Genomic DNA, 111839 nt, shown 5'->3' with positions numbered 1-111839 from the left:
TGGTACATCATGTCAGTCGAGCCGGTGATCGGTCGGCTGCCGGCGAAGCTGAACAGGTGCGGGCGTTGCTGCCAGGAGGTGAACGCCAGGTTGTGCAAGGCGAACACCCCGTCGATCTTCTTCTGTACCCACAGCCGCGGCAACTCTGGAAACAACTCGAACAGCGACCGCCCTCTGACCTCGACGCAATCCTTGCCGCTGTGGATCGCCATGAAATCGTTCCAGAACATCACCCGATACTGGCTATCGAGCAACAATACGCCGAGGTTGATACTCTGCAGAACCGTCACCAACTCCGCGGGCAATACTTCTCCTGGTACAGACGTCATCTCGCATCCTTAGTCCGATGATGTGAGCTAGATATCACTCAGCAACTGATCAATCACTTCAATGACAGTGGCCACCGTGTCTTCGGTGATGCACACCAGCAAATCACAATAGAAGCTGTGGGTCGCCACTTCGAAATGGATCTCCAACACCAGCGCCTGATGGCCACGCAACTCCTCGGCGCCGAGCGCCTCCTGCAGCGAACGCCCACGCGATAGCAGCGAGGGCGAACCGTAATTCACCTTGATATCGACCTGCTGCGCCAAACCATTGATACAGGCCCCGGCAAGAATATTGGTGACATCCAGCATCAGCTCATCCTGAATGCTGTGTTTCTCCACGCCTTCATAGCCCATCAAGTCGGCCAATTGATCGGCGCCATTCTCGCCAAAGCAGACCATCACCTCGCCGCGCAGGCGACCGAGAAAGGACTGACGGGTGATGATCGCCGGCTGACTGGCAATCATCAGCTGACTCAGCAGGCTGGTATTGGTCACGTCGACGGCATGGATGCGGGGGACTGACAGGGTGACGAAGGTTTCGGTCAAACGAGCCAGGCGGTCAGCACCCTGGCCCATGGCCACGTTCATCAGTTCCTGCAGGGCATCGCGCTGTTCTTCATTCAAGTTCGCCAGTTGGCTTTGGCTGCTCATCTAGATAAGCCCTACTTCATACAACGCTGCCTGCATGGCCTCTGGAGTAATAGGTTTCTTGACGAAGGCCGCCGCGCCCAGATCGCGCACGCGCTGCTGGGCTTGAGGCTGGATATCGGCGCTGATGACGATGACCACTGCATTGGCATCCTCGCGCTTGAGTTGCTCCAGGGTACGAAACCCGTCCATCACCGGCATGGTCAGATCGAGAAAGATCACCTCGGCATGACCGGCATGGTAAGCCGCCAACGCTTCCTCACCGTTAGTAGCCTGGGTCACGACCGCCTGCAAATCCGCCGGCAGGGCTTTGAGCACCAGTTTTCGTGACATCGCCGAATCATCGACTATCAGTATTTTCAAGCGAGCGCTCCTCTGCTTCTTTTTATGATTCTTATGGATTCGCGTGTGACGCGTGACAGCCGACAGCATACAGCCCGACGACAAGGTCATGTTGCTCCTTTCAACCTTAGCCGAGCCCCTGCCTTTTACCATGCTGCACGCTCAAGCGTGCCAACTGGTCCACGGCCTACGCCGGATAGCCGGTGATCGCGCGAATCCGCAGATACAGCGGTTTGAGCTGCCGGTACATGTGCAGGTAGACCTGGCGATACAGCTGCTCATAGATACGCTGCGCCGCCGGATTGGGCACGAACACCTGGCCGACCCGGGTCATGGCGGCGATGGCACTGGGGAAATCCGGGTGCAGGCCGAGCCCCACCGCACAATCGATGGCCGCCCCCAGGCCGGAGGTCTCGTAGACATGCGGGCGCTCGGCCGGCAGGCCGAAGATATCGGCGGTCAGCTGCATCGCCGCATCGCTCTGCGAACCGCCACCGGAGACGCGCAGCCGGGTAATTTTCGTCCCCGAGCGTTGCTCGATCCGCTCCTTGCCCTGGCGCAGGGCGTAGGCCAGGCCTTCGAGAATGGCGCGGTAGATATGCGCGCGGGTGTGCACATCGCCAAAGCCGATGATCGAGCCCTTGGCTTCCAGGCCCGGCTCACGAACCCCCGGCGACCAGTAGGGTTGCAGCATCAGGCCCATAGAGCCGGCCGGCACGGCATTGACCAACTCGTCGAACAGCGCTTCGGGCTCGACGCCCAGCTCCCTGGCCCGCTGCATTTCGCGCTGGCCGAACTGCTGCTTGAACCAGCTGACCATCCAGAAACCGCGGTAGATCATCACCTCGGTGTTGAAATGATCGGGCAGCGCCGCCGGGTATGGCGGGATCAACCGGATGGTTTCCAGGTAGCTGCGCCGCGTGGTGTTGATGGTCGCGGTAGTGCCGTAGGACAGGCAGGCGATATGCGGCTCCAGCACACCCGCGCCGAGCACTTCGCAGGCCTTGTCGGCACCGGCGGCGATCAACGGCAAACCCTCCGGAATACCGGTGTGGCGGCTGGCCGCGGCGCTGATACTGCCGAGCTGCTCGCCCGGCTTGTAAAGATCCGGCAACTGCTCGCGGCGCACCGCTATGGCCTGCCACTTCCAGTCGCGCGGCGCGGCCCACTTTAGGCGCTTGTAGTCGAACGGCAGGTAGCCGACGCAGCAGGCCAGCGAATCGACGAAGCGCCCGCACAGCCGATGGCTGAGAAACCCGGAGAGCAGCAGGACTTTATCGGTTTTCGCGCAGATCTCCGGCTGGTTCTGTGCAACCCAGTTGACCTCGGCCTGGGTGCGAAAATGATCGACCGCCGGTTGCGCGCCGATCAGCTTGAACAACCAGCCCCAGGGTCCCTTGATCCTGTCGCGCACCTCGGCACGGCGCTGATCGAGCCAGAGCATCGCCGGACGCAGCGGTTGGCCCAGCGCATCGACATGGATCAGCGTGCCGCGCTGGGTGGTCAACGCCACGCCCTTGATCAGGCGCCGGTCGATATCCACCGCCGCCCACAGCCGCGTGCAGGCCTCGCCCAGGCTGGCCCAGTAGTACTCCGGGTCCTGCTCGGCCCAGCCGGGCTGAGTGGAGTAATAGGCCTCAAGCTCCACCTTGCCCTTGCCGAGCAGATTGCCCTGCAGGTCGAACAACAGCGCACGCACGCTCTGGGTGCCGTTATCGATGGCCAGCAGGTAGCTTTTTTCGCTCAAGGCACAGTCCTTACAGTTGGTCGAACTCGCGTAGGGTGCGCCGTGCGCACCGACAGTCAGATGGTGCGCACGCGCACCCTACTTGGCCGGCAGGCTGTAACAGCATCGCCAGAGTTCAAGGTAATCACGCTCTTCGCTGTTCCAGCGCTGATCGTCCCAACCCAGCCGCACCTGACACAGCGCACGAATCTGCGGCAGCTCGGCCTTTGCGCCTTCAGCCAGCAACAGTCCAAGGCGGGTGCGGCGCAGCAGCAGGTCGTCCAGGTGCAGCACCAGCTCGTTCTGCGCCGCCCAGGCCAACTCCACCCAGAGCGTGTCGCTGCCGGCCACCCGTTCGCTGCCCACCTCATCGAGCAACGCCAACAATCCCGACAGTTCACGCCCATGCCGGCCGACCAGACGCCTTTGCTGGGCAGGACTCAGGCTCGGCATGGGCGCTGGCGTACAAGGCCGGAAGGTCGCCGCGCCCTGGTCGTCCAGCGTCCGGCCGAGCATCTCGGCGCAGGCCCGCAGCACCTCCAGGGCCAGCAGGCGGAAGGTGGTCAACTTGCCACCGGCCAGGGTCACGCAACCGGGTTCGAGCCACAGCGCGTGCTCGCGCGTCTCGTCCGAGGGTTTACGCCCGACGGCGCCGTCGCTGACCACCGGCCGTACCCCGGCCCAGGTCGACAGCACGTCGCTGGCCGTGATTGCCGCACCAGGAAACTGCTGGGCGCAGGCCGCCAGCAGGTAATCCGCCTCATCGCTGCTGATCCGCGCCTCCTGATCCAGCGGCTCGGAATGATCGAGATCGGTGGTGCCGACCACAGTCGCGCCTTCCCAGGGGAAGACGAACACCGGACGCCGGTCCGCACCGTGCATAAAGCTGAAGGCATGGGCCACCGGCAGACGCCAGGCCGGCAGCAGCAGATGGCTGCCGCGCAGCGGCCGCACACGCTCGCTGGATGTCGCACGCAGCTGATCCGCCCAGGCGCCAGTGGCCTGGGCCACGACGCGGCTGCGAAAACTGAAGCGCCGGCCGCTTTCACGATCCTCACCGAGCAGGCCAACCACCCGACCGTTGTCGCGCAGCAACTCGACAACCTTGACCCCGTTGAGCGCCTCGCCACCGTCGCCACGGGCCTCGCCCAGCACGCGCATGACCAGGCGGGCGTCATCGGTTACCGCATCGAAGAAACGCGTGCCGCCGAGCAGACCGTCTTGTTTGAGGCCCGGCGCCAGATAGCGCAGCGCCTGCAGCGGGTAGTACAGATGGTTGCGCTTGCCCGCCAGGGCGTCGTACAGGGCCAACAACCCGCCCAACACGTTCGGTCCGGGAAATTGCCCCTGGTAGTGCGCCATCACGAAGCTCAGCGGATCGATCAGCCCCGGGGCTTCCTGCAGCAGGCGCTGGCGTTCGCGCACCGAGTCGCGGGTCAGCTTGAGCTGGCCTTTGGCGATATAGCGCAGGCCGCCATGGACCATCTTCGACGAGCGGCTGGAGGTGCCCCAGGCGAAATCACGCTGCTCCAGCAGCAGGCACGTCCAGCCACGCCGCGCCGCCTCGCGCAGGATACCGGCACCACTGATGCCGCCACCGATGACGATCAAGTCCCAGTCGCGCGCAGCCAGTTCGGCCAGCGCACCCTCGCGCCAGGCAGCGTTCCAGGCCGGCATGCTCATTGTTCGAGCAACACGCCGGGAGCCAGGCGCTGCTCCGGGTCGAAGTGCACGGACAAGGCCTTCAGCGCCGCCATTCCCAGCTCGCCCTTTTCCACGGCCAGATAAGGTGCGTGGTCGCGGCCGACGCCATGCTGGTGACTGATGGTGCCGCCGTTGTCGACGATGGTCTGGCTGGCGGCGTGCTTGAGTTTTTGCCAGCGCGCCATGGCCTGCTCGTAGCTGTTGCCGGGGCGGAACACGTAGGTGGTGTAGATGCTCGACCCTTCGCCATAAACGTGGGACAGATGAGTGAACACATGCACCCGCTCGCCCTCCTCACGCAGGCCATCGCGCAGGCTGGCCTCGACCTTGTTCAGCAGGCTGTCGACGTTGCTCCAGTCGGTGGCGGTTTCCAGGGTGTCCACCGCGTAGCCGGCGCTCCACAGGCCATGACGCAGGTAGGGGAAGCGAAAACGGTTTTCCGCCCACTTCTTGCCCAGCAGGGTGCCGCTGAAGACCCCGCCAAAGCCTTTCAGCAGAGGCTTGGCCTGCTTCAGCGAAGCGGCGTTTTGCGTGCGACTGCCGGTGACGCCGAAGGTCAGCATGCACTTGCCGTCGCGGGCGCCGCGCAGGGCCAGGTATTTCTCCAGCCAGGCGATTTGTTGCGGATGACCGGCCAGGGCCAGTTGAGTACGGGTTTCGATCGCATTGGACAGGCGCAGCATCGACAGTGGCACGCGCGCCTGAGCCAGGCTGCGGATAGCCGCCAATGCCTGCTGCCAGTCAGGCATGAACACCGCGTAGAAGTTTTCCTGCTCGGCCAGGCGGGTGATGCGCACCTTGACCTCGGAGATGATGCCGAAGCGCCCTTCCGAGCCCATCAGCAGCTCACGCAAGTCGGGACCGGCAGCGGAGGCCGGAAAGCTCGGAATCTCCAGGGTGCCGGCAAAGGTCTCGACCTTGCCGCCGGCAAACAACTGCTCGATGCGCCCGTAACGCAGCGACTGCTGGCCACTGGAACGGCTGGCGACCCAGCCGCCGAGGGTCGACAGCTCCCAGGACTGCGGAAAATGACCGAGGGTGTAACCACGGGCGCGCAACTGGCTTTCCACCTGCGGCCCATTGGCGCCGGGACCGAAGGTCGCGATCAGGCTGTCGTCGTCGACCTCGATCAGCTTGCCCATGCGCTCCAGCGACAGGGTCAGCACCGGCTTGTCACTGGCTTGCGGGTTGATATGCCCGGCCACCGAGGTGCCGCCGCCATAAGGAATCACAATCAGATCGTGCTGACTGGCCCAGGCCAGCAACTGGCGAACCTGCGCGGCGCTCTCCGGAAAGGCGACGCCGTCGGGAAACACGCCGAACTCGCCGGAACGCATCGCCAGCCAGTCCGCCAGGCTCTGGCCGCGGGCATGCCGCAGCCGCGCCTCGGCGTCCAGGCTGATCAGCGGGTGGGGCGGCAGACGCGAAGCCGGCACCCTGGCCAGCACCTGCTCCAGGCTGGCATCGGCCAGCACCTGACCGGGGCCGATCAACTCGGCAAGAAAGGCCTCGCCATGACTCGGCAATTCCACCACTGTTGCCTCATCACCCCAGCCGTTCCAACGTCGCATCAGCCTCTCCCCTGGATATTTCGGTCACCATCATTGACTGCCTATACTAGCCAGCCACCGCCCGGCGTCACTGTCGCATCGGGCCAGGCGCTGTTGCCAATCGAGCCATTGCGAATAAGAAGTCTATGCACAATCTCGGCTACTCCTCGGTTCCCGCCCTGCTCAAATACCTGCGCCACGCCGAACAGCTGGGCCTGGATATCCCCCAGGCGCTGGCGGCGGCTGGCGTGCAGGCCGACGATCTGGCGGACAACGGCAAGCGCATTGCCGGTGCGACCCACCAACGCCTGCTCCAGCACCTGATCGAAGTCTCCGGCGACCTGCTGTTCGGCCTGCATTGCGCGAGCTTCGTGCAACCCGGCTCCTGGAGCGTGCTCGGCTATATCGCCATGAATTGCGCCACCCTGGGCGAGGCCATGAGTCGCATCGTGCCCTATGAAAAACTGGTGGGCGATATGGGCGTCAGCCGGATCGAGGCGACCGCCGATCAGGTCAAGCTGATTTGGGTCTGCCGCCATGAGACCGCGCTGGTTCGCCGGCATATGGTCGAGGAGGTACTGACGTCCTGGCTGCTCTACGCCCGCTGGATCGCCGACATGCAGCGCTCGCCGCAGGAAGTCTGGTTCGAGCACGCCCTGCCTGAGGGCGTGGACAGCGCCGAGTACAGCGCCGTGTTTGGCTGCCCGGTTCGCTTCGGGCAAACCTGCAACGCCCTGATCATGCCGCTGGCATACCTCGACATGCCACTACGCCAGGCCGACGCCAACCTGCTGCGCACCCTGGAAGAACACGCCCTGACCCTGATGGCCGGTCTGGACGAGGACGAAGCGCTGCCGCAGCGGGTCAAGAACGCCCTGCGCCTGCTGCTCAAGGACGGTCTGCCGCGCAAGGAACGCGTGGCGGAACAATTCAACATGACCTTGCGCACCCTGCAGCGTCACCTGCAGCAGGCCGGCACCAGCTACCAGCAGATCCTCGACCAACTGCGCCAGGAGTTGGCCGAACACTACCTGCTGCGCAGCGACCTGGCGATTCAGGACATCGCCAGCTACCTGGGCTTTACCGAACCGCGCTCCTTCCACCGCAGCTTCAAGGGCTGGACCGGGCAGACCCCGGGGCAATTTCGCGACAACCAGCGCCAGGCGCAGAACCCGTAGGGCGGGTGCAACCCGCCGAATCGGATACAAGTGACCGCGCAGCGGGTTGTCCCCCTACCCGAGAATCTCGCTAAGCGGAATAAACCGCAGGCTGTCGCCCTCGGCCAGGGTCGTGCCTTCCAGCACCTCGGCCAGCCCCTCGGCCCAGGCGGCGCTGCGCAATACGCCGGAACTCTGGTTGGGATGCAGTACCACGCGACCACTTTCCAGGCGCGCGCGCAAGTACTCGCGGCGCTTGCCCGGCTTGCTCCAGGTGAAACCGGCCGGCATGGTAAAGCCCAGCGGCTCGACCCGCTGCACACCCATGCGCCGTAGCAGATAGGGCCGCGCCAGCAGCCCGAAGGTCACCAGGGTCGAGGCCGGATTGCCCGGCAGACCGATCACCGGCACCCCCCGAAACTGCCCGCAGGTCAGCGGCTTGCCCGGTTTTATCGCCAGTTTCCACAGGGCCAGCTCGCCCTCTTCGCGCAGCGCCACCCCAAGAAAATCCGCCTCGCCCACCGACACCCCGCCAGTGGACAGGATCAGGTCGACATCGCTCAACGCCGCCAAGGCAGCGCGGGTCAGCTGCAGATCATCGGCGAGGATGCCGCCATCCACCACCGCGCAGCCGAGGCGCTGCAGCCAGGCCATCAGCAGACGGCGGTTGCTGTTGTAGATCTGCCCTGGCCCCAGCGGCAATCCCGGCTCGACCAATTCGTCGCCGGTGGACAGCACCGCGACCCGCAGACGCCGGCGCACGCTCAGCTCGGCGATCCCCAGCGAGGCCGCCAGGCCCAGTTCGATCGGGCCAAGGCGCGTCCCTGCCGGCAACAGATGGTCACCGACACGGGTTTCCTGGCCCTGGGCCCGGACATTCTGGCCGAGCCGCAACGGCTCGCTGAAACGTACCCGGCCATCGGCCTCGACCAGCACGTTTTCCTGCATTTCCACGGTATCGGCGCCGGCCGGCAGCGGCGCGCCGGTGAAGATCCGCGCACAACTGCCGGGCTGCAGCGGCGGCGGCGCATTGCCGGCCTGGATACGCTGGCTGACTGCCAGCGGCTCGCCCGTCCAGTCGGCCAGGCGCAAGGCATAACCATCCATCGCGCTGTTGGCCCAGGGCGGCAAGTCCAGCCCGGCAATCAGCGGCTCGGCCAGCACCCGGCCGTCGGCGTCGGCCAAAGCGACCTGCTCGTCGTCACTGATCGGCATCGTCTCGGCCAGCGCCAGCAACCGCTGCAGCGCAACCTCGACCGGCAACAGGCCGGGCTGCTCGCAGCCGCTCATCCGCGGCTCTCGCAGGCAGCCGCCTGCTTCAGGTGCGGCACGAAATTGCACGGGCGGTGACGGGCATCCAGCTGCTCGGCGAGAATGCCATCCCAGGCGGTGCGGCAGGCATTGGTCGACCCCGGCAGGCAGCACACCAGGGTACCGTTGGCCATGCCGGCCAGCGCGCGGGACTGAACGGTCGAGGTGCCGATATCGGCCACGGAAATCTGCCGGAACAGCTCGCCGAAACCGTCCACCTGCTTGTCCAGCAGACAGGCTACGGCTTCCGGGGTGCTATCGCGGCCAGTGAAGCCGGTGCCGCCAGTGATCAGCACCACCTGCACGCTGTCATCGGCGATCCAGGTCGCGACCTGGGCGCGGATCCTGTACAAATCGTCCTTGAGCAACACCCGCGCCGCCAGGGCATGCCCGGCCGCCTGCAGACGGTCGACGAACATCTGACCGGAGGTATCGGTCTCCTGGGTACGGGTATCGCTGACGGTCAGTACGGCAATATTCAACGGCACGAATTGCGCCTCGGCCTTATGGTTCATGGCAGGCTTCCAGTTGTCTGAGAGAGTGCGCGATGTTATATCACAGGCCCACCTTTGGAGGCTCTGCCATGCCCGCTACGCCTGTTCTGCCGAGTTGTTCCGTGCTGCTGCTGTGCGGTGGACGCGGACAACGCATGGGCGGCCGTGACAAGGGCCTGATCGAGTGGCAGGGCCGACAGTTGATCGCCTGGCTGCATGACTTGGTGCGGCCGCTCAGCGACGACCTGATCATCTCCTGCAACCGCAACAGCGAACGTTACAGAGCCTTTGCCGACCGCCTGATCAGTGACGACAACGAAAACTTCCCTGGCCCGCTGGCCGGTATCCGCGCCGGCTTGCAAGCGGCCCGCCACGACTATTTGCTGGTATTGCCGTGCGATACGCCCCGACTCGACCGCGCATTGCTCGAGGCGTTACTGGGCAAGGCCGGCAGCCAACCGGTCATGGTGCGCCAAGGCGACTTCTGGGAGCCCTTGTTCAGCCTGATCCCCAAATCCCTGGGCAGCACACTCGAAGAGGCATGGCTGGCCGGGGAACGCAGCCCGCAACGCTGGCTATGCCGGCATGATCCCATTGCCGTCGTTTGCCCGCCCAACGACCCACGCCTGGCCAACCTCAATACCCCTGAACTGCTCGCACAGAACAGCGAATGATTGCCAGCCACTGAACTTGGCCGCCCATTATCCGTCAGAGGCTGAGTACATAGCCCTTCCAACAACAAGGAAACACGTCATGATTCAGCGGATCTTTCCCGCATTCCTGCTCGCCCTGGGCCTGGCCGCACTGGCAGGCTGCGCATCGCCATCGGTCATCACCCTCAACGATGGCCGTGAAATCCAGACCATCGACACGCCCGCGTTCGATGATGACTCCGGTTTCTACGAATTCCAGCAACTCGACGGGAACCGCGCCAAGGTCAACAAGGATCAAGTGCGCACCATCCAGGAGCTGTAAGCACAGCCTGCGCTCAGGTGACCACTTCAGCCCTGTTGCGCCCCTGAGTACAGGCCAAGAACCAAAAGCACTCATCAAGGGGTCCCGCTGCTGGAAAAAATATCAGCCTAACCCCTTGTGCAACAAAACTATTTCAGTACAATTCGGCTTATTCGGAGTGTAGCGCAGCTCGGTAGCGCGTCTCGTTCGGGACGAGAAGGTCGCAGGTTCGAATCCTGTCTCTCCGACCAAATCCCGGTTTCAACCTGCCTCGTGCACGGACTGAAACAGCCAAAACAAAGCCCGCCTTGTGCGGGCTTTGTTTTGGCTGGCTCCCCTCACCCAAAGCCGCCAATGTCGACACGTTGCTCAGCCCTGCGACCCACTTCGCCACCGTTTATTCAAGAACAGTGAGCGTCGTTTTGTGTCACGCGGATAAAATCCGGCTCGCCAGCCTTCAACGCCTGCTTGATCGCTCTGCGCTGCGCCAACCGGCGTCTGCTTCAGTGCCTGCAACATAACCCCGACAAATGGCGTGGCTTCGGCAGGCCAACTGATCGACTTCGTCTTGTAACCGGTTCTTGCACATCGGCTCATGGCTTCGATTCGCGCGTCCTCCCGCACGCGGCCAACCTCATGCAGTTGCGCTTCACTTCGTTCGCCGTGGTGATCTACAGCGGGGGCTGTCACCCGCAAGATTGCGCCCATGCTCGGCGCACAAAAAAAAACGGGAGCCCTGTCGGGCTCCCGCACTCATTCTCAGAGAAAAGCCGAAACCGGCTTACACCGGTTTCAACAACAACCTCACCTGCGCTCCCGAAGCAACGCAGCCGCAGTCTGGCAAAAATTCACACGCCTATTCGTTTAGCTTTGTTGTCGCTGTGCAAAGAAATGTAACCACGCCTGCTGCTGGCAGGCCGCCACGGCAACCGGCAGAATGCCGGCATGAGCGACCTCTACCTGCCTTCTTGCTGTACCGCCCTGAGCGATCACTGGCCGCTGCCCCTGGCACTGCCTGGCGTGCAGCTGATCAGCACGCGTTTCGACCCCTCGCAACTCGCCGCCAGGGACTTCGACCGCTGCGGCATCGCCGCCGTCAAGGGTGTGGCCAAGCGCCAGACCGAATACCTCGCCGGCCGCCTGTGCGCACGCGAAGCCCTGCGCCGGGTGACCGGCATGGCCGCGGTGCCTGCGGTCGGTGCCGACCGCGCCCCGCAGTGGCCGGCCGAGGTCAGCGGTTCGATCACCCACGGCAGCGGCTGGGCCGCCGCCATGGTGGCGCACGCCAGCGCCTGGCGCGGCCTCGGCCTGGATGTGGAGCTCAGGCTGGCGCCGGAGCGCGCCGAACGCCTGGCCGGAGAAATCCTCACCCCCGGCGAATTGCAGCAACTGCAGGGCCTGACAGCCGAGCAACGGGCCTGGCGCATCAGTCTGAGCTTCTCGTTCAAGGAAAGCCTGTTCAAGGCGCTCTATCCTCAGGTATTGCAGCGCTTCTACTTCCAGGACGCCGAGCTGCTGAGCTGCTTTGAGGACGGCAGCGCACGCCTGCGCCTGCTGATCGACCTGAGCGGCGACTGGTCGGCGGGCAGCGAACTGGATGGCCAGTTCGTCGAGTTCGACGGTCATCTGCTCAGCCTGGTCGCCATCCCGGCCTGACCGCTTGAAGAGCGCGGCCCAATGCGCCGGCCAATTCCGATAAACTCCGGGCATTGCCGCCAGGAGCGCCCCATGCGCGAAGAACTCAACCAAGGCCTGATCGACTTTCTCAAGGCCTCGCCAACCCCCTTTCATGCCACCACCAGCTTGGCCAAGCGCCTCGAAGCCGCGGGCTTTCAACAGCTCGACGAGCGCGCACCCTGGCATACCGATGCTGGCGGTCGTTATTACGTGACCCGCAACGACTCGTCGCTGATCGCCTTCAAGCTGGGCCAGCGTTCGCCGCTGGAAGGTGGCCTGCGCCTGGTCGGCGCCCATACCGACAGCCCCTGCCTGCGGGTCAAGCCGCAGCCGGAGCTGCAGCGCCAGGGCTTCTTCCAGCTCGGCGTGGAAGTCTACGGCGGCGCCCTGTTCACCCCCTGGTTCGACCGCGACCTGTCGCTGGCCGGACGGGTGACCTACCGCCGTGACGCCAAGGTGGAAAGCCAGCTGATCGATTTCCAGCTGCCGATCGCGGTGATCCCCAACCTGGCCATCCACCTCAACCGCGAGGCCAATCAGGGCTGGCCGATCAATGCGCAGAACGAACTGCCGCCGATCCTGGCCCAGCTTGCCGGCACCGAGGCCGCGGATTTCCGCGCGCTGCTGGCCGAGCAACTGGCCCGCGAACACGACTTCAACGCCGACGCGGTGCTCGACTTCGAGCTGAGCTTCTACGACACCCAGGCCGCCGCGGTGATCGGCCTGAATGGCGACTTCATCGCCGGCGCGCGCCTGGACAACCTGCTGTCCTGCTACGCCGGCCTGCAGGCACTACTGGCCGCGCCGGACGCGGAAAGCTGCGTACTGGTCTGCACCGACCACGAGGAGGTCGGCTCCAGCTCGGCCTGTGGCGCCGATGGACCGATGCTCGAACAGGTGCTGCACCGCGTACTGCCGGAAGGCGACGGTTTCGTGCGCAGCATCCAGCGCTCGCTGCTGGTCTCCGCCGACAACGCCCACGCGGTGCACCCCAACTACCCGGACAAGCACGACGACAACCACGGCCCCAAGCTCAACGCCGGCCCGGTGATCAAGATCAACAGCAACCAGCGCTACGCCACCAGCAGCGAAACCGCCGGCTTCTTCCGCCACCTGTGCCTGGAAAACGAGGTGCCGGTGCAGAGCTTCGTCACCCGCAGCGACATGGGCTGCGGCTCGACCATCGGCCCGATCACCGCCAGCCAGCTCGGCGTGCGCACCGTCGACATCGGCCTGCCGACCTTTGCCATGCACTCGATCCGCGAACTGGCCGGCAGCCACGACCTGGCGCACCTGGTCAAGGTGCTGACTGCGTTCTATGCGAGCGCCGAGCTGCCCTGATGGGCTACCAGCATCCGGGAACCGGGAACCGGGAACCGGGCGAGGGATCGTAGACCAAGCGCGGTCTCGTAGCCCGAACAAGCCTATGGCGCAACCCGGGATCGCGGGTGCATGCGCAGGTCTTCCCCGGATTGCATCGGGACTCTACAGGATCCTCACTCCGGCACCTCGACACTGACGTGCAGGGCGTCATGGCGCCAGAATTCCAGATCGCAATCGATGATGCGGCCGTGCTGGTCGCGGTTGACCCGGACGATGCGCAGCGCCGGGCTGCCGACCGCAACCTTCAGGGCCGCCGCCGCTTCGTTGTGCAGCGCGGTGGGCACCATATCGAAACGCACCCGCCCGTAATGAATGGCGTACTCACTGGCATATAGCTCAGTCAGCGACAGGGTCAGGTCGAAATCGAGGATGCCGGGGAAGTAAGCCGGATTCAGATAGTGCTCGACGTACAACACCAGGCGCCCGTCGATGCGCCGCGCGCGGCGGATCTGATAGACGCTGGACAGCGCCGGCAGCGCCAGTATCTGGCAGATTTCCGCGCTGGCCGGCATCAGCCGCGCGCTCAACACCTCGGTCGCCGGCACCCGTCCCTGCTCACCGACCATGGCATGGAAGTGCGAGCGGACCAGCGGGTTGTAGGTGATTCGCGCCGGCGAGACGAACCAGCCGCGGCGCTCTTCACGGTAGATCAGCCCCTGGGCCTCCAACTGCCCGAGGGCCTCGCGCAACGTGATGCGGGTGGTGTCGAAGACTTCGCTGAGCTTGCGCTCGGCGGGCAACTGACTGCCCGATGGCAATAAACCGTGTTCGATCTGCTCTTGCAAAGCCCGGCAAATGGCGGTTACCGCCCGAGGCGCTATGTCGCCCATTGGTTACCCTCTACTGGACTAGTCCACGTTGATCAATATGCTCAACCTAGGCCGCTAGAACGCGGTTTGTGGCGATCCTAAGCAACTTGGATGACCGACAGATGACAGCTTCCGACAGAAAACACGCGGGCTTCATGGCATTTCCAGCGTTGCTTGGCGCTAACGGTAGTCTACGCTGGGTATGTTTAGTCTGCCCGGGCGCAAGAGCGAGGCGCAAGGCGCGAGACGACATAAAAGTGTCATGCCGATGGCTTAGATTGGCTGGGTTCTTGCTGATCTAGACCAACACTCACCGCAACGGAGTTTTCGATGAAAAAACGACTGCTGGCTTCATTGATAGGTTCGACCATCGCCCTGGCGGCATCGGCCATGGCGAGCGAAATGGATTTAACCGCACTGGAAAAAGCCGCACGGGCCGAAGGCGCGGTGAATAGCGTGGGCATGCCGGACAGCTGGGCCAACTGGAAAGACACCTGGGTCGACCTGGAGAAACTCTACGGCCTCAAGCATATGGACACCGACATGAGTTCGGCCCAGGAAATCGCCAAATTCGCCGCCGAAAAGGACAACGCCAGCGCCGATATCGGTGACGTCGGTGCGGCTTTCGGCCCCATCGCGGTGCAGCAGGGTGTGACCCAGGCCTACAAACCGAGCACCTGGGAACAGATCCCGAGCTGGGCCAAGGACGCTGACGGCCACTGGATGCTCGCCTACACCGGCTCCATCGCCTTTATCGTCAACAAGCAGCTGGTCAAGGATGTGCCGAAGAGCTGGGCCGACCTGAAGACCGGCAAATACCGCGTCGCCATCGGCGATGTCAGCGCCGCGGCGCAGGCAGTCAACGGCGTACTGGCCGCGGCCATCGCTAACGGCGGCGACGAGACGAATATCCAGCCGGGCCTGGATTACTTCGCCGCGATCGCCGAACAAGGCCGCCTGTCGCTGGCCAACCCGACTATCCAGACCCTGGAAAAAGGTGAAGTGGAAGTTGGCGTGGTCTGGGACTTCAACGGTCTGTCCTACCGCGACCAGATCGACCCGAGCCGCTTCGAAGTGCTGATCCCGTCCGACGGTTCGGTGATCTCCGGCTACAGCACCATCATCAACAAGTACGCGAAGAACCCCAACGCCGCCAAGCTGGCGCGCGAGTACATCTTCAGCGACGCCGGCCAGATCAACCTGGCCAAGGGTAACGCCCGGCCGATCCGCGCCGAGCACCTAACCCTGCCGGCCGAGGTGCAGGCCAAGCTGCTGCCTAACGAGCAATACGCCAAGGTGCAGCCGATCAAGGACGCCGCCGCCTGGGAAGCCACCTCCAAGGCCCTGCCGCAGCAATGGCAGGAAAACGTCATCATCAATATGGAGTAATAGCTCGTAGCCCGGGTCGAGCGTAGCGACACCCGGGAACCTGCCCTGGGTATCGCTGCGCTCAACCCAGGCTACGAATCCATGACGCATCTTTCACACAGGACAACCCATGGCGTCCAAGGTCATCCTCGTCATTCTCGACGGCCTGAACTACGAGGTCGCCCGGCATGCGCTAGGGCATCTGCAGGCCTACTGTGGCGCCGAGCGCGCGGCGCTGTACAAGCTCGAATGCGAGCTGCCGTCGCTGTCCCGTCCGCTGTACGAATGCATCCTCACCGGCGTTACGCCGATCGACAGCGGCGTGGTGCATAACCAGGTGGTGCGCCTGTCCAACCAGCGCAGCATCTTTCACTACGCACGCAGCGCCGGCCTCTGCACCGCCGCCGCGGCCTATCACTGGGTCAGCGAGCTGTATAACCGCGCGCCTTTCGAGGCCGCCCGCGACCGTCATACCGATGACCTCGAACTGCCGATCCAGCATGGGCATTTCTACTATGCCGATCACTACCCCGATTCCCACCTGTTCGCCGACGCGGAAAGCCTGCGCCTGCGCCACAGCCCGAATTTCCTTCTGGTACACCCGATGAACATCGACGACGCCGGCCACAAGCACGGCCTCGACAGCGCGCAATACCGCAACAGCGCGCGCGGTGCCGACGTGCTGCTCGCCGACTACCTGCAAGGCTGGCTGGATGCCGGTTACCAGGTGCTGGTCACTGCCGACCACGGCATGAACAACGACCGCTCGCACAACGGCCTGCTGCGTGAGGAGCGCGAAGTGCCGCTGTTCGTACTGGGTTCGGCGTTCAGCCTGAACCGCGATGCCCAGCCCAGGCAGACCGAGCTGTGCGGCACCGTCTGCGAGCTGCTCGGCGTGGCCCACGACAAACCCGTTTGCAGGGAATTACTGAAATGAGCGCGCCTCTCGAACAAAGCGCCAAGCTACCTGGCGACGCGCAACCTATCGCAACCCCACGGGCAAGGCTGTCGCCGCAGCTCAGGGGCAAATGGCTGGCGGCGCTGTGCCTGCTGCCCTTCGCCCTGTTCTTCGTGGTGTTCCAGATCGCCCCGCTGGTGTGGGTGGCGATCAACAGCCTGAACAGCGCCGAGGGCTGGGGCCTGGCCAATTTTGCCAAGGTATTCGGCTCCAAGTTCTACCTGCAGGCGATCAAGCACAGCCTGCAGATTGCCTTCTGGTCGAGCCTGTTCGGCATGGCCATCGCGATTCTCGGCAGCTATTCGCTGCATCAGGTCGATTCCAAGCTGCGCGACTTCGTCATGGCCTTCTCCAACATGACCAGCAACTTCGCCGGGGTGCCGCTGGCCTTCGCCTTTATCATCCTGCTCGGTTTCAACGGCGCGCTGACCCTGCTGCTGATCAAGATCGGCCTGATCGAGAGCTTCAACCTCTACTCGAAAAACGGCCTGATCGTGCTCTACACCTACTTCCAGATCCCCCTCGGCGTGCTGCTGCTCTATCCAGCCTTCGACGCCCTGCGTGAGGACTGGCGCGAGTCCGCCGCTCTGCTCGGCGCCAATACCTGGGACTTCTGGCGGCATATCGGCCTGCCGGTACTGACCCCGGCGCTGCTCGGCACCTTCGTCATCCTCCTGGCCAACGCCCTGGGCGCCTATGCCACCGTCTACTACCTGACCACCGGCAACTTCAACGTGATGCCGATCCGCATCGCCGGTCTGGTCTCGGGCGATATTTCCCTCGACCCGAACCTGGCCAGCGCCCTGGCGATGATCCTGGTCGGCCTGATGGCGGTGATCACCGTGGCCCATCAACTGCTGCTGAAAAGGAGCCAGCATGTCTCTCGCTGACCGCGCACCCGCCGCGCTCTACCACCGCGTCGTGGTCTGGCTGCTGTTTCTGATATTGCTGACGCCGCTGGCCGGCACCCTGCTCTATTCGCTGTCCACCAGTTGGTCGGCGAGCATCCTGCCGGACGGCCTGACCCTCAAGTGGTACCTGGCGCTGTGGGGCGATCAGCGTTTTCTCAATGCCTTCGGCCAGTCGCTGCTGGTGTGCTTCGGCGCCCTGGCGCTGTCGGTAGTGTTGATTCTGCCGCTGCTGTTCGTGGTGCATTACCACTTCCCCAAGCTCGACGGCCTGATGAACATCCTGATTCTGCTGCCATTCGCCGTGCCGCCGGTGGTGTCCTCGGTAGGCCTGTTGCAGCTGTATGGCTCGGGGCCGCTGGCGATGACCGGCACGCCGTGGATTCTGATCGGCTGCTACTTCACTATCGCCCTGCCCTTTATGTACCGCGCCATCACCAACAACCTGCAGGCGATCAATCTGCCGGACCTGATGGACGCCGCCCACCTGCTCGGCGCCAGCACCTGGAAGGCGGCGTTTCTGGTGGTGCTGCCGAACCTGCGCAAGGGCCTGATGGTCTCGCTGTTCCTCTCCTTCAGCTTCCTGTTCGGCGAGTTCGTGTTCGCCAACATGCTGGTCGGCACCCGTTACGAGACGCTGCAGGTCTACCTCAACAACATGAAAAACAGCAGCGGCCACTTCAACAGCGCCCTGGTGATTTCCTACTTCTTCTTCGTGCTGGTCTTCACCTGGGCCGCCAACCGCCTGAACAAGGACAAGTCATGAGTTATCTGAGCATCCGCGGCCTGCACAAGAGCTACGGCGCCACGTCGATCTTCAGCGATATCAACTGCGAGATCGACAAAGGCGAATTCGTCACCCTGCTCGGCCCTTCGGGCTGCGGCAAATCCACCCTGCTGCGCTGCATCGCCGGCCTCACCGAAGTGGGCGGCGGGCAGATTGTTCTGGATGGTGAAGATCTGGTGCCGCAAGCGCCGCAGAAACGCGGCATCGGCATGGTGTTCCAGAGCTACGCACTGTTCCCCAATATGACCGTGCAACAGAACGTCGCCTTCGGCCTGCGCATGCAGAAGGTCGCCAAGGAAGAAAGCACCGAGCGCGTGCGCGAAGCCCTGGCGATGGTCGAGCTCGGCGATTTCGCCACGCGCTACCCACACCAGCTCTCCGGCGGCCAATGCCAGCGCGTGGCCCTGGCCCGCTCGCTGGTCACCCGCCCGCGCCTGCTGCTGCTCGATGAGCCGCTGTCGGCGCTGGATGCACGGATTCGCAAGCACCTGCGCGAACAGATCCGCTCGATTCAGCAAGACCTCGGCCTGACCACCATCTTCGTCACCCACGACCAGGAAGAAGCCCTGGTGATGTCCGACCGGATCTTCCTGATGAACGCCGGCAAGATCGTCCAGAGCGGCGATGCCGAGACCCTCTACACCGCGCCTGTCGACGCCTTCGCCGCTGGCTTTATCGGCAACTACAACCTGCTCGACGCCGACGCCGCCAGCCGCCTGCTCGGCCGACCGATCGGCAGCCGCGTGGCCATTCGCCCGGAGGCCATCCAGATCGGCAGCCGGGGCAATATCGAGGCGCGGATTCGCAGCCACAGCCTGCTCGGCAACGTTATCCGTTACCGTGTCGAGGCCCGCGGCGTCGAGCTGATGGTCGATGTGCTGAATCGCTCGGTCGCCGACATGCACGGCCGCGACCAAACCATCAACCTGAGTATCGAAGCCACTGCAATCTGTGAGGTAGCCTGATGGCCCTGGCGATTTTCGACCTGGACGAAACCCTGATCGGCGGTGATTGCGCCAGCCTGTGGGCCCGGGAAATGGTCAAGCTCGGCTGGGCCGATGGCGACAGTTTTATCGCCCGCGAGCAGGAACTGATGCGCCGGTACAGCTCCGGCGAGCTGGCCATGGAAGACTATATGGTCTTTACCCTGTCGCCTCTGGTGGGGCGCACGGCCGAGGAAGTCGCCCATGTGGTCGAGCCCTTCGTCGAGGACGTGATCGAACCGATCTTCTACAGCGACGCAACCCGCTGCCTGGCCAAGCACCGCGCCGCCGGTGACCGCATCCTGGTGATCTCCGCTTCGGCACATTTTCTGGTCAGCGCCATCGCCAGCCGCCTCAAGGTCGAAGAAGTGCTGGCCATCGATCTGGAGGAGCAGCACGGCCACTACAGCGGCTGTACACGGGGCGTGCTGACCTACCGCGAAGGCAAGGTCAGCCGCCTGCGCGATTGGCTGCATGAGCACGACGAAACCCTCGACGGTGCCTACTTCTACTCCGACTCGCGCAACGACCTGCCGCTATTGCAAGTGATCGACAAGCCCCATGTGGTCAACCCCGACCCGACCCTGCGCCAGCATGCCCAACAGGCCGGCTGGCCGATCCTGAGCTGGCGCTAGACCTGTTCGCCATCCAGACCACTAGCGGGGGACAAGGCGTTGTCATGTTCACCCCACGCACCTCGTAGCCCGGATGCAATCCAGGGAAATCTGCCGCCGGAAAATCCGCGCCCGGATTTCCCCCGGGCTACAAGACCGAGCCCGCCTTTGCCATAAGTACACGGCATGGCCACTTTACCGGCTCCCCTATGGATTTTTGCCGCAAAAGCCCCTAGCGTGCGGGCACTGGTTCTCGATAAAAACTCCCAATGGTGCCCCCATGGATTTCCACCTGCGCCCCTCTGCCACTGCGGTAAAGGCATTGCTCGCGGCCGCCGCCCTGCCGACTGAAGACCTGCGCGCCGAACACTTCGAACACTTTATCGCCTGCGGGCCAGAGGATTCGCCCGATGCAGTGGTCGGTCTGGAGCTGTATGGCGATGTGGCGCTGCTCAGGTCCCTGGTGGTGGCCGCAGCCGCCCGCGACAAGGGTTATGGCACCAGCCTGGTGGCGCAAGCCGAGGCCTATGCCGGCCAGCTGGGCGTGCAGGAAATCTACCTGCTGACCACCACGGCCGAAGCCTTCTTCCGCCAGCTGGGCTATGCCAGTTGCACCAGAGCCGACGCGCCGGCAGCGATTCGGCAGACTGCGGAATTTTCCAGCCTGTGCCCGGCCAACTCGGCCTTTATGCGCAAGCGGATCGAGGCACGCTGATGGACTGCAGCTCGCCCCTGACCGCCTACCAGCAAGCCATCGAGCGCGACGGTTTCAAATCCGACCCCGCGCAGTGGCAGGCCGCCCAGGCCTTGCACGACTGCCATCAGGCCTTGCATCAGGCCGCACCCGCGCATCCCATCAACGGGGTGTACTTGTGGGGGCCGGTGGGGCGCGGCAAGACCTGGCTGATGGACAGTTTCTACAAAGGGTTGAAGGTTCCGGCGCGGCGTCAGCACTTTCACCATTTTATGCGCTGGGTACATATCCGCCTGTTTCAGCTCACCGGCACCGCCGATCCGCTACAGGCCCTGGCCGTGGAGTTGAGCCACGAGGTGCGCGTGTTGTGCTTCGACGAGCTGTTTGTCAGCGATATCGGCGATGCGATCATTCTCGGCCGCCTGTTCCAGGTGATGTTCGAACAGGGCGTGGTGCTGGTCGCCACCTCCAACCAACCACCCGAACAACTGTATGCCGAAGGCTTCAACCGCGAACGCTTTCTGCCTGCGGTGGCCGCCCTGCAACGGCATATGCAGGTGGTGAGCATCAATGGCGAGGAAGACCATCGCCTGCACCCCGGCACCGCCCATACCCGCTACTGGGTCGCCACGCCGGGACTACCCGGCGTGCTAAACCGCCACTTTAGCCAGTTGGCTGCAGGCCGGCCTAGCAGTGATCAACCCCTTACCATAGGCAACCGTAGCGTGCAGACCCTGCGCCACTGCGACGGCGTGCTCTGGTGCCGCTTTGCCGATCTCTGCGAACAACCCCTTGCCGCCCCCGACTTTATCGCCCTGTGCGACCGTTTCCAGGCCATTCTGCTCAGCGAAGTGCCAAACCTGAGCAGCCCGCAACGCGCGGCGAAGATCGCCCGCGGCACCGAAGATGGTGTCGAACGGGTACAGGCCGGTGATCGCCAGTTGCCGGCGCTTTCGGTCAAGGATGACAGCGTACGGCGCTTTATCGCCCTGGTAGATGAGTGCTACGACCGCAAGGTGCCGCTGTATATCGAAGCCCAGGTGCCCCTGGCCGAACTCTATACCGAGGGCTACCTGAGCTTTGCCTTTCGCCGCACCCTGAGCCGGCTGCAGGAGATGCAGTTGCAGCGTTTTGGGGCTTGAGCCTGCACAAAAAAGCGGACACTCGGTAAAGGTTGTCCGCCCTTTGGCAACGCGCGCTTCTAGCTTATTAGCTGCGGATCAGGTGATCGAAGGCGCTCAGGGAAGCCTTGGCCCCCTCGCCCACGGCGATCACGATCTGCTTGTAGGGTACGGTTGTGACATCGCCGGCAGCGAATATGCCCGGCACATTGGTGCCGCCCCTGGCATCGACGATGATCTCGCCGCGTGGTGACAACTCGATCACGCCTTTGAGCCAGTCGCTATTGGGCAGCAGACCGATCTGCACGAAGATGCCTTCCAGCTCGACGCGGTGCAGTTCGTCAGTGTGGCGATCCTTGTAGACCAGCGCATTGACCTTCTGCCCATCACCCAGCACTTCGCTGGTCAGCGCGCTCTTGATGATGGTCACGTTGGCCAGACTGTTGAGCTTGTTCTGCAGCACCGCATCGGCACGCAACTGGCTGTCGAACTCGATCAAGGTGACATGGGCGACGATGCCGGCCAAGTCGATGGCTGCTTCCACACCGGAGTTGCCGCCACCAATCACCGCCACCCGCTTGCCCTTGAACAACGGGCCATCGCAATGGGGGCAGTAGGCCACGCCCTTGCCACGGTACTCCTGCTCGCCGGGTACGTTCATCTCCCTCCAGCGCGCGCCGGTAGCGAGAATCAGGGTCTTGGCGTGCAGCGATGCACCGCTATCGAACTTCACCTCATGCAGGCCACCGGCGTGCTGAGCCGGGATGATGGCGCTGGCACGCTGCAGGTTCATGATGTCCACGTCGTACTGCTTGACGTGCTCTTCCAGGGCGCGGGCCAGCTTCGGCCCTTCGGTTTCCTGCACCGAGATAAAGTTCTCGATGGCCATGGTATCGAGCACCTGGCCACCGAAACGCTCGGCCGCCACCCCGGTGCGGATGCCTTTGCGCGCGGCATAGATAGCCGCCGCGGCGCCAGCCGGGCCACCGCCGACCACCAGCACGTCGAAGGCCTCCTTGGCGTTGAGCTTGTCGGCATCACGGGCACCGGCGTTGGTGTCGATCTTGGCGATAATTTCTTCCACACCCATGCGTCCCTGGCCAAACAGCTCGCCGTTCAGATAGAGGCTCGGTACCGACATGATCTGCCGCGCTTCGACCTCCGCCTGGAACAGTGCACCGTCGATGGCGACGTGACGGATATTGGGATTGAGTACGGCCATGAGGTTCAGCGCCTGGACCACGTCCGGGCAGTTCTGGCAGGACAGCGAATAGTAGGTTTCGAAATTGAATTCGCCTTCGATGCCCTTGATCTGTTCGATCACGTCCGCCGCGGTCTTGGACGGATGACCACCGACCTGCAGCAACGCCAGCACCAGCGAGGTGAATTCGTGGCCCATGGGAATACCGGCAAAACGCAGGCTGATATTCGCCGCGGGGCGATTGAGCGAGAACGACGGTGTGCGACTGTCGCGACCATCGGTCTTGAGGGTGATCTTGTCGGTCAGGCCGACGATGTCTTGCAGCAGACCGAGCAGTTCGCGGGATTTGTCGCTGTCATCGAGGGACGCGACTATCTCGAACGGCTGGGTGACCTTCTCGAGGTAGGTCTTCAACTGGGCTTTCAGATTGGCGTCCAACATGACGGGAAGTCCTCAATGACAAAAATTCGGGGCAATAAAATGCCCGGACGGATCACGCCCGGGCATCGGGGACCGTTAAGAATCGGTTAAGGCTCTTAAGGGCTGGCTTAGGGTGGATGACGCTTCACCCATCCACCATTGACAATCAGCAGTGGTGGATGAAAACAGCGTCATCCACCCTACGGATCGGCACTGTTAGATCTTACCGACCAGGTCCAGGGAAGGAGCCAGAGTCTTCTCGCCTTCTTTCCACTTGGCTGGGCAGACTTCGCCCGGGTGAGCAGCGGTGTACTGGGCAGCTTTCAGCTTGCGCAGGGTTTCGGAGACATCACGAGCGATTTCGTTGGAGTGGATTTCAACGGTCTTGATCACGCCTTCCGGGTTGATCAGGAAGGTGCCGCGCAGGGCCAGGCCTTCTTCTTCGATGTGCACACCGAAAGCACGGGTCAGCGCGTGAGTCGGATCACCAACCAGCGGAAACTGAGCCTTGCCTACAGCAGGCGAAGTCTCGTGCCAGACCTTGTGCGAGAAATGAGTGTCGGTAGTGACGATGTAAACCTCGGTACCGGCATCACGGAACGCGGCGTAGTTGTTGGCAGCGTCTTCGATCTCGGTCGGGCAGTTGAAGGTGAAGGCAGCCGGCATGAAGATCAGTACCGACCACTGGCCCTTCAGGGATTGCTCGGTCACTTCGATGAACTTGCCGTTGTGGAAAGCGTTGGCCTTGAACGGTTGAACTTGAGTATTGACGAGAGACATCTCTGATTCCTTTTGAGGGTTAAGATGAGGATTAGGAATTTACAGGGCGCATTTTAGCCCCTTATTCGAAAAAAGCTTATTGATTGCCGCCATGATATCGATTGACTAAGTCAATCAACACCTACCTTCATACCAGGGTCGGGTCTATTACCAACACCAGTTTGCCGTTAACCCGGTTGCTCGCCAGTTCGGTAAAGGCCGCTTGCGCGTCCCCGATCGGGAAACTGCATGCCAGTTGCGGCTTGAGCCGGCCTTCGGCAAACAGCGGCCACACCTGCTGCTGCAGATCGCGCAACAGATCGGCCTTGAACTGATCATCGCGGCTGCGCAGGGTCGAACCAATCAATTGAATGCGCTTACCCAACAGCAACCCCAGATCCAGCTCGGCCTTGCGCCCGCCCATCAGACCGATATTCACCCAGCGACCATCGAGCGCCAGCAGCTCCAGGTTAAGCGCGGCGTAGTTGCCGCCAACCGGATCGAGGATCACATCGAAAGGGGCGAAATCGCGCAAGGCCTGCAGGTTGTCTTCGCCGCGCAACACGCCGCCCTGGGCACCCAGGGCTTCGCAATAGGCCAGTCGCTCGGCAGAGCCGACGCTGACCCAGCACGGGCTGCCAAATGCCTTGCACAACTGGATCGCCGCCGACCCCACACCACTGGCCCCCGCATGCAGCAGGACCTTTTCGCCGGGCTTCAGGCCGGCCAACTGGAACAGGTTGAGCCAGGCCGTGGCATACACCTCGGGCAAGGCGGCGGCCTCATGCAGCGAGATGCCTTCGGGCACCGGCAAGGCGTGCCGTGCATCGATCACCACCTCCTCGGCCATGCCGCCGCCGCTCAGCAACGTGCACACCCGATCGCCCACCTTGCAGTCGCTGCCAGCACCGACCTCGCTGACCACGCCGGCGCATTCCAGGCCCAATATATCGCTGGCCCCCGGCGGCGGCGGATACAGACCGGCGCACTGCAACAGGTCGGCCCGGTTCAGTCCGGCGGCCGCCACGCGAATACGAATCTGCCCTACATCACAGGCCGGGGCGGGCTGCTCCGCCCACTCCACACGCCCTTCAACGCCTTGCAATGCCTTCACGCTGCCTCCATAGTGCAATTGAACCGAGTCCGACATTCAACGTCGGCTTTTGCATTGCGCCGATGGAACCTGGCGCCCAGATAGATGGCCTAATATGCGTTATCAATTGTCACTACGTCGAGTCAGCATGAAGCGATCACTGCTTATTAGCACCTTCCTCGCCCTTAGCCTCGGCTTAAGTGCTTTGCCGCTGTCTGCGAAAACCACCAGTGCCGATCCATGGGAATACTTGCAGCCGAATCGCGAGCAAGTCATCGCCAGCCTCAACGTCGTAGAGTTGCTCAATCGGCATCACTACAACAAGCCGCCGCTCAACGACGAGCGTTCGGCGAAGATCTATCAGGGTTACCTGAAGATGCTCGACCCCTCGCGCAGTTACTTCACCGCAGGTGACATCGCCGAATTCGACCAATGGCGCAACCAGTTCGACGACCTGCTGAAAAGCGGCAATCTGGAACCGGGCTTCCTAATCTACAAGCGCCAACTGGAGCGTCTGCAAAGCCGCCTGCAGTTTGCCCTGAACATGCTCGAACAAGGCGTCGACAAGATTGACTTCAGTGTCGACGAGAGCCTGCTGATCGACCGTGAGGAGGCCCCCTGGGCCAAGGATCTGGCCGAGCTGGACGACCTGTGGCGCAAACGCGTCAAAGACGAAGTGTTGCGTCTGAAAATCGCTGGCAAGGAACCCAAGGCGATTCAGGAACTGCTGGTCAAACGCTACAAGAATCAACAGGCGCGCCTGCGCCAGACCCGCGGTGAGGATATATTCCAGGCCTACGTCAATGCCTTTGCCATGTCCTACGACCCGCACACCACCTACCTCTCCCCCGACAGCGCGGAGAATTTCGACATTAATATGAGCCTGTCCCTGGAAGGCATTGGTGCGGTGCTGCAAAGCGACAACGAGCACGTCAAAGTCGTGCGCCTGGTGCCCGCAGGCCCGGCCGACAAGAGCAAGCAGATAGCACCGGCAGACAAGATCATCGGTGTTGCCCAGGGCAAGGACGAAATGGTCGACGTGATCGGCTGGCGCCTGGACGAAGTGGTCAAATTGATCCGCGGCCCGAAAGGCTCGCTGGTGCGCCTGCAAGTGATTCCGGCAAGCAATGCGCCGAATGACGAGACCAGCAAGGTGGTCAACATCACCCGTGAAGCGGTCAAGCTGGAAGAGCAGGCCGCGAAAAAATCCGTGCTGCAGCTCACTCACGAAGGGCGCGACTACAAACTGGGCATCATCGAAATCCCCGCGTTCTATCTGGATTTCAAGGCTTTTCGTGCCGGTGATCCGGATTACAAAAGCACAACCCGCGACGTCAAACGCCTGATTGCCGAACTGGAACAGGAAAAAGTCGACGGCGTGGTCATCGACCTGCGCAACAACGGCGGCGGCTCACTGCAGGAAGCGACCGAACTGACCGGGCTGTTTATCGACCAGGGCCCAACCGTGCTGGTACGCAACAGTGACGGCCGGGTCGATGTGCTGGCCGATGAAAATGCCGGCATCTACTACAAAGGCCCCCTGGCCGTACTGGTCAATCGCCTGTCCGCCTCGGCTTCGGAGATTTTCGCCGGCGCCATGCAGGACTATCACCGCGCCTTGATCCTCGGCGGACAGACCTTCGGCAAAGGCACGGTACAGACCATTCAACCGCTCAATCACGGTGAGCTCAAGCTGACCTTGGCCAAGTTTTACCGCGTTTCCGGGCAAAGCACCCAGCACCAGGGGGTGATACCGGATATCCAGTACCCCGACGTGATGGACACCAAGGACATCGGCGAAAGCGCCCTGCCCGAGGCCTTGCCGTGGGACAGCATCAAGGCGGCGATCACTCCCGAGCTGAATCCGATCGCGCCATTTCTGGAAGAGCTGCAGACTCGCTACGATAGCCGCACGGCGAAGAATCCGGACTTCACCTTCACCCGCGAGCGCCTAGCTCTGGCGCAAAGGCTTATGGACGAAACCAGCGTCAGCCTCAACGAAAGCAAACGCCGCGCGCAACAGACCGATATAGAAGCGCAGCAGTTGGTGATCGAGAACAGTCGCCGCAAAGCCAAGGGTGAGGACCTGCTCAGCGAGCTGAAAAAGGAAGACGAAGATGCCGCTCCGGTCGAACCTGAAAAAACCAAACCGGAAGATGACGCCTTCCTCGCCGAAAGCGGACATATCCTGCTGGACTTCCTGGGCTTGAGTTCGAGGTTAGCCAAACAGTAAGGGTTAGCCGCTTACGGCTGTCATCAAAGGGTCATCAATCTGTCGTGAAATGCAGGGGCTGATAGCGATATCAGCCCCTGCATTTTTTCTGGATATCGAGACCCCAAATGACTGTCACCGAGCAACTGAGCGCGCTGGACCATATTCTCGCTCACGGCGACCTGCATAGCCTGTTCCAACCGATCATCAGCCTTTCCGAACGACGCATTCTCGGCTATGAAGCCCTGACCCGTGGCCCGTCCAACAGCCCACTGCACTCACCAATCAATCTGTTCGCCGTGGCACGCAATGCCGAGCGGCTGGGCGAGCTGGAAGTGGCTTGTCGCAAGAATGCCTGCCGACGCTTCAGCGAGCTGCAACTGCCAGGCAAGCTGTTTCTCAATGTATCCCCGGACTCACTGCTGGAGCCCGGCCATCAGCCCGGCCGCACCCTGCAACTGCTGCAAGCCTATGGCATCCCTCCCAGTCAGGTGGTGATCGAGCTGACCGAGCAGTCACCCACCGACGACTTCGCGCTCCTCGACACAGCTCTGCACCATTACCGCGCCATGGGCTTCTCGATTGCCCTGGACGACCTGGGCGCTGGCTATTCAAGCCTGCGCCTATGGTCAGAACTGCGCCCCGACTACGTGAAAATAGACCGTCACTTCATCGATGGCATTCATCAGGATGCGGTCAAGCGCGAGTTCGTCGGCTCGATCCTGAAGATGGCCAAGGCATCACGCGCCCAGGTGATTGCCGAAGGCATCGAACTGGAAGAAGAACTCGCCGTACTGGCGGAGATGGGCATTGACCTGCTGCAAGGCTACTTGCTCTGTCGCCCGCAGGAACAACCGCCACAGGACGCACACCAGCTCCTGCCGACGCTCAACGGCAATGCGCTGGTCTTGAGCGAGGAAGGCAGCAACCTCAGCGCCCTGCTCAACGAACAGTCGGCCGTAGCCCAGCACACGCCGATCGCCGAGGTGTTGGAAGCCTTCCGTGCCCAGGCCAATCTCAACTCCCTGGCCGTCATCGATGAGCATGGGCAACCGGTCGGCATCGTCAACCGCCATGCGCTGTCCGAAGCGCTGCTCAAGCCCTTCGCCACCGACCTGTTCGCCCGCAAACCGATCAGCCGCCTGATGAGCCATGACTTCCTCGCCGTCGAACTGACGCAGTCGCTACAGAAGGTCAGTCGCCTGCTCACCAGTCGTGCCCGTCAGCGCATCGAGGAAGACTTCATCATCACCCAGGACGGCAGCTACCTGGGGCTGGGCCGGGTGATCGATGTGCTCAAGCTGATCACCGAACTGAAGATCCAGCAGGCACGCTATGCCAACCCGTTGACCCTGCTGCCGGGTAATGTACCTATCCAGCAATGTCTGACGCGCCTGCTGCAACAAGCGCGCGAAGCGGTGATCTGCTATGTGGATATCGACAACTTCAAGCCGTTCAATGACCTCTATGGCTATGCCAAAGGCGATGAAGTGTTGCTGAGTCTGGCGCAATGCCTGAGCGAGCGGGTCGACCCTGCCCGCGATTTTGTCGGCCATATTGGCGGCGACGATTTCCTGCTGGTACTCGGCTCGCACGATTGGCGAGCCCGCCTCAATCGCCTGCAGGAAGACTTCCAAAGTCAATGCCGACGTTTCTACAGCGACGAGCATCTGCAAGCTGGTTGCCTGATCGCTCACAGCCGGCAGGGCCAGCGCCAGGAGTTCGCCCTGCTCTCCCTGTCACTGGGCGTGGTGCACTTGCGCCCGGAGCAGTGCGCACAACTGGACGCCAGCCAGCTCGCCGCCCTGGCTTCGGAGGCCAAGCGTCACGCCAAGGCGGTGCCCGGCTACAGCCTGCATATCATTGATACGCACAGGCTGTCGGCGTAAGCCAATCACCTCACCCGTAGGCTTGGAATTCTTATCAGGAAATAACAAGAGCTGTAGCTACCTACTTGCTGTGGTCCGGCATTCCGGCGATCCTGCGGCGCCCCCTGATCGCCGATCACCGCCACCGGATAGCCAAGCGGGTAGCATTGCGCCCCCGCCGGATCCACCCCCTACCCCGCTACAACCCCAGTTCCCGGGCCCTCTGGACAAAGCGCGCCGCCCGCTCGGCATCGGCCGGCAAGCCGGGACCGCCCTCGCGATACAGGTCGGTCAAGCGCTGGGCGGCCAGGGGATGGCCAGCCGTGGCCGCCAGCGTCCACCAGCGCGCCGCCTCAAGGCCATCGGGGGCTTGCCGGGTATCGCCCGCCAGGCTGAGTACGCCGAGCTGATAGGCGGCCTTGGCATCACCACCTGTAGCGGCCAGGCGCAGCAGACGCACGCCTTCTTCACGGGCACCAACACCCTGGCCACGAAACAGCAGGATATGCCCGTAGAAACTCTGCGCAGCAACATCGCCCAGGTTGGCCATACGCGCGAACTGTCCTTCAAGCCAGCGCCAGCCGCGTGGCTGTTTGACCAACCACGACCAGTGAAACAGTCGCCGGGCCACGCCATAGCCAATCCGCGCACGCAGTCGCCAAAGCACCTAGAGCCCCTCGGAGTAATCGAACTCGAACACCCGCACCACTTCGGCCGCATGCCAGGACGCAGCAGCGACACCGTCCGAAGCACCGTTAAAGCGGCCAAGACGAGTCACGCAGTCGAAGAACCCGGTTCGCGGCAGCCGGCTCGCTCCCTGACTGATCACCAAGGCGCTACGCAGTGGCCGTTCGGCACGGGCATCCAGGACCGCCAGGTGCTCCAGCGCAGCCGTGAGCGTTTGCATCGCCGGAGTCGGCAGAGCCAAGCGCTCGACTAACGCTCGATAGGTCAACAGATGACGCTGGCGTCGGGCGTCCTCCAACTCATCGAGCAAGGCTTGCCAATGCTGACGACTGATACTTACGCTCAAAGCGTCTCCTCCCAGCCAGCGACACCGAGCGCCCAGGCCAAGGCCCGTTTGATGGCGGCATCCGGCTGGCGCTCGGCGCTTTCGATCATGCCCAGATAATGCGGACTGATTCCCACCGAGCGCGCCAGCTCTTGCAGCGACAAACCCTTTTCTTCACGCAAACGCGTCAACTCGCTCAGCGCCGGTTTGACTGCATCCGCAGCCGCCGGAACTTGCGCAGCGTTACCCGAGGCCTGCAACAAGGCCAGGTAATCTGCCCAGGGCAGTACCGCATATTCGGGCTCGCCATCACGTTTGATTACTTGCACTTTCATTCTCGACTCTCCGTAGAAAGCAGTGCCGACAGCCTCGGCACCTTCCTTGCAGAGGGCTATGTTAACAGCCCAACCCTGCAAAGGGCGTGGCCTATACTGCCTTGAAACTATACGGACAATATTCTGGGGGTATTTTTGCGGACACTGGCGATCTTGCTGCTGGGCTGCTGGAGTGCCATAAGCGGCGCAGAGGCATTACGCTGGGGCTTCTCCCCGGCCGATGGCATGCCTTATGTCGAGGTCCGTAATCATCAATTACTTGGTGGTTTCACCCACCAACTCGGCAACATGGTTGGCCAGCGCCTGGGTCTCGAATTACGCTTCGTCGAGACCCCGAACAAGCGCATTGAAGAGTTCATCCAGCGCGGGCGCATTCATCTGATCTGCAACGCCAATCCGGAGTGGGTGGCCGAACCCCAGCGCTATCGCTGGTCACCCAAGCTTTACCAGGAGGAGGACGTGCTCCTTCTGCATGACCGGCAAGCGCCCGTGACAGGGTTGCAAGATCTGCACGGTAAAGTCCTCGGCACTCAACTCGGCTATATCTACAGCCTGCCATTGATGGAAGCCTTCGCCCGCCAGCTGGTGACTCGCCAGAATGTCCGCGACCTCGATAGCGGACTGAACCTGTTGAGCAGGCAGCGCCTGGATGCGCTGATCGACATGCGTCGTCCCATGGCCTACAAGCTGGCTCAACGCCCGGAGCTGCCCCTGCACTTCAGTGGCTGGGTGGTACAGCGCTACGACCTGCATTGCGCCTATGGCCAGCACCTGCCGATCAGTGCAGAGCGGCTGGATGAAGTGCTGCTGGAGCTGCGCGACTCAGGGACAATCGCCCGGATGCTCGATGATCTCCCTAGGCAGCCTTCCCAATAGCCCATCAGGGCTTCAGCTTATCCAGCGCCACACTTTGTCCATCCGGCAGGCGCTCGATAACCTCGAGCACCTCAGGCGCCTGGGCATCTCGCCAGGCACGAAATGCCGCCAGCTCATCACTCCAGGTGCGCAGCACCCAAGCCAGCACGGCCAAGTCATCGACAAAGCCCACCACCGGCAACCAGTCTGGCAGCCCATCCAGTGGCGTGACGAAATACAGCAGCGCCGCCACTACCGCCAGTAACGCCTGCGAGCTGATCGCTCGATACTCACCGCGCCACCAGGCCATGCAGAGGCCTTGCAGGAGCCGCAAATCTTCTTTCAAAACGCTGAAGCGCCCGCCCTGCCTTGCACTCTTGCGTGCCACCGCCAGCAGCAGGGCAGGTAACCGACCACGCCGCAAAAAAACCTGTGCAGTACGTAGATAACTGGAAAAGTTCCACGGTTGTTTCATGGGTCTTCCTCGGCAACCCGCATGCCTGCTGGGCTGGATTGGGTTATCCACTAAAGCTGTGGATAACCTTGTGAACAGTTTTCAGATGAGCCTATCAAACGCCCAGCCCATGCGGCCTCGCTACAGATCGGACATTTTTTATCCAGCCATTAAAGTTGTTTTAAATCAATAACTTGAATTTTGCAAAGAGTTTTCCAAGAAGCACATGGCAAGGCCGAGTCAGGTGCCGGGCAAAATGTGCATAACCGTGACGCCAGAATTCCATTCGGGTCTTTTTTCCGACCCGCCAGTCAGCCTCAGGTTCATTTTGTAATCGGCAGAAACGACAACGCCCCGTCGAAACGGGGCGTTGCCTGCAACCTTGGCGGCCTGTCGAACCCAGGACTACTCCTGGCCCGTCAAACGCCTAGCGCTTACTGCTCGGCACTGGCAGCAGCGGCGGCCTTGATTTCCAGCAGTTCCAACTCGAACACCAGCACCGAGTTGGCCGGAATTGCCGGGGTCGGGCTTTGCTCGCCGTATGCCAGCTCGCTCGGAATATAGAGCTTGTACTTCTCGCCGACATGCATCAGCTGCAGGCCTTCGACCCACCCAGGAATCACACCGCTGACAGGCAGCTCGATCGGGCTACCGCGCTCGATAGAACTGTCGAACACGCTGCCATCGGTCAATTTGCCTTCATAGTGCACGCTCACCACATCGGTGGCCTTCGGCTGATCGCCTTCGGCTTTTTTCAGCACTTCGTACTGCAAACCGGATTCGGTGGTGACTACCCCTTCACGCTTGCCATTCTCTTCGAGGAATTTCTTGCCGGCCTTGACCGACTCCTCGCTCATGGCAGCCATGCGCTCTTCGGCACGCTTCTGCAGGAACGCGAAAGCCTCGACCAGTTCGTCGTCTTTCAGGCGCTGTTCTTTCTTGCCGATGGCATCTTCGATGCCTTGCGCCACGGCTTTCGAATCGAGGTCATCCATACCTTCCTGCGCCAGGCTCTTGCCCATGTTCAGGCCGATACCGTAGGAAGCTTTCTGCGCCGGGGTTTCCAGACTGATTTCCTTGGTTTGCGAATCACAACCCGCGAGAACCAGGCCTACCAAGGCGACCGCCGCCGCTAAACGATGCTGTTTCATGCTTATTCCTTGTTCGGTGCGCCCTAGGGCAATCGAGTGAAGGCGCGAGCTTAGCAGGCTGCCGCAATCACTGGCTACCAGGATACGAACCAGGAAATGCGTATAAGTTCAGGTATTTAAGCAGATTTTCGAAGGAATACAGCGAGTATTGCGGAAGGGGCATAGCGGAGATGGAGCGAGGTAAAAAATGGCGCAGCGGACGGGACTCGAACCCGCGACCCCCGGCGTGACAGGCCGGTATTCTAACCGACTGAACTACCGCTGCGCGTAACTTCAAAAACGAGTTGGTGGGTGATGACGGGATCGAACCGCCGACCCTCTGCTTGTAAGGCAGATGCTCTCCCAGCTGAGCTAATCACCCTTCACTCTCGAAGTGGGGCGCATTCTAGACAGCCGACCTCACCTTGGCAAGCACTGATTTAAAAATTTTTTATCGACGTGCCAAAGGCTTAGCGCAGGGTTGGCCTGAGGCGCCAAGGGGAGAATAATGCGCGCTTTGCGTTAACGGGTGTGCCGCGAGAGGCGCCCCGAAGCATAAGAGCCTCTCGCGACATACCCGCTTCCCTCATCCGTCGCTGCGCGCCACCTTCTCTCAGGGGAGAAGGACATAAGGATGGCGTCGTTTCGCGACTTTCACGTTATACGGAGAGTCACCCCCCATGTGGTTTCGCAACCTGCTGGTTTATCGCCTTACCCAAGATATTCCCTTCGATGCCGAGGCACTCGAAACCGCACTGGCCGCCAAACCGGCACGCCCCTGTGCCAGCCAGGAGTTGACCACCTATGGTTTCGTCGCCCCCTTCGGCAAAGGCGGCGATGCGCCACTGGTGCATGCCAGCGGCGACTTCCTGCTGATCGCGGCGCGCAAGGAGGAACGCATCCTGCCGGGCAGCGTAGTGCGTGATGCCTTGAAGGAGAAAGTCGACGAGATCGAGGCCGAGCAGATGCGCAAGGTCTACAAGAAGGAACGCGACCAGCTCAAGGATGACATCGTGCAGACTTTCCTGCCGCGCGCCTTCATCCGCAAGTCGGCAACCTTCGCCGCCATCGCCCCGAAGCAAGGCCTGATTCTGGTCGATGCCTCCAGCCCTAAGCGCGCGGAAGACCTGCTCTCCACCCTGCGTGAAGCCATCGGCTCGCTGCCGGTACGCCCACTGACCGTGAAGATTGCCCCCAGCGCCACCATGACCGAGTGGGTCAAGACGCAGAAGGCCGCCGACGACTTCCATGTGCTCGACGAATGCGAGCTGCGCGACACCCACGAAGATGGCGGCGTGGTGCGCTGCAAGCGCCAGGACCTGACCGGCGACGAAATCCAGCTGCATATGACCTCGGGCAAACAGGTCACCCAACTGTCGCTGGCCTGGCAGGACAAGCTGTCGTTCATGCTCGACGACAAACTGGTGGTCAAGCGCCTGCGCTTTGAGGATCTGCTGCAGGATCAGGCTGAACAGGATGGCGGCGACGACGCTCTCGGCCAACAGGACGCCAGCTTCACCCTGATGATGCTGACCTTCGTCGAATTCCTCCCCGCGCTGTTCGAAGCCCTGGGTGGCGAAGAGACGCCCCAGGGCATCTAAGCCTCAAGCAAGGCTGCTCGCGCTGGCCTGAATGGCGCGCGTGCGGCCTCTCCATACTCATGACAGTGCCACTGCTTAAGGATCGAGCCCATGCGCGCCCTCATCGCCCTGAGTCGCTTTATCGGCAACACGTTCGCCCTGTGGGTGCTGCTGTTCGCCGTACTGGCGTTTTATCTGCCCAGCAATTTCCTGCCGCTTACCGCGTGGATCGTGCCCCTGCTCGGGCTGATCATGTTCGGCATGGGCTTGACCCTCAAAGGCGAAGATTTCCGTGAGGTCGCGCGCCGCCCGCTGCGCGTACTGATCGGCGTGCTGGCGCAGTTTGTCATCATGCCGGCACTTGCCTGGTCGCTGTGCAAGCTGCTCGGGCTCCCAGCGGAAATCGCCGTCGGCGTAGTTCTGGTCGGCTGCTGTCCCGGAGGCACCGCTTCCAACGTGATGACCTGGTTCGCCCGTGGCGACGTCGCCCTATCGGTATCGATCACCGCGGTGACCACCCTGCTCGCGCCACTGGTCACCCCGGCACTGATCTGGCTGCTGGCCTCGGAATGGCTGCCGGTATCCTTCTCGGCAATGTTCGTCTCGATCCTCAAGATGGTGCTGCTACCGATCATCCTCGGCCTGATCGTGCAGCGCCTGCTCGGCGAACGCGTGAAGATGGCGGTGGAAGTGCTGCCGCTGATCTCGGTGGTAAGCATCGTCGCCATCGTCGCTGCGGTGGTCGCTGCCAGCCAGGCGAAGATCGCCGAGTCCGGCCTGCTGATCATGGCGGTGGTGATTCTGCACAACGGCATCGGCCTGGCCATTGGTTACTTCACCGGGCGCGCTTTCGGCATGCCGCTGGCGCAATGCAAGACCCTGTCCATCGAGGTCGGCATGCAGAACTCCGGGCTCGGTGCCGCTCTGGCCAGCGCGCACTTCTCGCCGCTGGCGGCGGTACCCAGCGCACTGTTCAGCGTATGGCACAACCTGTCCGGCCCACTGCTGGCAACGCTTTATCGTCGGATGGGTCAGGATTCTGGAAAAACCTAGAAATAAACCAACGACTTCCGCTGGTCCGCGGCGACTTGCCTAGCCCCTCGAACTGTGCAAAATAGCGCACAGCATGAGGACGACCTCAGCACTCTTCGCGAGACCCAATCCAGGGGACGGCCCCTACCCTTGCCGTTCCTGAGGAAGGTCACCATGCCCTGGATCATTCTGCTGTTTGCCGGCCTGTTCGAAGTCTGCTGGGCCGTAGGCTTGAAATACACCGATGGCTTTTCGCGGCCAATCCCCACCCTGCTTACCATCGCGGCGATGATTGTCAGCCTGGCGCTGCTCGGCCTGGCCATGAAGGAATTGCCGCTGGGCACCGCCTACGCGATCTGGACGGGGGTCGGCGCAGTCGGCACGGTAGTCGCCGGCATTATCCTGTTCGGCGAATCCATGGCGCTGATCCGCCTGGCCAGCGTGGCACTGATTCTTTGCGGCCTGCTCGGCCTGAAACTCAGCCACTGAGCCAAGCCGAATATTCTATAGCCGCACGGCAGACGCCACTTGCACGCCTGCAACACGGGGTTGCGCACATCGATGCGGGGTTACGCGGCGCCTGAGACCGTACGCGCAACCCTGAACCGGAACGCCGCTGACCCAACCGATGAATCTTTCGCGACTGAATGCTTAGTGTCGCGACACCGTTGAGGTCCCGGTTAAGTTTTGAATGTGACAACTGGAGGCTATCGGCGCGACCCGCGGTGACTCCTGGAAAGGCGCCGTTCCACCAGGTTAACCGTCACACCAGGAATCACACCTGCAACAGACGCTCACGCAGCTTGTGGATCTCGTCGCGCAGCTGCGCGGCGGCCTCGAACTCCAGGTCGCGGGCCAACTGGTACATCTTCTCTTCCAGCTGGCGGATGCGCTTGGCGATTTCACTCGGCGAACGCAATTCGTTCTCGTAGCGCGCGCTTTCTTCCGCAGCCTGAGCCATGCCCTTGCGCTTCTTGCTGCGCGAGCCAGGTACGGTGGCGCCTTCGAGGATGTCCTGGACATCCTTGAACACCCCTTTTGGGGTGATGCCATTGGCGGCGTTGAAGGCGATCTGCTTGTTGCGCCGCCGCTCGGTCTCGCCGATGGCGCGCTCCATCGAGCCGGTCATCCGGTCGGCATAGAGAATCGCCCGGCCGTTGAGGTTGCGCGCGGCGCGACCGATGGTCTGGATCAGCGAGCGCTCGCTGCGCAGGAAGCCCTCCTTGTCCGCATCGAGAATCGCCACCAGCGACACCTCCGGCATGTCCAGGCCTTCGCGTAGCAGGTTGATGCCGACCAGCACATCGAAGGCGCCGATACGCAGGTCACGGATGATCTCAACCCGCTCCACCGTGTCGATATCCGAGTGCAGGTAACGCACCTTGGCGCCATGATCGGCCAGATAATCGGTCAGATCCTCGGCCATGCGCTTGGTCAGGGTGGTGACCAGCACCCTTTCCCCCAGTGCCACGCGCTTGTGGATTTCCGAGAGCAGGTCATCGACCTGGGTCAGCGCCGGACGGACTTCGATCTGCGGGTCGACCAGCCCGGTGGGCCGCACCACCTGCTCGATCACCCGACCGGCATGCTCGGCCTCGTAGTTGCCCGGCGTGGCCGAGACAAAGATGGTCTGCGGGCTGGCCGCCTCCCACTCCTCGAAGCGCATCGGCCGATTATCCAGCGCCGAGGGCAGGCGGAAGCCATACTCGACCAGGGTTTCCTTGCGCGAGCGGTCGCCCTTGTACATGGCGCCGACCTGCGGCACCGAGACGTGGGACTCGTCGATCACCAGCAGCGCCTCGTCCGGCAGGTAGTCGTAGAGAGTCGGCGGTGGCTCGCCCGGCCCGCGCCCGGACAGGTAGCGCGAGTAATTTTCGATGCCGTTGCAGTAGCCCAGCTCGAGAATCATCTCCAGGTCGAAACGGGTACGCTGCTCCAGGCGCTGCGCTTCGACCAGCTTGTTGTTGCTGCGCAGGTAGTCCAGGCGCTCGGCCAGTTCGACCTTGATCTTGTCCACCGCCTCCAGCAGCACCTCGCGCGGGGTGACGTAGTGGCTCTTGGGATAGAAGGTGAAACGCGGCAACTTGCGGATCACCTCACCGGTCAACGGATCAAAAGCCGACAGGCTCTCCACCTCATCGTCGAACAGTTCGACACGCACGGCCTCCAGCTCCGACTCCGCGGGAAACACATCGATCACGTCGCCGCGCACCCGGAAGCTGGCACGGGCAAAATCCATATCGTTGCGCGTGTACTGCAAATCAGCCAGGCGGCGCAGCAGCTCACGCTGATCCAGCTTGTCGCCGCGGTCGACGTGCAGCACCATTTTCAGATAGGACTCGGGACTGCCCAAACCGTAGATGCACGACACCGTGGTGACGATGATCGCATCCGGCCGCTCCAGCAGCGCCTTGGTCGCCGACAGGCGCATCTGCTCGATATGGTCGTTGATCGAGGCGTCCTTCTCGATAAAGGTGTCGGAGGACGGCACATAGGCTTCCGGCTGGTAGTAGTCGTAATAGGAAACGAAATACTCCACAGCATTGTTCGGGAAGAAACTCTTGAACTCACCATACAGCTGCGCGGCCAGGGTCTTGTTCGGCGCCAGCACCAGGGTCGGCCGCTGAATCTGGGCGATCACGTTGGCGATGCTGAAAGTCTTGCCCGAGCCGGTCACACCGAGCAGGGTCTGGTGCGACAGCCCCGCCTCCAAGCCTTCAACCATCTGCCGAATGGCCTCCGGCTGATCGCCGGCAGGCTGAAAACGGGTGACCAGCTTGAACTTGGACATGACTAACCTCGACAAACGACTGTGACGCGATCTGAAAGCGTACGTCAAAACAGTTGAAAGGCGTGTACCCGCTGTCGCGACACACGTTATGGGTCGCTATACTACCGGCCCACTTACGCAACCCCTAGCGGGGCATTGCAGACACTCACCCCTCTTCCTCCGAGCTGCCGCATCCATGAGTCTGTTCTCTGCCGTCGAAATGGCTCCGCGCGACCCCATCCTGGGCCTCAACGAAGCATTCAACGCCGATACCCGCCCCACCAAGGTCAACCTCGGTGTTGGCGTGTACACCAATGAAGAAGGGCGAATTCCGCTGATGCGGGCGGTGGAGGAAGCAGAAAATGCGCTGACCGCCACCCATGCGCCCCGTGGCTACCTGCCGATCGAGGGCATCGCCGCCTACGACCAGGCCGTGCAGACCCTGCTGTTCGGCGCCGGCTCGACCCTGGCGCAAGAAGGCCGAGTGATCACCGCCCAGGCCCTCGGTGGCACCGGCGCCTTGAAAGTCGGCGCGGACTTCCTCAAGCGTTTGCTCCCGGATGCCGCAGTCGCCATCAGCGACCCAAGCTGGGAAAACCACCGCGCCCTTTTCGAAGCCGCCGGCTTCCCGGTGCGCAATTACCGCTATTACGATGCCTTCAGCAATGGCGTGAACCGTGGTGGCCTGCTCGAAGACCTGAAAAACCTGCCCGCCCGCTCGATCGTGGTACTGCACGCCTGCTGCCACAACCCGACCGGCGTCGACCTGAGCATGGACGACTGGCAGGCCATTCTCGAGATCCTCCGTGAACGCGAGCATGTGCCATTCCTCGACATCGCCTACCAGGGCTTTGGCGACGGTATCGAGGAAGACGCCGCGGCCGTGCGCCTGTTCGCCGAATCCGGCATGACCTTCTTCGTCTCCAGTTCTTTTTCCAAGTCGTTCTCGCTGTATGGCGAACGAGTGGGCGCACTGTCCATCGTCACCGGCTCGCAAGATGAAACCAGCCGGGTGCTGTCGCAGCTCAAGCGGGTGATCCGCACCAACTACTCAAACCCACCGACCCATGGTGCCAGCGTCGTCGCGGCAGTGCTCAACACGCCCGAACTGCGGGCCATGTGGGAAGCCGAACTGGGCGAAATGCGCGAACGCATCCGCAGCATGCGCATGGCCATGGTCGAGCAGTTGGCCGTGCTGGGCGCCAAACGCGACTTCAGCTTCGTCGCCCAGCAGCGCGGCATGTTCTCCTACTCGGGCCTCACCACCGAGCAGGTGGAACGTCTGAAAAGCGAGTTTGGCATCTACGCAGTCGGCACCGGGCGCATCTGCGTTGCTGCGCTGAACCAGCGCAATCTGCCGGCCGTGACCCAGGCCATCGCCCAGGTGCTCTGAGCCGCTTGGGGGAAGTCCGCTACACTTGACTTCCCCTTCCTAATCAGTAGGATACGCACCGTTGTTCCGCGATAGCTCAGTCGGTAGAGCAAATGACTGTTAATCATTGGGTCCCAGGTTCGAGTCCTGGTCGCGGAGCCAAATTCAAGAACCCGGCCATCCAGCCGGGTTTTTTTATTGCCTGCGGACTCTCACCTGGGACTGCGTCCCAGGTTATTCGCCAAGGCTCACCCCTTCGGGGCCGCTGCTTCCGCGCGTTCAGCTGCGCTGTCGAGTCCTGGTCGCGGAGCCAAATTCAAGAACCCGGCCATCCAGCCGGGTTTTTTATTGCCTGCGGACTCTCGCCGGAACGACGTCCCAGGTTATTCGCCAAGGCCCACCCCTTCGGGGCCGCTGCTTCCGCGCGTTCAGCTGCGCTGTCGAGTCCTGGTCGCGGAGCCAAATTCGAAAACCTCGGTAAATAAAAAGGCCGGTCAGTGACCGGCCTTCATCTTCCAGCGTTTCGGTTGTTCGGTTGTTCGGTTAATTGATGCTCAGCTTGTCGCGGTTCTTGGCCAGGATCGACTCGCCGATGCCCTTGACCTCGAGCAGCTCGTCAACCGAGGCGAAGGCACCATGGGTGTCACGATACGCCACTATCGCCTTGGCCTTGGCCTCGCCGATACCACTCAGCTCACGCTGCAGCGTGGGAGCATCGGCCGTATTGAGATTGACCTTGCCGGCCTCCGCCACTTGCACGACCGCAGGCTTAGCGGGAGCAGTCTTGGTGGTTTCGGCGGCGGAGACGCTGAGAGCAGCTGCGGCCAGAACAGCACACAGCAGGGAAGAGAGATAGCGCTTATTCATATTGAAACTCCATTTCAGAAAAGCTCAAGTCAATTGTGAGCAGCGCGGGACTTCCATGCGCCGCGCACTTCAAGTTAGCCGTCAGCATCGCCTTGTCAAACTCCCCCGAGCATTTTATTGAGGATTTCTCGTGACTGCGCACTGCTCGACAACTACTTTACGATTACCAAATACTATCGATAGAATCAAAATGAATCATTTATTCAATCACAATGCAGCCGCTAACCTCACACTCAATCGCTAATACTTCTCATTAGAGGCGCGCCATGCTCAAGACCCTAACCTTCACCCTGATGCACTTCTGCATCGCCTTTGCGGTGACCTATGCGCTGACCGGTAGTGTCGCGGCCAGTGGCCTGGTGGCAGCCATCGAGCCCCTGTGCAATTCGGTGGGCTTCTACTTCCACGAGAAGCTCTGGCAACGCCTGGACAATCGTGCACGACCAACACCAGAGCGGCGGCCGAAGCATGCCTGGTTGCATCATCAGGCTTGAGATACGGTGAAGAAACCTCGCCGACTGCAAACGCCTGACACTCCGACCAAGACTTCGAGCAATCTGAAGTGGCCCAATGACTCCGGACACCTTGCAAGATCCCATGGCCACACTGCATGCTCGCCTGATCGGCAATTCAAGGAACGACCATGTCTCATTTGCACATCCGCAGTGCCCAACCTGACGATGTTGGACTGATCATCGGCTTTATCCGCGAACTGGCCGAGTACGAGAAGCTCAGCGATCAGGTGGTAGCCGACCCGGCACAAATGCTTGAGCACTTGTTTGGCGCTCGCCCCTTTGCCGAAGTACTGATCGGCGAAGTCGATGGCACGGCGGCGGGCTTTGCCCTGTTCTTCCACAATTACTCAACCTTCCTAGGCAAACCCGGTATCTATCTCGAAGATCTCTATGTACGCTCCAGCGTCCGTGGTACGGGACTTGGCACAGCCTTGCTCGGCAAGTTGGCGAGCTTGGCTGTAGAGCGCGGCTGTGGACGTCTGGAATGGTCGGTGCTTGACTGGAACGAACCGGCCATCGACTTCTATAAGCGCCTGGGCGCTCAGCCGCAGGATGACTGGACGCAGTATCGCCTGACCGGCCCGGCGTTGCATGTATTGGGCCAAAGATCGGTTTGACCGGCACTCTCTACAGGTTCGGTTGTCTCACTTCATTCAACTCGATCAATCCGCTCTCTTTTTAAAGGGATTCAAGTCATGCCGCTTGTATATCGCTTCGCTGCTCTGCTGTGCGGCATAGCCCTCGGTGGGCCACTGTTGGCAACCGAGATCGACGCGCAAAGCTATGGTTACCCACTGACCAACCCGTTCGAGGCAACCATCGCCACCACGCCACCGGAACTGCAACCGCAACTACCGGCCGATGCCGACATTGATCAGCAGGACTACCGGGTCAAACTGCGCCCGGAGCGCGAGTTCGAACTGCCGGATAATTTCTGGCCGGTGACCAAGATGGGTTATCGCCTGGCCCAGCAGAAAGGCGAGGCGCCGCTGATTTTCATCATCGCCGGCACGGGTATGCCTTACTCCAGCAGCACGGCGGAATACCTGAAGAAACTGTTCTACGGCGCCGGTTACCACGTGGTGCAACTATCCTCGCCGACCAGCTACGACTTCATGACCGCTGCCTCGCGTTTCGCCACACCGGGGCTCACCGGCGAAGATGCCGAGGATCTGTATCGAGCGATGCAGGCCGTGCGCGCCCAGCACCCGCGCTTGGAGGTCAGTGCCTTCCACCTGACCGGCTACAGCCTGGGCGCCCTGCAAGCGGCATTCGTCAGCAAGCTCGACGAAACCCGCCGCAGCTTCAACTTCAAGCGCGTGTTGCTGCTCAACCCGCCGGTCAACCTCTACACCTCGACCAGCAACCTCGACCGCCTGGTACAAACCCGGGTCGAAGGTATCGACAGCAGCACCACTTTCTATGAGACGGTACTGGCCAAGCTAACCCGTTATTTCCAGGAAAAGGGTTACGTCGATCTCAACGATGCGATGCTCTTCGACTTCCAGCGCTCCAAGGAGCAGTTGTCCGACGAGCAGATGGCCATGCTGATTGGTACGGTGTTCCGCTTCGCCGCCGCCGATATCGCCTTCACCTCAGACCTGATCAACCGGCGCGGCCTGATCACCCCGGCGCGTTACCCGATCAGCGACAGCACCAGCCTCACCCCCTTCTTCAAGCGCGCCCTGCAGTGCGACTTCGACTGCTACATCACCGAGCAGCTGATCCCGATGTGGCGGGCCCGCCTTGACGGTGGCAGCGTTACCCAGATGGTCGATCAGGTCAGTCTCTATGCCGTCGAAGACTATTTGAAAGACTCCAGCAAGATCGCCGTGATGCACAATGCCGACGACCTCATCCTCGGTCCAGGCGACCTGGGCTTTCTGCGCCGAACCCTGGGCGATCGCCTGACCGTCTACCCGTTCGGCGGGCACTGCGGCAACCTCAACTACCGCGTCAACAGCGACGCCATGCTGGAGTTCTTCCGTGGTTAAGCCTCTTGCTACAACCCTGCTGCTGACACTGCTAATGACCAGCGGACTGACTCAGGCCGAGCATCACGCCGATGAAGACGGCTTCAAGCGACCGCTGCAACACCTGCAGTTCAATCCTGGCCTGGATCAGCGCGAGTTCGAACGCTCGACCCTGGGTGCCCTGAATGTCTATGACCCCCTGGAGTCCTGGAACCGCCGGGTCTATCACTTCAACTATCGCTTCGATCAATGGGTGTTTCTGCCCATCGTCGACGGTTATCGCTATGTCACCCCGACTGTCGTGCAACATGGAGTGAGCAACTTCTTCAGCAACCTCGGCGACGTGCCCAACCTGCTCAACAGTCTGCTGCAGTTCAAAGCCAAGCGCTCGATGCAGACCACCGCCCGCCTGCTGCTCAACACCACCATCGGTGTGGCCGGGCTGTGGGATCCGGCGAGCCGCATGGGCCTGCCGAAACAGCGTGAAGACTTCGGTCAGACCCTGGGCTTCTACGGCGCACCGTCCGGCCCTTACCTGATGCTGCCGCTGCTCGGCCCCTCCAACCTGCGCGACACCGGCGGACTGGTGGTGGATTTCAGCGCCAAGAGCCAGGTCAACTGGCTCAATGTGGCCGAAGCCAGCAACAGCCATCCGGAAATTTTCTTGCTCGAGACGACCGATCAGCGCTCTACCGTCAACTTCCGTTACGGCCAGCTCAACTCGCCGTTCGAATACGAGAAGATTCGCTACTTCTACAACGAGTCGCGCAAGCTGCTGATTGCCGAATAGACCGACTATAGGGGCTCCCCGGAGTCTCAACCTGGCACGGTTCAGAGGTTATGGAACTATCCGGCGCCGTCGCGCAGCGCCGCAGCGGGCGCAATGTGCCCCGGATGGCCAAGTCACCTGCCGGCTGATCGAGGGCTTCGGGCCTGCCGGTGAAAACCGTCCAGCCACGCCCTCCCCGGCCCGCTTATCATCTAATAAATCGATTCTTATCCCGCGAATTTCGCAACCAACGATCTGATTTATAGGCATAGGATGGGCATATTCCAACTTGAGGAGGTGCCCCATGAGCCAACTGCGCAACGTACTCGCCATCCAACCCGGCCAACCCGCGTCCGACGGTGCCGGTGTGCGCCTGAACCGGGTGATTGGCGGCGGCGGGATTGAGCGCTTCGACCCCTTCCTGATGCTCGATGAATTCGCCTCGGACGATCCGGACGACTATATCGCCGGCTTCCCGCCGCACCCGCACCGTGGTTTCGAGACCATCACCTACATGCTCGAAGGCCGCATGCGCCATGAAGACCACCTGGGCAATGTCGGCCTGCTGCAAAGCGGCGGCGTGCAGTGGATGACCGCCGCCCGCGGCATCATCCACAGCGAGATGCCCGAGCAGGAACAAGGGCTCATGCGCGGCTTCCAGCTGTGGCTCAACCTGCCGGCCAAGGACAAGCTCGGCGACCCCGGCTACCGCGACATTCCCGCCAACGAGATTCCGCGCCTGACCACGTCCAGCGGTGTCGAGGTGGTGGTGATCGCCGGGCGGTTCGACGATGGAGAGCGGCAACAAGGCGGCGCCGTGCAACGCCCGCACACCGAGCCGCAACTGTTCGACCTGCGCCTGCCGGCGGGCAGCCAGATCGCCCCGCGCCTGCCTGACGGCCATCGCGTCATGCTGTATGTCTACGCAGGCACGCTCGAGTTGCCGGGCGCCAGTGCGCAGGCGGTGCCAGCCGGACGCCTGGTGCGCCTGTCCGATAGTGGAGAACTGCGCCTGAGCAGCCGCGACGGCGCCAGACTACTGCTGATTGCCGGCAAGCCTTTGGGCGAGCCGATCGTGCAGTACGGGCCGTTCGTGATGAATACCCGGGAAGAGATCGAGCAGGCGCTGCGCGACTTCCGTGATGGCGCGCTGGCCTGATTGCGGCATATGACCGTAGCCCGGATGCAATCCGGGCTACGCGGGACGGCGATCCCTACGACACTGCAAATTCAGCCTGACACAGCGTCAGCGTTACTGCGCGTACCGGCGGTACAGGCCCGGCGGCACGCCGCTGCTGTCGGTCGGCTGCCACGGCCCTTGCGGATTGGTCGCCCAGCTCCAGCCGCTGCTCCAGCGGTAGTAGGTGCGCTCGCGGTAATACAGGTCACGCGCGCCACCCACCACATAGACACCCAAACTCCCATCCCAGTGGCTTTGCACCCCTGGCGGCGGCGCATAGCGCGGGTGGGACTTGCTCACCACCGGCACTTGGCCGATCGGTGCCGTGCCCTGCACCGCGCAGCCGGCCAGGCTCGACAAGCCGATGGCCAGGACAATCGCCAGCCATCTGTTCATTGCGCCTGGCCATCCGCCGTGTCGATGGTCAGGTGCTGCGCCTCGGTGGTGCTGCTGGCCAACGGCTGGCTACGACCGATCCATTCGCCGACGGTGGCATTGCCGCTGCGCGAAATACGCGCCACCAGCTGCACCTGTGCGAACCCGGAAATTTTCAGTTGCGGCATCATCGCGTCGCTGTCCGACAGACTGACCTCGGCTGGCAGATCGGCCACGGTCAGACGCTTGACCGCCAGCGGCATCGGCGGACCGGACGCGGCACGGGCGAAGACGAACACGCTGTCGCCCGGCTCTACCTTGTCTTTCAATGCGGCCGCCAGGTCGACCTTGACCGTCAGTTGCCCGGTCGCGGCGACAGTCGGCGGCGCATCCGTCGGTGTAGCCAGGCGTTCATGGGCACGGGCGATGCCGCCCTGGATGGCCTGGCGCGAGGGATCCTGCTCGGGCAGTACGGCAACCAGACGCTCCCAGAAACCAATGGCCTCCTCGAAGCGCCCTTCTTCATAGGCGGCGATGCCGAGCAGGCCGAGGCTGGTGACTTCCGCCGGGTCGGCCTTCAGCGCTTCATCGGTCAGCGTCTGCAGCTGCTCGGTCCATTGTTTGTCGCCGGCGAAATACAGGGCCTGGGCCCACTGGCCGAGCAACTCCGGCTCGCGTCCGCCGGTGTCCACCGCACGCTCGAAGGCTGTGGCAGCGTCAGCGGCACGCTCCTGGGCCATGTAGGTACGGCCGAGGAAGTACCAGCCTTCGGCGGACTTCGGATCAGCCTTCACCGATGCCTCCAGGCGCGCGGTCATCGCTTCGATGGTCTGCGGCTGCTCGGCGAAGGTCCGCGCCTGCTCGACGTCGTCGATCGCGCCCCAGTACAGGTACAAGCCATAGCCCAGCAGCGGCATCAGCAAGGCGGCGGTCAGCGGCACCTTGCTGCCGAGCACACCGACTCTGGCCTTGCTCTCGGCACCGTCAGTGTCGGCCAACAGTTCACGGGCCGCTTCATCGCGACCGTTTTGCCATTGTTCCTCGCTGAGCGTACCGGCCTGACGCTGATTCTCCAGCTCCTGCAGGCGCTCCTGATAAAGGGTGACATTCAATGCGGTGCGGTCTTCTTCGGCCTGGGCCTTGCGGCCTCGCAGAACCGGTATCAGCAGAAAACCCAGGGCAGCCAGCAACAGCAGGCCGGCGGACAGCCAGAATTCGATCATCGGTCTTTCTTATCCTGAGGCGTTTGATTGGTAGGCCGTTGGCTGAGCAGAGCAGCCAGGCGTTGCTGTTCATCGGTGGAAAGCCCGCTCGAGCCCGTGGACTTTTTGCCTCGACGACGCAATATCACCACACCGAGCAATACGAAGCCGGCGGCCAACAGACCGGCCGGGCCGTACCAGAGCAACAGGGTGCGCGCCGTGACCGGCGGCTTGTAGAGGACGAAATCGCCGTAACGCGACACCAGGAAATCGATGATCTGCTCGTTGCTCTGGCCCTCTTCCAGCATGCGATAGACTTGCGCACGCAGGTCCATGGCAATCGGCGCATCGGAATCGGCGATATTCTGGTTCTGGCACTTGGGGCAACGCAGTTCCTCGACCAGGCTGCGATAACGCTGGCGCTGCGCCTCGTCGGCGAATTCGTAGGTATCGATGGCCGCCTGGGCGGTGCCGAGCAGGGCCAGACCGAGCACCACGGCACTGAGCAAATGCTTCATGGGCTGACCTCGTCGACCAGCTCTTGATAGAGCGGTGCCAATTGTTCGCGCCAGACCCGCTCGTCGATCACGCCGACGAACTTGTGGCGGATGATGCCGTCCTTGTCGACCATGAAGGTCTCAGGCGCGCCGTACACCCCCAGATCCAGGCCCAGCGAGCCGCGTGCATCGTTGATATTGAGCCGGTAGGGGTCGTGAAACTCGACCAGCCACTTCTGCGCCGCGGCGTTTTCATCCTTGTAGTTGACCCCATGGATGGTCACACCCAGCTGCGCCAGTTTGTTCAACACCGGATGCTCGACTCGGCAGGCCACGCACCAGGTGGCCCAGACATTGACCAGCGCCGGCTGGCCCTTGAGGTCGGCCTGGCTGATGGTTTTGTCGCCCTCTACCGCCGGCAGAGAAAACGCCGGGAATGGCTTGCCGATCAACGCCGAAGGCAACTCGGAGGGATCGAGGAACAGGCCGCGGTAGAGAAACAGCGCCACACCGAGAAAGATCGCCAACGGCACCAACAGGATCAGCCGCTTCATGCCTGCGCCCCCGCCATACCCAGGGCTTCACGAACGCGGGTGGTGACCTTCATCCGGTAGCGCTTGTCGGACGCCGAGAGGAAGCCACCCAGGCCCATCAGCAAGGCACCGAACCAGATCCAGCGCACGAACGGCTTGATGTGCACGCGCACGGCCCAGGCGCCGTCGTCCAGCGGCTCGCCCAGCGCCACGAACAGATCACGGGTAAGGCCGGCGTCGATTCCGGCCTCGGTCATCACCGACTGCTGCACGGTATACAGGCGCTTCTCCGGGTGCAGTACGGCAATCTGCTGGCCGTCTTCGAGGATCCGCACGGTACCTTTGTCCGAGCTGAAATTCGGCCCCTCGAAGTGCTCGGCGCCGTCGAAGATGAACTGGTAACCGCCCATCTCCACCGAGTCGCCCGGCGCCATACGCATATCGCGCTCGAAACTGCCCATGCTGGTGAGGATGACCCCGAGGGCGCACACGGCCAGACCGAGGTGCGCCGTCTGCATGCCCCAGTAGCTGCGGGTCAGGCTTGGCAAACCCTTGAGCAGGCCTTTGTGGCGGGTCTTGGCATGAATGTCGCGCACCCCGGCCAACACCACCCAACTGGCCAGCAGACAAACGCCCAGCACTGCCCAGCTGAAGTCGCCGTGCAGTACGCTCGCCAGCGCGGCAAATGCCACGCTGCCGATCAGCACCGGGGCGAGCATGCCCAGCAACCAGCGCAACGGAGTGTCCTTCCAGCGCACCAGCACGCCGATCGCGATCATCGCCATCAGCAGGCCCATCAGCGGCACGAACAGCGCGTTGAAGTACGGAGGGCCGACCGACAGCTTGGCCCCGGTCATCGCATCCAGCACCAGCGGATAGAGGGTGCCGAGCAGAATCATCGCCGCCGCCACCACCAGGATCAGGTTATTCACGAACAGCAGGGTCTCGCGCGACCACAGGGCGAAACCAACCTGACTCTTGACCACCGGCGCGCGGATGGCAAACAGGGTCAGCGAACCGCCGACCACGATCAGCAGGAAGGCCAGGATGAATACACCGCGCGCAGGGTCGGTGGCAAACGCATGCACCGAGGTCAGCACCCCGGAACGGACCAGGAAGGTGCCGAGCAGACTCAGGGAGAAGGCGGCAATCGCCAGCAGCACGGTCCAGCTCTTGAACACGCCACGTTTCTCGGTCACCGCCAAGGAGTGGATCAGCGCGGTGCCGACCAACCAGGGCATGAAGGAGGCGTTCTCCACCGGATCCCAGAACCACCAGCCGCCCCAGCCGAGCTCGTAATAGGCCCACCAGGAGCCAAGGGCGATGCCGATACCGAGGAAGGCCCAGGCGACTATGGTCCAGGGTCGCGACCAGCGCGCCCAGGCCGCATCCAGTTTGCCGCCGAGCAAGGCGGCGATGGCGAAGGCGAAGGCCACCGAGAAGCCGACGTAACCCATGTAGAGCATCGGCGGATGAATGATCAGGCCGAAATCCTGCAACAGCGGATTGAGGTCGCGGCCATCCAGCGGCGTGTTCGGCAGCAAGCGCTCGAACGGATTGGAGGTGACAATCAGGAACAGCAGGAAGCCGATACTGATCATGCCCATCACCCCGAGCACGCGGGCGAGCATCTCCTCGGGCAACTGGCGGGAAAAGATCGACACGGCGAAGGTCCAGCCGGCCAGGATCAACGCCCAGAGCAGCAGCGAGCCCTCATGGGCGCCCCACACCGCACTGAACTTGTAGTACCAGGGCAGCGCGCTGTTGGAATTGTGGGCCACATAAGCGACGGAAAAATCGTCGACCATGAAGGCGTAGGTCAGGCAGATAAAGGCGAACGCCAGGAAGGCGAACTGGCCCCAGGCCGCAGGAACGGCCAGGCTCATCCACTGCCGATCGCCGCGCCAGGCGCCGATCATCGGCAAGCTGGCCTGCACCAGGGTCAGGCACAGCGCCAGGATCATCGCCAGGTGACCGAGTTCGGGAATCATTGCGCACCCCCTTGTGTGGCCGCGTCATGCTTTTGCTTCATTGCGCTTTGCTCCAATGCCTGCATGACTTCCGGCGGCATGTAGTTTTCATCGTGCTTGGCCAGCACCTGGTCGGCGATCAACACACCATCGGCATTGACCTTGCCCATGGCCACGATGCCCTGGCCTTCGCGGAACAGGTCCGGCAGGATACCGCTGTAGCGAATGGTCACGCTTTCTGCCCCGTCGGTCACTACGAAGTCGGTATCCAGAGTGTCGCTGGAGCGCTTGACCGAGCCTTCTTCCACCAACCCGCCGGCACGAATGCGGGTGTCTTGCGGCGCCTCGCCGTTGGCGATCTGGGTCGGGGTGTAAAACAGATTGATATTCTGTTGCAGCGCACTCAGCGCCAAGGTCACGGCGATACCCACGCCGGCGAGGATCGCCAGGATTATCAACAGGCGCTTCTTGCGAACAGGGTTCATTGCGACTCCTCCCGGCGCAAACGACGCGCCTCGTCTTGCAGGTAACGGCGGCGTGCCAACAGCGGCAGCACGACATTCAGCGCCAGCACGGCCAGGCTGATGCCAAAGGACGACCAGACATAAGCACCATGGGTGCCCATGGCGAGAAACTCGGCAAACGAGGTGAAGCTCATAGGCTTTTCTCCACTTGAGCTTTGACCTCGGCCTTGGCCCAACTGCTGCGCGCCTCGCGCTTGAGCACCTCGAGGCGCATGCGCAGCAACAGTACGGCGCCGAAGAAACAGTAGAAACCGAGCACCATGATCAGCAGTGGCAGCCACATTTCCAGCGGCATGGCCGGTTTCTCGATCACGCTGAAGGTGGCGGGTTGGTGCAGGGTATTCCACCACTCCACCGAATACTTGATGATCGGAATATTGATCACCCCGACGATGGCCAGCACCGCGCAAGCCTTGGCCGCACTGTCACGATTACTGATGGCCTGACCGAGGGCGATCACGCCGAAATACAGGAACAGCAGGATCAGCATCGAAGTCAGGCGCGCATCCCAGACCCAGTAGGTGCCCCAGGTCGGCTTGCCCCAGATGGCGCCGGTCACCAGCGCGATCACGGTCATCCAGGCACCAATGGGCGCGGCCTGCTGTACCGCGACATCGGCGAGTTTCATTTTCCACACCAGACCGACCACACCGGCCACCGCCAGCATGACGTACACCGACTGGGCCAGAAACGCTGCCGGCACATGGATATAGATGATGCGGAAGCTGTTGCCCTGCTGGTAGTCCGGCGGCGCAAAGGCCAGACTCCAGACCAGCCCCACCGTCAGCAATAATGCGGCGACCACACTCAACCAGGGCAGCCAGCGCCCGCTGATTTCATAAAACCACTTGGGCGAGCCCAGCTTGTGAAACCACGTCCAGTTCATCAGATTACTCATCATTCTCCGAGGTAATGGCCGTACAGGCCGTCCTCGGTAGCACGGTTGTAGATCACTCGCCGACGCTAATGGTCAGACCGGCGGCAATGGCAAAAGGTGTCAGGGTCACCGCCAACGCGGTGAGGCTGGCCAGCCACAACAGGTGACCAACCGCCGGCAATCCTTGCAGGCTGGCTTGCAGCGCCCCGCTACCAAGAATCAGCACCGGGATATACAGCGGCAGAATCAGCAGCGCCAGCAACAGGCCGCCACGCTTGAGGCCCACCGTCAACGCCGCACCAACCGCACCGAGCAGGCTCAGCACCGGCGTGCCGAGCAGCAGCGAGAGCAGCAGCACCGGCAGGCAGCGGCCGGGCAAGCCGAGCATCAAGGCCAGCAAGGGTGCCAGCAGCACCAGAGCCAGACCGGAAAACAGCCAGTTTGCCAGTACTTTGGCCAATACCAGAAGAGGCAGGGGGTGCGGCGAAAGGACCCACTGCTCCAGCGAGCCATCTTCGAAATCGCTGCGAAACAGGCCATCCAGCGAGAGCAGCACGGCCAATAATGCCGCGACCCACACCAGCCCCGGCGACAGGGTTTGCAACAGCTGGGTCTCCGGACCGACGGCCAGCGGAAACAGGGCGATCACGATGGCGAAGAACACCAGCGGATTGGCCAGCTCGGCAGGCCGGCGAAACAACAGGCGCGCTTCGCGCGCGACCAGCAAACCGAACACATTACTCATAGGCTGCGCTGCCCCAGGTCTAGCTCGCGGTAACCGGCGGGCTTGACCGTCAGCGTGTGGTGGGTGGTCAGCAGCACCAGGCCGCCCATTTCGCAGTGCCAGGCCAGATGGTTTTCCAGTTGCGCCACGGCGAGCTTGTCGAGGGCGGTGAAGGGTTCATCGAGGATCCACAACGGCGGCCCGTCCAGATACAAGCGGGCCAGCGCGACACGACGCTGCTGACCGGCAGACAGGGTATGACAGGGCACATCCTCGAAACCGCGCAAGCCGACGGCCTCCAGCGCCTGCCAGATCGCCGCGCGTTCGGCCGGACGATGCAGCGCGCATAACCAGGCCAGATTTTCTTCGGCGGTGAGCAGGCCCTTGATCCCGGCGGCATGGCCAATCCACAACAGATTGCGCGCCAACTCGCTGCGCTGCGAGCCCAGCGGCTGGCCATTCAGGCGGATTTCGCCGGCCGTTGGCTGCATCAGCCCGGCGAGCAAACGCAGCAGGCTGGTCTTGCCGCTGCCGTTAGGGCCGGAAACCTGCAACATCTCACCGGCCGCCAAGCGCAGCTCGAGCCGCTCGAACAGCATGCGCCAATCCCGCTCACAGGAGAGCGCCACGGCTTCAAGAAGAGGGCTGGTCACGGCATATGCACCTAAAAAGCGGTTCAAGTCGGCAGTGTCCCGGCCGCTATACTGACGCAAGTTAACTGCGCAGCCGACCCAGACGGGGCGCGATTATACATGCCATGCCCTGCCCCCCGCAGTGGGCATTTTCGACAGGGTGTAACCCGCCAATGAGCGAAATCAGCAGTTCCCGCCCAATCGCGCCAACGCCACCGAGCAGTCGTGCCAGTGCGCCGGCAAGCGACCTGGCACTAAAGCTGCTGCAGCCACTGCAGGGCCTGCTGGCCAGCGGCGAGAGTGCCAAGGCCGAGGTGGTCACCCTCAAGGAAACGGCACAGAGCTTCCAGCTGCTGCTCAAGCTGACGCTGGACAATGGTCGCCAGACAACCCTGCAGGCCAGCAGCCCGCGGCCCCTTGCCCAGGGCAGCGCCCTGATGGTCACGGCACTGTCGGAAAGCCGCCTGGCCGTGGCTCTGCTGGCCGGTGGAGAGAAAGCCCTGACCAGTCTGGATCTCGAGCAACTGCCAATCGGCACACTGCTGCAAGGCAAGGTGGTGACGCGCGAGCAACTGGCCCAGGCGAAATCACAGCAGGTGCTCTACAAGGTGGTAGTGAGCCTGCTCAATACCCCACTGGCGGGCAGCAAGCTGTCGCTGGAAACGCCCCTGCCCCTGCCCCTCGGCAGCCTGCTCAGTGCTCAGGTGCAGGGCAGCCAGACCCTGAATTTCCTGCCCCTCAGCGGGCGTCTCGATCAGCTCGAATTGAGCCAGCAACTGGCCAGCCAGCAAAACCGCCAGGGCTCGCTGGAAGGCTTGTTCAAAGCCCTGCAAGGCGCAGGGGGCAAGGAGGCACTGCCGGAAGGTCTGCGTACCAGCATCGACAAACTGTTCAACGCCCTGCCCGATGCCGCCCAACTCAGCACCGGCAAGGGGCTGAGCCAGGCCCTGGAAAACAGCGGCTTGTTCCTCGAAAGCAAACTGCTCGGTGGTCAGAGCCATGCCCTGCCGGCAGACATGAAAGCCAACCTGCTGCGCCTGATCAGCCAGCTGCTGCCGACCTTGGCGAGCGGCGCCCCCCTGGCCACGGCCAATGCCAGCGCCGCCATGGCCCAGGCGCTGCCGGCATTCGCCCGCGACATCCTCGGCTCCCTCGGCCAAGCCAGCGCGCGCCAACAGGCCTTGCGCTTCCCCCTGCCATCGCGCCTGCTGCAGGCAATGGAAGGTGACGCCGATCTGCAAACCCTGTTGAAGCTGGCCGCCGCCGCCGTCTCGCGCCTGCAAACCCACCAGCTGTCCAGCCTGGCGCAGAGCCAGATCGGCCCGGACGGCAACCTGCTGACCACCTGGCAACTGGAACTGCCCATGCGCGATCAACGGGACCTCGTGCCCCTGCAGATGAAAATCCAGCACGAAGAACCGCAGAAATCGCCGGGTAATGAACCCAAGGAAGCGCTGTGGAAGGTCGAACTGGCCTTCGACCTGGAACCACTGGGGCCGCTGCAAGTCCAGGCACAGCTGGCCCGCGGCAGCCTGTCCAGTCAGCTATGGGCCGAGCGCCCGCGTACCGCCAGTCTGATCGACGCCGAGCTGAACACCCTGCGTGAACGCCTGACCGCCGCCGGCCTGACCGTCGGCGAACTGGCGTGCAACCAAGGCACGCCCCCCCAGGGACCAAGGACCAGTCTGGAACAACGCTGGGTGGATGAAACCGCATGAAAAAACCAGCCCCGCGCCAAGCCATCGCCCTGACTTATGACGGGCAGAATGCGCCCAGCCTCAGCGCCAAGGGCGATGACGAGTTGGCCGAAGCGATCCTGGCAATCGCCCGCGAATATGAAGTACCGATCTACGAGAATGCCGATCTGGTGCGCCTGCTGGCACGCCTGGAGCTGGGCGAGGCGATCCCCGAGCAACTGTATCGCTGCATTGCCGAGATCATCGCCTTTGCCTGGCATTTGAAGGGTAAGTGCCCGCCGGGTTTCCAGAGTGATAAGCGCGACAACGACATCACCCCGCCGCTAGCGCTACTCGACGGCCCGCCCCGCTAGCAGGCAACGCCTGGAGACCGGATGCAATCCGGGGCGACGAAAGCGTTTGGATGGACTGGCGACTAACGGTTTTTCGGCTGATTGAGCTTGCTGATCAGCTCCGCCTCGGCCTTGCTCAGCCCGCAGGACTGGGTCAGGTCATCGACACTGGCGCCCAGGCCGACCAGACGCGCGGCCTGGGTGAACGACAGACTGCTGGGGTCGCGCTGCTCGATCTGGCTGAGCTTGTCCGGCAGCGGCGCAACTATCTGCCGTAGCTCGTGCAGCTCTTCCCCCATGCGCACGCTACCGGCCAGATAGATATCCAGGCGCTTACCCAGTTCCCTGATCCGCAGATCACGCGCCGCATCCCGCTCGGCCTGCAGCAACGCCAGGTGGCGCTGCTGCATGATCAGCCAGATGCAGGTGCCGACCAACCCCAGGCACACCAGCCCGAGCAGGATCAGCGCGATCTCGAGCATGGTTTAGATACTCTCCAGCTCGGACCACTCTTCTTCGCTCATCATCTTGTCCAGCTCGACCAGAATCAGCAGCTCGCCGTTCTTGTTGCACACGCCCTGGATGAACTTGGCCGACTCGTCGTTGCCGACATTCGGCGCGGTTTCCACCTCGGACTGACGCAGATAGACCACCTCGGCCACGCTATCGACCATGATGCCGACCACTTGCTTGTCCGCCTCGATGATCACGATACGGGTATTGTCGGTCACCGCCGCCGAGTCCAGACCGAAGCGTTGACGGGTGTCGATCACCGTCACCACATTGCCGCGCAGATTGATGATGCCCAGCACGTAGCTCGGCGCACCCGGCACCGGAGCAATCTCGGTGTGGCGCAGCACTTCCTGAACCTGCATCACATTGATGCCGTAGGTTTCGTTGTCCAGGCGGAAGGTTACCCATTGCAGGATGGGATCTTCGGCGCCCTGTGCAGAATTCTTCTTCATATCCCTAGCCTCGTCGTAAGCCGCACTGTGCGGCGTGCGCGGTTCAAACCGCTGGTCATCATCCGTCAGGCCCGCCGCCAGGGCGAGCCCGTTATCTCTCAATCAGTGAACCTGGCCATTGACCATGCGTTTGGCCGCGCCGCTGGCGATCAATTCAGCCAGGGCCGCCACATCCAGCAAGGCGCACATGTGCTCGATCACCGTACCCGCCAGCCAGGGTCGTAGCGTACGCTGGGTGCGCCACTTGATCTCGCTCGGGTCCAAGCGAATCGAACGGCTGACCTGATGCACGGCCAGGCCCCATTCATAGCCTTGCACTGAAATCACATACTGCAGACCCTGGCGAAAATCATCGCGATAACGGTCAGGCATGACCCAGCGCGCGGTATCCAGGACTTTCAGGTTGCCGGCCTGACACGGCAGTATGCCGAGAAACCAGTCCGGCTGGCCAAATAATGGCGTCAGCTCCTGCCCCTCCAGCGGAAATATCGAGCCCAGGCACACCAGCGGCACCGCCAGGGTCAGGCCGGCGACGTCGAACAACAGGCATTCGAACGGCTCTTGCGCCCACTCCGGCCGCTCGCCCGGCTGCAAACCGGACACCAGGTTCGACGACGTGGCGGGCAGATGGACGTCGATCACCGACTCGATCGACACCGGCTGAGTGGCGACAGCTGGTGCCGGCTCGATCACCGGAACCACAACAGGCGCGGCTTCAACCAGCGCCTGCACCGGCGCAGCCGAGAGCAGGCCGGCATCGCGCACCTGCTCCTCCAGCACCGCGGCCTCGAACTCGTCCAGGCTGCTCTCGACCAATTCGACTGCAGCCTCCTGCAGCAAGCTGTCCAGATAAGACTGCAAGGCTAACTGGGGACGCGTGGCGGTGGCGACGGGACGACTCATAGATGGAATCCGCAAAAATAGCCTGTACAACTTATCGGCCGCAGTGGCGGCATACTTGAGCGCTTCGGCTCAACATAGACCCTCATCTCAAGCCACCTGCGCGGCCAACTGCTGCGCCAGCAGGTGCTTGAGCAGCGCCCGATAAGCCAGTACGCCGCGGCTGTTGGGGTCGAACTGCGAAGGCGTGCGCCCTGCGCGGCTGGCATCACGCAAGCGCGTGTCGATCGGAATATAGGCTGGCCACAGGTGTTCGGGATAGCTGTTGCGCAGCATGCGCAAGGTGCTCAGCGAGGCCTGGGTACGCCGGTCGAACAAAGTCGGCACTATGCTGTAGGGCAAGGCCTGTTTGCGCGACCGGTTGATCATCGCCAGGGTACTGACCATGCGCTCCAGGCCCTTGACCGCGAGAAACTCGGTCTGCACCGGAATCACCAGCTGCTGACTGGCCGCCAGCGCATTGACCATCAGCACGCCCAGCAGCGGCGGACTGTCGATCACCGCATGGTCGTAGCCCTGCCAAAGCTGCGCCAGACTCTTGGCAATGACCAGGCCCAGACCGCTCTGCCCGGGGGATTGGCGCTCGAGCGTGGCCAATGCGGTACTCGACGGCAACAGGGCTATGCGCTCGTGACTGGTGGGCAGCAGCAATTGCTCAGGCAGTCCTTGGGGCACCACGCCCTGATGCAGGAACAGGTCGAAGCAGCTGTGCTCCAATGCATCCGGATCGTGGCCGAAATAACTGGTCATCGAGCCGTGGGGGTCGAGATCGACCACCACCACGCGCTTGCCGGCATCGGCCAGCAGGCCGGCCAAGGCGATGGCGGTGGTGGTCTTGCCAACACCACCCTTTTGATTGGCTACTGCCCAGACTCTCATCTTGTTTGTCCTTCCGGCATGATCCAGACCCTACCGAGAACGGGCGTCGCCCTAGGGGGCAAACGACGGAGGATTGACGGCACCCGCTGACGGGGCCTGCACTGCAGGCGGTGGTGCAGGTTGCGTGCCAGCCCGCTGCAAGGCGCTATCGGGGCGAGCATTGGAACTGCCCACACCACTCACACTGCGGCGCACATCGAGATTGCGTGACACCACCAACACCACCCGCCGGTTGCGTGCCCGACCATCGGCCGTCGCGTTGTCCGCCACGGGCTGGAACTCACCATAGCCCACTGACGCCAAGCGCCCGGGGTTGACCCCATCCATGGCGAGCATGCGCACGATGCTGGCCGCCCGGGCTGCAGACAACTCCCAGTTGGTCGGGTACTGCGCGGTTTTAATCGGCAGATTGTCGGTAAAGCCTTCGACATGCACCGGATTTTCATAAGGCGCCAGAATTTTGGCAATTTTCTCGATAAGATCGAATGCCGCATTGTTCGGCAAGGCATCGCCACTGGGGAACAACAGGCTGGAACTGAGCTCGATCTCGACCCACAACTCGTTGCCGCTCACTTTCAGTTGCTTGGAGTCGATCAACCCGGCAAACGCCTGACGCATGCTCTCGACGATGCTCTGCAGAGAGTCTGCCGCCTGACCGAGCGGCACTTCCTCATCGACCAGCGCACGATCCGGTTCGGTGGTTCGCGGCCGCTCATCGCCCACAGGGATAGGCTTGATCGCCCGATCGGGCTGGTTGAACACCCCGGTCAGACTGTCCGAGAGAATCTTGTACTTGCCCTCATTGACCGAGGACATCGAATACATCACCACGAAAAAGGCGAACAACAGGGTAATGAAGTCCGCGTAGGAGACCAGCCAGCGCTCATGGTTTTCGTGCTCTTCCTGATGCCTGCGACGAGCCATGGTTACTCCATGAAGCCTTGCAGCTTCAACTCGATGGAGCGCGGGTTTTCACCTTCGGCGATCGACAAAATGCCTTCCAGCAACATCTCGCGATAGCGCGACTGCCGCTGGGCGACGGCCTTGAGCTTGTTGCCAATGGGCAGCAGCAGCAGGTTGGCAAAACCGACCCCGTAGATGGTGGCGACAAAGGCTACGGCAATGCCGCTGCCGAGCTTGCTCGGATCGGCCAGGTTGCCCATCACATGGATCAGGCCCATCACCGCACCGATGATGCCGATGGTCGGCGCGTAGCCGCCCATGCTTTCGTAGACCTTGGCGGCCTGGATATCGCGGCCCTCCTGGGTGTACAGATCGACCTCGAGAATGCTGCGCACGGCCTCGGGCTCGGCGCCATCGACCAGCAGTTGCAGACCCTTGCGCGCATAGGGATCGGTCTCGGCATCGGCCACCGTCTCAAGGCCGAGCAGGCCCTCCTTGCGCGCGGTCATGCTCCAGCCGACGACACGCTCGATGCCGCCAACCAGGTCGATGTGTGGCGGAAAAAATATCCAGCGCAGGATCACCAGGGCCCGCTTGAACACGCTGACCGGTGCCTGCAGGAACGCCGCGCCCAGGGTGCCGCCAATCACGATCAGTGCCGCCGGGCCATTGAGCAGCGCCGCCACATGACCGCCCTCCAGATAGTTGCCACCCAGAATGGCGACGAACGCCAGGATGACCCCTATCAGGCTCAGCACATCCATTACACGCAGGCCTCTGCCAGGTGCCGACCGATGTCGTCGAGGCTGTAGATGGCGTCCACCAGATTGGCTTTGACCACTGCCATCGGCATGCCATAGATCACGCAACTGGCCTCATCCTGCGCCCACACCTGACTGCCACCCTGCTTGAGCAGGCGTGCGCCTTCGCGACCATCGGCGCCCATACCGGTCAATACCACCGCCAGCACCTTGTCGTGAAATGACTTGGCCGCCGAGCCGAAGGTAATGTCGACACAGGGTTTGTAGTTCAGGCGCTCGTCGCCCGGCAGAATCCTCACCGCACCGCGACCATCGATCATCATCTGCTTGCCGCCCGGCGCCAGCAGCGCCAACCCCGGACGCAACAGATCGCCATCCTCGGCTTCCTTGACGTTGATCCGGCACAGCTTGTCCAGGCGCTCGGCAAATGCCTTGGTAAAAGCCGCAGGCATGTGCTGAATCAGTACCAGTGGCGCAGGAAAGTTGGCCGGCAACTGGGTCAACACGCGCTGCAGGGCCACAGGCCCACCGGTCGAGGTTCCAATGGCCACCAGCTTGTAGGACTTGCGCTTGGGCACACTCGCGCGCGCAGTAACCGGTGCAGGTGCACTGACGCTCGGACGACCGAGGCTACTGGGCGCTGCCGGCTTTCCCGGCGTGCCGGCAACCGGCGCTGGCGCTGGCGCTGGCGTCGGATTCAAACTGCGGCGGTTACTGCGCGCAACCGTGTGAATCCTTTCGCAGAGCAGCTGCTTGACCTTCTCCGGGTTGCGCGAGATGTCCTCGAAGTTCTTCGGCAGAAAATCTGCCGCGCCAGCCTCCAGGGCGTCCAGGGTGACGCGGGCGCCTTCGTGAGTCAGCGAAGAGAACATCAATACCGGGGTCGGGCAGCGCTGCATGATGTTTCGTACGGCGGTGATGCCGTCCATCATCGGCATCTCGTAGTCCATGGTGATCACATCTGGCTTGAGCGCCAGCGCCTGATCGATGGCTTCGCGACCATTGGTCGCCGTACCCACTACCTGGATATTCGGGTCGCTCGAGAGAATTTCCGAAACGCGCCGGCGAAAAAAACCGGAATCGTCTACCACCAACACCTTGACCACCATAAACACTCCTAAACGGCGCCACCCCAGGCGGCGCCGCGAACAATCAGATGCGCCGCGCGTAGCGCTTGAGCATGCTCGGCACGTCGAGAATCAAGGCGATACGCCCATCGCCAGTGATGGTGGCGCCAGACATACCCGGAGTGCCCTGGAGCATTTTGCCCAACGGCTTGATCACCACCTCCTCCTGGCCAACCAGTTGATCGACGACGAAACCAATGCGCTGACTGCCGACGGTGAGAATCACCACATGGCCCTCACGCTGTTCCTCATGGGCGGCGCTGCGTACCAGCCAGCGCTTGAGGTAAAACAGCGGTAGTGCCTTGTCGCGCACGATCACTACCTCCTGGCCATCGACCACGTTGGTACGCGACAGATCGAGATGGAAAATCTCGTTGACGTTGACCAGCGGGAAAGCGAAGGCCTGGTTGCCCAGCATCACCATCAGCGTCGGCATGATCGCCAGGGTCAGCGGCACCTTGATGATGATCTTCGAGCCCTGGCCCTTGACCGAAAACACGTTGACCGTGCCGTTGAGCTGGGAAATCTTGGTTTTCACCACGTCCATGCCGACCCCGCGGCCGGACACATCGGAAATCTCGGTCTTGGTCGAGAAGCCCGGCGCGAAGATCAGGTTGTAGCATTCGAACTCGTTGAGCCGGTCGGCCGCGTCCTTGTCCAGCAGGCCCTTCTCTACGGCCTTGGCACGCAGCACGTCGGCGTCCATGCCCTTGCCATCATCGGAAATCGACAGGAGGATGTGATCGCCTTCCTGCTCGGCCGAGAGCACCACCTTGCCGCCGCGCGACTTGCCCGCGGCCTCGCGCTCTTCCGGGGTTTCGATGCCGTGGTCGACGGCGTTGCGCACCAAGTGCACCAGCGGATCGGCCAGCGCTTCGACCAGGTTCTTGTCCAGATCGGTCTCTTCGCCGACCAGTTCCAGATTGATCTCTTTCTTCAGACTGCGCGCCAGATCGCGGACCAGGCGCGGGAAGCGGCCGAAGACCTTCTTGATCGGCTGCATGCGCGTCTTCATCACCGCTGTCTGCAGATCCGCGGTGACCACGTCGAGGTTGGAGACGGCTTTGGCCATCGCCTCATCGCCACTGTTGGAGCCCAGACGCACCAGACGGTTACGCACCAGCACCAGTTCGCCGACCATGTTCATGATCTCGTCCAGGCGCGCGGTATCCACCCGTACCGTGGTTTCCGCCTCGCTGGGCGCTTGCGCCTTGTCGGCGACTGCGGCAGTCGGCGTCGGCGCTTTCAGTGGAGCAACCTTGGCCTCGGGTTTGGCCAGGGGCTGAGCGGGAGCTACGGGCTTGACCGGAGCGGCGGGCGCTACTGCGGCGGTGGGCGCCTTGGCGATCGCGGCCGGCTCGACAAACTTGCCCTTGCCATGCAGCTGATCGAGCAGCGCCTCGAACTCGTCGTCGCTGATTTCATCACCAGCCGCTGGCGCAACGGGCGCTGCGACCGGCGGCGCCACAGCCGCGGCGGGTGCGGCGAACTGGCCCTTGCCATGCAACTGGTCGAGCAGGGCCTCGAATTCATCGTCGCTGATTTCGTTGCTGGCGGCGTCCGCGGCTGGCTGTAGTGCGACATTGGCGACCACTGGCGGCGGGGCGAACTGCCCTTTGCCATGCAGCTCATCGAGCAGCGATTCGAACTCGTCATCGCTGATTTCGTCACTGCCAACGCTGGTGCTCGCCACCTGACCAGGCGACTCGGTCAGCGCATCGAGCAACTGCTCGAATTCGCTGTCGGTGATATCGCCAGCGGCCGCCGCTGGCGCCTCGGCAACAACTTCGGCAACGGGCTGTTCGAGCGCAACGGCAGCAGCCGGCTCGGCCAAACGCGCCAGGGCGGCCAGCAATTCCCGGGTGGCCGGCGTCGGTGCAACGCGCTCACGCACTTCGGTGAACATGCCATTGACCGCATCGAGCGCTTCCAGCACTACATCCATCAATTCGGAGTCGACGCGCCGCTCACCCTTGCGCAGGATGTCGAAGACGTTTTCTGCGATATGGCAGCATTCCACCAGTTCATTGAGCTGGAGAAAACCGGCACCACCTTTGACGGTATGGAAACCGCGAAAAATAGCGTTGAGCAGATTCATGTCGTCCGGGCGGCTTTCAAGCTCCACCAACTGCTCGGACAGTAGTTCAAGAATCTCGCCGGCCTCCACCAGGAAGTCCTGGAGGATTTCTTCATCGGCGCCGAAGCTCATATGACGTGCTCCTAAAATCCCAGACTGGAAAGCAGATCGTCGACGTCATCCTGATTGGATGCGACGTCTTCACGCTTATCGGCATGAATCTGCGGACCTTCACCGTGGGAAGGCTCTTTTTGTTGTTCTTGTTCAGCACGCAGCACGGCGTGGTCATGCTCGATACCGGCAAAACGATCGACCTGACTGGCCATCAGCACCAGTTTGAGCAGGTTGCTTTCCACTTCGGTGACCAACTGGGTTACCCGCTTGATCACCTGACCGGTCAAATCCTGATAATCCTGCGCGAGCAGAATATCGTTGAGATGGGCGGAGACCTGAACGCTGTCACGCTCGCTATTGGCGAGGAACAGTTCAATCCGCCTGGCCAGGTCACGAAAGCCGTCGGCGCCCATTTCCCGGCGCATGAAGCGGCCCCAGTCGGCACTCAGGCTCTGCGCCTCGGCGCCGATGCCGTTGACCAGCGGAGAACTCAGTTCGACCAGATCCATGGTGCGATTGGCCGCATTCTCGGTCATCGTCACCACATAGTTCAGGCGTTCGGTCGCGTCGGTGATTTGCGACACTTCCTTGGCATGCGGCACCCGCGGATCGAGCTGAAAATTGACGATGGCGTTATGCAGCTCGCGCGTCAGCTTGCCGACCTCGTGATACAGCCCACGGTCGCGCACCTTGTTGATATCGTTGATCAATTGCACCGCTTCGCCAAAATCGCCGTGTTCCAGGCTATCCACCAATTGGCGTGCGTGAACTTTCAGGGTCGACTCGAAGTCACCCTGAGCGGAATCATCGTGTTCCATAGTGCCCTCGCGGCAGACATCAGCCGTTGACCCGCTCGAAGATTTTTTCAATCTTTTCTTTCAGCACCTGGGCTGTGAACGGTTTGACCACATAGCCATTCACCCCGGCTTGCGCGGCCTCGATGATCTGATCGCGTTTCGCTTCGGCGGTCACCATCAACACCGGCAGGTGCTTCAGACGCTCGTCGGCGCGCACCGCACGCAACAAGTCGATCCCGGTCATGCCTGGCATATTCCAGTCAGTCACCAGAAAATCGAAACTGCCGCTGTGCAGCATCGGCAGTGCAGTGGTGCCGTCATCGGCCTCTGCGGTATTGGTAAACCCCAAGTCACGCAGGAGGTTCTTGATGATCCGGCGCATCGTTGAAAAGTCGTCAACGATGAGGATTTTCATGTTTTTGTCCAAGTCGACCTCCGTACAGTCCCAAACGAACCCAGCACCTGGGTACGCTTTTAATCGTGAAACCGGCCTGACAGGCTGCTGCAGAACGCCTGAACTCGCCAGGTTTTGCAACGGCCTGCTGATTTAACTGCTTAGCTCGCTCGCCATTCCCCCAGTCGTGCACGCAAACGTGCGGCACACTGAGTATGCAACTGGCTGACGCGCGATTCGCTAACCCCCAGAACCTCACCAATTTCCTTGAGATTCAGCTCTTCATCGTAATACAGCGCCAACACCAACCGCTCCCGCTCGGGCAAGTGGCTGATGGCATCGGCCAACGCCGCCTGGAAGTGTTCCTCCTCCAGTTCACGCGAGGGTTCGGGGTGGGTGCTGTGGACGTCTTCACGCAGTCCGCCATGCTCGCCGTCCTGCAACAGATCGTCGAAACTGAACAGCCGGCTGCCCAAAGTGTCGCCAAGAATGCCGTAGTAATCCTCGAGACTCAATTGGAGTTCGGCCGCAACCTCTTGATCTTTAGCGTCGCGACCGGTTCTTGCTTCAATTACCCGAATTGCGTCGCTGACCATGCGGCTGTTGCGGTGCACCGAACGCGGCGCCCAATCGCCTTTGCGCACCTCATCGAGCATCGAACCGCGGATGCGGATGCCGGCGAAGGTTTCGAAACTGGCACCCTTGCTGGAATCGTATTTCTTCGAGGCTTCGAGCAGACCAATCATCCCGGCCTGGATCAAATCATCTACCTGCACGTTGGCCGGCAAGCGCGCCAACAAGTGATAGGCAATCCGCTTGACCAGGGGCGCATAGCGCTCGATCAACTGGTGCTGGGCGTCCTGGGTCTGAGCCTTGCTATACATACGGAGTCCAGAAGCTGGTGTCATATGGCCGTGTCCGCGGCCGGTTGTTGCACCAGGCGTTCGACGAAGAACTCCAGATGACCGCGCGGGTTGGCCGGTAGCGGCCAGGCATCGACCTTCTGGGCAATCGCCTTGAACGCCAGGGAACACTTCGAACGCGGGAACGCTTCGTAGACCGCACGCTGTTTCTGCACGGCCTTGCGTACCGATTCATCGTAAGGCACCGCGCCGACATATTGCAGCGCGACGTCGAGGAAGCGGTCGGTAACCTTGGTCAGCTTAGCAAAGAGGTTGCGGCCTTCCTGTGGACTGTGCGCCATATTCGCCAGCACGCGGAAACGGCTCATGCCATGGTCGCGATTGAGCAGCTTGATCAGCGCATAGGCGTCCGTGATCGAAGTCGGCTCGTCACACACCACCACCAGCACTTCCTGGGCGGCGCGGACGAAGCTGACCACCGAGTCGCCGATACCGGCAGCGGTATCGATGATCAGCACATCGAGGTTGTCGCTGATGTCGCTGAAGGCCTGGATCAGGCCGGCATGCTGCATGGGCGAGAGCTGCACCATGCTCTGCGTGCCGGAGGCCGCGGGCACGATACGAATGCCGCCGGGGCCTTGCAGCACCACATCGCGCAGTTCGCACTCGCCACTGATCACATCGGCCAGTGTGCGCTTGGCCGTCAGGCCCAGCAGCACGTCGATGTTGGCCAGGCCCAGGTCGGCGTCCATCACCATCACCCGCCGACCGAGATCAGCCAGCGCCAGCGCCAGATTCACCGACACATTGGTCTTGCCGACGCCACCCTTGCCGCCGGTCACCGCAATCACCTGTACGGGATGCATACCCATGTTATCTACACACCTTGTCTGACTTCGACTGGAACTATGTGGCTGCCTGTACTCCGCCAATCCACTGCCGGGCACCACGCATCGCCGCATATCGCTGGACCACTCGCAGTGGCCATTAACCGGCGCGCCGCGCCGGATGTTGATAAAGCCCGGCAAACATCTCGGCCATCGTATCTTCGCTCGGATCCTCGGCGCTTTGCAGTCCTACCGCACGGCTCACCAACTGATGGCTGCGTGGCACCTGCAAATCATCCGGAATCCGTGGTCCATCAGTCAGATAGGCTACCGGTAGACGCTGGCCAATAGCCAGACCTAAAACTTCGCCCAGACTGGTGGCCTCATCCAGTTTGGTCAGGATGCAGCCGGAAAGACCGCAGCGCTTGTAGCTGTGGTAGGCGGCTTTGAGCACCTGGCTCTGGCTGGTTGCGGCCAGGACCAGGTAATTCCTGGACTTGATGCCGCGACTGGCCAGGGTCTCGAGCTGCATGTGCAGGGCGGGATCGCTGGCCGGCAGACCGGCGCTATCGATCAAGACCACACGCTTGCGCGCCAATGGGGCCAGAGCCTGGGTCAACGACTGCCCCGGATCGACCAGGGTCACCGGCACATTGAGAATACGCCCCAGGGTCTTCAGTTGTTCCTGGGCGCCAATCCGATAACTGTCCAGGCTGACCAGGGCGACATGCTGAGCGCCGTACTTGAGCACATAACGCGCGGCCAGCTTGGCCAGGGTAGTGGTTTTACCCATGCCGGCAGGACCGACCAGAGCAATCACCCCGCCCTCCTCCAGCGGCTCCTGCTGCGGCGTTTGAATCGCATGGGCCAGGTGAGCGAGCAACATGCCCCAGGCCTGGCGCGGCTCGGCGACATTCGCCACGCGCTCGAGCAACACCCGCGACAACTCGGCGGGCAGGCCCATGCGCTGCAGGCGCCGCCAGAGGTTGGCCTGCTGTGGCCGACGCGTCTGCATCTGGCCCCAGGCCATGGAGCCGAGCTGCACCTCGAGCAACTCACGCAAGCCGTGCAACTCGGAACGCATGGCTTCCAGTGCGCCCTGGTCGCTGGTTGTCATCGGCGTCGGCGCGGCCATGCGCAACGCGCTATCCAGACTGTCGAGCGGCGCTGCCGGCTCTTCGGCAAACAGCTGGCGATCCTTGCTGGCGTCGGCTTGGCTGCGCGTGACCAGTTCGGTCTGGGCCGCGGCGATACGGGCCTGGGTCTGGCGCAACTCGGCTTCCAGCTCCGGGTTCGGTTGCCGGGCAGGTGCGGCGGGAATCTGGTAGTCCAGTGCGGCAGTCAACTCGACACCGCCGGCAACCCGGCGGTTGCCGATGATCGAGGCGTCCGCGCCGAGCTCATCGCGAACCAGCTTCATGGCCTGGCGCATATCGGCAGCGAAAAAACGTTTAACCTGCATGGCCTGTTACCTCGGTTAATTCTGCCCCACCGTCGCGACGATGGTGACCTGCTTGTTGTCCGGGATTTCCTGGTAAGCCAGCACGTGCACACTCGGCACTGCCAACCGTGCAAACCGCGAGAGCATCGCCCGAACCGGTCCGGCTACCAGCAGGATCACTGGCTTACCGAGCATTTCCTGGCGCTGCGCTGCTTCCACCAGGGAACGCTGCAGCTTCTCGGCCATGCCCGGTTCCAGGAGGATGCCCTCCTCGGAGCCTTGACCGGCCTTCTGTAGACTGTTTAGCAATATCTGTTCCAACCTCGGCTCAAGGGTGATCACAGGCAGCTCCAGCTCTAGTCCCACTATGCTTTGCACGATGGCGCGAGCCAGGGCGACCCGCACTGACGCGACCATCGCGGCGGGATCTTGACTCTTCGGCGCCACGTTGGCGATGGCTTCGGCGATGGTACGGATGTCGCGCACCGGCACCTGCTCCTGTAGCAATGCCTGCAGCACCTTGAGCAGGGTCGACAGCGAGACCAGGCCCGGCACCAGCTCCTCGGCCAGCTTCGGCGAGCTTTTCGCCAGCAGCTGCATGAGCTGCTGGACCTCCTCATGCCCCAGCAGCTCATGGGCGTGCTTGTGCAAAACCTGATTGAGGTGGGTAGCGACCACGGTGCTGGCATCGACCACGGTGTAGCCCAGCGATTGCGCCTGATCGCGCTGGCTCGGGTCGATCCACACCGCCTCCAGACCGAACGCCGGATCTTTGGCGGCAACCCCGTTGAGGGTGCCGAATACCTGACCCGGATTGATCGCCAACTCGCGATCCGGGTAGACCTCGGCCTCGGCCACGCTGACGCCCATCAAGGTCAGGCGGTAGGCGCTGGGCTGCAAATCGAGGTTGTCGCGGATATGCACCGAGGGCATGAGGAAGCCCATCTCCTGGGAGAGCTTCTTGCGCACGCCCTTGATCCGCGCGAGCAACTGGCCACCCTGGTTGCGGTCAACCAGCGGAATCAGCCGGTAGCCGACCTCCAGGCCGACCATGTCCACCGGCATGACGTCGTCCCAGCCGAGCTCCTTGACCTCCTGGGCACGCTGGGCCGGCAGCAGTTCCTGCTGGCGCTGCACCTCATGCACCTCCTCTTCCTTGACTTGGCGCTGCTTGTTGGCGATCCAGTAGGCGCCGGCCGCAGCGACCAGGCCCAGGCTGATAAAGGAAAAATGCGGCATGCCGGGCACCAGGCCCATGGCGATCATGATCGCCGCCGCCACGGCCAGGGCACGCGGCGAGGCGAACATCTGCCGATTGACCTGGGCGCCCATGTCTTCCGAACTGGAGACGCGGGTGACCATGATCGCCGCGGCGGTCGACAGCAGCAGCGAGGGGATCTGGGCGACCAGGCCGTCGCCGATGGTCAGCAGGGTGTAGACCTTGCCGGCATCGGCGAAACTCAGGTCGTGCTGGAAGATGCCGATGGCGATGCCACCGATCAGGTTGATGAACAGAATCAGCAGACCGGCGATGGCATCGCCACGGACGAACTTGCTGGCACCGTCCATCGAGCCATAGAAGTCGGCCTCCTGGGAGACCTCGGAACGACGCGTCTTGGCTTCCGCCTGATCGATCAGGCCGGCATTCAGGTCGGCGTCGATGGCCATCTGCTTGCCGGGCATGGCGTCCAGGGTGAAGCGTGCGCTGACCTCGGAAATCCGCCCAGCGCCCTTGGTCACCACCACGAAGTTGATGATCATGAGGATGGCGAACACCACGATACCGACCACGTAGTTGCCGCCGATCACCACCTCGCCGAAGGCCTGAATCACCTGCCCCGCCGCGCCATGGCCGTCATGGCCGTTGAGCAGCACCACGCGGGTGGAGGCGACGTTCAGCGCCAGACGGAGCAAGGTTGCCGCCAGCAGGATGGTCGGGAACACCGCAAAGTCCAGCGGGCGCAAGGCATAGATGCCGACCAGCAGCACCACGATCGACAGGGCGATGCTGAAGGTAAACAACACGTCGAGCAGGAACGGCGGAATCGGCAGCATGACCATGCCGAGCATGACCAGCAGCATCAAGGGGATGCCCAGGTTGCCCTCGCGCAACCCGGACAGGTTGCTGCGCACGTTGCCGACCATTTGTGAGCGATCTACTGCCACATCCCTACCCCAGCCAATTCAATCTTTTGACGCTAACCGCGCCTTTGCCAAGGGGTTTGCAAGAAGCTGTCCAACTTTGCCTGGCCGAGGGATGAGGGATGGGGTGAGCCTCTGAGCCGATATTCGCTCGAGACCGCTATTTGGGCGCGGGGCACCCCATCGCCGCGTCAGGCCTGCTGACGCCATGTCGGGATACGCGGCGCTCGAAGGGCGTGGATACCGGTAATCCGCCGGCCAGCGCCGCTAACCCGACCTACTCGCGGCGTAAATCCGGCGGGATCGGCAGGTCCGGCAGCGGCGCCGGGCGCTTGCCCTTGCCGGCCTGGTACTGACGGATTTGGTAGACGTAGGCCAGTACCTGGGCCACTGCCAGGTAGAGGCCGGCGGGAATTTCCTGGTCCAGCTCGGTGGAGTAGAACACCGCCCGCGCCAGTGCCGGCGACTCCAACAGCATGACCTGGTGCGCCTGAGCGATCTCGCGAATCTTCAATGCGGTGAAATCGCCGCCCTTGGCCAGCAACACCGGCGCACTACCTTTGCTCGGGTCGTACTTCAGGGCCACGGCGAAGTGGGTCGGGTTGGTGATCACCACGTCCGCCTGCGGCACGGCCTGCATCATGCGCCGCTCGGCCATCTCGCGCTGCAACTGACGAATACGCTGCTTAACCTCGGGCTTGCCCTCGCTGTCCTTGTACTCGTCGCGCACTTCCTGCTTGGTCATCATCATCTTCTGCTTGTTGTCCCAGAGCTGGAACGGCACATCCACCGCCGCAATCAGCACCAGCCCGCAGGCCATCCACAGCGCACTCCAGCCAACCACCTGGGCCGCATGCAGAATCGCCGATTCAATCGGCTCGTGGGCCATCGCCAGCAAGTCGTCGACGTTGGCCGACAGCACGGCCAGCGCCACGGCAAGTATCAGGGTGAATTTGGCCAGCGCCTTGAGCAACTCGACCAGCGCCTTGGCCGAGAACATCCGTTTGAGCCCCGCCAACGGATTCATTCGGCTCATCTTGGGCGCCATCGCCTTGGCCGAGAACAGCCAGCCACCCAATGAAATCGGGCCGACAATCGAGGCAACCAGCAAGGCCAGAAACAAGGGCAGCACGGCATCCACGGCGACTTTGCCGGAGGCCAGCAGCCAGATCATCATGGAGCGCTCGTCCATGATCACCTCGCGCGACAGGGAGAAGTTGCCGCTCATGATCGACAGCAAGGCACTGCCCAGGCTGCCGCCAATGGCCAGCAGGCCACCAGCCCCGGCCAGCATGATCGCCAGGGTGTTGAGCTCGCGGGAGCGGGCAATCTGACCTTTCTCACGGGATTCACGAAGGCGTTTCTCCGTGGGTTCCTCGCTTTTATCGGCACCGCTCTCCGATTCGGCCATGGCTTAACTCGCCCGCGCCATTTCGCGCAACAGTTGCAGGGCTTCGCTGGCGAATACCTGGTACTGCGCAAGAATATCGGCCATGCCAATCCAGAAGATCACCAACCCCACGACCAGGGTCAGCGGAAAACCGATGGAGAAAATGTTCAGCTGCGGCGCGGCGCGGGTCATCACCCCGAAGGCCAGGTTGACCACCAGCAGCGCGGTGATCGCCGGCAACACCAGAATCAGCGCCGCACCTATCACCCAACCCAGCTTATTGGCCAGCTCCCAATAGTGCTCGACCAGAAAACCACCCCCAACCGGCAGGGTGACGAAGCTCTCGGCCAGCACCTCGAAGACCACCAGATGGCCGTTCATGGCGAGAAACAGCAAGGTCACCAGCATCAGCAGAAACTGCCCGATCACCGCCACCGAGATGCCGTTGGCCGGGTCGACCATGGAGGCGAAACCCAGGCCCATCTGCGTCGCCACTATCTGTCCGGCGATGACGAACGCATGAAAGAACAGCTGCAGGATAAAGCCCAGCATCACCCCGATCAGTACTTCCTGGGCGATCAGAATAAATGTCGGCAGACTCAGCGCATCGACCTGCGGCATCGGCGGTAGGTTGGGCATCAACACCAGGCAGATCGCCAACGCCAGATACAGGCGCACGCGCATCGGCACCAACTGCGTACCAGTGATCGGCATCACCATCAACAACGCCGCAATGCGAAACAGCGGCAGCAGGAAGGAGCCCACCCAGCCGCCGATCTGCGCATCGCTCAGTTCCAGCATGTCAGCCGATCAGCATAGGAATGTTCATAATCAGATTCTCCGTGTACTCGATCATGCGCTGGGCCAACCAGGGTCCGGCGACGATCAGGGTGACCAGGATCACCAGCAGGCGCGGCAGAAAGCTCAGGGTCTGTTCGTTGATCTGGGTCGCGGCCTGGAACATCGCGACCATCAAGCCGACCAGCAGGCTGGGCACGACTATGATCGCGACTATGGTGGCGGTCAGCCACAGCGCCTCGCGAAACAGGTCGACGGCTACCTCGGGCGTCATGGCTAGGTCCCTCCGAAGCTGGCGGCCAGGGTACCCATGATCAGCGCCCAGCCATCGATGAGGACGAACAGCATGATCTTGAACGGCAGAGAAATGATCAGCGGCGAGAGCATCATCATGCCCATGGCCATGAGGATACTGGCCACTACCAGGTCAATCACCAGGAACGGGATGAAGATCATGAAGCCGATCTGGAACGCCGTCTTCAGCTCGGAGGTGACGAACGCCGGGACCAGGATGACCAGGGGCGTATCTTCCGGGCTGGCAATATCGTTGCGCTTGGACAGGCGCATGAACAACTCCAGATCGCTTTCGCGGGTCTGCGCCAGCATGAAGTTCTTCAGCGGCACCTCGGCCTTGGCAATCGCCTCCTGGGCCGGCAATTGCTCGCTGAGATAAGGCTGCAAGGCATCCTTGTTAATCTGCTCGAACACCGGCGCCATGATGAACAGGGTGAGAAACAGTGCCAGGCCGACGAGAATCTGGTTGGACGGCGTCTGCTGCAGGCCCAGGGCCTGGCGCAGGATGGAGAACACGATGATGATGCGGGTGAAACTGGTCATCAGCATGACGAAGGCCGGAATGAAGCTCAGCGCCGTCATGATCAACAGGATCTGCAGGCTGACCGAATACTCCTGCTGGCCTTCGGTATCGGTGCTCAGGGTGATCGCCGGGATCGACAACGGATTGTCGGCGGCAAACACCTCGCCGGCAAAAACCATGGGCGCGAGCAGGGAGAACAGCAGAACCAGCAGCAGGCGCAACGCACTCATCAAGACTTGTCCTTCTGATCCTTGCCCGACTGATCCTTGCCCAGCAGCTCCATCAGGCGCTGGGCGAACTCGGTCGAGGCCGGCTCGCCGTCGGGCAGGTGCACCGGCTCTTTCAGCACATGCAAGGGCGCGATGCGTCCCGGCGTCAAGCCGAGGAGAATCTGCTCGCCACCGACCTGGACCAGCACCAGGCGATCGCGCGGGCTGAGCGCCTGGCTGGCGACTATCTTGATCACCTGCTGGCTGCCGCGCGGACCTAGCTGCTGCACCCGGCGCATCAGCCAGGCGAGCAGGAAGATCAGGCCGATCACCAGCAGCAGACCAAGCAGCAACTGCACCAGTTGCCCGGCCATGCCGCTGCCGGCCATGGGCGTGGCCGCTTGCGCGGCCGGTTCGGCGGCCAGGGCGGTGAACGGCAGGAACAGGGGGATAGCAAAAAATCTGTGCATGATCGGGCTCTGTCGGCGCATTAGCGCAGTTTCTTGATCCGCTCGCTGGGACTGATCACGTCGGTCAGGCGGATGCCGAACTTCTCGTTGACCACCACCACTTCGCCGTGGGCGATCAGGGTGCCGTTGACCAGCACATCGAGCGGCTCGCCAGCGAGACGATCGAGCTCGATCACCGAGCCCTGGTTGAGCTGCAGCAGGTTGCGGATGGTGATATCGGTGTTGCCGACCTCCATGGAGATCGACACCGGGATATCGAGAATCACATCGAGGTTGGGCCCCTCCAGGTTGACCGGCAGGTTGCCCTTGGGCACGCCGCCGAACTCTTCCATGGGTGCGCGTGGCGGAGCCGGCGCAGCCGCCCCGCCGACGGCGAGCATGGCATCGATATCATCCTGATTGGCATCGTCGCCTGATTCGGACAAGGCGGCGGCCCACTCGTCGGCCAGCGCCTGTTCCTCGGGAGTGGTGTGTTCATTTTCGTCTGCCATCGTATGTCCTCGGCTGGCTGGTAGCGGGTTGGGCGAGCGCAGTGCTGTGCAATGACACCCTGTCAGCGCTGGCGGTCGATGGGCTCTAGCACTTGCAGCGCCAGATTGCCTTTATGTGCGCCGAGCTTGACCGTGAAGGTCGGGACGCCATTGGCACGCATGATTACCTTGTCGGGAATATCCACCGGAATCACATCGCCCGGCTGCATGTGCAGGATGTCGCGCAGCCGCAGTTGGCGTTTGGCCACAGTGGCGCCGAGCGGCACGCTGACGTCTAGGATGTCTTCGCGCAGAGACTTGACCCAGCGCTCGTCCTGGTCGTCGACATCGGACTGGAAACCGGCATCGAGCATCTCGCGGATCGGTTCGATCATCGAATAGGGCATGGTGATGTGCAGGTCGCCGCCACCGCCGTCCAGCTCGATATGGAAGGTCGACACCACTATCACTTCGCTGGGGCTGACGATGTTGGCCAGGGCCGGATTGACCTCCGAGTTGACGTACTCGAAGTTGATGTCCAGCACCGCATGCCAGGCTTCCTTGAGGTCGATAAACGCCTGATCGAGCACCATGCGCACCACCCGCAGCTCGGTCGGGGTGAACTCGCGGCCCTCGATCTTGGCGTGGCGACCATCGCCACCGAAGAAGTTGTCGACCAGCTTGAACACCAGCTTGGCATCGAGGATGAACAGCCCGGTGCCACGCAGTGGCTTCATCTTGACCAGATTGAGGCTGGTCGGCACATACAGCGAGTGCACGTACTCGCCGAACTTCATCACCTGCACGCCGCCCACAGCCACATCCGCCGAACGCCGCAGCAGGTTGAACATGCTGATGCGGGTATAGCGGGCGAAACGCTCGTTGATCATTTCCAGGGTCGGCATGCGCCCACGAACGATGCGGTCCTGGCTGGTCAGGTCATATTGTTTGACGCTTCCCGGCTCGGCTTCGTCCTCGGTCTCGACCAAGCCGTCATCGACGCCATGCAGCAGCGCGTCGATTTCATCCTGGGAAAGCAGGTCTTGCACAGCCATGTGGGGCTCCCCTCTAGGGTCTTGAAAGACGGTTCACGCTGGCGCTGCGAACACGCCCTATTGCAGCACCAGATTGGTGAACAGCACTTGCTCGACGGTCAGTTTCCCCGTCTCCTGCTGCGCCAGTTCCTGCACGCTGGCCGTAGCCTGCTGGCGCAGCATTTCCTTGCCCACCGGGGTAATCAATGTCTCGAAATCCTGACCGGAGAACAGCATCACCAGACGGTTGCGCAGCACCGGCATATGCACCTTGAGCGCATCGAGCGCCACCTGGTCACGCACCAGCAAGGCAACGCTGACCTGCATGTAGCGCGGCCGACCGTTATGGGTGAAGTTGACCACGAACGCCGGCATCAGCTCTTCGTAAATCGCCACTTGCTTGACGGGCACCGCAGGTTCTGCGGACTCCGTCGCAACCTCACTCTGGGCCGCGCCCTTGTTGAGGAAGAACCAGGTGCCGCCCACCGACAGCCCCACAGCCAGGAGCAGGGCCACGACAATCACGATGATGAGCTTCAACTTACCGGCCGGTTTCACCTCGGCGCTTACCGAATCTTGCGCCGTGTCTTTCTTAGCCATGCCAATTATCCGTCACTAATCGGAGTTCAATCCGTGTTCAAAGGGTTGAGAGCAAGTGTTATGCCAGCTTGCAACTATCAGCAACTCGTCGGACATCCGGCACGGGAAGCGCCTAGCCACTAGCGCGCCAACATGGGTAATTGCGTTTCGACTCAACGATGGCCAGCGGGTATACCAGTCTCGCCTCCCGCTGTCACCCGAAAACACCCACGCCCGCCCCATTGCGGGGGCGGGCGACTGTCCGTTCGGAGGCAGGGCAGGTTTTTTGTAGGATACGGCGGGCCGCATAGGCTTGAGCGCAGCGATACCCGTCAACCGGTTGCCCAGGCGCGACGCTTGCCGCGCACCTGGTCAAGCGTAATAGTCGACCATGCCGCGCCCGCTGCCGGGCAGGCTGCCCTTGAGCTCCACAGCGTGGGGCGCAAGCTCCTCGTCAACCCCGCCCAGCAACTCGTTACCCGCGTCGCCACGCCCCTTGCCATCGCCGCCCTGCCCCTGCCAGCCGCGGTTGAGCGACTGATCGGAAACATTGACATCGAGCAGGTTCATGCCTTGTTGGGCAAACATCTCGCGCAGCCGGTGCATCTGCCCTTCGAGGGCTTCACGCACCCCGGCGTTGGCGCTGGCAAAGGTCACCTGAGTCTGCTCCTGATTGACGCTGATGCGCACCTCCAGGCGTCCCAGTTCGGCCGGGTCGAGCTGAATCTCGGCGGACTTGAGGTTCTGACTGGAGAGCAGCATTACCCGGTCCACCACTGCCTCGCCCCAACCGGCCTGGTGCATGGGTACCGGCTGGCCGGCCATCAACCCGGTGCGCGGCGCTTGCGAGGCCTGCTGAGCAACAGCCTGACTCAGCGCACTGAGTTTGGCGACGAAGTTCTCCGGCCGTGTGTCGGCGGCGCTCTCCTTGAGCGCCTCCAGGCCCTGCGCGGTCAGCTCGAGCGACGGCAGCTCGACCTCGGGCTCCGCCTGTTGAGTGCCCATGGCCGCGAGGGCGCTGGCAAAGCTTTGTCCGGCGCTCTGCGCCGTTTGCGTCGCCACACTACCTGGCGCATTCTGCTCGGCCACTGCCGCCTTGGCTTTCGCCCCCAACTCCAAAGCCATGCGCACGGCCGGCAGTTGCTCCAGCCCATCCAGTTCAGGATCGGCGTTGGCCGCTGGCACCTGAGTCGGCGGCGGCCAGGCTCCCGACAGGGCGGTCGTCATCAGCGGCTGCGGCTCACCGGCGAGCTCCAGATCGAGGCCGATATCTGCCGCCTCGCCATCGAGTGGCTGTTGAGCAACCATGTCCAGCGTCAGCAACGGATCGAGGGCAGGATCATCCACAGCGGCATCGCTCGGCAAAAGTTTGCCGCTATCGGCAAATTCCGACTGCTGAGCGACAGCCGCAGCCTCCGGCGCTTGCGGGCTCTGCGCATCCTGGGCCGCGGATTTCGCTTCACGATTGGGCTTGGCAGATGCATCGCTGCGCTCTGCGGCTTTCGCCTGACGCTCCTTGGCATACACCTGGGCAAAACTGGAAGCCTCGTTCTTGCGGGGCTCGGCCGGCTTCTCCGGGGCTTTGCCCGCAGATGTTTTCGGCTTTAGTTGCGGTACCGACCGGAGGAGCGGATCGGGGGCGACGGCCATGGGCATTCTCCATTCAAATGGGGTCGTGCCATAGATTTAGCAAAGGCCGGGCCAAGTTGGCGGCAAGCCGGGGAAATGGGGGGCCTGCGCCGCCAACCAGGCCAGCACAACCGCCGAGACCCGTGACAGATCCAGCCCCCTTTTCATCTCCTGTAACGCTGACGCTCGGACTTGAACAGAATGCGCACGATGGCAAATTCACGCTCGACTTGCTCGATCAGCTCGGGCGCCTCGTCCAGCAACTCGCGCCGACCGGCTTCTTCCAGTTCTCTGCACAAGCCGGCGAGCATGGGTGCGCCCATGTTGCTGCAACTGCCTTTGAAGCTGTGCGCCGCCAGGCGCAGGCCCTGTGCATCAGCCTCACGCATGGCCTGGCGCAACAGGCGCAGGCGCTCTTCGGAGTCCGCCAGATAGGTATCCAGCAACACCGGATACTCATCCTCCATGACATCCTGCAACGCGGCCAGTACGGCGCTATCGAGATGTATATCTGACATCTGCTCGCTCCCTGATCATCAGGCGCGGGATTATGCCCCAGCCAACCAGGAAAACTCCACGCTAACCCCCTGCCCATCCTCCGGCCAGGTACAGCGCTCACTCAATTGACGAACCAGAGCCAGGCCGCGCCCACACAAGCGGTCAACGCGCAGCTGTTGCTGCAGGATCGCCTGCCCATCGAAGCCCTGGCCACTGTCTTCGACCCGTACGGTCAAACGCCCACCGGCAGGCTCGGGGACCAGTTGCAGATGGAAACGCACATAGCCCTCACGTATCTGAGCCAGGCGGGTGCTGCGCTGCCGGTAATACTCGGCGAAGCCTTCAGCGTCGCATTTCAAGCTCGAATCCAGCCCCAGCACCCCGTGCTCCAGGGCATTCGAATAAAGCTCGGCAAGTACGCTGTAGAGCGCGCCGGCCTGGGGCCGCAAGCCCTCGACCTCGAGCAGCAACTGCAACAGGAACGGCAGTGGATTGAAACGGCGCAGGGTCTCGCCACGAAACTCGAAACTCGCCGACCAATCCAGCGGACTGTTCTGGCCGCTGCCGGTGAAGATCAAGGGGCCACGGTTCAGGCTGCCCTCCTCGACCATGCTGACTTCGACCAGGCTGACATCGTCTTGCAGCTCGCCGCGAAAATGCAGCAGCGCCTGCTGGATCTCCGCGAACAAGTGCGCCGGCTGCCGATTGGTGGAGAACACCCGAAGCAGGCGCCTCTCGCCGAACAATTCGCCCTGCTGGTTGCAGGCTTCCAGTACGCCATCGGACAGCAGGAAAACCCGATCGCCCAACTCCAGCGGGAAGACCTCGTAGCGGTCATTGAACGCTGCCGGCTCCAACACCCCCAACGGCAGATGCCGCGACACCAGGGGCACCCGCTCGCCGCCGTTGGCGCGTAGCAGATAACCGTCCGGCAAGCCGCCGCCCCACACCTCCACGACCCGGCGCTGGAAGCTGATATTGAGCAGGGTGGCACAACAGAACACGCCCAGCGGCAGGATGCGTTTGAGCTTGGCGTTGATCTCGCGCAGGATCTCGGTCAGGGAATAACCCTTGGCGGTCATGCCATAGAACACCTCGGCCAGCGGCATGGCGCCGATCGCCGCCGGCAGGCCATGGCCGGTAAAGTCGCCGAGCAGCACATGCATGCCGCCGGAAGGCTTGAACGCGGCGAGCAGCAGGTCGCCGTTGAACAACGCATAGGGCGATTGCAGGTAGCGGATATTCGGCGCGGCGAGGCAACCGGAATGCGCCACCTTGTCGAACACCGCCTTGGCCACACGCTGCTCGTTGAGCAGGTACTCATTATGCTGGGCGATCAGGTCGCGCTGCTGCAGCACGGTGTCCTGCAGGCGGCGCAAGCGATCCATGGCATTGATCTTGGCCTCGAGGATCACCCGGTTGTAGGGTTTCGCGAGAAAGTCGTCACCGCCCGCCTCCAGGCAGCGCACCAGCGCTTCGCCTTCGGTCAGCGAGGTCAGGAAGATGATCGGCACCAGCTCCTCGCCGGCCATCTGCTTGATCCGGCGTGCCGCCTCGAAACCGTCCATGACCGGCATCAGGGCGTCCATCAGCACCAGCTGCGGACGCTCCCGCGCGAACAAGGCGACCGCCTCCAGACCATTGCTGGCGGTCAGACTGCGATGGCCCTGACGGCTGACGATGGTCGACAACAGCATGCGGTCGGCCGCGTTGTCCTCGGCGATCAGAATCGACAGGCGCGCAGGCATGACTCGAACCTAGGTGATCTGGAACAACTGTTCGAAGTTGGAGATGGCGAGGATCTTGCGCACATCCGGGTTGCAATTGAGCAAGCGGATCTGCGCGTGATCGCCACCGGCGTGATCGCGCAACAACAGCAACATGCCGAGTGCCGAACTGTCGAGATAGGTGGTGCCCTTGAGGTCCACAACATAGCGTTTGGGGCTGAGGTTGACGCGCTCATAGGCATCACGAAATTCCTGATGCGCGCCGAAATCGAAACGTCCCTGAATCACAATGGTCAACTCTTGCCCATCAGGCGAAGGCAGCGAGGTGATGGCCATACAGAACTCCTTACTCGAGCAGAACAGTCGATCACACCCCAAACAAGGCGGCGCGATGGTTATCGCGCCTGAACGAACCTGGAGGCACAATCCGTGTGATCAAGATGTAGCACTCGCAGGCGTAAGCGGCAACTGGCAATCAAGCTGAATCGTCCCGACGTATTCGTTGTGCCAACTCGTCGAGGAGTTTTTGCTCGCGCTTGTCCGCACTCAGGCGGGCCTCCTCCTGATAGCGCTGAACCAGCTTGCGCAGGCCTTCCAGGCGCGCATAGCGCTGTTGCCAGACCACCCGCAGCTTGTCCAGGTTGTTGCCATGCCAGGCCACGCTCTGGCGTTGCTGGCCGATCGCGGTTTCCAGCTGGGAAAGAAAACGCTGATAGTTCATCAGCCATTGCCCGGAAACCCCGCGCTGGCCTTCGCTGATCCACTGTTGCTGATAATCGCCGCGGTATTGTTCCAACTCGCCCAGCTTGACCTGAGCCTGGCTCAGCAGCCCCTGACAGTGGCCGAGCTGCATGGCGGCCTCGCGTTCGGCGCGCTCGGCGATCTCGATAACCGGCGCCAGACGCGCGGCGCGGCTTATCGACACTTAGCCCCCCGGCGCGGCGTTGGGGTTGAAGGTCGCCGCCAGCAGCGCACTGCTGCGTTCCAGGCTTTCACTGTCGCCCAGGCCCTGGCGCAGGTATCTGACCATCGCCGGCTGGCGCGCGATGGCCAGGTCGGTATCGGCATCGCCACCGGGCACGTAGGCGCCGACACTGATCAGGTCGCGGCTCTGCTGATAGCGGGCCCACAGCTGCTTGAAGCGCTGGGCGTTGCGCTGGTGCTCGCTGGTCACCACCTGCGGCATGACCCGGCTGATCGAGGCCTCGATGTCGATGGCCGGGTAATGGCCCTCCTCGGCCAGGCGCCGCGACAGCACGATATGGCCGTCGAGCACGCCGCGCGCGGCGTCGGCAATCGGATCCTGCTGGTCGTCGCCTTCGCTCAATACCGTGTAGAACGCCGTGATCGAACCGCCGCCCTCTTCGGCATTACCGGCGCGCTCGACCAGTTTTGGCAGCTTGGCAAACACCGACGGCGGATAGCCCTTGGTCGCCGGCGGCTCGCCAATGGCCAGGGCGATCTCGCGCTGGGCCTGGGCGAAACGGGTCAGCGAATCCATCAGCAACAGGACGTTCTTGCCCTTGTCGCGAAAGTATTCGGCGATGCGCGTGCAATACATCGCCGCGCGCAGACGCATCAGCGGCGCATCGTCCGCTGGCGAGGCGACCACCACCGAACGTTTGATGCCCTCGGTGCCGAGGATCTCGTCGATGAACTCCTTGACCTCGCGGCCACGCTCGCCGATCAGGCCGACCACGATGATGTCGGCCTCGGTAAAGCGCGTCATCATGCCCAGCAGCACGCTCTTGCCGACCCCGGTGCCGGCGAACAGACCGATACGCTGGCCGCGCCCGACCGTGAGCAGGCCGTTGATGCTGCGGATACCGACATCCAGCGGCCGGCTGATCGGGTGGCGTTTCAGCGGATTGATCGTCGGCCCATCCATCGGCACCCAGTCTTCGGCCTTCATCCCGCCCTTGCCGTCCAGTGCTCGCCCGGTGCCGTCCAGCACCCGACCAAGCATCGACTTGCCCATCGGCAAACGCCCGCTGTCAGGTATCGGCACCACCCGCGCCCCCGGCGCGATACCGGCCAGGCTGCCGACCGGCATCAGGTAGCTCTTGCCGCTGGAAAAGCCCATCACCTCGGCTTCGACCTGCACCGGGTGATAGCTGTCATCGTTGATCACCAGGCAGCGACTGCCAAGGGCGGCACGCAGCCCCTCGGCTTCCAGGGTCAGGCCGACCATGCGCTGCAAACGCCCCTCGACCACGGGCTGGCTGGGCACCTGCAGCACATCGCTGTAACCGGCCAGGCGCTTGGCGAAACTGGTGCGCTCAAGACGCATGCGGTGGCTCCCTGGCCACGTCCAGATCGAGCTGAATATCGGCCGGGAGCGGGTGTGTGGCCTGCTCGCGCTGCTGCTCGAACAGCTGCTTGAGCGCCTGGGCGAGGCGGGTTTCGATGCTCGCATCGATGCGACTGTGCTCACTCTCGACCCGGCAACCGCCAGGCAACAAGGCGTCGTCTTCGACAATCCGCCAGCTTTCCTCATGCCGTTCGCGCAGGGCCTTGACCATCTCGAAGTCTTGCGGATTGAGCTGGATACGCACATTGCCGGCGCCCATCGGCAGCAACTTGAGGGCTTCGCGCAGGACCTGGCGAATCTGACTGGAGTCGCTGTTCAGTTCGCGCTGAATCACCTCGCGGGCCATGTGGCTGACCAGATTGACCAGTGCCACTTCCAACTGCTGATCCTGCTCGGCAATCGGCTCGAACAGTTGCTGCATCAGTTGCTCGACCGCGAGCATTTTGCTTGCCAGCGCGGCATCGGCTTCCTGCTTGGCTTTCAGCTGACCGCTGTGGTAACCGTCCTTCTCGCCGGTGCTGAAGCCTTCGTTGTAGGCGTCCTGGCGAATCGCCTCCAGCTCGTCCAGCGTCAACGGCTTGACGTCCTCCAGGGCCACCTCCTCGGACTCGGCCTGCCCCGCCTCGGCGGACTCGGCTTCGGCAGCACCGGCCTCGCTTGCCGGATCAGTGCCGGTATCCTCGACATGCGGGTCGAAGCTGGGCAATGCCCAGCGGTCGATGATGCTGATGTCCTGGGCGCGAATCAACTCGCTGGGCGCTTCCTTGGGGGCCATGCCAATCTTCTCCGGTTAAACCATCTCTTCGCCACCCTTGCCACCGAGGACGATTTCCCCGGCTTCGGCCATGCGCCGGGCAATGGTGAGAATTTCCTTCTGCGCCGTTTCCACGTCGCTGACCCGCACCGGGCCCTTGGCTTCCAGATCGTCGCGCAGCAACTCGGCCGCACGCTTGGACATGTTCTTGAACACCTTCTCCTTGATCGCCTCATCCGCGCCCTTGAGCGCCAGCACCAGCACATCGGAGGAGACCTCGCGCAGCAGCGCCTGGATGCCGCGGTCGTCGACCTCGGCGAGGTTGTCGAAGACGAACATCAGGTCTTCGATCTGCGACGACAGGTCTTCGTCGACTTCGCGGATCGAGTCCATCAACTGGCCCTCGATCGAGCTGTCGAGGAAGTTCATGATGTCGGCCGCCCGCTTGACCCCGCCCATGCTGGCGCGGGTGCTGTTGGAGCTGCCGGAGAATTGCTTCTCGAGAATCTGGTTGAGTTCCTTGAGTGCGGCCGGCTGCACGGTATTCAGCGAGGACACGCGCAGGACGATATCCAGACGCACCTTGTGATCGAAATGGCCAAGCACCTCACCGGCCTGGTCGGGGTCGAGGTAGGCCACCACAATCGCCTGGATCTGCGGATGCTCGTAGCGGATCACGTCGGCCACGGCGCGCGGCTCCATCCATTTCAGGCTGTCCAGGCCGCTGGTACTGCCGCCGAGCAGGATGCGGTCGATCAGGTTGCCGGCCTTGTCTTCGCCCAGGGCCTGGGTCAGCATCTTGCGGATATAGCCGTCGGCACCCACGCCCAGGCTGGTCTGGTCGCCGACGATGTCGACGAATTCGCCCATCACCTGCTCGACCTTCTCGCGGTGCACGTTGCGCATGCCGGCCATGGCCACGCCGACGCGCTGCACTTCCTTCGGCCCGAGGTGGCGCAGCACCTGTGCGGCATCGGTTTCACCGAGCGAGAGCAGGAGGATCGCGGCCTTCTCGACCTTGCTCAACTTGGCGGCTGTACGGTTCTCATTCATCGGCGTTGATCCACTCTTTCACCACCTGGGCGACGCGACCCGGATCTTCTGCCACCAGGCTCTTGATCGCATTGAGCTGCGCATCATACCCCTCGCTCGGGCTCGGCAGGAGGATGTTTTGCGGGCCGCCGAGGCTGACCCGGTCGGCCGCCAACTCGCCGTCCAGGCCACCCATATCACCCAGTTCGGCATCGCCATGGCGACCGCCAGTTGCCAGTCCCCGGCCTTTACCGCCACCGGTGATGTTGTTCAACACCGGGCGCAACACGCCGAAGACCAGCACCAGGATGAACAGCACGCCGAGCACTTGCTTGACCACGTCCCAGAACCAGGGCTGGGTGTAGAACGGAATCTCGGCGATTTCTTCGCCGATCACGGCGGAAAACGGCGTATTGATCACGCTCACGCTGTCGCCGCGGCTGGCATCGAAGCCGACCGAGTCCTGCACCAGGCGGGTGAAGCGCGCCAGTTCGTCGATGGTCCAGGGCGTGCGGCTGGTTTCGCCGGTGGCCGCATCGACCTTGAACTGATCGTCGACCACCACCGCCACCGACAGACGACGCAGACGCCCTTGTTGCTGCTTGGTGTAGCTGATCGAGCGATCCAGTTCGAAATTGCGCGTCGATTGTTCGCGCTTGTCCGCCGGGAAAGGCGCCAGCATCGGCTGACCGGTCACCGGGTCCATGACCTGCTGGCCGTTGACGTCCACCAGCGGCTGACCCGCGGCAATCGCCCCGCCTGCGGCAGCCCCGCCAGCGGCCTGTTCGGGGGCGCCAGCGGCGCCCGGCGGCTGATTGCTCAGGGCCCCCGGTATGCCCAGCGGCGACTGGCTGCCGCTGCTGCGTTGCTCGTTGACCTGTTGTTCGCTGCGCAACGCCGGCTGATCCGGGTTGAACATTTCCGAAGTGGACTCGACCGCACTGAAGTCGACATCAGCCGACACCTCGGCCTTGTAGCGCCCGGCACCGAGCACCGGCTGAAGGATATTGTGCACGCGCTGGGTGAGCATGCTCTCCATGCGCCGGCTGTAGTCGAACTGCTTGCCGGCCATGCTCAGCGCGGACGTTTCCTGCTGATCGGACAGCAGGTTGCCTTTCTGGTCGACCACCGTGACCTGTGACTTGTCCAGCTCGGGCACGCTGGTCGCCACCAGATTGATGATGGCCATCACCTGGCTCGGCTCCAGGCCACGACCCGAATACAACTCGACCAGCACCGAAGCACTGGGCTTGCGCTCGTCACGCACGAACACCGAACTCTTCGGAATGGCCAGGTGCACGCGCGCGCCCTTGACGTTGTTGAGGCTGGACACGGTGCGCGCCAACTCGCCTTCCAGGCCACGGCGATAGCGCGTGGCCTCCATGAACTGACTGGTGCCGAGGCCCTGTTCCTTGTCGAGAATCTCGAACCCTATGTTGTTATCGCTCGGTGCCACGCCGGCGGCGGCCAGACGCATGCGCGCCCGCGCCAGGTCATCTGCCTTGACCAACAGGGCGCCCGAACTGGGCTCGACGGTATAGCTGATGTCGGCGGCGCCCAACGTCTGCATGACCTGGGAAGCGTCCATCCCCTCCAGGCTGCCATACAGCGGACGGTAATCCGGCTGTTGCGACCAGAGCACCACGGCAAAACCAATGGCGACGCTGGCAGCCAGACCGACCAGCAGGCCGAGTTGGCGCAGCATCGACATATCCGAGAGGTTTTCCAGAAACGCCAGGCCGAACAGCGGCTTGCTCGAATCATTGCCAGCAGTGGTGGCGGGAACGTTGGTGGCGAGTGCGTCGGCCATGATCTAGAACCTACCCTTAAACCGGCATCTGCATGATGTCTTGATACGCCTGAACCAGTTTGTTGCGCACCTGGGTCATGGCCTGGAAAGACACGCTGGCTTTCTGCGAGGCAATCATCACATCGCTCAAGTCCACCCCGCTCTTGCCCATTTCAAAGGCAGTGGCCAGTTGATTGGAGGCCTGCTGGGTTTCGTTGACCTTGTTCACCGCCTGACCGAGCATATCCGAGAAGCTCGGAGCGCCGGGTTCCGGCGCACTGGCGACAGGCTTCTGCCGCGCCATCGCTTCGGTCTGCATGGAACGCATTTCCAGCATCAAGCGATTGAATTCAATACCCTGGCTCATGACCTTCCTCCACTGGCCGCGGTTTTTTGACACTACGCGGCTCGTAGCAGAGGTATTGCAACAAGGGTGCCAGATAGACGCAGCTACAGACTTCAAGCCATAAGCGGCAAGAAAAAGCCCGCTCCAGACGGTTTCATCCGGAGCGGGCTTTTGCTGTTACTTGCCGCCTGTAACTTACGGCTTGCCGCTGCCAGCACTAGCTGGCAAACAGATAAGCCTCCACATCCATGCCGGCATCGCGCATCTGCGCCAGCTTGTAACGCAGGGTGCGCGGGCTGATGCCCAGGCGCTCGGCGGCTTCTTTGCGACGCCCGCGCTCGGAGCGCAGGATATCGATGATCATCTGGAACTCATGCCGACGCAGGTCTTCACCCAAGGCACCAGCCTCGGTCGTAACCACCTCAGGCGTCACCGGAACACTCGCCGGCACTACCGCCAGTAACGGCCTGGGCGCAGGCGCAAGACTGCCAACAGTCGCCGTCAGGCACAGGTCCTGCGGCTGGATCAAGCCACCCTGCTGCAGGATCAGCGCGCGCTGAATGGCGTTGTCCAGCTCACGCACATTACCCGGCCAGGCATGATTCACCAGGCTCGCCTGGGCCTGCGGCGAAAGACGAATAGGCGCGTGATTCATTTTTTTGACGTGCTTGGCCAGCAGCCGCTCGGCCAACGGCAGGATATCGGCCGGCCGCTCACGCAACGGCTGCCAGGCCAGCGGGAAGACCGACAGACGATAGTAGAGATCTTCCCGGAAGCGCCCCGCCGCCACTTCGCCGGCCAGGTCGCGGTTACTGGTGGCCAGCACACGAATGTCCAGACTGATCGGCTTGCGCCCACCCACCCGCTCCACTTCACGCTCCTGCAGCACGCGCAACAGCTTGGCCTGCAAGCCTTGCGGCATTTCGGAAATTTCATCGAGCAGAATGGTGCCGCCCTCGGCCAGCTCGAACTTGCCCGGCGCGCTGGCAATGGCGCCGGTGAAGGATCCCTTCTCATGGCCGAACAGCGTGGCCTCGAGCATGTTGTCGGGAATCGCCGCGCAGTTGATCGCGATGAACGGTTTTGCCGCCCGTGGCGACTGCTGGTGAATGAAACGCGCCAGCACCTCCTTGCCGGTGCCGGACTCGCCGGTGATCAACACCGTCGAATCGCTCTGCGCCACCCGCGTCGCCAGCTCGAGCAATTGCACGCTGGCCGGCTCCAGTGCCACCGGACCGTCCTGCTCGGCCGCCGGTACGCGCCCGAGGGCATGGCGATCGACCAGGGCCAGCAAGGTTTTCGGCTCGAACGGCTTGACCAGATAATCTGCCGCTCCCTGGCGTATCGCATCTACCGCACGCTCGACCGCCGCGAAAGCGGTCATCAGCAGCACCGGCAGTTGCGGCTGGCGCTGACGAATCAGAGCCAACAGCTGGTGACCGTCCATGCCCGGCATATTCACATCGCTGATCACCAGGCCGAAGGGCTCCTGCGTCAACGCCACCAACGCCGCCTCGGCACAATCCACCGCACGGTAATCGTGACCACCCAGCGCCAGGGTGTCGGCCAGGGCTTCGCGCAGGGAGTGGTCGTCTTCGACCAGCAGAACTTTGGCAGCCATGGTGCTACTCCTGAATCAAGGGTTGCGCCGCGGGAATCAACGGCAAAATCAATAAGGCACAGGTACCGCGCGCAATCCGCGAACGCATCTGCAGTTCGCCCTGATGGGCGCGCGCCACCGCTTTGACCACGGCCAGACCGAGGCCGGTACCGGTGGTCTTGGTGGTAAAGAAAGGTTCGCCCAGCCGAGCCAGGGTGACACGATCGATACCCGGGCCGCTGTCGCTGATGCACAGGCGCAGGTTGTTGCCACGCTGATACAGATGAATCTTCAAGCGCACCTCGCGGCCGCCAGCCTGAATCGAATTCTCGATCAGATTCAGCACGGTGCCGACCAGGGTGTCGCGGTTGCACAGCAACTCGCCGTCACGGCTGTCGCATTGCCAGCGCACGGTCATGCCGCGCACATGGGGCTCGGCCGCCGCCTGCAGCGCCTCAAACAGTGCCTTGGGTGTCAGGCGATCCGGCAGCGGCAGGTCACCACGGGCGAAGATCAGCATGTCGCGTACCTGATGCTCCAACTCATGCAGCCGCTCTTTCAAACGCCCGGCAAATCGCTGCTGCTGCTCGACCGGCAATACCTGCTCGGTCAAATGGCTGGCATAGAGCAATGCGGCCGACAGCGGCGTACGAATCTGATGCGCCAGGGAGGCGACCATGCGCCCCAGAGCGGACAACCGTTCGTGCCGCGCCAGTTGATCCTGCAAACGTCGGGTTTCTGTCAGGTCGGTGAGCAGCACCAACTGACCCGGCTCGCCTTGCAACGAGCGGGTGGCAATCGACAGGCGCCGACCATCCTTCAGGGAAATTTCGTGGCCATCGTCCTCACGCGGGGCGAAGTTGCGCGCAATAATCTGCCGCCAGAGCATGCCGAGCAGCGGCAGGCCGAGCAGACTGCGCGCCACCGGATTGGCTTCACGCACCACGCCCTGCCCGTCGATGACGATCACCCCACCCGGCAGCAGATCCAGCAGGCTCTGCAGGCGGTAGGCCAGGCGCTCCTTCTCGGCCAGCTCCTGCATGCGCTGGGCGCTGACCAGGGCTAACTGCCCCTTCAACTCGGCGACCCGATCCTCCAGCATGCTGTAGGACTCGCTGAATTGAGTCGACATCTGGTTGAACCGGACAAAGGCCTGCTCCAGGCTCGCGCGGCTGGCCAGCTCCTGAGACGCAGCAGGTTCGAGTTCGGCACTCTGGGAAGGTTGGGCGTTGGGCTTCATCATTCTCTCTCGCCTGGCGAGCCGTCATAAGACAGTCAGTTAGCAGAGAGTTAGCAATACCCGTGCCTAAAAATAATTGCCTTATTTTCAATGACTTGAAAAACAAGCAATCGATTACGTCAAAGCCCTGGCTGAATTTGACTCGATGGCGCCAAGACCCTGACTCGGCGACCGCAGGCTAGTGTCGCGACAACGCTGAACTGTCGGCTCAACTGCGGACGCTCGCGGGAGCGGCCGGGCGGCGTTCCGCTTTAGCCGCGATGAGCCTTGAAGGCACTGAAAGCATCGCGACTGAAGCAGAGCCGTAGATGGGTTAGCCGCCACAGAGCTTCGATCAAGGCAGCGTTTTGAATGCGGCGTACCCCATCAGATGCGACATACTGGCTGACGCCATGTTGGGTTACGCGGCGGTTTAAGTCTGAATTTCATTCAAGATAGGTGCACGCCGCTAACCCAACCTACGGACGGCGCTTGATCGGCGCGACACCAAGACTCGTGCCGGCTTACGCCCCTACGGTATCAGTCTTCCTGCAACTCCTCGTCGCGTCGACTCATGCCGTACTTGCGCATTTTCTCGACCAGGGTGGTGCGACGAATGCGCAAGCGCTCTGCTGCCCGGGCAACCACACCGCTGGCATCATCAAGCGCCTGCTGGATCAACCCCTGCTCGAGGCTGCCCAGGTAGTCTTTCAGATCGAGGCCTTCGGCTGGCAGCATAGCCGGCGTATTGACCCCCGGCAGCCCGGCAATGATGGCCGAACGCTCCTCCAGCTCTTCGCGCAGGCTGGTGGTCAACTCCTCGTCCTCATCGTCGACATGGCGGAACTTCTTCGGCAGCTCACCGACCCCAATCACCCCATAGGGATGCATGATCGCCATGCGCTCGACCAGATTGGCCAGCTCACGCACATTACCCGCCCAGTCGTGGCGGCACAGCGACATGATCGCCGCCGAGTTGAAACGGATCGAACCGCGCTTCTCGTGCTCCATGCGTGAGATCAGCTCGTTCATCAGCAGGGGAATGTCTTCGATACGCTCGCGCAGCGGCGCCATTTCGATGGGGAATACATTCAGCCGGTAGTAGAGATCCTCGCGAAAACTGCCCGCCTCGATCATCTCTTCCAGGTTCTTGTGAGTCGCCGCGATGATGCGCACGTCGGCACTTTGCGTCTTGTTGCTGCCAACCCGCTCGTAGGTGCGCTCTTGCAGCACACGCAGCAGCTTGACCTGCATCGACAATGGCATGTCGCCGATTTCATCGAGGAACAGGGTGCCGCCATTGGCCAACTCGAAACGCCCGGCGCGGCTGGTGATCGCGCCGGTAAAGGCGCCCTTCTCATGGCCGAACAGTTCGCTTTCCAGCAACTCCGCGGGAATCGCGCCACAGTTGATCGGCACAAAGGGCGCCTCTCGACGCTTGGAGTGATAGTGCAGGTTGCGCGCCACCACCTCTTTACCGGTGCCCGACTCTCCGAGGATCAGCACGCTGGCTTCGGTATCGGCCACCTGCTGCATCATCTGTCGCACCTGCTGAATCGCGCGACTGGTACCAACCAGGCTGCGGAACAGATTCGGTTCGCGCTGACGACCGCGCTCGCGCGCCTGGTCGTACATCTCGCGGTAAACCTGGGCGCGGTGCAAGGAATCGAGCAGTTTGTTGTAGCTGGGCGGCATCTCCAGGGTAGCCAGCACACGGCGGCGCAGCTCTTCCGGCCACTCTGGCAAGACTTGCTCGGCAATCAGCAGGATCGGCAAAAACTCATCCCAGGCTTGCAACTGCTTGAGCATCCCCAGAGAGCCGCCTTTGGCCTGCACGTCACCGAGCAATACGCTGAGCACCTCACGACTGGAGGCCAGTTGAGCGACCGCATCCTGCCAGTCATGACTGCCACACGCGAGATGATCCTCGCCGAGGAAATTCAGGATGACCGTCAAATCACCACGCCGCTCGCTGTTATCGTCAATCAGCAGAATTTTCGTTTCACGCCACATATTTTTTGATCTGATCCTGGGAGCGAACGGAAGCGCAGTTTATCGAAGACGACAACTACGCTGGCAATTGGCCGCTAGTAAAGTCAATTTTCCGAGCGCAGTCAATTTTATGGCGTGCTTTTTTTGATTTGTCCGACCAATTGCCTAAGCGATTGTTTGCAGGAAGGGGAAAATCAGCTTTGCATAAATCGCTCGATGGGTATCGCTGCGCTCATCCTGCGCGGCCCGCACATCCTGCGAACTGTACCAGCCCCGCCAACCCATCACCCAAACAACTGATAGACCTTGGCCCCTTGCTGGGCCTGGTTCAGCTGCATCAGCTCGCCCGCCAGGCGCCGCTGCTCCGACTGACAGACATCGACCAGCTCGCGGTACAGATCCAGCAATTCCTGCATGCGTACGCGCAGCACGTCTTCGTCCTGCACGGACTCGACCATGGCCTCGTCAACGGCTTGGCGGCACTGCAGATCCAGTTCGCCGATAGCCGCCCAATCCTGTGCAGCCAGGGCATCGCGCAAGGCGCTTCCGGTCTTTTCCAGACGCTGGACAGATGAACTCATGAGCGTGCTCCTTAAAGCGTCAGACTGCATCACTGGCCGATCGCGTCCCAGCCGGACTTCACATTACGCAACAGCCCTGCCACTTCATCGAGCGGCGCGGCGTCATTCTTCACATTGGCCTCGAGCAGACGGGAAACCATGTAGTGGTAGAGGCTATCGAGGTTGGCCGCCAACTCGCCACCCTGCTGCAGATCCAGGCCTTCGCGCAAGCCACCGATGATCGCGATGGCCTTGCCGATCAGCTCGCCCTTCATCGCCGTCTGCTGGCGCTCCATGGCGCCACGCGCCTGGGCGATGCGGGTCAGACCACCTTCCATCAGCATCTGGATCAACCGATGGGGGCTGGCATCCACGGCCTGGGCCTGGGTGTTGACGCTTTGATACTGCTTCATGGCCGTCATCGCGTTCATGCTGAAGGTACTCCAGTGTGGTGCGGGAATACTTCATGTATCGGCAGTGCCGGCGGCAGCTTTAGGACTCCGTCGAAATAATGCAACTGATTGATTTAAATAACAAAGAACAAAGAACAAAACACCAGGAACCGTAGGATAGGCAGCATGGGTATCGCTGCGCTCAACCCATCCTACGGTCTTTATCCCCCGGCGTCAGGAAGCTACTGGCTCGACCTCAGGGCCGATGGCGACCCAGGCATCCCGTATCTGCATCAGCAAACCCTGCACCTCTTCCAGGCTCTGCGGGGTCTTGTCCAGCGCCACGCCGGCCAGGCGACGGGTCATATAGTCGTACAACGAATCCAGATTTTCCGCCAACTCGCCGCCTAACTGCTTGTCCAGGCTGCCTTGGAGAATGCCGATGATGGACAGGGTACTGCCCACGGCCTCGCCGCGCACATCGGGACTGCCTTGTTGCTGGGCGTGTAACGCCAGGGAAATACGCTCCAGCGCGCCATCGAGCAACAATTGCACGGCATGGTAAGGGCTGACTTCCTGGTTGACTTTAACGGCTTTGTAAGTGTCGATTGGTTTGCTCACGATTTACTTATCCTTTCTCACGACGCCGGGAAGGTTTTCAAGTGCACTCGTCAACCAACTACTCGTGCTTGACAGTTGAGCTACCAAGGAGTCCATGGCGTTGAACTGGGAATATAAACGGGTTTGCATCTGCTCAACGCGAAGCGCAAGGTTTTCCCTCTGTTTATCAATATCCGTAAGCGTCGATTGCAGGCCTTTCATGCGCGACTCAAGCACACCGCCGGTTTGAATAAAACCGTCAACGCGCTTATCAACACGACTCATCAAGCCATGGTCGCCAGTGAAAAAAGTACTCACAGCATCAAAATTCTCGTCAATCGCCTTGCTGAGCTTGCCATCGTCGATTTTCAGAGTGCCGTCTTTCTGCGTGGTTATGCCCAGATCAGCCAATACGCGCACACCACTTTGATTCGCCGGATTACCCAACTCACTGCGAACACCGCCAAGCAACGTGCGCACAGTAGCATCACCGACCAACCCCCCCAGTACAGGTGCTTTGCCCTCTCCCACCTGAGTCACTGCGGTCAGCTCGCTGGTGGTAGCAATCAGTTTGTTGTAAGCACTGACAAACTTCTTGATATTGGCCGTCACGCCATCGGTGTCCTGACCAACAGACAAGGTTAAGGACTTACCCGGCTCGCTCTCGCTCAACAAGTTGAACGTTACGCCCGGGATGACACCCTCGACATTGTTGCTGGCACTGGTTTGCGTCAGACCATCAATTGTGAACACGGCATCCTGAGCAGGGGAACCCAGATAGCCAGCGCCACCGAGAGAGGTCGCAGCGACGCTGCCATCGACGGCCAATTCCGCCAAAGCAACACTGCTGATCATGATGTCTTTGTCAGCACCCGTTTCCTTGGCGCTCAACACCAAACGTGAAGTGCCACCATCAGCCGGATTATTCACGATATTGGCACTAATGCCTTTTTCTTTGAGGGCGGTGTTGAGCTTGTCGCGTATCTGCTCGAGGGTGTCGCCGGCAGCGATTTCCACATCAACACCGGCGGCGTCAGCGGCACCCAGCTTGACCGTTAACAAGCCATCTTCCGCAGCCGCGTAGGCTGAGGGAACAGCAGCGGTCGCAACCCGGCTGCTGGTAGCCAACGTCTGCACAGCAAGTTGGTATGTGCCAGCCAATGCTGATTTTTCAGCCGACGCGCTGAGCACGCTGGTATTGGATGAAGTGGCCGTGCGCTTCTCGAACAGCGCCAAACTATTGAGTTCCTTCATGGCAGTCTGGAACTCGCTCAAGGCACCCTTGAGCTGCCCCAGCGCGGAAAATTTGGTCGTCGAGGCCTTCTCCAGACGTGCCAGTTGCGCCTCTTTAGGGGCCTTTTCCGCACCAACCATGGCACCGACGATACCGTCAATGTCCAAGCCGGAACCAATACCCGTTATACCTGCCATGTTGACCACCTCGTCATGGAGTTGACGCTTGCAACAAAAGACCAAAACTCATTCAAGAAGCATGCCGTCACACGAAAACATCATGCTTCGGCCTTGAATAACAAACTGCGCACCTCATCCAGGCTTTCTGCCAACCGCAGCGCTTCTTCAGTTGGCATCTGACGAATGACATCCCCAGAAGCACTGTCAGTCACCTTGATCACAATTCGACCACTGGAATCATCCAGGCTGAAATTCAGATCACGGCGAATGGCCTGCACAAAATCTTTGATGCTCGACACCGCCTGCTCCAAAGATTCACGATCCGCCCGACCCTCGGCATCAACTGGGGCCAGCACTGGCGCCCGAGCCTGTTCAGCCACGGGCGCCTCTACCACTGCCACCAAAGGATCCGTACGCCCTTTAGGCGCGGCAACCGGCAATGCATTACCAACTGCAATATCCATCTCATCACCTCTCAATGGCAAAACGGGGAAAAGTGCCAAGCACTTTCCCCCGCAGCCTATTGCAGACCTCGCTGACCAGTTTAACCGAGGAGGCTGAGCACCGCCTGCGGCAACTGGTTGGCCTGGGCCAGGATCGCGGTGCCAGCCTGTTGCAGAATCTGATTTTTGCTCAAATTCGCGGTTTCGGCAGCGTAGTCGGTGTCCTGGATACGCCCACGGGCGGCGGAGACGTTCTCGGAGATGTTTTGCAGGTTACTAATAGTGTTGTCAAAACGGTTTTGTACAGCACCCAGATCAGCACGCTGGGAGTCAATTGTCTTCAGCGCTGCGTCAATAACCGCAATTGCGTCTTGTGCTCCGCTGGCGGTTGTGACGTCAATTGTACTCACGCGTTCAAGTGTGTCAGTAACCGTTCCTACTCCAGCAGCTTGGTTTGCCGAAGTTGTAATCCCACCACCACCGTTACTGGAGTAAAGCGCAGCAGCAGAAGCAGTACCTGTAAATTTGACATCACCAGTAACCACGGTTCCCTGCCCACTAGTAATAGTTTGCGCAGTCCCAGCCAGGGCAGTATTCCCAAAATTACGAGCTGCAACAGAAACTGTCGCAGCAGTTCCGCCTCCTGCCGCCGCTGTCACATCGTCAAAGGTAATATTTTTACCATCCTGATCGACTATATCTAATGTCCCATCACCGTTATCAGTAACCTGCAAATTCGATAGTTTTGAGTTTGAATCTATAGCCGTCTTTAACCCCGCCGCCGCAGTGGTAGCTGTAGAAACCCCGGTAACTGTATTTAGCTGTACGCCATTGATGCTTATATCAAGTGATGCACCAGCAGTAGGGGCACCCAAAGTAACTCGAGCAGTCGTTTTAGCATCTGCCTGAAGGTTGGAGAAATTTGAATTAATCTGATCCTGAACATCCTCAGCAGAAGCACCGGCACTAATTGAAAGATCTGTATTTTTTCCATCAACGACGGCTGTTAGTGTTTGAGCTACAGAAACCGTGCTAACAGGAGTCGCAGCTGAAGCACTCGCACCAGAGAGTGCGAAGCCTGTGAAACTTATATTGTTTACTTTACCCAAGTCCGAGGACCGAGCTGAGGCGATACTGAAGCCAATAGTTTCGTTAGCCTGAGAACCCACTTGAAAATCAACATTAGAAAACGAACCGTTCAGCAAACTGCGACCACCAAAAGTAGTAGTGTTAGCAATACGATTCATTTCTGTTTTGAGCTGGGTTACTTCAGCATTGAGAGCATCGCGCTCGGAAACAGAGTTAGAGCCGTTAGCCGACTGAAGGGAAAGATCGCGCATTCGCTGGAGGATATTGGTGGACTGCTGCAAAGCTCCTTCAGCAGTTTGCGCCAAGGAAATACCATCATTGGCGTTCTTGACAGCAACACCCAAGCCATTGATCTGGCTGGTTAGACGGTTGGAAATTTGCAGGCCGGCAGCATCGTCCTTAGCACTGTTGATACGCGAACCAGTGGACAAGCGCTGCATGGTAGTTCCCAGCGCATCTGATGATTTGCTCAAATTACGCTGAGTGTTCAGGGCAGCAACGTTGGTGTTTACAGTAAGAGCCATGATGTGTGCCTCCAATGGGCAGGGTACTTAAGGTAGCCGGGCGGTGCGAGCTTGGTTGCCTTGCTCAGGCACCCCAGTTACTTCGCATTCCTAATCTTTATCGGCGCTAAGCCAGGATGCTTTAGGGGCTTTTTGCCATATTCAGCGAAAGTTTTTTCTTGATGGGCAACAAGCGCTTAGCTCGAAAAGGAGTGTCATCTGGACATTTTGCCGGGTTTTCGGCGGGCTTTCGGGTGGATGCAGGTCGTTCCCAGGCCCCGTTTTGGCATATAGCCAGAGACGCTCCGCGTCTAGGTACGACGGATGCAGCGCGTCTTGATCGGGGTTACCACGCAGAGCGTGGGAACCATCTACTTGCCCCTGGGCCTGCGGCGATCGCGGACAAGCCCCCTCCTACAAGAGCAGCGCTGCACGTAGTCCGCGGCCAAGGCCCCTCCCACAAGCACACCACTGACTGTAGGAGGGGGCCTTGGCCGCGAAGGGCCGTTGATCGTTTCGGGCCGGTTCGGGTCTACCAGGTAGGGATTGGCAACCAGCAACAGCAGCCAAGAGCAGCGCAGCTAGGGCCGGGCCGCCCTCCTACAAGAGCGACAACGGCGAACCGTCAGCGCAACTGGTTGAACAGGCTGAGCCCGGCAATCTTGACGTAACTCTGCTGCGACGCCTCCAGCACTATGCTCTGGAACGAAAGCCGCGATAGCGCTTCGGCGTAGTCCAGCTCGCGCAGGTCGGCTTGCACGGACTTGTTGACCAGCGCGACGTCTTCGTTATCAGTCTGAGTCGAGTCGATGATATTCAGGCGTGCGCCGATTTCGCCGCGCACGCTGTCCACAGTGGTCATGCCGTGATCGAGGTTGGTCAGGGCCACAGCCACTGCGTCGCGCACCTGCAAGCCAGTTGCCGGGCTTTCCAGGCTAGTGCGTAGATTGGCGATGGTGTCGAGGATGCCCTGTTTCTGCCGAGTAGGGTCGGCGGTGATCTGGATGCTTTCACCACCCACGGGCACCCCGTCGAACTGCACACTCACCCCGCGAAACACCAGCTGGTCGCTAGTTACATCGTCTGCATCCATACGCCCACTGGCGAGCACGGCTGCGGCAGGAATGCCGTAGACGTCGTAGCGTTTCGGATCCGTTGGATCGAAGCGGATTTCGATACCCGTATCGGGGAACGCCGGACTACCGGCAAAGGCCACTTCGTCCTGCACCAGTGGTGCGGACACGCTGAGGGTTGAACCAGCGGCGTAAGGACCTGGTGGAAGTTCCAGGCGCCCGGCATTGGTGACGTTCTGGAATATTTTCTTGCCGCTGTCGCTGATCGCCAGGTCCAGCGAACTGGCCACCTGCAATTTGCGCTGTCCCTCATCACCCCGATAACTGTAGCTGCCATCGCCCTCGCGCACGAAGGGTTGGGTCTTGCCCTGAAACCCGGCGAACAGATATTCGCCGCGGGCATTGCGGGTGTTCATCAGGCCGAACAGTTCTTCCTCACGCGCCCCCAGTTCCGCCGCGATGGATTGGCGATCCGCTTGGCTAAGCGCCCCATTACCCGCCTGCACCGCCAGCTCGCGCACACGCTGGAGGATGGTGTTGACCGAGTTGAGGGTGACTTCTTCCTGGGTCAGGCTGTTGTTGGCTGCGGTGAGGTTGTCCTTGTGCTGAGTCAGCACGTTCTGCTGTTGCTCCAGTTGCAGCAGGCGCACCGAGGCGACCGGATCGTCCGCGGGGGTGAGGATGCGGTTGCCAGTGCTGATCTGCTCCTGGGTGCGAGTGGCATTGGCGTAGTTGCGCTGGATGCCGGCGACTCCGTTGTTGAATGCCTGGATGGTGGAGATGCGCATGCTTGAGCCTCTTGTTGCAATCCGGCGAGCCCCGGCGGGTTCTGTAGGGTGCGCCGTGCGCACCGGATGGTTCATCTGTGCGCACGGCCTAGACGGCCCCGCACACTCTACGACTTATCTGAATGTACTGATCAGGGTATCGAACAAAGAGCGCGCAACTTGAATGACCTGGGCCGAGGCGTTGTAGTACTGCTCGAACTTGATCAGGTTGGCGGCCTCTTCGTCGAGGTTGACCGCGGACAACGAGTCGCGGTTGTCGGTTGCCTGTTTGAGAATGGCGCCGGTCGCGTCGCTGTCCTGTCGGGCCTGGGCGGTCAGGGTGCCGACCCGCTCGACCAGATCGCCATAGCCGTCGGTAAAGCTGACGCCGGTGCTGATGCCCACTGACGGGTCCACGCCTACGGTCTGCTTGTTCTGCAGGTCCACCAATTTCAGGGCGTTGCGGTTGTCCGATACCCCGTTGGTGTTGAAATCCAGGGTGAAGGTGTCGCCACTTTCCGGCCGGCCGCTGATGGAGAAGCTGACAACGTTGCCCCCTCCCAGATCATATTCGTAGGTATTTGCCTGTCCAGATACGAATCCGCCGGCAGGCACCCGGGTCAAGCCGGCTACCGGAGTGCCTGGCGGGTTTTCAAAAGTGCCGGCGCCGTCATAAATCAACCCCAGCGGCAAGGCCGCGGCAATAGCAGCAGAGTCTATCGGGCTAGTACCCGCAGCAATCAAATCGGGTTGGGAAATCGAACCGTTACCGCGATTCTGCAAGTCGGCTTCGGAGCGCACCGGTGCGGCAAACGCCAACTGATCGGGCTGATCCAACAGGGCGCTGATGGTCGTGGCGCCACGCCGGGTCGGTTGCAGCAAGAACTTGTCATCCGCCGCTGGGACGGAATCGAGAGCCAGTTCGAAACCCTGATCGCGACCAGAGGCATCGCTAAAGGTCAGGGTCGCCGGATAACCGCCGGGCGGGTTCGGACTCACGGTCATAGCCGCGCCATCGCTCAGGCGCCGGGCGCTGTAGTTGCTGCCATCGTATTCCAGGCGGTAATCGCTGGTGGTGAGCACGCTGGTGTCGGTGATATTCAGCGCCGGCTGGACGGCGCTGGTGTTGCTCGCAAAGGCCCGTACGCGCAACTGGGCCAGCGCCGTATCGTTGTAGTCGCCGAACAGCGCGGTGCCCACCTGGCCTTTAAGGTCCAGGCCCTGGCCGAGCTGGGTGTTGACTTGATCGCTGACCGCCAGGGCCAGTCGCCCGAGGGAGTTGAGGGTCGGATCCAGCGATTCGGCGCGGTAGCGGATCAGCCCGCCCAGCTCGCCGCCGGTGAGCAGAGAGGTGATGCCCTGGCGCGAGCCACCGCTGACGAAGCTCACCTCGAAACGGGTCGGGTCGCCCTGCCCCGGCCCGACTTCCAGGCGGCTGGTGGTACTGCCCACCACCAGCGGCTGGCCGGAGCCGACGAACAGGTTGAGCGAGTTGTCATCCTGCGCCACCACGGTCACGCCGACGTAGGTGGACAGCTGGCGGACCGCCTCTTCGCGTGCATCGAGCAGGTCATTGGGTTGCTGACCGTTGGCCGAGGCCTTGGCGATGGCATCGTTGTAGCTGGCAATCGAGGTGGCCAGACGATTGACCTGGTCGCTGACGGCCACCATCTGCTTGTTGATGAACTCGTTCTGCTCGTTGATCCGGTCGGACACCGTATTGAAGCGCCTGGCCAGGCCTTCCGCCTCGGACAGCACCAATTGCCGCGCCGGGATGTTGGCCGGGTCTTCGGCGGCCGTCTGCAGGGAAGAGAAGAACTTCTGCAGCGAGGGCGTGATGCCGGTGGTGGTGCCGGCCAGCAGCGAGTCGAGCTGCTCGATCTGACCTTTGTAGGCCTCCACGTCGGAGCTGAGAGCGGTGCTGCTGCGCACCTGAGTACTCAGGAACTCGCTGTAGGTGCGACGGATATCCACCAGGGTAGTGCCCGAGCCGATATAGCCGGCGCCACTGAACTGCGGATTACGCGTGGCCTGCACCGTGTCCTGGCGCGAGAACCCCGGGGTATTGACGTTGGTGATGTTATGCCCGGTAACCGCCAGCGACGTCTTGTTCGCCGACAGTCCGGACAGGCCAATGCTCAGTAGGTCAGCCATGGCTCAGTTCATCCCCGGGTCGGCGCTGTGTCGCTGGACGCGATGGTTTGATAGGTCGACATCTGCCGGGCGATCTGCGTCACCTTGCGCGCATACTGCGGGTCAGTGGCGTAACCGGCCTTCTGCAATTCGCGGGCGAATTGCTCGGGGTTTTCGGTCGAGCTCAGTGCGTTCTGGTAGCGGCCGTTGCTCTGCAGAAAGCTCACGTAGTCTTCGAAGCTGTGGGCGTAGGAGTCGTAGGCGCGGAAGGACGCCGCCTCCTTGACCGCTTTACCGCCCTGGTATTCGGTGGTCAGCACCCGTGCCGACTCGCCGTCCCAGCTGTTGTGGCTCTTGATGCCGAACAGGTTGTGGCTGCTGGTGCCGTCCTGCTGGCGAATGATCGACTTGCCCCAACCGGTTTCCAGCGCGGCCTGGGCCACCAGGTAACGCGCATCGACGCCGATCTTCTCGGCGGCCCGCTCGGCCATCGGCAGCATGGCCGCAATGAACTCGTCCTTCGAGGCGAACGCCGTCTTGCCCGGTGCCTGGGCCAGACGACGGCCGCTGATGGCATCCGCACCATTCAGGCTCAGGGCCTTGTCGGCGGGAGCAGCAAACGCCTTGGCCGGGATCCAGTCGTTTTGCGCCAGTGGCTGTGCATCCGCCACGCCGGCCGTAGGCACGATGCCCGCCATCAGCCGGTCGCCGAGTTTGCCCGGCAGCGACAGGCGCCGCTGGTTGAGCAGGGACGAGTCGTCGCGACTGCTGTCGACCTTGGCCAAGGGTTTGCTCGGCGCACTCGGCACCGGCTGATCGACCTGGGCGAAGGGATTGGGCCGACTGCCGGCGTCCTTGATCTGCGACATCTGCCGCACCAGCACGTCGGCCAGGCCGATACCGTTCTGGTTGTTCGACAGGGTCACCGACAGCTGCTGGTCGTGCATGTCCTGGTAGGTCTTGCTCTCGTTGCTGTTCATGAAGTTGCCTTCGGCGAACACTTCGTTGGCCGAACGCATGGCCTTGAGCATCTCATTGAGAAACAGCGACTCGAACTCTTGCGCCACCTTGCGAATGTTCTTGTCGCTGTCGCCACCGACCTTGAACTGGTTGAGCCGGTTCAGGTCGGTGAAGGCACCGCTGTCCAGCGGGCTGTTGGTGTTGACGCTGCCGAGCAAACCGGCCGAGAGTCGAGAATCCATCGCCGCAGTCTCCTTAAATCACGATCAGGTCAGCCTGCAGGGCGCCGGCTTGCTTGAGCGCCTCCAGGATGGCCATCAGGTCGGAGGGCGATGCGCCCACCTGGTTCACCGCCCGGACGATTTCATCCAGGGTGGTTCCGGGGCCGAACTTGAACATCGGCTTGGCCTCCTGGTCGGCGTTCACCCGCGAGCGCGGCACCACTACGGTCTGACCGCCGGAAAGGGCTTCCGGCTGGCTGACGATGGGGTCTTCGGTGATGGTGACCGTGAGGCTGCCATGGGTCACGGCCGCCGGCTGCACTCGCACATTCTGGCCGATGACGATGGTGCCGGTACGCGCGTTGATGATGATCTTGGCCACCGCCTGGCCGACCTCGACTTCGAGGTTTTCCAGAATCGACAGGTAGTCCACCCGCTGATTCGGATCGAGCGGCGCACTGACGCGGATCGAGCCGCCGTCGAGCGCCTGGGCGACCCCCGGGCCGAGCAAGTCGTTGATCTGGTCGACGATGTTCTTCGCCGTGGTGAAGTCCGAGCGATTGAGGTTGAGGGTCAGGCTGTTGCCCTGGTTGAAACCGCTGGGCACCGAGCGCTCGACCGTTGCACCGCCAGGAATGCGCCCGGCCGAAGGCACGTTGACGGTGATCCGCGAACCGTCGCCACCCTCGGCATCGAAACCACCGACCACCAGATTGCCCTGGGCGATGGCGTAGACATTGCCGTCGATGCCTTTGAGCGGCGCCATCAGCAGGCTGCCGCCGCGCAGGCTCTTGGCGTTGCCGATGGAAGAAATAGTGATATCGATGGTCTGCCCCGGCCTGGCGAACGCCGGCAGGTCGGCATGGATGGACACCGCCGCGACGTTCTTCAATTGGACGTTGCCGCCTTGCGGCACCTTGATGCCGAACTGCGCCATCATGTTGTTGAAGGTCTGCACGGTGAACGGCGTCTGGGTGGTCTGGTCGCCGCTGCCATTGAGGCCGACCACCAGGCCGTAGCCGATCAACTGGTTGCTGCGCACGCCCTGGATGCTGGCCAGGTCCTTGAGCCGCTCGGCGTGTGCCGGCAGGCACAGCAGCAGGCACAGCAGCAAACCGTAGGAGCGGGCCATGCCCGCGATCTTGCTACACGCCACACGGACGTTCTCGCGGGCATCGGTGGTCATCGGCGTCATCCTGTTCAAAACGGCCACAGCGGGCTGATGAAGAAACGATCGAGCCAACCCGGCTGACTGGCATCGGCGAAGGCGCCGGTGCCCGAGTAGGTGATGCGCGCATCGGCGATGCGGGTCGAGGCGACGGTGTTGTCCGTAGCGATATCGTCGGCGCGCACCAGGCCGGCAATCCGCACCAGTTCATCGCCGGTATTGAGGGTCATCCACTTCTCGCCGCGGATCGACAGAATGCCGTTGGGCAATACCTCGGCCACGGTCACGGTGATCGAACCGCTCAAGCTGTTGCCTTGGGCCGCCTTGCTATCGCCCTTGGTATCGCGGCTGGAGCTGTACTCGGCGCCCAGCGACAGTTTGTTGTCGGAAAACGGGTTGGCTGCCGATACCGCGCCGCCGAACAGCGAAGTCAGGCCGATATCGGCGCTGCTGTCCTTCTGGATCTGCGAGCCGGCATTCTTGCTGGCCTGGGTACGCTCGTTGAGGGTGATGGTGATGATGTCGCCGACGCGGTAGGCCTTGCGGTCGTCGAACAGGTTGTTCTCGAAGCCGGCCTGATAAATCGAGCCGTTGTTCTGCTCCGCCGGCAACGGCGTGCGCGGCAGTACCGGCGCGTAATAGGGGTCGTTGGGCTTCGCCGGCGGCGCGACGCAGCCACTCAGGACAACAAGACCCAGCATCGAGAGCACTATTACCAGCCGGTTCATATCCACTACCTCACGGCGTTTTATTTCAAGCCAGGGCCGGGCAAATGCCCGCCCTCAGCGATTAAAGATTCTGCGAAACGAAGGCCAGCATCTGGTCGGCGGTGGAGATGACTTTCGAGTTCATCTCGTAGGCGCGCTGGGTGGTGATCATGTTCACCAGCTCCTCGACCACGCTGACGTTGGAGTTTTCCAGGGTGTTCTGCAGGGTGGTGCCCAGGCCGTTGAGGCCCGGGGTGCCGACCTGCGGCGCACCGCTGGCGGCGGTTTCCAGGAACAGGTTGTTGCCGATCGCTTCCAGACCCGCCGGATTGATGAAGTCGGCGGTCTGCAAATTGCCGACGATCTGCGGCTGCGGACTGCCGTCGGTGGTCACCGAAACCGTACCGTCTTCGCCAACGGTGAAAGTGCGCACTTCGTTGGGCAGGACGATCGCCGGCTCCAGGGCATAACCGTTGGAGGTGACGACCTGGCCGTCCGAATTGAGGTGAAAGCTGCCATCACGGGTATAGGACACCGTGCCATCGGGCATCAGCACCTGGAAGAAACCACGGCCGTTGACCGCCATGTCCAGGGGTTGCTCGGTGGTCTGCAGGCTGCCGGCGGTGAAGATCTTCTGCGTGCCGACCACCCGTACACCGGTACCCAGCTGCAAACCGGACGGCAGCTGGCTGTCCTGGCTGGACTGGCCGCCGGGCTGGCGGCGGATCTGGTACAGCAGATCCTCGAACTCGGCCCGGTCACGCTTGAAACCGGTGGTCGAAACGTTGGCCAGGTTGTTGGAAATGGTGGTCAGGTTCATGTCCTGGGCGGACAGACCGGTCTTGCTGACCCACAGTGCCGGAAGCATATAGATTCTCCTCGAGCGCCATTTTCAAGGCGCTGCGTGCTGGTAATTAGCTAATTTGCAAAACCCGCGCCACAGCGGCCGCATTGTCTTCGGCGGTGCGCATCATCTTCACTTGCAGTTCGAACTGGCGAGACAGAGAGAGGATCGCGGTCATCTCCTCCACCGCGTTGACGTTGCTCGACTCGAGAAAGCCGGAGGTCACCTGTACGGTGGCATCGGCCTGCACCGGCCCCACGCCCTTGAAGCGGATCAGACCGTCAGTGCCCTTCTCCATCTGCTTCAGATCGGGATTGACCAGCTTCAGCCGGTCGACCTCGGCCAGCACGCTAGGACCTTCGCCCAGAGCGCGAATACTGATGGTGCCGTCCTGGCCGATCTCGATCTTCTGCTCCGGCGGCACGGCAATCGGCCCACCATTGCCCATCACCGGCAAACCGTTGCCGGTACGCAACACCCCAAGGGCGTCAATATTCAGGCTGGCGGTGCGCACATAAGCCTCGCTGCCGTCGGCTGCCTGCACCGCCAGCCAACCGCGCCCGCCAATCGCCACATCAAGGTCGCGACCGGTTTCCTGCATCGAACCGGGGGTGAAGTCGGTACCCGGACGCTCGGTCATGGCATAGACCCGCGCCGGCAGCGTGTCGCCGAAGACCTGCATTGAGCGCGCCTGCTCGAAGTCGCGGCGAAAGCCGTTGGTCGAGATGTTCGCCAGGTTATTGGCGTGGGCACTCTGCGCCAGGCTGTTGTTGTGGGCTCCAGTCATGGAGACGTACAGCATCTTGTCCATGGTTATCCTCCGAGGTGGGCGTGACGCCCGCCGCTCTATGTGAAGTAATAGAGCAAGCGGCGTGCCACCCTCGAGCAATAATCATAAATCGTTGAAAAATATTATTTTTTAAATGAAGAAAAGGCCCCATAAGGAGCCTTTCGAGACAAAGTCGGCGAGTTATTGCCGCCTACGGCAAAGCCATTGCCTGCCGTCTGGAGTTGCCGCCGCTGCGCCAATCGGGCGGATTGAATGGCGGTCGAACGCCGATGGGTATCGCTGCGCTCAGCGATACCCATCACGACGATCTGGATAAAACCCGAACACTCCAGCGCCTGTGCAACCGCGCCCCGGATTACGCCGGGGCGAGCTACATTACCTATTGATCGGTGATGCTCAGGCGCCGCGCCTTATCAGCGCAGGTTGATGATGGTCTGGGTAATCGAGCTTTCGGTCTCGATGGTCTTGGCGTTGGCCTGGTAGTTGCGCTGGGCGACGATCAGGTTGACCAGCTGATCGGACAGCTCGACGTTGGAGTCCTCCAGGGCGCCGGATTGCAGGGCGCCCAGGGTGCCGCTGCGCGGCGTACCGACCACCGGCTCGCCGGAGGCGAACGACTGCACCCAGGCGGTCTTACCCACCGGAGTCAGGCCCTGCACGTTGGCGAAGCTGGCCAGAATCACCTGCCCCTGCACATTGGATTGACCGTTGGTGTAGCGGGCGAAAATCACTCCGGTATCGTCGATTTCCAGACCCGCCAACTGACCGGTGGTGTAGCCGTCCTGGCTGACGCTGTTGACCGCAAAGGAGCTGGAGAACTGGGTGGAGCTGCGCATATCGACCAGAATGCCCGTCGGGTTGGCATTCGCGCCATTGTTCGACCACACCGGCGGCTCCCCGCCATCCGAGGCGGCAGGCACCCAATTATTCAAGGTAAAACGCCCGGTGGCATCAACGGTGAAAGCCGCGCTGGAGGTCAGGCTGGCGGTATCCAACTGGCCACTGGGGGTAAAACCAACCGACATCGAGTATGGCGCGGTGGATGTCGGATCCGCCGGATTGCGCCCATCGACCAATACATTCATCTGCCACTCGTTGGCACCGGTCTTGACGAAGTACTGACTGAGCACATGGGCATTGCCCTGGGTGTCGTAGACGTTGGTCGAGGTGGAGGAGTTGTAGGTGGTCGGATCGGCCGGATTGAAGGTGGCGTTGCCTGCCGCTTCGGCGGCGGTGACTTCCGCGGCGGTCGGATTCAGCGGATCGACCGCACCGGCAATCGACGCGTCATAAGCGCCCTGCCAGGATGTCGGCACCGTATTGGTCGAGTTCAGATTGAACGTCTGATCCAGTGTCGTGGTTGACCGCGGCGCCTGGCTCGCAGTTTCAATGCGCAGATCACTGATCACGCCATTCTGCAGGTTGCCGTTGCCATCGACGGCATAGCCCTGCAGCTTGTAGCCGAAGTTATTGACCATGAAGCCATCGCGGTCGGTACCGAAATAGCCGGCACGGGTGTAGCTGACCTCGCCGTTGTTGCTGGTCTGAAAAAAACCGTTGCCGTTGATCGCCAGATCCAGGGAGTTTTGCGTGTAGTTGACATTGCCCTGATTGAACAGCTGCGACACGTTGCTCAGCAGCACACCGCTACCCTGCGCGTTCTTGCCGGAACCGTTCACCGAGGCCGCATAGACATCGGAAAACTCCGCACGCGACTGCTTGAAGCCGGCCGTTCCGGCGTTGGCGATGTTGTTGCCGGTCACGTTGAGATCGCTGGTCGCCGCGCGCAGGCCGCTAAGACCGATATTGAACGCCATGGAAGTCTCCTTTGCCGGTATGCCCGGCGATTAACACCCTGAAATTACTGACCGATGACCTGTACCTGGGACAGCGGCACACTGCCAAGCCCCGCCAGGTTGAGCATCAACTCGCTACCGCCCAGCACCACACTGTCGACGTTGGCCGGGAGCATGGTGTAAAGCGCCTCGGTCTTGCCTTCGTAGGTGGCCTGCGCCTCGAACTTGTAGGTGCCGGGCGGCAACAAATTGCCGCTGGCGTCTTTACCGTCCCAGATAAAGCTGACATTGCCGGCGGCCTGCTCGCCCATGTTGATCCGACTCACCGCCGTCCCGGCGCTGTCGTAGACATTGACGTAGACGTTGCTGCTGCTGGTCGGCAGCACCAGGCTGGCCTTGAAACTCTCGCTGGTATCCACCAGCGCCTTGTCGGTCGGGATGATCACCTTGCGCCCGACCAGGGATGAGGCCTGCAGCGCCTGGGAGGACTGATAGCCGGACAGCAGCGAACCCATGCTGGTATTGAGCTTCTCGATGCCTTCGACCTGACTGAACTGCGCCAGCTGGGCAATGAACTCGCCATTGCTCTGCGGCTCCAGGGGGTTCTGGTTATTCAGTTGCGCCACCAGCAAGTTGAGAAATTCGTTCTTGCCCAATTCTTTGTTGGCCGTGGTGTCGCTCTTGATCTGGTATTGATCGAGCGCCGAACTGACGCCATTTACCGTGCTCATGCCGTATCCCCTTCGTGCGGCTTACTGACCCAGGGTCAGTACGCGCTGCAACATTTGTTTGGCCGTGTTCATCATCTCGACGTTAGTCTGGAACGCCCGACTGGCAGAGATCATGTCGGCCATTTCCTCGACCACATTGACGTTGGGGTAATACACATAGCCGCCTTCATCGGCCGCCGGATGGTTCGGTTCGTAGCGCGGCACCAGATTGCTCTGATCCTCGACGATACCCAGCACCTGCACGCCGCTGCCGGCCTGATCCTGCTCGGCGAACAGCGAACCACCGCCATCGCCCATGGACTGCTGGAACACGGTGGCGAATACCGGATGGCGCGCGCGATAGGTCTGATCGACGCTCGACGACACCGTCTCGGCATTGGCTATGTTGCTGGAAATGGTATTCAGACGAGTGCTCTGGGCACTCATGCCGGTTCCGGCGATATTGAAAACACTGGCAAGTGACATGGCTTCAGGCTCCTTTATTCGCCGCGCAGGGCGCTGACCAGCCCTTTGAATTTGCTGTTGAGGAAGGTAAAGCTGGCTTGGAAATTCACCGCATTTTCCGCATAGGTAGTCTGCTCGACCTGCACGTCAACGGTGTTCTGATCTATCGACGGATGCGAGGGGATGCGGTAAGCCAGGCTGGCACTGCCCGTGGACATGCCCTCGGCGGCGATATGCCGGCTGTTGGTGCGGGCCAGGCCAGCCGAACCCTGCTGGTTCTTGGCGCTTTGCTCGGCCAGCACCGAAGCGAAATCCAGATCGCGCGCCTTGTAGTTGGGCGTATCGGCGTTGGCTATGTTGTTGGCCAACACCTCGGCACGCTGGGCGCGAAAGCCGAGTGCCTTTTCATGGATGCCGAGTGCACTGTCGAAGCTGATGCTCATGGTCAGGAACCTTTGCCGTTGGGCTTGCCTGTTTTCCGTACAAGATATTTAGCAAAGGTCGTGCCATTTATTTAAATTGTTATTTTTCAACAACTTGACTAGTTTCAAGCACTACAACAACGACCAAGCGGCAAGGCTTTTCCGCCCATTGGCAAACAAAGCGGCAACGGACCCGGCGCTTTGCCGCCCCCAGCTCTCAAATTTGACCGCGCGTCTGCAGGAGCGGGGGGGACGCCCAGCTCCTGCAAAGGGTGGCTCAGCACAGGCACCAACAAAAAGGCCATGTACCCATTACGTGTTGCATGGGGCGCCCGGGGAAGCATGACACTGCTTGCAGCGGCCGCAACCAGTAGGGTGCGCTGTGCGCACCAGGCGTCTGTGGCGGCACCGGTGTTGGTGCGCGCGGCGCACCCTACGAAGCCAGCCCCCTACAGCTGGGCGCCGATGCCTGAGCGCAACAGAGTATGGGGACATAGCCAACAAAAACGGGAGGCCACTGGCCTCCCGCTTCTTTATATAGTGCAACCCTGTTAGCGCAATCCTGTGCAACCGGCTCACTTGACCTTGTAGATGATCCCCGGGCTGCATTGCACCATCTGATAACGCTCCGGCAGGCCGTTGAGCGCCTCCGATGCGCCCAGAAACAGGTAGCCACCCGGTTTCAACATGGCATGAATGCGCGTGAGGATGTCTTTCTTCATCTCGGCGGAAAAATAGATCAATACGTTGCGGCAAAACACGATGTCGAACTTGCCCAGGCTGGCATAACTGTCCATCAGGTTCAGCGGACGAAATTCGACGCGACTCTTGATCGCCGGTTTGACCACCCAACGTCCCGGCGCTTTCGGGTCGAAATAGCGTTGCAAACGCTCTTGCGACAGGCCCCGCCCCATAGCCAGGCTGTCGTACTCACCGGATTTGCAATTGGCCAACATCGACGGCGAAAGATCAGTGGCGATGATCTGCACCCCCGCCTTGAGCTGGCCGATATTGGTTTTCTCGAACTCATCGATGCTCATCGACAGGGAATACGGCTCCTGCCCGGAAGAACAGGCCGCCGACCAGATGCGCAGACGCTGTCCCGGATTGGCCTTGATCAACTCGGGCAAGACCCGGTTCTTCAGCACTTCGAAGGGATAGGTGTCACGAAACCACAGGGTTTCATTGGTGGTCATGGCATCCACCACCAGCTCGCGCAAACCGCTGCGCGGCTGGCTTTGCATGCGCTGCACCAATTCCCCCAGGGTCTTGATCCCGTGCTGCTCCTGCAGCTTGTTCAGTCGACTGGATACCAGGTACTGCTTATTGCTACCCAGCAAAATGCCACAGGCCTTTTCCAGGAAAGTCCGGAACTGTTCAAAATCCAAATTACCTGAAGACACTAGCCAGGCCTCGCCAATCAAAGTGTTGCACTGAAAGATGCACCCTGCGCCCCATCATCAGGCCGAGGCAAAAACTGCTGCATTCGGCGATGCGGCGTAAAAACAGACTCAACAACACATTCGTGCCCGCTAAATAGACCAGGCGCGGTGAGCGCCATAGCCTTCGAATATTGCTGCACGACGCAACGACGGCGCCCGCCGTGCGCTACGAGGTTTGATCGACCTCATTGATACGTGCAACCACCCGCGATGCCAGATCATCGGGACGAAACTTGGGGAGAAAGTCATCGGCGCCGACCTTCTTCACCATGGCCTGATTGAACACCCCGGAAAGCGAAGTATGCAGGAGGATGTGCAACTTCTGCATGCGCGCATCGCTGCGGATCTCTGCGGTCAGGGTATAACCGTCCATTTCCGGCATCTCGATGTCGGAAATCAACATCAGCAACTCCTGGCCTGGATGCCTGCCCTCGTCCGCCATGTTGCGCAGGTAATCCAGGGCTTGCCGACCATCGTTCAGCGCCGTGACCTCGACCCCCACGGTTTGCAGGCAGCGAATCACCTGCTTGCGCGCCACCGATGAGTCATCGACGATCAACACATGTTTGCTCAGCGCCTTGCTCTGGGTTTCGGCATTTACCACACCTTCAGAAATCACCTCGGACGTCGGCGCCACTTCGGCAAGAATTTTCTCCACATCGAGGATTTCCACCAACTCCTTGTCCAGACGGGTCACGGCGGTCAGGTAGTGATCACGCCCCGCGCCCTTGGGTGGTGGATGGATCTCCTCCCAGTTCATGTTGACGATGCGCTCGACCGAATGCACCAGAAAGCCCTGAACCTTGGTGTTGTATTCGGTAATGATGACGAAGCTGTTCTGCAGATCCTGCAACGGCGGCCGCCCGGTCGCCATCGACAGATCGAGGATGGGAATAGTGCCCCCGCGAATGCTCGCGACCCCCCTCACGACCGGGCTGGATCTGGGCATGATGGTGAGTTTGGGGCATTGCAGCACCTCCTTCACCTTGAATACGTTGATGCCATAAAGCTGCCCGCCATCAAGACGGAACAGCAGCAGTTCCAAACGATTCTGCCCAACCAACTGTGTGCGCTGGTTAACCGAATCCATTACACCGGCCATGCTCAAACCCCTCTGTTTGAGTCGCGCACATTGTGCCTAGCGTAGCAGGCGGCACGCGCCTTGCTACTAACTTTGCATGAACGCAGAAACGACAACTTTTCGACACTTTTATCGGCGCAGGTATCGATACCTGACGGCAAAAGGCCGCTACTGGCTGGCAGTTTTACCTGCTTTGCTCGCGCTCGGCTACAGCTCCGTGGCAGTTGCCGCGGCAACCTTGCCTGAACAGCTTATCGGCACTACCCACAGTTTTCTTGAGCTGACGGTAGCCGACTACCTGCAGCGCAGCGAAATTCAAGGGCGACATGAGATTGAGATCAACCGTCTCGACCCACGCTTGCGCCTTCCGGCGTGCGACAAGGAGTTGACGGTTACCCTGGAAAGCCCAGCCCAGCCAATTGGCCGAGTCACCATGCGGGTGCGCTGTGATGGTAGCTCACCCTGGACGGTTTTCGTTCCCGGGCAGGTCAGGCTGTACCGTGAAGTGGTCACCGCCATCCGCCCGCTCAAGCGCGAGGTCGTACTGACAGACATGGACGTAAGCTTGTTGGAACGCGATGTCGGCCTGCTTGGTCAAGGTTATCTGACCAGCCTCAAGCAGGCGGTCGGCAAAAAACTGACACGCCCACTGCAACCGGATCAGGTAGTGGCGCCGGGGCATGTCGAACAGGCCGAGGTCATCCGCAAAGGTGATCAGGTGGTGATCAGCGCACACAGCGGCGGCATGAGCGTGCGCATGCCGGGCGAAGCCCTGTCGGACGGGGCCATCGGCAAACAGATCAGCGTGCGCAACCAGCGCTCGAAACGGATCGTCAAAGCGCGGGTAATAGGGCCAGGTCAGGTTGAAGTGGCCATGTAGGCACGATTTCCGCACGGCCCCGGGCAGACGCTCGTCAAACAGGCTGGCTGACGATTGGCCGCACTGTGTTTAAACTGTTACCTGAAACACACTTTATTTTTCTAAAGTTTCTGCAGACACTGCCGAGAACCTAGGCAAGCGTCCAAATACTGTTCGAGGTTTTGCATCATGGTTATCGACTTCAACCGGCTAAACAATGCCACCACCCCTGCTAACTCAGGGCGTGCGGGCGGCGCTCAGTCTGGTGGCAGGACTGAAGCCATCAGCGAAAAGTCGACCAACCCGTCAGCGACTCCACCCCAGCAGGCAGACACCAACAAGAGCGGGGAGTCGGTGCAGTTCAGTCGCGAAGCGCAACAGCTGCAAAAAATCAGCGAAAAACTGGCTGAACAGCCGAGCGTCAATAAAGAGCGGGTTGCCCAGCTCAAACAAGCGATCCTTGACGGCAGTTACCAAGTCGACAGCCAGCGCGTTGCCAGCAAACTGCTCGACTTCGAATCCCAGCGCTAGTCCCAGGGCAGCGCCGGGGTGTTAGCCTTACAGTGCAGTAGCGCTGCTACGGCCGCTAACATCTGAGAGCCTGCGATGCACGACATTACCCTGCTTGAGCTTTTCAACGACGATATCGGCAGCGCCGAGCAACTGCTCGCGCTGATTGATGACGAATTCCAGGCCCTCGGCGAGCGCGATCTGGTGCGCTTGCAAAGCATTCTGGAAAAGAAGCAACCGCTCCTGGCGCAACTCGACCAACACGGCCGGGCACGCAGCCAACTGCTGCTCGGCCTGCAACTGAGCGCCGACCGCGCAGGCCTGCAAGCCCTTGCTGAGCGCTCCAGCCAAGGCACGGCACTGCTCGAGCGCGGCGACCAACTGCACAGGCTGCTCGAGCGCTGCCAAGCGGCGAATCTACGTAACGGCCGCTTGATTCGTTCCAGCCAGGCATCGACCAGCAGCATGCTCGGCATTCTCCGCGGCGGAGAAACCCCCAACCTCTATGATAGCCGCGGCAGTACCGCTAGAATCGGCCAGCAGCGCCCGCTCAGTCAGGCCTGAACACTTATAACAAGGCACAGGGAAAATGCTGTCATAATGCCTGCCCCTAGTGCCATCGTATCTGCCTGGAGAGTTCTGGACCGTGTCCAACCCCTTTATCGAGGATGATGGCCCGCAACCACCGAAGGTCCTCAAAGCCCCCGTGGAAATCGTGGCCAATCTGCGCCAACTGCAACAGCACCATGATCCGCTGGTTATCACCTTCCACGAACGCAGCCAACATTTTCAGAGTTACCTGATCGAAGTCGATCGCGACAAGAATCGCCTGATTCTCGACGAGATGATCCCCAACGATGCCGAGCGCTTTCTGCAGAGTGGCGAACCTTTTCGCATCGAAGCCTTCCATGAAGGTGTGCGCGTGGCCTGGGAGTGCCTGCAGCCGGTACAGATAGACCAGCACCAGGGGGCACGCTGTTACTTCACCCCGATGCCTGAAGAGGTGCATTACCACCAGCGCCGCAATGCGTTCAGGGCTCAGCTCAAGCAAACAGATCAGGTCAAGATCGAACTGGCCGGCGCCAAGTTGCGCAGCTCCATACCGGGACAACTGCTGGATATTTCCGCCACGGGCTGCAAGCTGCGCTTGCCGGGCAATGTTGCCAGCAGCCTGCATTCTGGCCAGGTTTACGAGAGTTTTACCGCTCAACTGCCCTTCGGCGTGATGACCACTGCCGTGGAACTGCGCCATGTGCAGTATGAAGAGAAACTCGACACGACCTTTGCCGGCGTACGCTTCCACCGCATGAACGGCCTGGAGCAACGCCAGGTCGAGCGCTTCGTCTACCAACTGCAGCGCGAGGCACGTCGCTTCGACAGCGACGGCTTGTTCTAGGAGACTGTCCGAGAACAGACTGACCTACTGCGGAAAATCCGGATTGGTCATTTTTCGCGCTATTTTTCGTTAAATAGAGCGACTATTCGCCTCAAAAGAGCGCAAAAACTGCCTCAAACCGGCCTTCCCTCGCTACGATCGCTATTCTCGGACAGCCTCCTAGGAGGCTGTCCGCCAAACTGGAGCACTACAGATTGACCGTGGGGCGCTTTAGCAGCGCTGGTGCGTAGCGCCCTTGATCGAGGCTGAAGCCCCTGCCACCAGTGTCTCGCCAGCGATGCAATATCGGTCAAATTCGAACGTTGTGGGCGCTGTTTCAGGGTACGTGGCGCTCGGCAAGCCTGCTGCCACCCTACGCCACCTG

Annotated in this window: 114 protein-coding genes and 4 tRNA genes (1 of these 118 only partly in view); 33 read left to right on the top strand and 85 right to left on the bottom strand. The window is 61.8% G+C overall.

Annotation, left to right across the window (positions count from 1 at the left end):
* From R3355_RS08465 to R3355_RS08440, 6 genes are all read right to left on the bottom strand, one after another.
* A protein-coding gene (locus R3355_RS08465; RefSeq protein WP_318951362.1) for an ATP-binding protein crosses the window boundary here: on the bottom strand, positions 1–329 show its beginning. The gene continues 1006 nt to the left of window position 1, outside the view; only the first 329 of its 1335 coding nucleotides appear in the window; the start codon lies at positions 327–329; its stop codon lies off the left edge, out of view.
* 27 nt (positions 330–356) lie between these two features.
* Complete coding sequence (locus tag R3355_RS08460; protein ID WP_318960828.1) at positions 357–980, bottom strand: hypothetical protein; 624 nt, start codon at positions 978–980, stop codon at positions 357–359.
* Positions 981–1340: a response regulator gene (locus tag R3355_RS08455; protein WP_318960827.1), complete on the bottom strand. Its 360-nt coding sequence runs from the start codon at positions 1338–1340 to the stop codon at positions 981–983.
* Positions 1341–1506: 166 nt separating this feature from the next.
* Complete coding sequence (locus tag R3355_RS08450; protein ID WP_318960826.1) at positions 1507–3066, bottom strand: FGGY-family carbohydrate kinase; 1560 nt, start codon at positions 3064–3066, stop codon at positions 1507–1509.
* 78 nt (positions 3067–3144) lie between these two features.
* Positions 3145–4722 carry a glycerol-3-phosphate dehydrogenase/oxidase gene (locus R3355_RS08445; protein ID WP_318960825.1) on the bottom strand — a complete coding sequence of 526 codons (1578 nt, stop codon included), beginning with the start codon at positions 4720–4722 and terminating at the stop codon, positions 3145–3147.
* Positions 4723–4724: 2 nt separating this feature from the next.
* Positions 4725–6320 carry an FAD-binding oxidoreductase gene (locus R3355_RS08440; protein WP_318960824.1) on the bottom strand — a complete coding sequence of 532 codons (1596 nt, stop codon included), beginning with the start codon at positions 6318–6320 and terminating at the stop codon, positions 4725–4727.
* Between the two features lie 125 nt (positions 6321–6445).
* Here R3355_RS08440 and R3355_RS08435 point away from each other — a divergent pair, with 125 nt between their 5' ends.
* Positions 6446–7477 (top strand): AraC family transcriptional regulator, encoded by a 1032-nt coding sequence (locus R3355_RS08435; RefSeq protein WP_318960823.1) that lies wholly within the window; start codon positions 6446–6448, stop codon positions 7475–7477.
* A gap of 54 nt (positions 7478–7531) precedes the next feature.
* Here the strand turns inward: R3355_RS08435 and glp are convergent, their stop codons facing one another.
* Positions 7532–8746, bottom strand: a complete 1215-nt coding sequence (glp, locus tag R3355_RS08430; protein WP_318960822.1) for a gephyrin-like molybdotransferase Glp — start codon at positions 8744–8746, stop codon at positions 7532–7534.
* The gene (gene moaB, locus R3355_RS08425) at positions 8743–9282 is read right to left on the bottom strand and encodes a molybdenum cofactor biosynthesis protein B (RefSeq protein WP_318960821.1); all 540 of its coding nucleotides are present in this window, start codon (positions 9280–9282) and stop codon (positions 8743–8745) included. The genes glp and moaB overlap by 4 nt, the downstream gene beginning before the upstream one ends.
* Before the next feature lie 68 nt (positions 9283–9350).
* Here moaB and mobA point away from each other — a divergent pair, with 68 nt between their 5' ends.
* The 5 genes from mobA (at position 9351) to R3355_RS08400 (ending at position 13233) form a co-directional block, all read left to right on the top strand.
* Positions 9351–9935 carry a molybdenum cofactor guanylyltransferase MobA gene (gene mobA, locus R3355_RS08420; protein WP_318960820.1) on the top strand — a complete coding sequence of 195 codons (585 nt, stop codon included), beginning with the start codon at positions 9351–9353 and terminating at the stop codon, positions 9933–9935.
* Between the two features lie 79 nt (positions 9936–10014).
* Complete coding sequence (locus R3355_RS08415) at positions 10015–10236, top strand: YgdI/YgdR family lipoprotein (RefSeq protein WP_318949890.1); 222 nt, start codon at positions 10015–10017, stop codon at positions 10234–10236.
* A gap of 153 nt (positions 10237–10389) precedes the next feature.
* Positions 10390–10466: transfer RNA gene (locus R3355_RS08410), tRNA-Pro, on the top strand.
* Positions 10467–11160: 694 nt separating this feature from the next.
* The gene (locus tag R3355_RS08405; protein ID WP_318960819.1) at positions 11161–11871 is read left to right on the top strand and encodes a 4'-phosphopantetheinyl transferase family protein; all 711 of its coding nucleotides are present in this window, start codon (positions 11161–11163) and stop codon (positions 11869–11871) included.
* A gap of 72 nt (positions 11872–11943) precedes the next feature.
* Positions 11944–13233: a M18 family aminopeptidase gene (locus R3355_RS08400; protein ID WP_318960818.1), complete on the top strand. Its 1290-nt coding sequence runs from the start codon at positions 11944–11946 to the stop codon at positions 13231–13233.
* A gap of 155 nt (positions 13234–13388) precedes the next feature.
* On the opposite strand, the gene R3355_RS08395 is transcribed toward R3355_RS08400, so the two are convergent.
* Complete coding sequence (locus tag R3355_RS08395; RefSeq protein WP_318960817.1) at positions 13389–14105, bottom strand: UTRA domain-containing protein; 717 nt, start codon at positions 14103–14105, stop codon at positions 13389–13391.
* 309 nt (positions 14106–14414) lie between these two features.
* Here R3355_RS08395 and R3355_RS08390 point away from each other — a divergent pair, with 309 nt between their 5' ends.
* The 8 genes from R3355_RS08390 (at position 14415) to zapE (ending at position 21538) form a co-directional block, all read left to right on the top strand.
* Complete coding sequence (locus R3355_RS08390; protein ID WP_318960816.1) at positions 14415–15473, top strand: ABC transporter substrate-binding protein; 1059 nt, start codon at positions 14415–14417, stop codon at positions 15471–15473.
* Positions 15474–15582: 109 nt separating this feature from the next.
* Complete coding sequence (locus R3355_RS08385) at positions 15583–16389, top strand: alkaline phosphatase family protein (RefSeq protein WP_318960815.1); 807 nt, start codon at positions 15583–15585, stop codon at positions 16387–16389.
* A complete protein-coding gene (locus R3355_RS08380) occupies positions 16386–17300 on the top strand; it encodes an ABC transporter permease (protein ID WP_413243492.1) in 915 nt (304 codons plus the stop codon). The genes R3355_RS08385 and R3355_RS08380 overlap by 4 nt, the downstream gene beginning before the upstream one ends.
* Positions 17287–18084, top strand: coding sequence for an ABC transporter permease (locus R3355_RS08375; protein ID WP_318960814.1), 798 nt, complete (start codon positions 17287–17289; stop codon positions 18082–18084). Before R3355_RS08380 ends, R3355_RS08375 begins: the two co-directional genes overlap by 14 nt.
* The gene (locus R3355_RS08370; RefSeq protein WP_318960813.1) at positions 18081–19070 is read left to right on the top strand and encodes an ABC transporter ATP-binding protein; all 990 of its coding nucleotides are present in this window, start codon (positions 18081–18083) and stop codon (positions 19068–19070) included. The genes R3355_RS08375 and R3355_RS08370 overlap by 4 nt, the downstream gene beginning before the upstream one ends.
* Positions 19070–19723 carry an HAD family hydrolase gene (locus R3355_RS08365; RefSeq protein WP_318960812.1) on the top strand — a complete coding sequence of 218 codons (654 nt, stop codon included), beginning with the start codon at positions 19070–19072 and terminating at the stop codon, positions 19721–19723. The genes R3355_RS08370 and R3355_RS08365 overlap by 1 nt, the downstream gene beginning before the upstream one ends.
* A gap of 259 nt (positions 19724–19982) precedes the next feature.
* Entirely contained in the window at positions 19983–20417 is a 435-nt protein-coding gene (gene arsN2 / locus R3355_RS08360) for an arsenic resistance N-acetyltransferase ArsN2 (RefSeq protein ID WP_318960811.1), read from the top strand.
* Positions 20417–21538, top strand: coding sequence for a cell division protein ZapE (gene zapE, locus R3355_RS08355; protein ID WP_318960810.1), 1122 nt, complete (start codon positions 20417–20419; stop codon positions 21536–21538). Before arsN2 ends, zapE begins: the two co-directional genes overlap by 1 nt.
* A 67-nt stretch (positions 21539–21605) precedes the next feature.
* Here the strand turns inward: zapE and ahpF are convergent, their stop codons facing one another.
* The 3 genes from ahpF to R3355_RS08340 all read right to left on the bottom strand — a co-directional run bounded on the left by ahpF (position 21606) and on the right by R3355_RS08340 (position 25011).
* Positions 21606–23159, bottom strand: coding sequence for an alkyl hydroperoxide reductase subunit F (gene ahpF / locus R3355_RS08350; RefSeq protein WP_318960809.1), 1554 nt, complete (start codon positions 23157–23159; stop codon positions 21606–21608).
* 195 nt (positions 23160–23354) lie between these two features.
* Positions 23355–23918: an alkyl hydroperoxide reductase subunit C gene (gene ahpC / locus R3355_RS08345; RefSeq protein ID WP_318950245.1), complete on the bottom strand. Its 564-nt coding sequence runs from the start codon at positions 23916–23918 to the stop codon at positions 23355–23357.
* A gap of 127 nt (positions 23919–24045) precedes the next feature.
* Positions 24046–25011, bottom strand: a complete 966-nt coding sequence (locus R3355_RS08340; RefSeq protein WP_318960808.1) for a zinc-binding dehydrogenase — start codon at positions 25009–25011, stop codon at positions 24046–24048.
* 127 nt (positions 25012–25138) lie between these two features.
* Between R3355_RS08340 and R3355_RS08335 the strand changes: the two genes are divergently transcribed.
* On the top strand, positions 25139–27223 hold the full coding sequence (locus R3355_RS08335) for a carboxy terminal-processing peptidase (RefSeq protein ID WP_318950247.1): 2085 nt from the start codon (positions 25139–25141) through the stop codon (positions 27221–27223).
* Between the two features lie 107 nt (positions 27224–27330).
* Complete coding sequence (locus R3355_RS08330) at positions 27331–29091, top strand: bifunctional diguanylate cyclase/phosphodiesterase (RefSeq protein ID WP_318960807.1); 1761 nt, start codon at positions 27331–27333, stop codon at positions 29089–29091.
* A gap of 178 nt (positions 29092–29269) precedes the next feature.
* On the opposite strand, the gene R3355_RS08325 is transcribed toward R3355_RS08330, so the two are convergent.
* From R3355_RS08325 to R3355_RS08315, 3 genes are read right to left on the bottom strand one after another with little or no spacing between them, the layout of a single operon-like run.
* A complete protein-coding gene (locus tag R3355_RS08325; RefSeq protein WP_318960806.1) occupies positions 29270–29737 on the bottom strand; it encodes a sel1 repeat family protein in 468 nt (155 codons plus the stop codon).
* Positions 29738–30103 (bottom strand): hypothetical protein, encoded by a 366-nt coding sequence (locus R3355_RS08320; RefSeq protein ID WP_318950253.1) that lies wholly within the window; start codon positions 30101–30103, stop codon positions 29738–29740.
* Positions 30100–30417 (bottom strand): helix-turn-helix transcriptional regulator, encoded by a 318-nt coding sequence (locus R3355_RS08315; RefSeq protein ID WP_318960805.1) that lies wholly within the window; start codon positions 30415–30417, stop codon positions 30100–30102. Before R3355_RS08315 ends, R3355_RS08320 begins: the two co-directional genes overlap by 4 nt.
* A 225-nt stretch (positions 30418–30642) precedes the next feature.
* Between R3355_RS08315 and R3355_RS08310 the strand changes: the two genes are divergently transcribed.
* Positions 30643–31293: a substrate-binding periplasmic protein gene (locus tag R3355_RS08310; protein ID WP_318960804.1), complete on the top strand. Its 651-nt coding sequence runs from the start codon at positions 30643–30645 to the stop codon at positions 31291–31293.
* Between the two features lie 4 nt (positions 31294–31297).
* Here the strand turns inward: R3355_RS08310 and R3355_RS08305 are convergent, their stop codons facing one another.
* The 4 genes from R3355_RS08305 to R3355_RS08290 all read right to left on the bottom strand — a co-directional run bounded on the left by R3355_RS08305 (position 31298) and on the right by R3355_RS08290 (position 33238).
* Positions 31298–31747, bottom strand: a complete 450-nt coding sequence (locus tag R3355_RS08305) for a YkvA family protein (protein ID WP_318950261.1) — start codon at positions 31745–31747, stop codon at positions 31298–31300.
* Positions 31748–32160: 413 nt separating this feature from the next.
* Positions 32161–32877, bottom strand: coding sequence for an FKBP-type peptidyl-prolyl cis-trans isomerase (locus R3355_RS08300; protein ID WP_318950263.1), 717 nt, complete (start codon positions 32875–32877; stop codon positions 32161–32163).
* Positions 32878–33065: 188 nt separating this feature from the next.
* A tRNA-Asp gene (locus R3355_RS08295) sits at positions 33066–33142 on the bottom strand.
* Positions 33143–33162: 20 nt separating this feature from the next.
* A tRNA-Val gene (locus R3355_RS08290) sits at positions 33163–33238 on the bottom strand.
* 298 nt (positions 33239–33536) lie between these two features.
* Here R3355_RS08290 and rdgC point away from each other — a divergent pair.
* The 3 genes from rdgC to sugE all read left to right on the top strand — a co-directional run bounded on the left by rdgC (position 33537) and on the right by sugE (position 35957).
* Positions 33537–34457, top strand: a complete 921-nt coding sequence (rdgC, locus tag R3355_RS08285; RefSeq protein WP_318960803.1) for a recombination-associated protein RdgC — start codon at positions 33537–33539, stop codon at positions 34455–34457.
* 90 nt (positions 34458–34547) lie between these two features.
* Positions 34548–35489, top strand: coding sequence for a bile acid:sodium symporter family protein (locus tag R3355_RS08280; RefSeq protein ID WP_318960802.1), 942 nt, complete (start codon positions 34548–34550; stop codon positions 35487–35489).
* 153 nt (positions 35490–35642) lie between these two features.
* Positions 35643–35957 (top strand): quaternary ammonium compound efflux SMR transporter SugE, encoded by a 315-nt coding sequence (gene sugE / locus R3355_RS08275; protein ID WP_318960801.1) that lies wholly within the window; start codon positions 35643–35645, stop codon positions 35955–35957.
* Between the two features lie 286 nt (positions 35958–36243).
* On the opposite strand, the gene uvrB is transcribed toward sugE, so the two are convergent.
* On the bottom strand, positions 36244–38259 hold the full coding sequence (gene uvrB, locus R3355_RS08270) for an excinuclease ABC subunit UvrB (protein ID WP_318960800.1): 2016 nt from the start codon (positions 38257–38259) through the stop codon (positions 36244–36246).
* 175 nt (positions 38260–38434) lie between these two features.
* Here uvrB and R3355_RS08265 point away from each other — a divergent pair, with 175 nt between their 5' ends.
* Both R3355_RS08265 and R3355_RS08260 read left to right on the top strand, forming a co-directional pair.
* A complete protein-coding gene (locus R3355_RS08265) occupies positions 38435–39631 on the top strand; it encodes an amino acid aminotransferase (protein WP_318947640.1) in 1197 nt (398 codons plus the stop codon).
* A 65-nt stretch (positions 39632–39696) separates the two neighbouring features.
* Positions 39697–39772, top strand: a tRNA-Asn gene (locus R3355_RS08260).
* Positions 39773–40153: 381 nt separating this feature from the next.
* On the opposite strand, the gene R3355_RS08255 is transcribed toward R3355_RS08260, so the two are convergent.
* Positions 40154–40477 (bottom strand): helix-hairpin-helix domain-containing protein, encoded by a 324-nt coding sequence (locus R3355_RS08255; protein WP_318947641.1) that lies wholly within the window; start codon positions 40475–40477, stop codon positions 40154–40156.
* A 266-nt stretch (positions 40478–40743) separates the two neighbouring features.
* Here R3355_RS08255 and R3355_RS08250 point away from each other — a divergent pair, with 266 nt between their 5' ends.
* The 5 genes from R3355_RS08250 to R3355_RS08230 all read left to right on the top strand — a co-directional run bounded on the left by R3355_RS08250 (position 40744) and on the right by R3355_RS08230 (position 44893).
* On the top strand, positions 40744–40971 hold the full coding sequence (locus tag R3355_RS08250) for a DUF2061 domain-containing protein (protein ID WP_318960799.1): 228 nt from the start codon (positions 40744–40746) through the stop codon (positions 40969–40971).
* Between the two features lie 149 nt (positions 40972–41120).
* Positions 41121–41609, top strand: coding sequence for a GNAT family N-acetyltransferase (locus R3355_RS08245; RefSeq protein WP_318960798.1), 489 nt, complete (start codon positions 41121–41123; stop codon positions 41607–41609).
* 78 nt (positions 41610–41687) lie between these two features.
* Entirely contained in the window at positions 41688–42986 is a 1299-nt protein-coding gene (locus R3355_RS08240) for a serine/threonine protein kinase (RefSeq protein WP_318960797.1), read from the top strand.
* 34 nt (positions 42987–43020) lie between these two features.
* Positions 43021–43755: a VacJ family lipoprotein gene (locus tag R3355_RS08235; RefSeq protein WP_318960883.1), complete on the top strand. Its 735-nt coding sequence runs from the start codon at positions 43021–43023 to the stop codon at positions 43753–43755.
* Positions 43756–44038: 283 nt separating this feature from the next.
* Complete coding sequence (locus R3355_RS08230; protein WP_318960796.1) at positions 44039–44893, top strand: pirin family protein; 855 nt, start codon at positions 44039–44041, stop codon at positions 44891–44893.
* Between the two features lie 93 nt (positions 44894–44986).
* Here R3355_RS08230 and R3355_RS08225 read toward each other — a convergent pair whose 3' ends face one another.
* The 10 genes from R3355_RS08225 to ccmA form a co-directional block, all read right to left on the bottom strand.
* A complete protein-coding gene (locus R3355_RS08225) occupies positions 44987–45310 on the bottom strand; it encodes a hypothetical protein (protein WP_318960795.1) in 324 nt (107 codons plus the stop codon).
* Positions 45307–46512, bottom strand: coding sequence for a c-type cytochrome biogenesis protein CcmI (gene ccmI / locus R3355_RS08220; protein WP_318960794.1), 1206 nt, complete (start codon positions 46510–46512; stop codon positions 45307–45309). The genes R3355_RS08225 and ccmI overlap by 4 nt, the downstream gene beginning before the upstream one ends.
* The gene (locus R3355_RS08215; RefSeq protein WP_318960793.1) at positions 46509–47009 is read right to left on the bottom strand and encodes a cytochrome c-type biogenesis protein; all 501 of its coding nucleotides are present in this window, start codon (positions 47007–47009) and stop codon (positions 46509–46511) included. The genes ccmI and R3355_RS08215 overlap by 4 nt, the downstream gene beginning before the upstream one ends.
* A complete protein-coding gene (locus R3355_RS08210) occupies positions 47006–47542 on the bottom strand; it encodes a DsbE family thiol:disulfide interchange protein (RefSeq protein WP_318960792.1) in 537 nt (178 codons plus the stop codon). The genes R3355_RS08215 and R3355_RS08210 overlap by 4 nt, the downstream gene beginning before the upstream one ends.
* Positions 47539–49512 (bottom strand): heme lyase CcmF/NrfE family subunit, encoded by a 1974-nt coding sequence (locus R3355_RS08205; RefSeq protein ID WP_318960791.1) that lies wholly within the window; start codon positions 49510–49512, stop codon positions 47539–47541. Before R3355_RS08205 ends, R3355_RS08210 begins: the two co-directional genes overlap by 4 nt.
* Entirely contained in the window at positions 49509–49976 is a 468-nt protein-coding gene (gene ccmE / locus R3355_RS08200) for a cytochrome c maturation protein CcmE (protein ID WP_318947651.1), read from the bottom strand. Before ccmE ends, R3355_RS08205 begins: the two co-directional genes overlap by 4 nt.
* Positions 49973–50149, bottom strand: a complete 177-nt coding sequence (ccmD, locus tag R3355_RS08195) for a heme exporter protein CcmD (RefSeq protein WP_318947652.1) — start codon at positions 50147–50149, stop codon at positions 49973–49975. Before ccmD ends, ccmE begins: the two co-directional genes overlap by 4 nt.
* Positions 50146–50904 (bottom strand): heme ABC transporter permease, encoded by a 759-nt coding sequence (locus tag R3355_RS08190; RefSeq protein ID WP_318947670.1) that lies wholly within the window; start codon positions 50902–50904, stop codon positions 50146–50148. Before R3355_RS08190 ends, ccmD begins: the two co-directional genes overlap by 4 nt.
* Positions 50905–50965: 61 nt before the next feature.
* Positions 50966–51637: a heme exporter protein CcmB gene (gene ccmB, locus R3355_RS08185; protein ID WP_318947653.1), complete on the bottom strand. Its 672-nt coding sequence runs from the start codon at positions 51635–51637 to the stop codon at positions 50966–50968.
* Positions 51634–52269: a cytochrome c biogenesis heme-transporting ATPase CcmA gene (ccmA, locus tag R3355_RS08180; RefSeq protein WP_318947654.1), complete on the bottom strand. Its 636-nt coding sequence runs from the start codon at positions 52267–52269 to the stop codon at positions 51634–51636. The genes ccmB and ccmA overlap by 4 nt, the downstream gene beginning before the upstream one ends.
* Positions 52270–52421: 152 nt before the next feature.
* Between ccmA and R3355_RS08175 the strand changes: the two genes are divergently transcribed.
* The gene (locus tag R3355_RS08175; protein ID WP_318960790.1) at positions 52422–53966 is read left to right on the top strand and encodes a flagellar hook-length control protein FliK; all 1545 of its coding nucleotides are present in this window, start codon (positions 52422–52424) and stop codon (positions 53964–53966) included.
* Positions 53963–54298, top strand: a complete 336-nt coding sequence (locus tag R3355_RS08170; protein ID WP_318947656.1) for an EscU/YscU/HrcU family type III secretion system export apparatus switch protein — start codon at positions 53963–53965, stop codon at positions 54296–54298. The genes R3355_RS08175 and R3355_RS08170 overlap by 4 nt, the downstream gene beginning before the upstream one ends.
* Before the next feature lie 62 nt (positions 54299–54360).
* On the opposite strand, the gene R3355_RS08165 is transcribed toward R3355_RS08170, so the two are convergent.
* The 54 genes from R3355_RS08165 to R3355_RS07900 form a co-directional block, all read right to left on the bottom strand.
* Complete coding sequence (locus R3355_RS08165; RefSeq protein WP_318960789.1) at positions 54361–54759, bottom strand: DUF2802 domain-containing protein; 399 nt, start codon at positions 54757–54759, stop codon at positions 54361–54363.
* 3 nt (positions 54760–54762) lie between these two features.
* Positions 54763–55242 carry a chemotaxis protein CheW gene (locus tag R3355_RS08160; RefSeq protein WP_318947658.1) on the bottom strand — a complete coding sequence of 160 codons (480 nt, stop codon included), beginning with the start codon at positions 55240–55242 and terminating at the stop codon, positions 54763–54765.
* A 102-nt stretch (positions 55243–55344) separates the two neighbouring features.
* Positions 55345–56145, bottom strand: coding sequence for a CheW domain-containing protein (locus tag R3355_RS08155; protein ID WP_318960788.1), 801 nt, complete (start codon positions 56143–56145; stop codon positions 55345–55347).
* Positions 56146–56232: 87 nt separating this feature from the next.
* Positions 56233–57021: a ParA family protein gene (locus R3355_RS08150; RefSeq protein ID WP_318947660.1), complete on the bottom strand. Its 789-nt coding sequence runs from the start codon at positions 57019–57021 to the stop codon at positions 56233–56235.
* A gap of 51 nt (positions 57022–57072) precedes the next feature.
* Positions 57073–57945 (bottom strand): flagellar motor protein MotD, encoded by an 873-nt coding sequence (gene motD, locus R3355_RS08145; protein ID WP_318960787.1) that lies wholly within the window; start codon positions 57943–57945, stop codon positions 57073–57075.
* Positions 57946–57947: 2 nt separating this feature from the next.
* On the bottom strand, positions 57948–58688 hold the full coding sequence (locus R3355_RS08140) for a flagellar motor protein (RefSeq protein ID WP_318947662.1): 741 nt from the start codon (positions 58686–58688) through the stop codon (positions 57948–57950).
* Positions 58688–59794, bottom strand: coding sequence for a chemotaxis response regulator protein-glutamate methylesterase (locus R3355_RS08135; RefSeq protein ID WP_318960786.1), 1107 nt, complete (start codon positions 59792–59794; stop codon positions 58688–58690). Before R3355_RS08135 ends, R3355_RS08140 begins: the two co-directional genes overlap by 1 nt.
* Before the next feature lie 43 nt (positions 59795–59837).
* Positions 59838–62021, bottom strand: coding sequence for a chemotaxis protein CheA (locus R3355_RS08130; RefSeq protein ID WP_318960785.1), 2184 nt, complete (start codon positions 62019–62021; stop codon positions 59838–59840).
* Between the two features lie 11 nt (positions 62022–62032).
* The gene (locus R3355_RS08125; RefSeq protein WP_318960784.1) at positions 62033–62821 is read right to left on the bottom strand and encodes a protein phosphatase CheZ; all 789 of its coding nucleotides are present in this window, start codon (positions 62819–62821) and stop codon (positions 62033–62035) included.
* Positions 62822–62840: 19 nt separating this feature from the next.
* The gene (locus R3355_RS08120; protein ID WP_170862135.1) at positions 62841–63215 is read right to left on the bottom strand and encodes a chemotaxis response regulator CheY; all 375 of its coding nucleotides are present in this window, start codon (positions 63213–63215) and stop codon (positions 62841–62843) included.
* A gap of 140 nt (positions 63216–63355) precedes the next feature.
* Positions 63356–64102, bottom strand: a complete 747-nt coding sequence (gene fliA / locus R3355_RS08115) for an RNA polymerase sigma factor FliA (protein WP_318947666.1) — start codon at positions 64100–64102, stop codon at positions 63356–63358.
* Positions 64099–64929, bottom strand: a complete 831-nt coding sequence (gene fleN / locus R3355_RS08110; RefSeq protein ID WP_318960783.1) for a flagellar synthesis regulator FleN — start codon at positions 64927–64929, stop codon at positions 64099–64101. The genes fliA and fleN overlap by 4 nt, the downstream gene beginning before the upstream one ends.
* A gap of 115 nt (positions 64930–65044) precedes the next feature.
* Positions 65045–66346, bottom strand: coding sequence for a flagellar biosynthesis protein FlhF (flhF, locus tag R3355_RS08105; protein WP_318960782.1), 1302 nt, complete (start codon positions 66344–66346; stop codon positions 65045–65047).
* A gap of 15 nt (positions 66347–66361) precedes the next feature.
* Positions 66362–68470 carry a flagellar biosynthesis protein FlhA gene (gene flhA / locus R3355_RS08100; RefSeq protein ID WP_318960882.1) on the bottom strand — a complete coding sequence of 703 codons (2109 nt, stop codon included), beginning with the start codon at positions 68468–68470 and terminating at the stop codon, positions 66362–66364.
* Between the two features lie 274 nt (positions 68471–68744).
* Positions 68745–69878, bottom strand: coding sequence for a flagellar biosynthesis protein FlhB (gene flhB, locus R3355_RS08095; RefSeq protein WP_318960781.1), 1134 nt, complete (start codon positions 69876–69878; stop codon positions 68745–68747).
* A 3-nt stretch (positions 69879–69881) separates the two neighbouring features.
* Entirely contained in the window at positions 69882–70658 is a 777-nt protein-coding gene (gene fliR / locus R3355_RS08090; protein ID WP_318947026.1) for a flagellar biosynthetic protein FliR, read from the bottom strand.
* Between the two features lies 1 nt (position 70659).
* Positions 70660–70929, bottom strand: a complete 270-nt coding sequence (fliQ, locus tag R3355_RS08085) for a flagellar biosynthesis protein FliQ (RefSeq protein WP_318947027.1) — start codon at positions 70927–70929, stop codon at positions 70660–70662.
* A gap of 2 nt (positions 70930–70931) precedes the next feature.
* Positions 70932–71702 (bottom strand): flagellar type III secretion system pore protein FliP, encoded by a 771-nt coding sequence (gene fliP, locus R3355_RS08080; RefSeq protein WP_413243491.1) that lies wholly within the window; start codon positions 71700–71702, stop codon positions 70932–70934.
* The gene (gene fliO, locus R3355_RS08075; RefSeq protein WP_318960780.1) at positions 71702–72151 is read right to left on the bottom strand and encodes a flagellar biosynthetic protein FliO; all 450 of its coding nucleotides are present in this window, start codon (positions 72149–72151) and stop codon (positions 71702–71704) included. The genes fliP and fliO overlap by 1 nt, the downstream gene beginning before the upstream one ends.
* Before the next feature lie 20 nt (positions 72152–72171).
* A complete protein-coding gene (gene fliN, locus R3355_RS08070; RefSeq protein ID WP_318947029.1) occupies positions 72172–72642 on the bottom strand; it encodes a flagellar motor switch protein FliN in 471 nt (156 codons plus the stop codon).
* Positions 72643–72704: 62 nt separating this feature from the next.
* Positions 72705–73676 (bottom strand): flagellar motor switch protein FliM, encoded by a 972-nt coding sequence (gene fliM, locus R3355_RS08065; RefSeq protein ID WP_318947030.1) that lies wholly within the window; start codon positions 73674–73676, stop codon positions 72705–72707.
* A 57-nt stretch (positions 73677–73733) separates the two neighbouring features.
* Positions 73734–74255 (bottom strand): flagellar basal body-associated protein FliL, encoded by a 522-nt coding sequence (gene fliL / locus R3355_RS08060; RefSeq protein ID WP_318960779.1) that lies wholly within the window; start codon positions 74253–74255, stop codon positions 73734–73736.
* Positions 74256–74606: 351 nt separating this feature from the next.
* Positions 74607–75884 carry a flagellar hook-length control protein FliK gene (locus R3355_RS08055; RefSeq protein WP_318960778.1) on the bottom strand — a complete coding sequence of 426 codons (1278 nt, stop codon included), beginning with the start codon at positions 75882–75884 and terminating at the stop codon, positions 74607–74609.
* Between the two features lie 143 nt (positions 75885–76027).
* Positions 76028–76381: an Hpt domain-containing protein gene (locus R3355_RS08050; protein ID WP_318960777.1), complete on the bottom strand. Its 354-nt coding sequence runs from the start codon at positions 76379–76381 to the stop codon at positions 76028–76030.
* Between the two features lie 30 nt (positions 76382–76411).
* Positions 76412–78109, bottom strand: coding sequence for a SpoIIE family protein phosphatase (locus R3355_RS08045; RefSeq protein ID WP_318960776.1), 1698 nt, complete (start codon positions 78107–78109; stop codon positions 76412–76414).
* A 9-nt stretch (positions 78110–78118) separates the two neighbouring features.
* Positions 78119–78424 carry an STAS domain-containing protein gene (locus R3355_RS08040; protein ID WP_172147002.1) on the bottom strand — a complete coding sequence of 102 codons (306 nt, stop codon included), beginning with the start codon at positions 78422–78424 and terminating at the stop codon, positions 78119–78121.
* Between the two features lie 139 nt (positions 78425–78563).
* The gene (gene fliJ / locus R3355_RS08035) at positions 78564–79013 is read right to left on the bottom strand and encodes a flagellar export protein FliJ (RefSeq protein WP_318947035.1); all 450 of its coding nucleotides are present in this window, start codon (positions 79011–79013) and stop codon (positions 78564–78566) included.
* Complete coding sequence (gene fliI / locus R3355_RS08030; protein WP_318960775.1) at positions 79014–80378, bottom strand: flagellar protein export ATPase FliI; 1365 nt, start codon at positions 80376–80378, stop codon at positions 79014–79016.
* Complete coding sequence (gene fliH / locus R3355_RS08025) at positions 80368–81174, bottom strand: flagellar assembly protein FliH (protein WP_318960774.1); 807 nt, start codon at positions 81172–81174, stop codon at positions 80368–80370. Before fliH ends, fliI begins: the two co-directional genes overlap by 11 nt.
* Before the next feature lie 15 nt (positions 81175–81189).
* Entirely contained in the window at positions 81190–82206 is a 1017-nt protein-coding gene (gene fliG, locus R3355_RS08020; protein ID WP_318947038.1) for a flagellar motor switch protein FliG, read from the bottom strand.
* Positions 82199–83995, bottom strand: a complete 1797-nt coding sequence (gene fliF / locus R3355_RS08015; RefSeq protein WP_318960773.1) for a flagellar basal-body MS-ring/collar protein FliF — start codon at positions 83993–83995, stop codon at positions 82199–82201. The genes fliG and fliF overlap by 8 nt, the downstream gene beginning before the upstream one ends.
* Before the next feature lie 16 nt (positions 83996–84011).
* A complete protein-coding gene (fliE, locus tag R3355_RS08010; protein ID WP_238041713.1) occupies positions 84012–84341 on the bottom strand; it encodes a flagellar hook-basal body complex protein FliE in 330 nt (109 codons plus the stop codon).
* 196 nt (positions 84342–84537) lie between these two features.
* A complete protein-coding gene (locus R3355_RS08005) occupies positions 84538–85941 on the bottom strand; it encodes a sigma-54 dependent transcriptional regulator (RefSeq protein WP_318960772.1) in 1404 nt (467 codons plus the stop codon).
* Between the two features lie 4 nt (positions 85942–85945).
* Positions 85946–87160 carry a sensor histidine kinase gene (locus R3355_RS08000; RefSeq protein ID WP_318960881.1) on the bottom strand — a complete coding sequence of 405 codons (1215 nt, stop codon included), beginning with the start codon at positions 87158–87160 and terminating at the stop codon, positions 85946–85948.
* A gap of 519 nt (positions 87161–87679) precedes the next feature.
* Positions 87680–89152: a sigma-54 dependent transcriptional regulator gene (locus R3355_RS07995; protein ID WP_318960771.1), complete on the bottom strand. Its 1473-nt coding sequence runs from the start codon at positions 89150–89152 to the stop codon at positions 87680–87682.
* A 263-nt stretch (positions 89153–89415) separates the two neighbouring features.
* The gene (locus R3355_RS07990; protein ID WP_318960770.1) at positions 89416–89712 is read right to left on the bottom strand and encodes a flagellar protein FliT; all 297 of its coding nucleotides are present in this window, start codon (positions 89710–89712) and stop codon (positions 89416–89418) included.
* Between the two features lie 29 nt (positions 89713–89741).
* Positions 89742–90122 (bottom strand): flagellar export chaperone FliS, encoded by a 381-nt coding sequence (fliS, locus tag R3355_RS07985; RefSeq protein WP_318960769.1) that lies wholly within the window; start codon positions 90120–90122, stop codon positions 89742–89744.
* 195 nt (positions 90123–90317) lie between these two features.
* The gene (gene fliS, locus R3355_RS07980; protein ID WP_318960768.1) at positions 90318–90704 is read right to left on the bottom strand and encodes a flagellar export chaperone FliS; all 387 of its coding nucleotides are present in this window, start codon (positions 90702–90704) and stop codon (positions 90318–90320) included.
* Between the two features lie 3 nt (positions 90705–90707).
* Positions 90708–92114 (bottom strand): flagellar filament capping protein FliD, encoded by a 1407-nt coding sequence (fliD, locus tag R3355_RS07975; RefSeq protein ID WP_318960767.1) that lies wholly within the window; start codon positions 92112–92114, stop codon positions 90708–90710.
* Between the two features lie 80 nt (positions 92115–92194).
* Positions 92195–92560 carry a flagellar protein FlaG gene (locus R3355_RS07970; RefSeq protein ID WP_318960766.1) on the bottom strand — a complete coding sequence of 122 codons (366 nt, stop codon included), beginning with the start codon at positions 92558–92560 and terminating at the stop codon, positions 92195–92197.
* A gap of 80 nt (positions 92561–92640) precedes the next feature.
* Complete coding sequence (locus tag R3355_RS07965; RefSeq protein WP_318960765.1) at positions 92641–94152, bottom strand: flagellin; 1512 nt, start codon at positions 94150–94152, stop codon at positions 92641–92643.
* Between the two features lie 604 nt (positions 94153–94756).
* A complete protein-coding gene (flgL, locus tag R3355_RS07960) occupies positions 94757–95992 on the bottom strand; it encodes a flagellar hook-associated protein FlgL (protein ID WP_318960764.1) in 1236 nt (411 codons plus the stop codon).
* A gap of 114 nt (positions 95993–96106) precedes the next feature.
* The gene (gene flgK, locus R3355_RS07955) at positions 96107–98125 is read right to left on the bottom strand and encodes a flagellar hook-associated protein FlgK (protein WP_318960763.1); all 2019 of its coding nucleotides are present in this window, start codon (positions 98123–98125) and stop codon (positions 96107–96109) included.
* Between the two features lie 8 nt (positions 98126–98133).
* Entirely contained in the window at positions 98134–99306 is a 1173-nt protein-coding gene (gene flgJ, locus R3355_RS07950) for a flagellar assembly peptidoglycan hydrolase FlgJ (RefSeq protein WP_318960762.1), read from the bottom strand.
* A 13-nt stretch (positions 99307–99319) separates the two neighbouring features.
* The gene (locus R3355_RS07945) at positions 99320–100417 is read right to left on the bottom strand and encodes a flagellar basal body P-ring protein FlgI (RefSeq protein WP_318960880.1); all 1098 of its coding nucleotides are present in this window, start codon (positions 100415–100417) and stop codon (positions 99320–99322) included.
* A gap of 68 nt (positions 100418–100485) precedes the next feature.
* Complete coding sequence (flgH, locus tag R3355_RS07940) at positions 100486–101181, bottom strand: flagellar basal body L-ring protein FlgH (protein WP_318948663.1); 696 nt, start codon at positions 101179–101181, stop codon at positions 100486–100488.
* Positions 101182–101242: 61 nt separating this feature from the next.
* The gene (flgG, locus tag R3355_RS07935) at positions 101243–102028 is read right to left on the bottom strand and encodes a flagellar basal-body rod protein FlgG (protein ID WP_079201391.1); all 786 of its coding nucleotides are present in this window, start codon (positions 102026–102028) and stop codon (positions 101243–101245) included.
* 46 nt (positions 102029–102074) lie between these two features.
* Entirely contained in the window at positions 102075–102815 is a 741-nt protein-coding gene (locus R3355_RS07930; RefSeq protein ID WP_318948662.1) for a flagellar basal body rod protein FlgF, read from the bottom strand.
* Between the two features lie 392 nt (positions 102816–103207).
* Entirely contained in the window at positions 103208–104611 is a 1404-nt protein-coding gene (gene flgE, locus R3355_RS07925) for a flagellar hook protein FlgE (protein WP_318960761.1), read from the bottom strand.
* A gap of 44 nt (positions 104612–104655) precedes the next feature.
* The gene (flgD, locus tag R3355_RS07920) at positions 104656–105321 is read right to left on the bottom strand and encodes a flagellar hook assembly protein FlgD (RefSeq protein ID WP_318960760.1); all 666 of its coding nucleotides are present in this window, start codon (positions 105319–105321) and stop codon (positions 104656–104658) included.
* A 21-nt stretch (positions 105322–105342) separates the two neighbouring features.
* Entirely contained in the window at positions 105343–105786 is a 444-nt protein-coding gene (gene flgC, locus R3355_RS07915) for a flagellar basal body rod protein FlgC (protein WP_318948659.1), read from the bottom strand.
* 14 nt (positions 105787–105800) lie between these two features.
* Positions 105801–106208 (bottom strand): flagellar basal body rod protein FlgB, encoded by a 408-nt coding sequence (gene flgB / locus R3355_RS07910; protein WP_318960759.1) that lies wholly within the window; start codon positions 106206–106208, stop codon positions 105801–105803.
* Between the two features lie 554 nt (positions 106209–106762).
* Complete coding sequence (gene cheR / locus R3355_RS07905) at positions 106763–107590, bottom strand: protein-glutamate O-methyltransferase CheR (protein WP_318960758.1); 828 nt, start codon at positions 107588–107590, stop codon at positions 106763–106765.
* A gap of 205 nt (positions 107591–107795) precedes the next feature.
* Positions 107796–108731, bottom strand: coding sequence for a chemotaxis protein CheV (locus R3355_RS07900; RefSeq protein WP_318948655.1), 936 nt, complete (start codon positions 108729–108731; stop codon positions 107796–107798).
* 76 nt (positions 108732–108807) lie between these two features.
* Between R3355_RS07900 and flgA the strand changes: the two genes are divergently transcribed.
* The 4 genes from flgA to R3355_RS07880 all read left to right on the top strand — a co-directional run bounded on the left by flgA (position 108808) and on the right by R3355_RS07880 (position 111475).
* A complete protein-coding gene (gene flgA / locus R3355_RS07895; protein WP_318960757.1) occupies positions 108808–109590 on the top strand; it encodes a flagellar basal body P-ring formation chaperone FlgA in 783 nt (260 codons plus the stop codon).
* A 168-nt stretch (positions 109591–109758) separates the two neighbouring features.
* Positions 109759–110100 (top strand): flagellar biosynthesis anti-sigma factor FlgM, encoded by a 342-nt coding sequence (flgM, locus tag R3355_RS07890; protein WP_318960756.1) that lies wholly within the window; start codon positions 109759–109761, stop codon positions 110098–110100.
* 75 nt (positions 110101–110175) lie between these two features.
* A complete protein-coding gene (locus R3355_RS07885; RefSeq protein ID WP_318960755.1) occupies positions 110176–110643 on the top strand; it encodes a flagella synthesis protein FlgN in 468 nt (155 codons plus the stop codon).
* Between the two features lie 82 nt (positions 110644–110725).
* A complete protein-coding gene (locus R3355_RS07880) occupies positions 110726–111475 on the top strand; it encodes a flagellar brake protein (RefSeq protein ID WP_318960754.1) in 750 nt (249 codons plus the stop codon).
* The last annotated feature ends 364 nt before the right edge of the window (positions 111476–111839 follow it).

The organism is Pseudomonas sp. (genome assembly GCF_033723075.1).
Lineage (GTDB): Bacteria > Pseudomonadota > Gammaproteobacteria > Pseudomonadales > Pseudomonadaceae > Aquipseudomonas.
Note: the sequence above shows the minus strand (reverse complement) of the source record. Positions and strands in the feature narration are given on the sequence as shown.

What these genes read in the sequence shown, in the direction of transcription:
- R3355_RS08460 (WP_318960828.1), bottom strand. Translation starts at nt 980, where the DNA reads ATGAGCAGCCAAAGCCAACTGGCGAACTTGAATGAAGAACAGCGCGAT.
- R3355_RS08445 (WP_318960825.1), bottom strand. Translation starts at nt 4,722, where the DNA reads ATGCCGGCCTGGAACGCTGCCTGGCGCGAGGGTGCGCTGGCCGAACTG.
- R3355_RS08440 (WP_318960824.1), bottom strand. Translation starts at nt 6,320, where the DNA reads ATGCGACGTTGGAACGGCTGGGGTGATGAGGCAACAGTGGTGGAATTG.
- R3355_RS08435 (WP_318960823.1), top strand. Translation starts at nt 6,446, where the DNA reads ATGCACAATCTCGGCTACTCCTCGGTTCCCGCCCTGCTCAAATACCTG.
- glp (WP_318960822.1), bottom strand. Translation starts at nt 8,746, where the DNA reads ATGAGCGGCTGCGAGCAGCCCGGCCTGTTGCCGGTCGAGGTTGCGCTG.
- moaB (WP_318960821.1), bottom strand. Translation starts at nt 9,282, where the DNA reads ATGAACCATAAGGCCGAGGCGCAATTCGTGCCGTTGAATATTGCCGTA.
- mobA (WP_318960820.1), top strand. Translation starts at nt 9,351, where the DNA reads ATGCCCGCTACGCCTGTTCTGCCGAGTTGTTCCGTGCTGCTGCTGTGC.
- R3355_RS08415 (WP_318949890.1), top strand. Translation starts at nt 10,015, where the DNA reads ATGATTCAGCGGATCTTTCCCGCATTCCTGCTCGCCCTGGGCCTGGCC.
- R3355_RS08405 (WP_318960819.1), top strand. Translation starts at nt 11,161, where the DNA reads ATGAGCGACCTCTACCTGCCTTCTTGCTGTACCGCCCTGAGCGATCAC.
- R3355_RS08400 (WP_318960818.1), top strand. Translation starts at nt 11,944, where the DNA reads ATGCGCGAAGAACTCAACCAAGGCCTGATCGACTTTCTCAAGGCCTCG.
- R3355_RS08395 (WP_318960817.1), bottom strand. Translation starts at nt 14,105, where the DNA reads ATGGGCGACATAGCGCCTCGGGCGGTAACCGCCATTTGCCGGGCTTTG.
- R3355_RS08390 (WP_318960816.1), top strand. Translation starts at nt 14,415, where the DNA reads ATGAAAAAACGACTGCTGGCTTCATTGATAGGTTCGACCATCGCCCTG.
- R3355_RS08385 (WP_318960815.1), top strand. Translation starts at nt 15,583, where the DNA reads ATGGCGTCCAAGGTCATCCTCGTCATTCTCGACGGCCTGAACTACGAG.
- R3355_RS08380 (WP_413243492.1), top strand. Translation starts at nt 16,386, where the DNA reads ATGAGCGCGCCTCTCGAACAAAGCGCCAAGCTACCTGGCGACGCGCAA.
- R3355_RS08375 (WP_318960814.1), top strand. Translation starts at nt 17,287, where the DNA reads ATGTCTCTCGCTGACCGCGCACCCGCCGCGCTCTACCACCGCGTCGTG.
- R3355_RS08370 (WP_318960813.1), top strand. Translation starts at nt 18,081, where the DNA reads ATGAGTTATCTGAGCATCCGCGGCCTGCACAAGAGCTACGGCGCCACG.
- R3355_RS08365 (WP_318960812.1), top strand. Translation starts at nt 19,070, where the DNA reads ATGGCCCTGGCGATTTTCGACCTGGACGAAACCCTGATCGGCGGTGAT.
- arsN2 (WP_318960811.1), top strand. Translation starts at nt 19,983, where the DNA reads ATGGATTTCCACCTGCGCCCCTCTGCCACTGCGGTAAAGGCATTGCTC.
- zapE (WP_318960810.1), top strand. Translation starts at nt 20,417, where the DNA reads ATGGACTGCAGCTCGCCCCTGACCGCCTACCAGCAAGCCATCGAGCGC.
- ahpF (WP_318960809.1), bottom strand. Translation starts at nt 23,159, where the DNA reads ATGTTGGACGCCAATCTGAAAGCCCAGTTGAAGACCTACCTCGAGAAG.
- ahpC (WP_318950245.1), bottom strand. Translation starts at nt 23,918, where the DNA reads ATGTCTCTCGTCAATACTCAAGTTCAACCGTTCAAGGCCAACGCTTTC.
- R3355_RS08335 (WP_318950247.1), top strand. Translation starts at nt 25,139, where the DNA reads ATGAAGCGATCACTGCTTATTAGCACCTTCCTCGCCCTTAGCCTCGGC.
- R3355_RS08330 (WP_318960807.1), top strand. Translation starts at nt 27,331, where the DNA reads ATGACTGTCACCGAGCAACTGAGCGCGCTGGACCATATTCTCGCTCAC.
- R3355_RS08315 (WP_318960805.1), bottom strand. Translation starts at nt 30,417, where the DNA reads ATGAAAGTGCAAGTAATCAAACGTGATGGCGAGCCCGAATATGCGGTA.
- R3355_RS08310 (WP_318960804.1), top strand. Translation starts at nt 30,643, where the DNA reads ATGCCTTATGTCGAGGTCCGTAATCATCAATTACTTGGTGGTTTCACC.
- R3355_RS08305 (WP_318950261.1), bottom strand. Translation starts at nt 31,747, where the DNA reads ATGAAACAACCGTGGAACTTTTCCAGTTATCTACGTACTGCACAGGTT.
- R3355_RS08300 (WP_318950263.1), bottom strand. Translation starts at nt 32,877, where the DNA reads ATGAAACAGCATCGTTTAGCGGCGGCGGTCGCCTTGGTAGGCCTGGTT.
- rdgC (WP_318960803.1), top strand. Translation starts at nt 33,537, where the DNA reads ATGTGGTTTCGCAACCTGCTGGTTTATCGCCTTACCCAAGATATTCCC.
- R3355_RS08280 (WP_318960802.1), top strand. Translation starts at nt 34,548, where the DNA reads ATGCGCGCCCTCATCGCCCTGAGTCGCTTTATCGGCAACACGTTCGCC.
- sugE (WP_318960801.1), top strand. Translation starts at nt 35,643, where the DNA reads ATGCCCTGGATCATTCTGCTGTTTGCCGGCCTGTTCGAAGTCTGCTGG.
- uvrB (WP_318960800.1), bottom strand. Translation starts at nt 38,259, where the DNA reads ATGTCCAAGTTCAAGCTGGTCACCCGTTTTCAGCCTGCCGGCGATCAG.
- R3355_RS08265 (WP_318947640.1), top strand. Translation starts at nt 38,435, where the DNA reads ATGAGTCTGTTCTCTGCCGTCGAAATGGCTCCGCGCGACCCCATCCTG.
- R3355_RS08255 (WP_318947641.1), bottom strand. Translation starts at nt 40,477, where the DNA reads ATGAATAAGCGCTATCTCTCTTCCCTGCTGTGTGCTGTTCTGGCCGCA.
- R3355_RS08250 (WP_318960799.1), top strand. Translation starts at nt 40,744, where the DNA reads ATGCTCAAGACCCTAACCTTCACCCTGATGCACTTCTGCATCGCCTTT.
- R3355_RS08245 (WP_318960798.1), top strand. Translation starts at nt 41,121, where the DNA reads ATGTCTCATTTGCACATCCGCAGTGCCCAACCTGACGATGTTGGACTG.
- R3355_RS08240 (WP_318960797.1), top strand. Translation starts at nt 41,688, where the DNA reads ATGCCGCTTGTATATCGCTTCGCTGCTCTGCTGTGCGGCATAGCCCTC.
- R3355_RS08235 (WP_318960883.1), top strand. Translation starts at nt 43,021, where the DNA reads ATGACCAGCGGACTGACTCAGGCCGAGCATCACGCCGATGAAGACGGC.
- R3355_RS08230 (WP_318960796.1), top strand. Translation starts at nt 44,039, where the DNA reads ATGAGCCAACTGCGCAACGTACTCGCCATCCAACCCGGCCAACCCGCG.
- R3355_RS08225 (WP_318960795.1), bottom strand. Translation starts at nt 45,310, where the DNA reads ATGAACAGATGGCTGGCGATTGTCCTGGCCATCGGCTTGTCGAGCCTG.
- ccmI (WP_318960794.1), bottom strand. Translation starts at nt 46,512, where the DNA reads ATGATCGAATTCTGGCTGTCCGCCGGCCTGCTGTTGCTGGCTGCCCTG.
- R3355_RS08215 (WP_318960793.1), bottom strand. Translation starts at nt 47,009, where the DNA reads ATGAAGCATTTGCTCAGTGCCGTGGTGCTCGGTCTGGCCCTGCTCGGC.
- R3355_RS08210 (WP_318960792.1), bottom strand. Translation starts at nt 47,542, where the DNA reads ATGAAGCGGCTGATCCTGTTGGTGCCGTTGGCGATCTTTCTCGGTGTG.
- R3355_RS08205 (WP_318960791.1), bottom strand. Translation starts at nt 49,512, where the DNA reads ATGATTCCCGAACTCGGTCACCTGGCGATGATCCTGGCGCTGTGCCTG.
- ccmE (WP_318947651.1), bottom strand. Translation starts at nt 49,976, where the DNA reads ATGAACCCTGTTCGCAAGAAGCGCCTGTTGATAATCCTGGCGATCCTC.
- ccmD (WP_318947652.1), bottom strand. Translation starts at nt 50,149, where the DNA reads ATGAGCTTCACCTCGTTTGCCGAGTTTCTCGCCATGGGCACCCATGGT.
- ccmB (WP_318947653.1), bottom strand. Translation starts at nt 51,637, where the DNA reads ATGAGTAATGTGTTCGGTTTGCTGGTCGCGCGCGAAGCGCGCCTGTTG.
- R3355_RS08175 (WP_318960790.1), top strand. Translation starts at nt 52,422, where the DNA reads ATGAGCGAAATCAGCAGTTCCCGCCCAATCGCGCCAACGCCACCGAGC.
- R3355_RS08170 (WP_318947656.1), top strand. Translation starts at nt 53,963, where the DNA reads ATGAAAAAACCAGCCCCGCGCCAAGCCATCGCCCTGACTTATGACGGG.
- R3355_RS08165 (WP_318960789.1), bottom strand. Translation starts at nt 54,759, where the DNA reads ATGCTCGAGATCGCGCTGATCCTGCTCGGGCTGGTGTGCCTGGGGTTG.
- R3355_RS08160 (WP_318947658.1), bottom strand. Translation starts at nt 55,242, where the DNA reads ATGAAGAAGAATTCTGCACAGGGCGCCGAAGATCCCATCCTGCAATGG.
- R3355_RS08155 (WP_318960788.1), bottom strand. Translation starts at nt 56,145, where the DNA reads ATGAGTCGTCCCGTCGCCACCGCCACGCGTCCCCAGTTAGCCTTGCAG.
- R3355_RS08150 (WP_318947660.1), bottom strand. Translation starts at nt 57,021, where the DNA reads ATGAGAGTCTGGGCAGTAGCCAATCAAAAGGGTGGTGTTGGCAAGACC.
- motD (WP_318960787.1), bottom strand. Translation starts at nt 57,945, where the DNA reads ATGGCTCGTCGCAGGCATCAGGAAGAGCACGAAAACCATGAGCGCTGG.
- R3355_RS08140 (WP_318947662.1), bottom strand. Translation starts at nt 58,688, where the DNA reads ATGGATGTGCTGAGCCTGATAGGGGTCATCCTGGCGTTCGTCGCCATT.
- R3355_RS08135 (WP_318960786.1), bottom strand. Translation starts at nt 59,794, where the DNA reads ATGGTGGTCAAGGTGTTGGTGGTAGACGATTCCGGTTTTTTTCGCCGG.
- R3355_RS08130 (WP_318960785.1), bottom strand. Translation starts at nt 62,021, where the DNA reads ATGAGCTTCGGCGCCGATGAAGAAATCCTCCAGGACTTCCTGGTGGAG.
- R3355_RS08125 (WP_318960784.1), bottom strand. Translation starts at nt 62,821, where the DNA reads ATGGAACACGATGATTCCGCTCAGGGTGACTTCGAGTCGACCCTGAAA.
- R3355_RS08120 (WP_170862135.1), bottom strand. Translation starts at nt 63,215, where the DNA reads ATGAAAATCCTCATCGTTGACGACTTTTCAACGATGCGCCGGATCATC.
- fliA (WP_318947666.1), bottom strand. Translation starts at nt 64,102, where the DNA reads ATGACACCAGCTTCTGGACTCCGTATGTATAGCAAGGCTCAGACCCAG.
- fleN (WP_318960783.1), bottom strand. Translation starts at nt 64,929, where the DNA reads ATGGGTATGCATCCCGTACAGGTGATTGCGGTGACCGGCGGCAAGGGT.
- flhF (WP_318960782.1), bottom strand. Translation starts at nt 66,346, where the DNA reads ATGCAGGTTAAACGTTTTTTCGCTGCCGATATGCGCCAGGCCATGAAG.
- flhA (WP_318960882.1), bottom strand. Translation starts at nt 68,470, where the DNA reads ATGGTCGGCAACGTGCGCAGCAACCTGTCCGGGTTGCGCGAGGGCAAC.
- flhB (WP_318960781.1), bottom strand. Translation starts at nt 69,878, where the DNA reads ATGGCCGAATCGGAGAGCGGTGCCGATAAAAGCGAGGAACCCACGGAG.
- fliR (WP_318947026.1), bottom strand. Translation starts at nt 70,658, where the DNA reads ATGCTGGAACTGAGCGATGCGCAGATCGGCGGCTGGGTGGGCTCCTTC.
- fliQ (WP_318947027.1), bottom strand. Translation starts at nt 70,929, where the DNA reads ATGACGCCCGAGGTAGCCGTCGACCTGTTTCGCGAGGCGCTGTGGCTG.
- fliP (WP_413243491.1), bottom strand. Translation starts at nt 71,702, where the DNA reads ATGAGTGCGTTGCGCCTGCTGCTGGTTCTGCTGTTCTCCCTGCTCGCG.
- fliO (WP_318960780.1), bottom strand. Translation starts at nt 72,151, where the DNA reads ATGCACAGATTTTTTGCTATCCCCCTGTTCCTGCCGTTCACCGCCCTG.
- fliN (WP_318947029.1), bottom strand. Translation starts at nt 72,642, where the DNA reads ATGGCAGACGAAAATGAACACACCACTCCCGAGGAACAGGCGCTGGCC.
- fliM (WP_318947030.1), bottom strand. Translation starts at nt 73,676, where the DNA reads ATGGCTGTGCAAGACCTGCTTTCCCAGGATGAAATCGACGCGCTGCTG.
- fliL (WP_318960779.1), bottom strand. Translation starts at nt 74,255, where the DNA reads ATGGCTAAGAAAGACACGGCGCAAGATTCGGTAAGCGCCGAGGTGAAA.
- R3355_RS08055 (WP_318960778.1), bottom strand. Translation starts at nt 75,884, where the DNA reads ATGGCCGTCGCCCCCGATCCGCTCCTCCGGTCGGTACCGCAACTAAAG.
- R3355_RS08050 (WP_318960777.1), bottom strand. Translation starts at nt 76,381, where the DNA reads ATGTCAGATATACATCTCGATAGCGCCGTACTGGCCGCGTTGCAGGAT.
- R3355_RS08045 (WP_318960776.1), bottom strand. Translation starts at nt 78,109, where the DNA reads ATGCCTGCGCGCCTGTCGATTCTGATCGCCGAGGACAACGCGGCCGAC.
- R3355_RS08040 (WP_172147002.1), bottom strand. Translation starts at nt 78,424, where the DNA reads ATGGCCATCACCTCGCTGCCTTCGCCTGATGGGCAAGAGTTGACCATT.
- fliI (WP_318960775.1), bottom strand. Translation starts at nt 80,378, where the DNA reads ATGCGTCTTGAGCGCACCAGTTTCGCCAAGCGCCTGGCCGGTTACAGC.
- fliH (WP_318960774.1), bottom strand. Translation starts at nt 81,174, where the DNA reads ATGGCCCCCAAGGAAGCGCCCAGCGAGTTGATTCGCGCCCAGGACATC.
- fliG (WP_318947038.1), bottom strand. Translation starts at nt 82,206, where the DNA reads ATGAATGAGAACCGTACAGCCGCCAAGTTGAGCAAGGTCGAGAAGGCC.
- fliF (WP_318960773.1), bottom strand. Translation starts at nt 83,995, where the DNA reads ATGGCCGACGCACTCGCCACCAACGTTCCCGCCACCACTGCTGGCAAT.
- fliE (WP_238041713.1), bottom strand. Translation starts at nt 84,341, where the DNA reads ATGAGCCAGGGTATTGAATTCAATCGCTTGATGCTGGAAATGCGTTCC.
- R3355_RS08005 (WP_318960772.1), bottom strand. Translation starts at nt 85,941, where the DNA reads ATGGCTGCCAAAGTTCTGCTGGTCGAAGACGACCACTCCCTGCGCGAA.
- R3355_RS08000 (WP_318960881.1), bottom strand. Translation starts at nt 87,160, where the DNA reads ATGAAGCCCAACGCCCAACCTTCCCAGAGTGCCGAACTCGAACCTGCT.
- R3355_RS07995 (WP_318960771.1), bottom strand. Translation starts at nt 89,152, where the DNA reads ATGTGGCGTGAAACGAAAATTCTGCTGATTGACGATAACAGCGAGCGG.
- R3355_RS07990 (WP_318960770.1), bottom strand. Translation starts at nt 89,712, where the DNA reads ATGAGTTCATCTGTCCAGCGTCTGGAAAAGACCGGAAGCGCCTTGCGC.
- fliS (WP_318960769.1), bottom strand. Translation starts at nt 90,122, where the DNA reads ATGAACGCGATGACGGCCATGAAGCAGTATCAAAGCGTCAACACCCAG.
- fliD (WP_318960767.1), bottom strand. Translation starts at nt 92,114, where the DNA reads ATGGCAGGTATAACGGGTATTGGTTCCGGCTTGGACATTGACGGTATC.
- R3355_RS07970 (WP_318960766.1), bottom strand. Translation starts at nt 92,560, where the DNA reads ATGGATATTGCAGTTGGTAATGCATTGCCGGTTGCCGCGCCTAAAGGG.
- R3355_RS07965 (WP_318960765.1), bottom strand. Translation starts at nt 94,152, where the DNA reads ATGGCTCTTACTGTAAACACCAACGTTGCTGCCCTGAACACTCAGCGT.
- flgL (WP_318960764.1), bottom strand. Translation starts at nt 95,992, where the DNA reads ATGCGCATCTCCACCATCCAGGCATTCAACAACGGAGTCGCCGGCATC.
- flgK (WP_318960763.1), bottom strand. Translation starts at nt 98,125, where the DNA reads ATGGCTGACCTACTGAGCATTGGCCTGTCCGGACTGTCGGCGAACAAG.
- flgJ (WP_318960762.1), bottom strand. Translation starts at nt 99,306, where the DNA reads ATGGATTCTCGACTCTCGGCCGGTTTGCTCGGCAGCGTCAACACCAAC.
- R3355_RS07945 (WP_318960880.1), bottom strand. Translation starts at nt 100,417, where the DNA reads ATGGCCCGCTCCTACGGTTTGCTGCTGTGCCTGCTGCTGTGCCTGCCG.
- flgH (WP_318948663.1), bottom strand. Translation starts at nt 101,181, where the DNA reads ATGAACCGGCTGGTAATAGTGCTCTCGATGCTGGGTCTTGTTGTCCTG.
- flgG (WP_079201391.1), bottom strand. Translation starts at nt 102,028, where the DNA reads ATGCTTCCGGCACTGTGGGTCAGCAAGACCGGTCTGTCCGCCCAGGAC.
- R3355_RS07930 (WP_318948662.1), bottom strand. Translation starts at nt 102,815, where the DNA reads ATGGACAAGATGCTGTACGTCTCCATGACTGGAGCCCACAACAACAGC.
- flgE (WP_318960761.1), bottom strand. Translation starts at nt 104,611, where the DNA reads ATGGCGTTCAATATCGGTCTTAGCGGCCTGCGCGCGGCGACCAGCGAT.
- flgD (WP_318960760.1), bottom strand. Translation starts at nt 105,321, where the DNA reads ATGAGCACGGTAAATGGCGTCAGTTCGGCGCTCGATCAATACCAGATC.
- flgC (WP_318948659.1), bottom strand. Translation starts at nt 105,786, where the DNA reads ATGTCACTTGCCAGTGTTTTCAATATCGCCGGAACCGGCATGAGTGCC.
- flgB (WP_318960759.1), bottom strand. Translation starts at nt 106,208, where the DNA reads ATGAGCATCAGCTTCGACAGTGCACTCGGCATCCATGAAAAGGCACTC.
- R3355_RS07900 (WP_318948655.1), bottom strand. Translation starts at nt 108,731, where the DNA reads ATGGCCGGTGTAATGGATTCGGTTAACCAGCGCACACAGTTGGTTGGG.
- flgA (WP_318960757.1), top strand. Translation starts at nt 108,808, where the DNA reads ATGAACGCAGAAACGACAACTTTTCGACACTTTTATCGGCGCAGGTAT.
- flgM (WP_318960756.1), top strand. Translation starts at nt 109,759, where the DNA reads ATGGTTATCGACTTCAACCGGCTAAACAATGCCACCACCCCTGCTAAC.
- R3355_RS07885 (WP_318960755.1), top strand. Translation starts at nt 110,176, where the DNA reads ATGCACGACATTACCCTGCTTGAGCTTTTCAACGACGATATCGGCAGC.